The organism is Kitasatospora sp. Root107 (assembly GCF_001424875.1).
GTDB lineage: Bacteria > Actinomycetota > Actinomycetes > Streptomycetales > Streptomycetaceae > Kitasatospora.
This window is the reverse complement of the sequence record NZ_LMCT01000007.1, coordinates 1-105,409: the sequence shown is the minus strand read 5'-3', so window position 1 is coordinate 105,409 and position 105,409 is coordinate 1. Positions and strand designations below refer to the sequence as shown.

At 71.8% G+C, this 105,409-nt stretch carries 85 protein-coding genes, 1 tRNA gene and 1 pseudogene; 37 read left to right on the top strand and 50 right to left on the bottom strand.

Annotated elements, in window-relative coordinates; translation table 11 throughout:
- Positions 1–337: 337 nt before the first annotated feature.
- A complete protein-coding gene (locus ASC99_RS08420; RefSeq protein ID WP_057229981.1) occupies positions 338–1,057 on the top strand; it encodes an SDR family NAD(P)-dependent oxidoreductase in 720 nt (239 codons plus the stop codon).
- Positions 1,058–1,205: 148 nt separating this feature from the next.
- Here ASC99_RS08420 and ASC99_RS08415 read toward each other — a convergent pair whose 3' ends face one another.
- The 3 genes from ASC99_RS08415 to ASC99_RS08405 all read right to left on the bottom strand — a co-directional run bounded on the left by ASC99_RS08415 (position 1,206) and on the right by ASC99_RS08405 (position 4,942).
- Positions 1,206–3,464, bottom strand: coding sequence for a cation-translocating P-type ATPase (locus ASC99_RS08415; protein ID WP_057229979.1), 2,259 nt, complete (start codon positions 3,462–3,464; stop codon positions 1,206–1,208).
- Between the two features lie 68 nt (positions 3,465–3,532).
- Positions 3,533–3,751 (bottom strand): heavy-metal-associated domain-containing protein, encoded by a 219-nt coding sequence (locus tag ASC99_RS08410; RefSeq protein ID WP_235502686.1) that lies wholly within the window; start codon positions 3,749–3,751, stop codon positions 3,533–3,535.
- Positions 3,752–3,991: 240 nt separating this feature from the next.
- A complete protein-coding gene (locus tag ASC99_RS08405; RefSeq protein WP_057229975.1) occupies positions 3,992–4,942 on the bottom strand; it encodes a PrsW family intramembrane metalloprotease in 951 nt (316 codons plus the stop codon).
- 130 nt (positions 4,943–5,072) lie between these two features.
- Between ASC99_RS08405 and ASC99_RS08400 the strand changes: the two genes are divergently transcribed.
- The gene (locus ASC99_RS08400; protein WP_057229973.1) at positions 5,073–6,260 is read left to right on the top strand and encodes a PP2C family protein-serine/threonine phosphatase; all 1,188 of its coding nucleotides are present in this window, start codon (positions 5,073–5,075) and stop codon (positions 6,258–6,260) included.
- Here the strand turns inward: ASC99_RS08400 and dhaL are convergent.
- Positions 6,257–6,844 (bottom strand): dihydroxyacetone kinase subunit DhaL, encoded by a 588-nt coding sequence (dhaL, locus tag ASC99_RS08395; RefSeq protein WP_057229970.1) that lies wholly within the window; start codon positions 6,842–6,844, stop codon positions 6,257–6,259. The two genes, ASC99_RS08400 and dhaL, sit on opposite strands and share 4 nt — an antisense overlap.
- A gap of 12 nt (positions 6,845–6,856) precedes the next feature.
- On the bottom strand, positions 6,857–7,852 hold the full coding sequence (gene dhaK, locus ASC99_RS08390) for a dihydroxyacetone kinase subunit DhaK (RefSeq protein ID WP_057229967.1): 996 nt from the start codon (positions 7,850–7,852) through the stop codon (positions 6,857–6,859).
- Between the two features lie 135 nt (positions 7,853–7,987).
- On the opposite strand from dhaK, the gene dhaM reads away from it, so the two are divergent.
- Positions 7,988–8,380 carry a dihydroxyacetone kinase phosphoryl donor subunit DhaM gene (gene dhaM, locus ASC99_RS08385; RefSeq protein ID WP_057229965.1) on the top strand — a complete coding sequence of 131 codons (393 nt, stop codon included), beginning with the start codon at positions 7,988–7,990 and terminating at the stop codon, positions 8,378–8,380.
- Positions 8,381–8,422: 42 nt separating this feature from the next.
- Here the strand turns inward: dhaM and ASC99_RS08380 are convergent, their stop codons facing one another.
- Positions 8,423–10,105: a bifunctional 3'-5' exonuclease/DNA polymerase gene (locus tag ASC99_RS08380; protein ID WP_057229962.1), complete on the bottom strand. Its 1,683-nt coding sequence runs from the start codon at positions 10,103–10,105 to the stop codon at positions 8,423–8,425.
- 308 nt (positions 10,106–10,413) lie between these two features.
- On the opposite strand from ASC99_RS08380, the gene ASC99_RS08375 reads away from it, so the two are divergent.
- The gene (locus ASC99_RS08375) at positions 10,414–12,444 is read left to right on the top strand and encodes a M3 family metallopeptidase (RefSeq protein ID WP_057229960.1); all 2,031 of its coding nucleotides are present in this window, start codon (positions 10,414–10,416) and stop codon (positions 12,442–12,444) included.
- 53 nt (positions 12,445–12,497) lie between these two features.
- Here ASC99_RS08375 and ASC99_RS08370 read toward each other — a convergent pair whose 3' ends face one another.
- Positions 12,498–14,003: a cellulase family glycosylhydrolase gene (locus ASC99_RS08370; RefSeq protein ID WP_057230009.1), complete on the bottom strand. Its 1,506-nt coding sequence runs from the start codon at positions 14,001–14,003 to the stop codon at positions 12,498–12,500.
- A 99-nt stretch (positions 14,004–14,102) separates the two neighbouring features.
- The gene (locus ASC99_RS08365) at positions 14,103–14,732 is read right to left on the bottom strand and encodes a TetR family transcriptional regulator (RefSeq protein WP_057229959.1); all 630 of its coding nucleotides are present in this window, start codon (positions 14,730–14,732) and stop codon (positions 14,103–14,105) included.
- Between the two features lie 128 nt (positions 14,733–14,860).
- Between ASC99_RS08365 and ASC99_RS08360 the strand changes: the two genes are divergently transcribed.
- Entirely contained in the window at positions 14,861–16,081 is a 1,221-nt protein-coding gene (locus ASC99_RS08360; RefSeq protein ID WP_057229957.1) for an acyl-CoA dehydrogenase family protein, read from the top strand.
- Here ASC99_RS08360 and ASC99_RS08355 read toward each other — a convergent pair.
- The 3 genes from ASC99_RS08355 to ASC99_RS08345 are packed head-to-tail and all read right to left on the bottom strand — an operon-like array spanning position 16,078 to position 17,914.
- Positions 16,078–16,860 (bottom strand): enoyl-CoA hydratase/isomerase family protein, encoded by a 783-nt coding sequence (locus ASC99_RS08355; protein WP_235502688.1) that lies wholly within the window; start codon positions 16,858–16,860, stop codon positions 16,078–16,080. The genes ASC99_RS08360 and ASC99_RS08355 overlap by 4 nt on opposite strands.
- Before the next feature lie 25 nt (positions 16,861–16,885).
- Positions 16,886–17,305 carry a RidA family protein gene (locus ASC99_RS08350; RefSeq protein ID WP_057229956.1) on the bottom strand — a complete coding sequence of 140 codons (420 nt, stop codon included), beginning with the start codon at positions 17,303–17,305 and terminating at the stop codon, positions 16,886–16,888.
- Positions 17,306–17,365: 60 nt separating this feature from the next.
- Positions 17,366–17,914 (bottom strand): GNAT family N-acetyltransferase, encoded by a 549-nt coding sequence (locus ASC99_RS08345; protein ID WP_057229954.1) that lies wholly within the window; start codon positions 17,912–17,914, stop codon positions 17,366–17,368.
- Between the two features lie 85 nt (positions 17,915–17,999).
- Here ASC99_RS08345 and ASC99_RS08340 point away from each other — a divergent pair, with 85 nt between their 5' ends.
- On the top strand, positions 18,000–18,599 hold the full coding sequence (locus ASC99_RS08340; RefSeq protein ID WP_057229952.1) for a TetR/AcrR family transcriptional regulator: 600 nt from the start codon (positions 18,000–18,002) through the stop codon (positions 18,597–18,599).
- A gap of 54 nt (positions 18,600–18,653) precedes the next feature.
- On the opposite strand, the gene ASC99_RS08335 is transcribed toward ASC99_RS08340, so the two are convergent.
- Positions 18,654–18,729: transfer RNA gene (locus ASC99_RS08335), tRNA-Arg, on the bottom strand.
- 556 nt (positions 18,730–19,285) lie between these two features.
- Between ASC99_RS08335 and ASC99_RS36640 the strand changes: the two genes are divergently transcribed.
- From ASC99_RS36640 to ASC99_RS08310, 5 genes are all read left to right on the top strand, one after another.
- Positions 19,286–19,972: a single-stranded DNA-binding protein gene (locus tag ASC99_RS36640; protein WP_063857024.1), complete on the top strand. Its 687-nt coding sequence runs from the start codon at positions 19,286–19,288 to the stop codon at positions 19,970–19,972.
- 327 nt (positions 19,973–20,299) lie between these two features.
- Positions 20,300–21,649 (top strand): Cys-Gln thioester bond-forming surface protein, encoded by a 1,350-nt coding sequence (locus tag ASC99_RS08325; RefSeq protein WP_057229950.1) that lies wholly within the window; start codon positions 20,300–20,302, stop codon positions 21,647–21,649.
- A gap of 185 nt (positions 21,650–21,834) precedes the next feature.
- Entirely contained in the window at positions 21,835–23,499 is a 1,665-nt protein-coding gene (gene ettA, locus ASC99_RS08320) for an energy-dependent translational throttle protein EttA (protein ID WP_057229949.1), read from the top strand.
- Between the two features lie 117 nt (positions 23,500–23,616).
- Positions 23,617–24,069, top strand: coding sequence for a thioesterase family protein (locus tag ASC99_RS08315; protein WP_057229948.1), 453 nt, complete (start codon positions 23,617–23,619; stop codon positions 24,067–24,069).
- Positions 24,070–24,140: 71 nt separating this feature from the next.
- Positions 24,141–24,827, top strand: a complete 687-nt coding sequence (locus ASC99_RS08310) for a hypothetical protein (protein WP_057229945.1) — start codon at positions 24,141–24,143, stop codon at positions 24,825–24,827.
- A 24-nt stretch (positions 24,828–24,851) separates the two neighbouring features.
- Here the strand turns inward: ASC99_RS08310 and ASC99_RS08305 are convergent, their stop codons facing one another.
- From ASC99_RS08305 to ASC99_RS08270, 8 genes are all read right to left on the bottom strand, one after another.
- On the bottom strand, positions 24,852–25,235 hold the full coding sequence (locus ASC99_RS08305; RefSeq protein WP_057229944.1) for a globin: 384 nt from the start codon (positions 25,233–25,235) through the stop codon (positions 24,852–24,854).
- A 101-nt stretch (positions 25,236–25,336) separates the two neighbouring features.
- Positions 25,337–26,527, bottom strand: coding sequence for an FHA domain-containing protein (locus ASC99_RS08300; protein ID WP_063857026.1), 1,191 nt, complete (start codon positions 26,525–26,527; stop codon positions 25,337–25,339).
- Between the two features lie 46 nt (positions 26,528–26,573).
- The gene (locus ASC99_RS08295) at positions 26,574–27,902 is read right to left on the bottom strand and encodes a VWA domain-containing protein (RefSeq protein WP_057229937.1); all 1,329 of its coding nucleotides are present in this window, start codon (positions 27,900–27,902) and stop codon (positions 26,574–26,576) included.
- Positions 27,903–27,989: 87 nt separating this feature from the next.
- A complete protein-coding gene (locus ASC99_RS08290) occupies positions 27,990–29,123 on the bottom strand; it encodes a PP2C family serine/threonine-protein phosphatase (protein ID WP_063857023.1) in 1,134 nt (377 codons plus the stop codon).
- A 4-nt stretch (positions 29,124–29,127) separates the two neighbouring features.
- Positions 29,128–31,626 (bottom strand): serine/threonine-protein kinase, encoded by a 2,499-nt coding sequence (locus ASC99_RS08285; RefSeq protein WP_057229936.1) that lies wholly within the window; start codon positions 31,624–31,626, stop codon positions 29,128–29,130.
- Positions 31,619–32,956: a hypothetical protein gene (locus ASC99_RS08280; protein WP_057229935.1), complete on the bottom strand. Its 1,338-nt coding sequence runs from the start codon at positions 32,954–32,956 to the stop codon at positions 31,619–31,621. Before ASC99_RS08280 ends, ASC99_RS08285 begins: the two co-directional genes overlap by 8 nt.
- A gap of 81 nt (positions 32,957–33,037) precedes the next feature.
- Positions 33,038–33,967, bottom strand: coding sequence for a glutamate ABC transporter substrate-binding protein (locus ASC99_RS08275; RefSeq protein ID WP_157531437.1), 930 nt, complete (start codon positions 33,965–33,967; stop codon positions 33,038–33,040).
- Between the two features lie 20 nt (positions 33,968–33,987).
- Positions 33,988–35,280 carry a hypothetical protein gene (locus ASC99_RS08270; protein ID WP_057229932.1) on the bottom strand — a complete coding sequence of 431 codons (1,293 nt, stop codon included), beginning with the start codon at positions 35,278–35,280 and terminating at the stop codon, positions 33,988–33,990.
- Between the two features lie 344 nt (positions 35,281–35,624).
- Here ASC99_RS08270 and ASC99_RS08265 point away from each other — a divergent pair, with 344 nt between their 5' ends.
- Positions 35,625–36,200 (top strand): nucleosidase, encoded by a 576-nt coding sequence (locus ASC99_RS08265; protein ID WP_235502689.1) that lies wholly within the window; start codon positions 35,625–35,627, stop codon positions 36,198–36,200.
- A 214-nt stretch (positions 36,201–36,414) separates the two neighbouring features.
- On the opposite strand, the gene ASC99_RS08260 is transcribed toward ASC99_RS08265, so the two are convergent.
- The 7 genes from ASC99_RS08260 to ASC99_RS08230 form a co-directional block, all read right to left on the bottom strand.
- The gene (locus ASC99_RS08260) at positions 36,415–37,434 is read right to left on the bottom strand and encodes an N-acetylglucosamine kinase (protein ID WP_057230005.1); all 1,020 of its coding nucleotides are present in this window, start codon (positions 37,432–37,434) and stop codon (positions 36,415–36,417) included.
- A gap of 54 nt (positions 37,435–37,488) precedes the next feature.
- Positions 37,489–38,769 carry a 6-phospho-beta-glucosidase gene (locus ASC99_RS08255; protein ID WP_057230003.1) on the bottom strand — a complete coding sequence of 427 codons (1,281 nt, stop codon included), beginning with the start codon at positions 38,767–38,769 and terminating at the stop codon, positions 37,489–37,491.
- Positions 38,770–38,777: 8 nt separating this feature from the next.
- Positions 38,778–39,662: a carbohydrate ABC transporter permease gene (locus ASC99_RS08250; protein WP_057229929.1), complete on the bottom strand. Its 885-nt coding sequence runs from the start codon at positions 39,660–39,662 to the stop codon at positions 38,778–38,780.
- Between the two features lie 3 nt (positions 39,663–39,665).
- Positions 39,666–40,625, bottom strand: coding sequence for a carbohydrate ABC transporter permease (locus ASC99_RS08245; RefSeq protein WP_057229927.1), 960 nt, complete (start codon positions 40,623–40,625; stop codon positions 39,666–39,668).
- Positions 40,626–40,632: 7 nt separating this feature from the next.
- Positions 40,633–41,982 (bottom strand): ABC transporter substrate-binding protein, encoded by a 1,350-nt coding sequence (locus ASC99_RS08240; protein ID WP_057229925.1) that lies wholly within the window; start codon positions 41,980–41,982, stop codon positions 40,633–40,635.
- A 110-nt stretch (positions 41,983–42,092) separates the two neighbouring features.
- Positions 42,093–43,256 carry an ROK family transcriptional regulator gene (locus ASC99_RS08235; RefSeq protein ID WP_057230001.1) on the bottom strand — a complete coding sequence of 388 codons (1,164 nt, stop codon included), beginning with the start codon at positions 43,254–43,256 and terminating at the stop codon, positions 42,093–42,095.
- A 233-nt stretch (positions 43,257–43,489) separates the two neighbouring features.
- Entirely contained in the window at positions 43,490–44,611 is a 1,122-nt protein-coding gene (locus ASC99_RS08230) for a mechanosensitive ion channel family protein (RefSeq protein WP_057229923.1), read from the bottom strand.
- Between the two features lie 338 nt (positions 44,612–44,949).
- Here ASC99_RS08230 and ASC99_RS08225 point away from each other — a divergent pair, with 338 nt between their 5' ends.
- Complete coding sequence (locus tag ASC99_RS08225) at positions 44,950–45,558, top strand: HNH endonuclease (protein ID WP_057229921.1); 609 nt, start codon at positions 44,950–44,952, stop codon at positions 45,556–45,558.
- A gap of 238 nt (positions 45,559–45,796) precedes the next feature.
- Here the strand turns inward: ASC99_RS08225 and ASC99_RS08220 are convergent, their stop codons facing one another.
- A complete protein-coding gene (locus tag ASC99_RS08220) occupies positions 45,797–49,564 on the bottom strand; it encodes a beta-N-acetylglucosaminidase domain-containing protein (RefSeq protein WP_057229920.1) in 3,768 nt (1,255 codons plus the stop codon).
- 263 nt (positions 49,565–49,827) lie between these two features.
- Between ASC99_RS08220 and malQ the strand changes: the two genes are divergently transcribed.
- Both malQ and ASC99_RS08210 read left to right on the top strand, forming a co-directional pair.
- Complete coding sequence (gene malQ / locus ASC99_RS08215; protein WP_057229919.1) at positions 49,828–51,897, top strand: 4-alpha-glucanotransferase; 2,070 nt, start codon at positions 49,828–49,830, stop codon at positions 51,895–51,897.
- A 21-nt stretch (positions 51,898–51,918) separates the two neighbouring features.
- Positions 51,919–52,149, top strand: coding sequence for a hypothetical protein (locus ASC99_RS08210; protein ID WP_057229917.1), 231 nt, complete (start codon positions 51,919–51,921; stop codon positions 52,147–52,149).
- A 75-nt stretch (positions 52,150–52,224) separates the two neighbouring features.
- Here ASC99_RS08210 and pepN read toward each other — a convergent pair whose 3' ends face one another.
- Complete coding sequence (pepN, locus tag ASC99_RS08205) at positions 52,225–54,816, bottom strand: aminopeptidase N (RefSeq protein ID WP_057229916.1); 2,592 nt, start codon at positions 54,814–54,816, stop codon at positions 52,225–52,227.
- A gap of 272 nt (positions 54,817–55,088) precedes the next feature.
- Here pepN and ASC99_RS08200 point away from each other — a divergent pair, with 272 nt between their 5' ends.
- The 6 genes from ASC99_RS08200 (at position 55,089) to ASC99_RS08175 (ending at position 63,588) form a co-directional block, all read left to right on the top strand.
- On the top strand, positions 55,089–56,276 hold the full coding sequence (locus tag ASC99_RS08200) for an ROK family transcriptional regulator (protein WP_057229999.1): 1,188 nt from the start codon (positions 55,089–55,091) through the stop codon (positions 56,274–56,276).
- A 197-nt stretch (positions 56,277–56,473) separates the two neighbouring features.
- Positions 56,474–57,568, top strand: coding sequence for a sugar ABC transporter substrate-binding protein (locus ASC99_RS08195; RefSeq protein ID WP_057229914.1), 1,095 nt, complete (start codon positions 56,474–56,476; stop codon positions 57,566–57,568).
- Positions 57,569–57,727: 159 nt separating this feature from the next.
- Positions 57,728–58,516 (top strand): ATP-binding cassette domain-containing protein, encoded by a 789-nt coding sequence (locus ASC99_RS08190; protein WP_057229996.1) that lies wholly within the window; start codon positions 57,728–57,730, stop codon positions 58,514–58,516.
- Positions 58,513–59,769 carry a sugar ABC transporter permease gene (locus ASC99_RS08185; protein WP_057229912.1) on the top strand — a complete coding sequence of 419 codons (1,257 nt, stop codon included), beginning with the start codon at positions 58,513–58,515 and terminating at the stop codon, positions 59,767–59,769. The genes ASC99_RS08190 and ASC99_RS08185 overlap by 4 nt, the downstream gene beginning before the upstream one ends.
- A gap of 230 nt (positions 59,770–59,999) precedes the next feature.
- Positions 60,000–61,892 carry a 1-deoxy-D-xylulose-5-phosphate synthase gene (gene dxs, locus ASC99_RS08180; RefSeq protein ID WP_057229910.1) on the top strand — a complete coding sequence of 631 codons (1,893 nt, stop codon included), beginning with the start codon at positions 60,000–60,002 and terminating at the stop codon, positions 61,890–61,892.
- Positions 61,893–62,070: 178 nt separating this feature from the next.
- Positions 62,071–63,588: a glycosyltransferase family 39 protein gene (locus tag ASC99_RS08175; RefSeq protein ID WP_157531436.1), complete on the top strand. Its 1,518-nt coding sequence runs from the start codon at positions 62,071–62,073 to the stop codon at positions 63,586–63,588.
- A gap of 82 nt (positions 63,589–63,670) precedes the next feature.
- On the opposite strand, the gene ASC99_RS08170 is transcribed toward ASC99_RS08175, so the two are convergent.
- The 5 genes from ASC99_RS08170 to ASC99_RS08150 all read right to left on the bottom strand — a co-directional run bounded on the left by ASC99_RS08170 (position 63,671) and on the right by ASC99_RS08150 (position 70,546).
- Positions 63,671–65,797 carry a 3-hydroxyacyl-CoA dehydrogenase NAD-binding domain-containing protein gene (locus ASC99_RS08170; RefSeq protein WP_057229908.1) on the bottom strand — a complete coding sequence of 709 codons (2,127 nt, stop codon included), beginning with the start codon at positions 65,795–65,797 and terminating at the stop codon, positions 63,671–63,673.
- Between the two features lie 2 nt (positions 65,798–65,799).
- Positions 65,800–67,017 (bottom strand): acetyl-CoA C-acyltransferase, encoded by a 1,218-nt coding sequence (locus tag ASC99_RS08165; protein ID WP_057229906.1) that lies wholly within the window; start codon positions 67,015–67,017, stop codon positions 65,800–65,802.
- 282 nt (positions 67,018–67,299) lie between these two features.
- Entirely contained in the window at positions 67,300–68,550 is a 1,251-nt protein-coding gene (locus ASC99_RS08160) for a ribonuclease D (RefSeq protein WP_057229904.1), read from the bottom strand.
- A gap of 297 nt (positions 68,551–68,847) precedes the next feature.
- Positions 68,848–69,564, bottom strand: coding sequence for a response regulator transcription factor (locus ASC99_RS08155; RefSeq protein WP_057229902.1), 717 nt, complete (start codon positions 69,562–69,564; stop codon positions 68,848–68,850).
- A gap of 331 nt (positions 69,565–69,895) precedes the next feature.
- A complete protein-coding gene (locus ASC99_RS08150) occupies positions 69,896–70,546 on the bottom strand; it encodes a DUF3000 domain-containing protein (protein ID WP_057229900.1) in 651 nt (216 codons plus the stop codon).
- Between the two features lie 184 nt (positions 70,547–70,730).
- Here ASC99_RS08150 and hemE point away from each other — a divergent pair, with 184 nt between their 5' ends.
- Positions 70,731–71,816, top strand: a complete 1,086-nt coding sequence (hemE, locus tag ASC99_RS08145) for a uroporphyrinogen decarboxylase (RefSeq protein ID WP_057229898.1) — start codon at positions 70,731–70,733, stop codon at positions 71,814–71,816.
- Positions 71,817–71,871: 55 nt separating this feature from the next.
- On the opposite strand, the gene ASC99_RS08140 is transcribed toward hemE, so the two are convergent.
- On the bottom strand, positions 71,872–72,852 hold the full coding sequence (locus ASC99_RS08140) for a DUF4349 domain-containing protein (RefSeq protein ID WP_057229896.1): 981 nt from the start codon (positions 72,850–72,852) through the stop codon (positions 71,872–71,874).
- A gap of 194 nt (positions 72,853–73,046) precedes the next feature.
- Between ASC99_RS08140 and ASC99_RS08135 the strand changes: the two genes are divergently transcribed.
- The 3 genes from ASC99_RS08135 to hemQ are packed head-to-tail and all read left to right on the top strand — an operon-like array spanning position 73,047 to position 75,773.
- Positions 73,047–73,631 carry a Uma2 family endonuclease gene (locus ASC99_RS08135; RefSeq protein WP_057229894.1) on the top strand — a complete coding sequence of 195 codons (585 nt, stop codon included), beginning with the start codon at positions 73,047–73,049 and terminating at the stop codon, positions 73,629–73,631.
- A 34-nt stretch (positions 73,632–73,665) separates the two neighbouring features.
- Positions 73,666–75,063, top strand: coding sequence for a protoporphyrinogen oxidase (gene hemG / locus ASC99_RS08130; protein ID WP_057229892.1), 1,398 nt, complete (start codon positions 73,666–73,668; stop codon positions 75,061–75,063).
- Positions 75,060–75,773 carry a hydrogen peroxide-dependent heme synthase gene (hemQ, locus tag ASC99_RS08125; protein ID WP_057229889.1) on the top strand — a complete coding sequence of 238 codons (714 nt, stop codon included), beginning with the start codon at positions 75,060–75,062 and terminating at the stop codon, positions 75,771–75,773. Before hemG ends, hemQ begins: the two co-directional genes overlap by 4 nt.
- A gap of 46 nt (positions 75,774–75,819) precedes the next feature.
- Here hemQ and ASC99_RS08120 read toward each other — a convergent pair whose 3' ends face one another.
- The 5 genes and pseudogenes from ASC99_RS08120 to ASC99_RS08095 form a co-directional block, all read right to left on the bottom strand.
- The gene (locus ASC99_RS08120; protein WP_057229888.1) at positions 75,820–76,926 is read right to left on the bottom strand and encodes a hypothetical protein; all 1,107 of its coding nucleotides are present in this window, start codon (positions 76,924–76,926) and stop codon (positions 75,820–75,822) included.
- A gap of 449 nt (positions 76,927–77,375) precedes the next feature.
- The gene (locus ASC99_RS08115) at positions 77,376–78,173 is read right to left on the bottom strand and encodes a TIGR04222 domain-containing membrane protein (RefSeq protein WP_057229886.1); all 798 of its coding nucleotides are present in this window, start codon (positions 78,171–78,173) and stop codon (positions 77,376–77,378) included.
- Between the two features lie 110 nt (positions 78,174–78,283).
- A complete protein-coding gene (locus ASC99_RS08110; protein WP_057229884.1) occupies positions 78,284–79,198 on the bottom strand; it encodes a TIGR04222 domain-containing membrane protein in 915 nt (304 codons plus the stop codon).
- Between the two features lie 21 nt (positions 79,199–79,219).
- Entirely contained in the window at positions 79,220–80,260 is a 1,041-nt protein-coding gene (locus tag ASC99_RS08105) for a TIGR04222 domain-containing membrane protein (protein ID WP_057229882.1), read from the bottom strand.
- Positions 80,261–80,324: 64 nt separating this feature from the next.
- Positions 80,325–81,567 (bottom strand): annotated as a pseudogene (locus ASC99_RS08095) (DUF692 domain-containing protein).
- Between the two features lie 221 nt (positions 81,568–81,788).
- Here ASC99_RS08095 and ASC99_RS08090 point away from each other — a divergent pair.
- A complete protein-coding gene (locus tag ASC99_RS08090; RefSeq protein WP_057229878.1) occupies positions 81,789–82,703 on the top strand; it encodes a GNAT family N-acetyltransferase in 915 nt (304 codons plus the stop codon).
- Between the two features lie 17 nt (positions 82,704–82,720).
- Here the strand turns inward: ASC99_RS08090 and ASC99_RS08085 are convergent, their stop codons facing one another.
- The 5 genes from ASC99_RS08085 to ASC99_RS08065 all read right to left on the bottom strand — a co-directional run bounded on the left by ASC99_RS08085 (position 82,721) and on the right by ASC99_RS08065 (position 88,347).
- The gene (locus tag ASC99_RS08085; protein WP_057229876.1) at positions 82,721–84,976 is read right to left on the bottom strand and encodes a restriction endonuclease; all 2,256 of its coding nucleotides are present in this window, start codon (positions 84,974–84,976) and stop codon (positions 82,721–82,723) included.
- A 98-nt stretch (positions 84,977–85,074) separates the two neighbouring features.
- A complete protein-coding gene (msrB, locus tag ASC99_RS08080; protein ID WP_057229874.1) occupies positions 85,075–85,479 on the bottom strand; it encodes a peptide-methionine (R)-S-oxide reductase MsrB in 405 nt (134 codons plus the stop codon).
- 19 nt (positions 85,480–85,498) lie between these two features.
- On the bottom strand, positions 85,499–86,902 hold the full coding sequence (gene murC / locus ASC99_RS08075) for a UDP-N-acetylmuramate--L-alanine ligase (RefSeq protein WP_082598173.1): 1,404 nt from the start codon (positions 86,900–86,902) through the stop codon (positions 85,499–85,501).
- A 92-nt stretch (positions 86,903–86,994) separates the two neighbouring features.
- Positions 86,995–87,453, bottom strand: a complete 459-nt coding sequence (locus ASC99_RS08070; protein ID WP_057229872.1) for a hypothetical protein — start codon at positions 87,451–87,453, stop codon at positions 86,995–86,997.
- Positions 87,454–87,564: 111 nt separating this feature from the next.
- Positions 87,565–88,347 (bottom strand): pyrimidine reductase family protein, encoded by a 783-nt coding sequence (locus ASC99_RS08065; RefSeq protein WP_057229871.1) that lies wholly within the window; start codon positions 88,345–88,347, stop codon positions 87,565–87,567.
- Here ASC99_RS08065 and zapE point away from each other — a divergent pair.
- Positions 88,346–89,479: a cell division protein ZapE gene (gene zapE, locus ASC99_RS08060; protein ID WP_082598178.1), complete on the top strand. Its 1,134-nt coding sequence runs from the start codon at positions 88,346–88,348 to the stop codon at positions 89,477–89,479. The two genes, ASC99_RS08065 and zapE, sit on opposite strands and share 2 nt — an antisense overlap.
- A gap of 18 nt (positions 89,480–89,497) precedes the next feature.
- Here zapE and ASC99_RS08055 read toward each other — a convergent pair whose 3' ends face one another.
- Entirely contained in the window at positions 89,498–90,226 is a 729-nt protein-coding gene (locus ASC99_RS08055) for a TetR family transcriptional regulator (protein WP_057229869.1), read from the bottom strand.
- 84 nt (positions 90,227–90,310) lie between these two features.
- Here ASC99_RS08055 and ASC99_RS08050 point away from each other — a divergent pair, with 84 nt between their 5' ends.
- The 4 genes from ASC99_RS08050 (at position 90,311) to ASC99_RS08035 (ending at position 95,607) form a co-directional block, all read left to right on the top strand.
- On the top strand, positions 90,311–91,423 hold the full coding sequence (locus tag ASC99_RS08050) for an FAD-dependent monooxygenase (RefSeq protein WP_057229991.1): 1,113 nt from the start codon (positions 90,311–90,313) through the stop codon (positions 91,421–91,423).
- A gap of 80 nt (positions 91,424–91,503) precedes the next feature.
- Positions 91,504–93,594 carry an excinuclease ABC subunit UvrB gene (gene uvrB / locus ASC99_RS08045; protein WP_057229867.1) on the top strand — a complete coding sequence of 697 codons (2,091 nt, stop codon included), beginning with the start codon at positions 91,504–91,506 and terminating at the stop codon, positions 93,592–93,594.
- 200 nt (positions 93,595–93,794) lie between these two features.
- Complete coding sequence (locus ASC99_RS08040) at positions 93,795–94,373, top strand: TerD family protein (RefSeq protein WP_057229866.1); 579 nt, start codon at positions 93,795–93,797, stop codon at positions 94,371–94,373.
- A gap of 238 nt (positions 94,374–94,611) precedes the next feature.
- The gene (locus ASC99_RS08035; protein ID WP_057229864.1) at positions 94,612–95,607 is read left to right on the top strand and encodes a TerC family protein; all 996 of its coding nucleotides are present in this window, start codon (positions 94,612–94,614) and stop codon (positions 95,605–95,607) included.
- A gap of 60 nt (positions 95,608–95,667) precedes the next feature.
- On the opposite strand, the gene ASC99_RS08030 is transcribed toward ASC99_RS08035, so the two are convergent.
- The gene (locus tag ASC99_RS08030) at positions 95,668–96,630 is read right to left on the bottom strand and encodes a TauD/TfdA family dioxygenase (RefSeq protein WP_057229862.1); all 963 of its coding nucleotides are present in this window, start codon (positions 96,628–96,630) and stop codon (positions 95,668–95,670) included.
- A gap of 1,061 nt (positions 96,631–97,691) precedes the next feature.
- On the opposite strand from ASC99_RS08030, the gene ASC99_RS08020 reads away from it, so the two are divergent.
- On the top strand, positions 97,692–97,919 hold the full coding sequence (locus ASC99_RS08020; RefSeq protein WP_157531435.1) for a hypothetical protein: 228 nt from the start codon (positions 97,692–97,694) through the stop codon (positions 97,917–97,919).
- A 399-nt stretch (positions 97,920–98,318) separates the two neighbouring features.
- Here the strand turns inward: ASC99_RS08020 and ASC99_RS08015 are convergent, their stop codons facing one another.
- On the bottom strand, positions 98,319–98,954 hold the full coding sequence (locus ASC99_RS08015) for a hypothetical protein (protein ID WP_157531434.1): 636 nt from the start codon (positions 98,952–98,954) through the stop codon (positions 98,319–98,321).
- Between the two features lie 519 nt (positions 98,955–99,473).
- Between ASC99_RS08015 and ASC99_RS08010 the strand changes: the two genes are divergently transcribed.
- The 4 genes from ASC99_RS08010 to ASC99_RS40175 all read left to right on the top strand — a co-directional run bounded on the left by ASC99_RS08010 (position 99,474) and on the right by ASC99_RS40175 (position 101,820).
- Positions 99,474–100,388, top strand: a complete 915-nt coding sequence (locus ASC99_RS08010) for a hypothetical protein (protein ID WP_057229854.1) — start codon at positions 99,474–99,476, stop codon at positions 100,386–100,388.
- A 3-nt stretch (positions 100,389–100,391) separates the two neighbouring features.
- Positions 100,392–100,622, top strand: coding sequence for a hypothetical protein (locus tag ASC99_RS08005; protein WP_057229852.1), 231 nt, complete (start codon positions 100,392–100,394; stop codon positions 100,620–100,622).
- 66 nt (positions 100,623–100,688) lie between these two features.
- The gene (locus ASC99_RS08000; RefSeq protein WP_057229850.1) at positions 100,689–101,120 is read left to right on the top strand and encodes a hypothetical protein; all 432 of its coding nucleotides are present in this window, start codon (positions 100,689–100,691) and stop codon (positions 101,118–101,120) included.
- A gap of 184 nt (positions 101,121–101,304) precedes the next feature.
- Positions 101,305–101,820 (top strand): hypothetical protein, encoded by a 516-nt coding sequence (locus ASC99_RS40175; RefSeq protein ID WP_057229848.1) that lies wholly within the window; start codon positions 101,305–101,307, stop codon positions 101,818–101,820.
- Positions 101,821–102,120: 300 nt separating this feature from the next.
- On the opposite strand, the gene ASC99_RS07990 is transcribed toward ASC99_RS40175, so the two are convergent.
- Positions 102,121–102,399 carry a hypothetical protein gene (locus tag ASC99_RS07990; protein ID WP_057229845.1) on the bottom strand — a complete coding sequence of 93 codons (279 nt, stop codon included), beginning with the start codon at positions 102,397–102,399 and terminating at the stop codon, positions 102,121–102,123.
- Between the two features lie 322 nt (positions 102,400–102,721).
- Here ASC99_RS07990 and ASC99_RS07985 point away from each other — a divergent pair, with 322 nt between their 5' ends.
- The gene (locus ASC99_RS07985) at positions 102,722–103,594 is read left to right on the top strand and encodes a PIN domain-containing protein (protein WP_057241091.1); all 873 of its coding nucleotides are present in this window, start codon (positions 102,722–102,724) and stop codon (positions 103,592–103,594) included.
- Positions 103,595–103,773: 179 nt separating this feature from the next.
- On the opposite strand, the gene ASC99_RS07980 is transcribed toward ASC99_RS07985, so the two are convergent.
- Entirely contained in the window at positions 103,774–105,150 is a 1,377-nt protein-coding gene (locus ASC99_RS07980) for an IS1380 family transposase (RefSeq protein WP_082598171.1), read from the bottom strand.
- Positions 105,151–105,409: the final 259 nt, after the last annotated feature.

The following is a 105,409-nucleotide window of genomic DNA, read 5'->3' as shown; positions in this document are numbered from 1 at the left end:
CCTGGCGGCTGCCGCTCCCCGGCGTCGTGCGCGAGACCACCGAGAGACTCGGCAGTCCTACCGGGGCCCGCCGGAGCCCCGTTCACGGCGGTCATGGACCGTCGTACTACAAAGGTAAGACGTATTCGGGGGCGCAAAGTTACGTTCCGGGGGTGTGAGTTGGCTCTCTCCACGCTCCGTATACGGCTGGTTCCGACCACATACCACACGATCCCAGCTGGGCTACGTCACCCTCCCCGCAGCCGCCGCAACCCAGCGTGATAGGAATCGTCTCATTCCGGTACGGACCGCCCGCGCGCCCTCAGTCGCGGCGGCAAGCCAGGGAGGGAGTGCGCAGATGGCCAGGAACGTCGTAGTCACCGGTGGTGGCACCGGCATCGGGTACGAGGTGGCACGCCGCTTCGCCGAGGCGGGCGAGCGGGTGGTGATCGTCGGCCGTCGTCGGGCGGTCCTGGAGAGAGCCGCAACCGACCTCGGCCCGAACGTCACCCCACTGGTCTGCGACCTGGCCGACCCCGACGCGGTCGAGGACGCCCTGAGCGCGCTGCCCGCCGAGATCGACGTCCTGGTCAACAACGCCGGCAGCCGGGAGACCGTGATCGGGGCCGGGCCGCACGCCGTGCTGGCCCGCTGGCGCGGGGACTTCGAGCGCAACGTGCTGACCGTGGTGCTGCTCACCGAGTCGATCCGGGACCGGCTCACCCAGGGCAGCGGGCGGGTGGTGACGGTCAGTTCGATCGCGGCCCTGCGCGGAGCGGGCTCGTACGGGGCCGCCAAGGCCTCGCTGCACGCCTGGAACCACTTCCTGGCCGCCCAGCTCGGCGCCTCCGGCATCACCGCCAACATCGTGGCCCCGGGCACCGTCTCGGGCACCGAGTTCTTCGGGCCCCGGCTGGACGAGGCCGAGGTCTCGCGGCGCGCCGCCCGCACCCTGCTCGGCCGGATCGGCGAGCCGGGCGAGGTGGCGGCGGCGGTCTACTTCCTGGCCTCCGCGGAGGCCGGCTTCATCACCGGCGAGATCCTGCACTGCAACGGTGGCGAACTCCTCGGTCGGTAGGAGGCCCTCCGGGCATCAGCCACCAGGGGCTCGGGGAACTGCGAGGAGATTTGGCGTTCGGGTCACTGCGAAAGTGCCTGACCATCCACACAGGTGCAACGCTCCATAGGTCGGCATCGCAGTTCCCCGAGCCCCTGACATGTGCCACCTAACCGGCGGAGTTGAAGCGCCGGAGGCGGAGGCTGTTGGTGACCACGAAGACCGAGGAGAAGGCCATCGTGGCCCCCGCGACCACCGGGTTGAGCAGGCCGGCCGCGGCGAGCGGGATGGCGGCGACGTTGTAGGCGAAGGCCCAGAACAGGTTGCCCTTGATGGTGGCGAGGGTGCGGCGGGAGAGTCGGATCGCGTCGGCTGCGGAGCGCAGGTCGCCGCGGACCAGGGTCAGGTCGCTCGCCTCGATGGCGGCGTCGGTGCCGGTGCCCATGGCGAGTCCGAGGTCGGCCTGGGCCAGGGCGGCGGCGTCGTTGACCCCGTCGCCGACCATGGCGACCGAGCGGCCCTCGGCCTGGAGGCGGCGGACGGTGGCGACCTTGTCCTCCGGCAGCACCTCGGCGATCACGTCGGCGGCGTCGATGCCGACCTCGGCGGCGACCGCCTCGGCGGCGCTGCGGTTGTCACCGGTGAGCAGCACCGGCCGCAGGCCGAGCGCCCGGAGCTCGGCGACGGCGGCGGCCGAGGTGGGCTTGACGGTGTCGGCGACCACCAGGACGGCCCGGGCGGCGCCGTCCCAGCCGACCGAGACGGCGGTCGCTCCGGTGGCCTCGGCGGTGGCCTTGGCGGCAGCGAGGGCGGGCGGCAGGTGCTGGGCCCAGTCGGCGAGCAGCAGCTCGCGTCCGGCGATCACCGCATGGCCGTCGACCACGCCCTGGACACCTCGTCCTGGCACGTTCGCGAAGTCCTCGACCGACGGGAGCCGGCCGAGCCGGTCGAGGGCGGCGGTGGCGATGGCGGCCGCGATCGGGTGCTCGGAGGCGTGCTCCAGGGCGCCGGCCAGTCGGAGCACCTCGGTCTCCGAGACCCCGTCGGCGGTGTGTACGGCGGTCAGTGACATCCGTCCGGTGGTGACGGTGCCGGTTTTGTCGAGCACGATGGTGTCGACCCTGCGGGTGGTCTCCAGCACCTCCGGGCCCTTGATCAGGATGCCGAGCTGGGCGCCGCGGCCGGTGCCGACCATCAGGGCGGTCGGGGTGGCCAGGCCGAGGGCGCAGGGGCAGGCGATGATCAGGACCGCGACGGCGGCGGTGAACGCCTCGGTGGGGCTGTTGCTGACGAGCAGCCAGCCGACCAGGGTGCCGAGCGCGATCAGGATGACCACGGGCACGAAGACGGCGGAGATCCGGTCGGCCAGCCGTTGGGCGGCGGCCTTGCCGTTCTGCGCCTCCTCGACCAGCTTGGCCATCCGGGCGAGCTGGGTGTCGGCGCCGACCCGGGTGGCCTCGACCACCAGGCGGCCGCCGGCGTTCACGGTGGCGCCGGTGACGGCGTCGCCGACGGTCACCTCGACCGGGACGGCCTCGCCGGTGAGCATCGAGGCGTCCACGGCGGAGGCGCCCTCGACCACGGTGCCGTCGGTGGCGATCTTCTCGCCGGGCCGGACCACGAAGCGCATGCCGACGGTGAGGCGATCGACCGGCAGCCGTACCTCGCGGCCGCCCTGGAGGACGGCGACGTCCTTGGCGCCGAGGTCGAGCAGGGCGTGCAGGGCGGCGCCCGCGCGGCGCTTGGAGCGGGCCTCCAGCCAGCGGCCGAGCAGGATCAGCGTGGTGACGGCGGCGGCGGTCTCCAGGTAGAGGGTTGACGAGGCGTCACCGGTGCCGACTCCCAGGGTGAAGGCGTGCCGCATCCCGGTCATCCCGGCGTGCCCGAAGAAGAGCGCCCAGACGGACCAGCCGAAGGCGGCCAGGGTGCCGAGCGAGACCAGGGTGTCCATGGTGGCCGCGCCGTGCCTGAGGTTGGTCCAGGCGGCGCGGTGGAAGGGCCAGCCGCCGTAGACCACGACCGGTCCGGTGAGCGCGAAGGTGAGCCACTGCCAGTTGTCGAACTGCAGCGCCGGGATCATCGAGAGCAGCACCACGGGGACCGAGAGCGCGGCGCTGATCAGCAGCCGTTCCCGCAGAGGGTCGGGCTGCTGCTCGGCCGGGGTGTCGGCGGTCGCGGGCGGGGCGGGCAGCTCGGCGGTGTAGCCGGTGCGCTCCACGGTGGCGATCAGGTCGGCCACGCTGACCTCGGGCGCGAAGTCGACCTGCGCCTTCTCGGTGGCGTAGTTGACGGTGGCTTCGACGCCGTCCATCCGGTTGAGCTTCTTCTCGATCCGCGCCGCGCAGGAGGCGCAGGTCATCCCGCCGATGGCGAGTTCCACCCGGTCGCGGAGGGCGCCGGGCTCTATGCCTGGGGTGGTGGTGCTCATGGGCTGATGGCTCCTCAATGAGAGCGTACGGGGCCGCGCACGCCGGGGCGGCCCCGTACGAGGGGTGCTCAGGCTGAGCGGCCGACCAGCTCGTAGCCGGCCTCGTCGACGGCGGCGCGGAGCTGGTCGTCGTCCAGCGGGGCCTGGGAGGAGATGGTCACGGTGCCGGCCTTGGCGTCGGCGGCCACCTCGGTCACGCCGGGCAGCTCGGCCACCTCGGCACTGACCGACTTCTCGCAGTGGCCGCAGCTCATACCGCTGACGGAGTAGGTGACGGTGCTCGACATCGGGGCCTCCGGAGGTTCGTTGCCCCGTGCTGGGGCTGACTCTGACAACACCATACCCCCTGGGGGTATTCCCTGCGCCAGGGGGAGGGGTGGCGATCTGCACGATTGCCAGCAGAGAGTAACCGTCCGGCGACGTAGAGTCGGGCTGCGCCGGCCGGGGCGTGTCACGTCGGTGGGCCGGAACGCGAAGACGGGCGGCCCCGGGATTCCGGGAACCGCCCGTCCTGCTGCGCCGCTCGGTCAGGCGGCCGGTGCCGCCGCCCGGTCCTGGCTGATCAGCGTCCGGAGCCAGACCAGGCCGCCGAGCGAGACCACGATCAGCCCGAGGGTGTCGTACAGGGTGTACAGGTGGACCTGCTCGGTGGTCGGGTCGGGCATGTAGCCGAGCTCGAAGATGGCCCGCTGGAAGTCGCTCGCGGTGGTTCTGGCCACCAGCCAGACCGCGATGCCGCTGGTGCTGTCCCAGAGCGCGTGCAGCAGCGAGACGCCGAGGTAGGTGAGGATCACCGGGGCGTTGAACCGGAACTGCATGCCGCGCCGCTCGCGGAACAGCACCCCGCCCATGATCGCGGTCCACAGGATGTGGCCGACCGGGGCCAGTACGCCGCGCAGGATCTCGGTCTCCACCAGGTCCTTGAGCGAGAGGCCGTGGATGCTCAGCACCGCGTTGAAGGCGTAGCCGGCGCTCTCGAAGGCGGCGAAACCCGCGCCGACGGTGGCACCGAGCACCAGGCCGTGCCGGAGTCCGGCCGCCGGGATGCGACGGGCGACCATGACCAGGGCAGCCAGCTTCACGGCCTCCTCGATCAGGCCGACGCCGACGTACATCCAGATCGAGGGGGAGAGCAGGTAGGTCTCCAGCACCGAGGCGCCGAGCACACCGATGATGCCGCCGATGCCGAAGCAGGCCGCGATCCGCTCGGCACCCACGTCGGCCGCGTAGCGCTCGTACGCCCAGACCACGAAGGTGCCGGGCACCAGGAAGCTGCCGAGCAGCACGATGGTCGGCACCAGGTTGCTGTTGTCGGTGAAGAAGGTGACGATCACGGTCGCCACCCAGAGTGCCAGCCCGATCAGGAAGAGCCTGAGCCAGTGGCGTGACGTCTGGGCCGGTGGCGTGGCGGCCGGCGCGGACCACTGCGGGCTGGGTGGAGGGGTAGGCGATGGCGTTTGGCTGCCGTATCCGGACATCGGCGGGGGACCTTCCCTCGATGAGTGGGCGTCACGTTCCCCGCACGGTATGACAAAAGGGGTAATTCGGGCCGTATTGCCCCGAATGACGCGCGGGCGCGAAGACCGATTCCTCCGCTATGTTCGGTATGTGTCCCGGTTCACCCGAGCTCAGTCGCCCACGGCGCCCAAGGCCGCGGGGCTCTCGCCCGCTCGGCGGGAGCGGGCGCTGCTCGCCGCCGACCTGCAGGACCTGTCCTGGCGCCGCCGGGCCACCCCGGCCCTGCTGGCCCTGGTCCTGGTGGTCGCCGTGGACCTGGCGACCGGGCGGGAGAGCTACCTGGCCCCGCTGATGGTGGTGGTGCCCTCGCTGGCGGCACTCACCCTGCGGCCGCTGGAGCTGCTGGTGGTCTGCCTGCTCGGCTTCGGCGCGCTGATCGGGCTGGGCCACTACGACCAGGTGACCGACCTGAACAACGGTCAGTTCCTGTTCGGCGCGGTGGTCAGCTATGTCGTGCTGTCGGTGTTCAGCGCCTGGGTGGCCCGGATCAGGATGCGCAGAGCCGCGGCCTTCGCCGCCGTCTCCTCGGTGGCGGAGGCCGCCCAGCGCGCCCTGCTCCGACCACCGGGCCCGGCGGTCGGACCGCTCCGGCTGGCCGTCCGGTACGCCTCGGCGGCCGACGCCGCCCGGATCGGCGGCGACCTGTACTCGGTGCTGGAGACCCCGCACGGCACCCGACTGCTGGTCGGCGACGTCCGGGGCAAGGGGCTCGGCGCGGTGCAGACCGCGGCCGTGGTGCTCGGCGCGTTCCGGGAGGCGGCGTACGACGAGAGCGGGCTGCTCTCGGTGGCGGCCCGGGTCGAGGCCAGTGTGGAGCGGCACGTGCCGGACGGTGAGTTCACCACCGCGCTGTTCGCCGAGGTGTACCGCCCGGGGGCGGTGGAACTGCTGCACTTCGGGCACGTCCCGCCGATCATGGTGGCCAGGGACGGGACGGTGACGATGCTGGAGGCCAGCGACCCCTGGGTGCCGCTCGGCCTCGGGCGGCTGGCGACCGGGGAGCCGCAGACCATGGAGGCGGCGTTCGGCCCGGAGGACGTGCTGGTGCTCTGCACCGACGGGGTGATCGAGGCCAGGCACCACCGCAGCGGCGAGTTCTACCCGCTGGCCGAGCGGGTCGGTCCGCTGGTCCGGGAGGCCGCCCGGTCGGCGGCCGAGCTGGAGGTGGCGGTCGGGCGGCTGTACGCCGACCTGCTGGAGCACGCCGGCGGCGAGCTGGGGGACGACGCGCTGTTACTCCTGATCAGCCGCACCGACGTCGAACGGCCCACCGGTTAGACAGGCCCTGGGGCGGAGTCGGCCAGCGCGCGGAGGATCAGCGCGGTCGAGGTGGCGCCCGGGTCCTGGTGGCCGATGCTGCGCGGGCCGAGGTAGGAGGCCCGGCCCTTGCGGGCCTGGAGCGGGACGGTGTCCAGTGCGCCCTGTTCGGCGGCGGCTGCCGCGTCGGCGTACGAACCGGTCCGTTCGAAGGCGGCCAGCGCGGGGGCCCAGGCGTCCACGATGGTCTTGTCGCCCGGCGCGGCGCCGCCCAACTTCTCGATCGCGGCCAGCCCGGCGGCCAGCGCCGAGCCGAAGTCGCCGCCCTCGGTGAGGGCGCTGCCCATCGCCCGGAACGCCTTCCCGTACAGCGGCCCGGAGGCGCCGCCGACCTTGGAGATCAGGGTGCTGCCCGCCTTGGTCAGCACCTCGCCGGCCGAGCCCAGGCCCTCGATCGCGGGCAGCACTGCGGTGAAGCCGCGGTGCAGGTTCGAGCCGTGGTCGCCGTCGCCGATCGCCGCGTCCAGCTCGGTCAGCTCCTGCTGCCGCTGTTCGACGGCGGCCGCGACGGCCCGCAGCCAGGTGTGCGCGAGGGTGGTGTCCATGGCGGCGTCCTCTCAGGACCAGCGCAGGGCGGGGGTGGCCACCGGGGCGTCCCAGAGTTCGAGCAGCTCGGGGTCGGCCTTGGTGAGGGTCAGCGAGAAACCGGCCATGTCGAGGCTGGTGACATAGTTGCCGACCAGGTTGCGGGCGATCCGGATCCCCTGCCCGGCCAGCCGGTCGGCGACCGCGCCGTACAGCACGTACAGCTCGATCAGCGGGGTGCCGCCGAGCCCGTTGAGCAGGGCGATCACCTCGTCCCCGGCGCTGAGGTGGTGGTCGGCCAGGATGGTGTCGACCACCTCGGCGGCCAGCTCGGCGGCCGGGCGCAGCGGCTCGCGGCGGCGGCCCGGTTCGCCGTGGATGCCGACGCCCACCTCGATCTCGTTCTCCGGCAGGTCGAAGCCCGGCTTCCCGGCGGCCGGGACGGTGGCGGCGGTGAGCGCGATCGCGAAGGAGCGGGAGGCGGCGTTGACCCGGTCACCGAGGGCGGCCACCCGGTCGAGATCGGCGCCGCGTTCGGCCAGTGCACCGGCGATCTTCTCGACCAGGACGGTGGCGCCGGTGCCCCGGCGGCCGGCCGTCCAGGTGGAGTCCTCCACCGCGACGTCGTCGTTCACCAGGACGGTGCGGACCTCGATGCCCTCGTCGGCGGCCAGCTCGGCGGCGAGTTCGAAGTTCATCACGTCGCCCGTGTAGTTCTTCACCACGAACACCACGCCCGCGCCGCTGTGCACCGCCTGTGCGGCGGCCAGCAGCTGGTCGGGCACCGGGGAGGTGAACACCTCGCCTGGGCAGGCCGCATCGAGCATGCCGGGGCCGACGAAGCCGCCGTGCAGCGGCTCGTGCCCGGAGCCGCCGCCGGAGATCAGCGCGACCTTCGGGGTGGCCGGGCGGCCGGACCGGGTGATCACCCGGTTCTCCTGGTCCACGGTCAACTCGGGGTGGGCGGCCGCGAATCCGGCCAGTGCGTCGGCGAGCACCGTCTCCGGGGCGTTGATCAGCTTCTTCAAGACCGGCTCTCCTCCGACGGCGACGGATCCTGCGGCCGACGTTACGTCAACCGGTGCCGACCGGCCTGCGGTACGACACGCCAGGATCGAACTGGTCGGGAGTGGACGGACGATGAGGCTGGGTATGGTCGGGGCATGGGCGCGTACGTGGGCATCGTTCTGGTCTCGCACAGCCCCGGCCTGGCGGCCGGGCTCCGTCAACTCCTCGCCGAACTCGGCTCCGGGGACGTCCCGGTGCTGCTCGCGGCGGGCACCGAGGACGGCTCGCTCGGCACCAGTTACGACCTGATCGTGTCGGCCGTCGCGGCGGCGGACGCCGGGGGTGGGGTGGTGGTGCTGGCGGATCTGGGCAGCTCGGTGCTGACCACGCTGGCGGCGCTGGAGGACCACCCGGCGGAGCAGGCCAGGCTGGTGGACGCGCCGTTCGTGGAGGGTGCGGTGGCGGCCGTGGTCACCGCCTCGACCGGGGCGGCGCTGGCCGAGGTGGTGGCGGCGGCGGAGGACGCCCGGGGCTACCGGAAGTTCTGAGCCGCCGTCAGCTCGCCTGGCGCCGGCCCACTTGGCGCCGGCTCACTTGGCGTCCGCGTAGCAGTCCACCACGGCGGTGCTGAGCGGGAACCGCACCGGGGTGTCGCCGAACACCAGCCGCCTGGCCTCCTCGCCGGCGGCGGTGACCGCCTCGACCACCTGGTCGGCCAGGTCGATCGGGGTGTGCACCATCACCTCGTCGTGCTGGAAGAAGACCAGGTGCGGCCGGTCCGCACCGCTGCTCAGGGCCGTCAGCCGGCGGCGCAGCGAGGCCAGCAGGGCGAGCGCCCAGTCCGCCCCGCTGGCCTGGATCAYGAAGTTGCGGGTGAACCGGCCGCGGGCCCGGGCCGAACGGCCGCCCGCCTCCCCGGCGGTCTCCGGAGCCTCCGTCAGATCCAGCCAGTCGGCGGACGGCGGCGGGCAGGTCCGGCCCAGCCGGGAGCGGACGATGCCGCCCTCCTCGCCGGTGCGGGCCGCCGCCTCGACGTAGCCCATCGCGGTCGGGTACTGGCGGCGCAGGGTGGCCAGCAGCGGGCCGATGTCCCCACTGGTCTGGCCGTACATCGCGCCGAGCAGTCCGAGCTTGGCCTTGTCCCGGTCGCCCTGGAACGCCTGGGCGGCCAGCGCGGCGTACAGGTCACCCTCGGCCGCCGACCGGGCCAGCCCGGCGTCGCCGGAGAGCGCGGCCAGCACCCGGGGCTCCAGCTGGGCCGCGTCCGCCACCACCAATGCCCAGCCCGGGTCGGCCACCACGGCGCCGCGCAGGATGCGCGGGATCTGCAGCGCCCCGCCGCCCCGGCTGGCCCACCGTCCTGAGACCACCCCGCCGACCACGTACTCGGGGCGGAACCTGCCCCCGCGCGCCCAGGCGTCCTGCCAGGCCCAGCCGTGCGCGGCGTGGATCCGGGACATCTCCTTGTAACGGATCATCAGCCGGGCCGCCGGATGGTCGATCTCGCGCAGCTCCCAGACCCGGGTGGAGCTCAGCCGGATGCCCTGGTCGGCGAACGCCTTCAGCACCTGGGCGTGCGAGTCGGGGTTGAACGGGCGGGCGCCGAGCGCCTGTTGCAGCTCGACGGACAGCTCGGCGAGCAGCTTGGGCTGGGTGCCGGGGATGTGCGGACGGGGGCCGAGCAGGTCGGTCAGCAGCCGGTCGTGCCGATCGGCCCGCCACGGCAGGCCGTCGTACGTGATCTCGGAGGCCAGCAGCGCACCGGCCGACTCGGCGGCCACCAGCAGCCGGAACAGCCCCGGCTGCTCGACCAGCGCGATCCGGCGCAGCTGCTCGGCGTGCACCGCCACCACCGCCGCCAGCTGGTCGGTGCCGGGCGGCAGTTGCAGCCGGTCCGGCGCGAACAGGCTGTCCTGGTCCTCACCACCGCCGGTCTCCGGCAGGTCGGCGGGCACCGGCAGGCCACGCAGCCGCGCCCACGCGGCGCCGAGCGAACGGGGCTCGCCCCAGGCCCCCTCGTGCCCGAGCAGCAGCGCCTCCACCAGCCGCAGGTCGTGGCAGCGGGCCACCCGCAGCGGCAGCAGCGGCGCGTACGCACTGTCGGCCGCCGCCCAGACCCAGCGGGGTTGGCCGGCCGCCTCCCGCTGCATCATCGCGGCGGCCAGGTCGGCCACCTGCTCGGGCGGTCCGAGCGGCACCCCGTCCTCGCCGAGCGGTTGCAGCCGCCCGCCGGGCCCGTGCGGAGCGGGCACAACGGCGATCCGTGGCGCCACGGGGCCTCCTCACACATCGGACACAGGTTCGCCCCGACCGTACCGGGCGGTACCGACACTTCCCCGGAGGCGCCCAGGCACCCGTGCTCCGGGCATCAGCCATCAGGGGCTCGGGGAACTGCGACGCCGACCTCGAAACAGGTGATCCGTGCAGAAATGGTCAGGCACTTTCGCAGTGACCCGAACGCCAGATCTCCTCGCCCCGCGGCGGAGCCGCAAGTCAGCAGAGCCCCGAGCCCCCGGACCGTAGATGCTGGAGCGCAGCCCCCGTCTTCCCGAAGGGAGGTCTCGGTTCTAGGGTCTGATCCATGAGCGACAACCCTTTCTTCGCGCCCAGCACCCTGGTGTTCGAACTCCCGCCCTTCACCGCCATCCGGGAAGAGCACTACCTGCCCGCCTTCGACCGAGGCATGGCCGACCAGCTCGCCGAGATCGCCGCCATCACCGCGGACCCGGAGCCGCCGAGCTTCGACAACACCGTGGTGGCGCTGGAACGTTCGGGTGCGTTGCTGCGCCGGGTCCGCCTGGTCTTCGAGAACCAGAGTTCCTCCGACACCACCCCGAGCCTGCAGGCGTTGGACGCCGAGCTGAGCCCCCGGCTGGCCGCGCACCTGGACACCGTCCTGCTCGACCCGGCGCTGTTCGCCCGGTTCGAGACGCTGCACCAGGTGCGGGCCGAACTCGGCCTGGACGCCGAGAGCCTGCGGCTGCTGGAGCGGCACCACACGCGGTTCGTCCGGGCCGGGGTCCGGCTGCCGGCCGAGGGGCAGCTGCGGCTGCGGGAGATCAACGGCCGGCTGGCCTCGGCCCAGGCGGCGTTCCGGCAGAACGTGTTCACCGACACCCGGGCCCGGGCCGTGGTGGTGGAGCGGGCGGAGCAGCTGGACGGCCTGTCGGCCGACGCGGTGGCGGCGGCTGCCGCGAACGGCCGGGCGCTGGGCCAGGACGGCTCGTACGTGCTGAGCCTGAAGAACTTCACCAACCAGTCCGAACTGGCCGCGCTCACCGACCGGGAGCTGCGGGCCAGGCTGCTGGCCGCCTCGGTGGACCGGGCGGTGGAGAGCAACGGGCCGCTGGCGATCGAGCTGGCCGGGCTGCGGGCGGAGCGGGCCGAGCTGCTCGGCTTCCCGAGCCACGCCGCGTACGTGGTGGCCGACGAGACGGCCGGGACGGTCGAGGCGGTGGAGGAGCTGTTCGCGCGGCTGATCCCGCCGGCCGTGGCGAACGCCGCCCGGGAGGCCGACCGGCTCGCCGGTCTGGCCGAACAGGCCGACGGGGTCGAGGACTTCGCCGCGCACGACTGGCTGTACTACTCGGAGCGGGTCCGGCAGACCGAGTACCGCCTCGACGCGGCCGAGCTGCGCCCGTACTTCGAGCTGGAGCGGGTGCTGCACGACGGGGTGTTCTTCGCCGCCGGGCTGGCCTACGGGCTGACCTTCACCGAGCGGGCCGACCTGACGGGGTATCACGCGGATGCCCGGGTCTTCGAGGTGTTCGAGGCGGACGGTTCCTCGCTGGGTCTGTTCGTCGGCGACTTCCACGCCCGGGAGTCGAAGAGCGGCGGGGCCTGGATGAACGAACTGGTCCAGCAGTCCGAGCTGTTGGGAAAGCGCCCGGTGGTGGTGAACAACCTCAACATCGCCCACCCGGCGGCGGGGGAGCCCGCGCTGCTCACCTGGGACGAGGTCCGGACGCTGTTCCACGAGTTCGGCCACGCCCTGCACGGGCTGTTCTCGGCGGTGCGCTACCCGCTCTTCTCCGGCACCGAGGTGCCGCGCGACTTCGTCGAGTTCCCGTCCCAGGTGAACGAGATGTGGATGACCAGGCCCGAGGTGCTGGCCAACTACGCCAGGCACCACCTGACCGGTGAGCCGCTGCCCGCCGAGCTGGTCGAGCGGATGGCTGCGGCCGAGCGGTTCGGGCAGGGCTTCCGGACCGTGGAGTACCTGGCCGCGGCGCTGCTGGACTGGGCCTGGCACACCGTGCCGGTGGGTGAAGTGATCGAGGACGCCCAGGAGTTCGAGGCGGCCGCGCTGGCCAAGGCCGGGCTGGCCGACCCGCTGGTGCCGCCGCGCTACCGGAGCACCTACTTCAACCACGTGTTCTCCAACGACTACAGCGCCGGGTACTACGCGTACATCTGGTCCGAGGTGCTGGACGCCGACACGGTGCGCTGGTTCGAGACCAACGGCCGGGGCGTCCGGGAGAGCGGCGAGACCTTCCGGGCCGAACTGCTCTCCCGGGGCGGCAGTGTGGACGCGCTGGACTGCTTCCGCGCCGTGGTCGGCCGGGACCCGGAGATCACTCCGCTGCTGACCCGGCGCGGCTTGAACGGCTGAGGGTCTCAGACCGACCGGCCAATTGCCGGTCGGTCTAACTGCGCGGCCCGGGTTCAGCGGGCGCTGATCCGTACCGTCACGGTGGTGCCGGGGCGGGCCAGCGGCAGCAGGACCCGGGCCACCCCGGCCCGGTCGCCCCGGGGCTGGTCGACGTCCAGCACCGAGGCCCGGGCGCCGCTGACGGTGACCTCGGCGCCGTTCGGGTAGGCGGTGCCGGGCAGGCTGATCTCGGTCCAGCCGCCGCTGCCGCCGGCGGTGCGGCCGCCGGTGACGAAGGTCAGGGTGTACGTGCCGTCCTGGTAGCTCTCGGTGCCGGGGGTGCCCGCCAGGGCCCGGGCGTACGGGCCGAAGACCGGTTCGTTGCCGGGCGCCGGGCGACCGTCCGGGCCGAGCGCGCAGTAGCCGCCGCCGCCCTTGCACCAGTACCACATGGCCCAGCCCGAGGCGAAGCCGTTCATCGCGGAGACCTGACGCTTCACCAGCTCGGCGTTGCCAGGCGTACGGGAGTTGGGCGGGCCCCACTCGCCGACCAGCACCGGCAGGTGGTCGGTCTGCGGGTAGGCGGTGATCGCGGCGAGGTAGTTCTCCACGAAGCCGCCGGACGGATCCCAGTCCCGGCCCGCCTCGACGGCGGTGTCGTAGAAGTGCGGGGCGTAGCCGAGCCGGTCGGCGCCGGAGCGCGGGTCACCGAACGACGGGAGCCGGGTCGGGACGCCCTGGCCGACCAGCACGGTCGGTTCGACGAACAGCCAGGAGCGGCTGTCGGCCTGCCGGACGGCCTTGATCAGGCGGCGGTACATCTCGGCCAGCCGGCCCTGCTCCAGCTCGGCCGAGGCGGCGACCAGCACGGCCGGGTCGGTCGGGTCGCCGGGGATCGGGCCTGACGGCTCGTTGAACAGGTCGTAGCCCAACAGCGAGCGGTGGTCCCTGAGTTCGCGGGCCAGCCGGGTGTAGAAGTCGGCCTGCCAGCGGCGCAGGTCCGGGTCGTCGTAGAGGTGGGTGAAGGCGGCCTGTACGGCGGGCTGGAAGTACCCGGCGAACCAGTCGTCGGGGTCCTCCTCGAACGGCAGGCCGTCGTCCCGGGTGGCCCAGACCGGGATGCCCCGGTCGCCGCCGCCGAACTTCGGCCCGTAGACGTCCTGGTGGAAGTCGACCAGGGCCAACAGGCCGTACTTCTCCGCCCAGTTGAGCACCCGGTGCAGCCGGTCCAGCTCGGTCCGGTCCAGTCGGCCCCGGGTCGGCTCCAGCCGGTTCCAGGAGATCGCCACCCGGACCAGGGTGAAGCCGTGCTCGGCGGCGGACCGCAGGTCGGCCTCGGTCGCCTCGGCGTACTTGTCGACATTGAAGCCGCGCAGCTGGAGCACCCGCCCGGCGGAGTCGGTCAGGTGGGTCCGGCCGTCGGCGGTGGTCACCGTGCCGGTCGGGAAGTCGGCCCGCTGGTGGCGGTCGCCCTGGTGGTCGGAAGCCTGGTGCGCGGTGGCCTCGACCGGCAGCGCGGCGCCGGACAGCACGGTGGCGGTGGCCAGGGACAGGGCGGCGGCGGTACGACGGACACGCACGGGCACCTCGCGGAGGGGCATGGGGGTGGGGTGCGCCGATCCTGCCGCACCCCGGGGCCGCGCACAAGAGGTGAGCAGGACTCATGTTCTGCGCGAATCCTAGGCGGGCGCCCCCGGCAGCGGCGCAGCCGCCGCGAGCCGGCCCCAGAGCAGGTCGGCCAGCGCCTGCACCATCCGGGCCCGGGGGCAGGGCCGCTGGTCCAGCCACCAGTCGCCGGCCGCCAGCACCATGCCGGTGATCGACCGGCCCCAGGTCTCGGCCAGCAGCGGCGCGTCAGGACCGAGGTCGACCTGCTCCCGGACCGCCTTGGTGATCTCCTCGGCGATCTGCCGGAGTGCGGGTGCCAGTGCCTGGCCCGCCCCGGCCGGGTCGCCGGACTCCGGGTGGGTCAGCAGCCGGTACACCTGTGGGCGGGACTCGATGCCCGCCAGGTAGACGTCCAGCACGTGCTCGACCCGGTCGCGGCGCTCCAGCGGCTCGTTCAGCGCGGCCCGGACGGCGGCCAGCAGGCCGCTGGTGTGACGCTCCGTCAGGGCCCGGATCAGGCCCGTCCGGTCGCCGAAGTGCCGGTACAGGATCGGCTTGGTGATACCCGCCTCGGCGGCGATCGCGTTCATGCTCGCGCCGGGGCCCTCGCGCTGGACGACCCGGTCGGCGGCGTTCAGCAGCTGCTCGCGGCGGGGCTCCGCGGCGTTCGGCGGCTGCTGGCGGCGGGGCTCTGTGGACACGGTGCGGCTCCTCGCTCGGCCGTTGACACGGATTACCAATCAGTAGCAGACTCGCCGCATGTTACCCGGGGTAACACCCCGATGGCGTGGGCTTTTTCCGCCCGCACTCCCGTCCCGGAGGCTTCCGCATGAGCACCTTCTCCCTCGACCCAGGCCCGGACCAGCTCGCCGTCCGGGACTGGTTGCACGGCTTCGCCGCCGACGTGATGCGCCCGGCTGCCGCCGAGTGGGACGAGCGCGAGGAGACCCCCTGGCCGGTCATCCAGGAGGCCGCCAAGATCGGCATCTACTCGCTGGACTTCTACGCCCAGCAGTACTTCGACCCCTCCGGTGTCGGCATCCCGATCGCGATGGAGGAGCTGTTCTGGGGCGACGCGGGCCTCGGCCTGGCCATCGTCGGCACCACGCTGGCCGCCGTCGCGGTGCTGGCCAACGGCACCGACGAGCAGATCGGCACCTGGGCGCCGCAGATGTTCGGCACGCCGGACGACGTCAAGGTGGCCGCGTTCTGCTCCTCCGAGCCGGACGCAGGATCGGACGTCTCGGCGCTGCGCACCCGCGCGGTCTACGACGAGGCGAAGGACGAGTGGGTGCTGAACGGCACCAAGACCTGGGCCACCAACGGCGGGATCGCCGCCGTCCACGTGGTGGTGGCCACCGTCGACCCGGCGCTCGGCGCGCGCGGGCAGGCGTCCTTCGTGGTGCCGCCTGGCACGGCCGGGCTGAGCCAGGGTCAGAAGTTCAAGAAGCACGGTATCCGCGCCTCGCACACCGCCGAGGTGGTGCTGGACGGCGTCCGGATCCCCGGCAGCTGCCTGCTCGGCGGCAAGGAGAAGCTGGACGAGCGGCTGGCCAGGGCCCGTGAGGGGACCAAGCGGGCCGGCGGCAAGAACGCCGCGATGGCCACCTTCGAGGCCTCCCGCCCCGCTGTCGGCGCGCAGGCGATCGGCATCGCCAGGGCCGCATACGAGGTGGCGCTGGACTACGCGAAGACCCGGGTGCAGTTCGGCCGCCCGATCATCGACAACCAGGGCGTGGCCTTCCAGCTTGCCGACATGAAGACCCGGATCGACGCGGCCCGGCTGCTGGTCTGGCGGGCCTCCTGGATGGCGGCCAACAACCAGCCGTTCACCTCGGCCGAGGGCTCGATGTCCAAGCTGTACGCGGGTGAGACGGCCAAGTACGTGACGGCGCAGGCGATGCAGATCCTCGGCGGCAACGGCTTCACCCGGGAGTACCCGGTGGAGCGGATGCACCGGGACAGCGCGATCTACACCATCTTCGAGGGCACCAGCGAGATCCAGCGGCTGGTGATCGCCCGGGCCATCTCGGGGCTGCCGATCCGCTAGAAGTTCGGCTGGCGGCGCTCCAGGAAGGCCGCCAACCCCTCGCGGACGTCCGGTGTGTGGCGGGACTTGCGCTCCCACGGGGCCAGCGCCGCCGCCGGGTCGTCCGCGGCCAGCGCGGCCTTGGCGGCGCCGATGGTCTGCGGCGAGCGCAGCGCCAGCAGCTCGGCGAACTCCTGTGCGCGGGCGTCCAGTCGGTCGGCGGGCAGCACCTCGTCCGCCAGGCCGAACAGCTCGGCCCGCCGGGCGTCCACCAACTCACCCGAGAACAGCAGGTACTTGGCCCGGGCCGGGCCGACCAGCCGGGCCAGCCGGACGGTCGGCACGGCCGGGTAGACCACCCCGAGCTTGGCCGGGGTGATGCCCAGCAGAGCGTCCTCGGCGACGAACCGCAGGTCGCAGGCCACCGCCAACTGGCAGCCGCCGCCCACGCAGTGGCCGTGCACCACGGCGATGGTCGGATGCGGGAAGGCGGCCAGCGCCTCCTCGGCCGCGACGTTCTCGGCGTGGTAGGCGTCGGCCGCATCAGGGTCCGGGCCGGCGTAGATCCGGGTCAGCTCGCTGATGTCCGCCCCGGCGCTGAACGTGCCGTTCGCGCCGGTCAGCAGCAGGACCCTGACCCCGGGGGCGGCCGCCAGCCGGTCCAGTACGCCGGGCAGCGCCCGCCAGATCGCGCCGGTGACCGCGTTCCGGCGCTCCGGACGGTCCAGCTCAAGGGTGGCGACGGCGCCGTCGACCGAGGCCCGCAGGCCGGTCACACCGGTGTCGAACTGCTCGGGCACGGCCGCCTCCTAGGGGTCTTTCCGATCACCCTTCCACAGCAGGCCGGTCCTGGACCACGGCGGTGACTGTGATCTCCACCAACTGGCCGGTGTAGCCGAGGGTGGTGACGCCGAGCAGGGTCGAACTGTGCGGACCGGCGCTCAGCGCCGAGGCTTTGACGACCTCCCAGGCCTCGGAGAGCGGCTCGGGACGGTCGGCCACCACATAGACGGTGCTGGCGACCACCCGGTCCAGGCTGCTGCCGACCGAGGCCAGCGCGGTCTCCAGATTGCCGAGCACCTGCCGGGTCTGGGTCGGGAGGTCACCCGGGCCGACCAGCTTGCCGTCGGCGTCCAGTGGGACCCCGCCGGCCAGGAAGGCGAGCCGCTCACCGGCTTCGACCACGACGGTGTGTGCGTAGCCCGGCGGCGGGAACAGGGCGGGGACGGTGCGGTGCTCGGCCATGGTCGCTCCTGGGGCTGGCGGGTCGTCAGTCGCTCATCCTCAACCGGCCGGTCCCGGCTGTCACTTGGTTTTCTGCCACTCGGAGGCGAGCATCGACCAGATCTCGTAGTCCTGCCGGACGCCCAGGAACTCGACGTGCTCACGCAGCGTCCCGTCCAGGTGCATGCCGAGCTTCTGGGCCACCGCCCGGCTGCGGGTGTTGACCGTGCTGTTCCACCACTCGGCCCGGTGCAGGCCGCGCACCGTGAAGGCGTGGTCGAGCAGTCGCCGGACGGCGGCCGTGATCAGACCCCGGCCCTGACCGGCCGGCTCGCACCAGGCGCCGATCTCGCACCTGCCGCCCTTGGCGTCGAAGGACACGAACATCACGCCGCCCACCAGCGTCCCGTCCAGCCAGATGCCGAACAGCTCGCCGGTGTCGGTGGCCTGCCGGTCGGCGTAGCCCTGCAGCGTCTTGCCGGCGGACTCGAGGTCCGTGGTGCGGGTGGCCCACGGGATCCACGGGTCGACGTTGGCCCTGGCCCGGTCCATGTGGGCCAGGAACTCGGCGGCCTGCCACGGCTGGAGGGGGCGCAGCTCGGCGTCGTCGGTGAGCGGTACGGCGTACATGGGGCCCTCCCCGGGCGGATGGTCGGACGGCTGCGTGCGGATGGTCGGACGTACATAACAAACGTTTGGTAGGTACCCTAGCGCCATGACGCCAGCCCGTGGAGACCATGACGCCCGCCGGTCCGACGTCTCGGCGGCGGTCTGGCGGGTGCTGGCCGACCGCGGCTTCGGCGGCCTGACGCTCCGCGCGGTGGCGGCCGAACTGAACGCCAGCACCGGGCTGCTCACCCACTACTTCCCGAACAAGCGGGCCCTGCTGGCGTACGCACTGGACCTGCTCGACCGGCACAACCTGGAGCGGCCGCGCCCGGCGGCCGAGCGGACCTCGTCGGCCGACGGCGGGCGGGCGCTGCTGCGGGCCGTTCTGCTGGACATCCTGCCGCTGACGCCGGACGGGGTGGCCGGCAACCGGATCTGGGTCGGTTCCTGGGACGCGGCGCTGACCGACCCGGAGCTGGCGGCCGATCACGCCGCCCGCTACCGCCGGGCCCGGGAGCGGCTCACCGGGCTGGTCGCGCAGGCCAGGGAGCAGGGCGAGCTGGCGGGGGAGGCGAGCGTCGAGGAGGTGGCGGCTGGGGCCCAGAGCTTTGTGCTGGGGCTGGTGGTGCAGGCGCTGTTCGCTCCGGACGAGTTCCCGCCGGAGCGGCAGGTCGAGCTGCTGGACCGCTATCTGGACGGGCTCTGAGGCCGTGCCGCTCTGAGGCCGTGGGGCCGTGGTGGTGCCGGGGCGGGTCGGTGCTGGTGCCCCCAGCAGGATTCGAACCTGCGACCTACCGCTTAGAAGGCGGGTGCTCTATCCGCTGAGCTATGGGGGCGTGACGACATCGGCCCGGGTGGGCTTCGGTCGGCCTGCGGGGTCCGGGACAGGATAAGGGAGCCCAGATACTCAGCCGGGTCTTCGAGCACCCCGTGTGGTGTGTCGGCACCGGTTGAGCGGTCCGATAATCGCAGGTGGCGGCCGGGCATGCAGCGCCCTGGAGGCTTCTGGCGCCGGACGTTGTGCAGTCGTTACGGGGCTGTCGCCCCACCTGTTATGGATTCGGTGCGGAGAATGGGTCGGCCGGAGGGACGGGTGGGGGAAGGTTTTGGCTTCCTTCGGTCGGATGACGTGCGCGGATGCGCCGACCGGCCACCCCTTCGGGGAGCGCTGCCCGGCGGCGGGCCCGGCCAGCACTTGTCATGGCCCCGAAAAGCTGACGTCGGGTCAGCCGGAAATCGGGGCCGATTCACTCCGGAGAGTGAGGCCGGTTATCCACATGCGCGAGTTTTCCACAGGATTTCGAAACGGTCAGGATCGTTTTCCCCGAACCGGCATCCTCTCCTCGGCGGGTGATTTCACACGGTGATTCCCGATGGACGGAGGGTGTTCCGATGAACGAGACCATGGTGACCATGATCGGCAATGTCGCCACGGTGGTGAGCTACTCGCAAACCGCCGCCGGAGTCCCGGTGGCGAACTTCCGGATGGCTGCCACCGAGCGCCGCTACGACCGCGAGAAGGGCGACTGGGTGGACGGTGAGACGAGCTGGGTGACCGTCACCGCCTGGCGCTGGCTGGCGGCCAACGTGGTGAGCTCGCTCAGCAAGGGCGACCCGGTGGTGGTCAGCGGGCGGCTGCGGGTCCGGGAGTGGGGCGAGGCGGAGAAGCGACGCTGCGTGGTGGAGATCGACGCCCGGGTGGTCGGTCACGACCTCGGCCGCGGGACGACCGCGTTCCGCTGGGCGGTCCAGGCCAAACCCGAACTGGTGTTGGGTCGTTCGGGTCGGGAGGAGCCCGTCGCCCTGCCCGCGGCCCGGTCCGATGCCGGGCCCGGCGCGCTCACCGGCGCCCTGCCCGGCCAGGCGTCGGCCGGGCAGGCGGTGCCGGAGTGGATCGTTGCCGCGGTCGAGTCCCGCCAAGTGGCGGTGGCGGGCGCGGCGATCCAGACGGCCGAGGGGGCGCGACCCCTGGCGGTCGGTGCGGGGGAGGCGGTTGAGGCCCAAGTGGCCGATGGTGTGCGGGAGGTGAAACCGGCAGGTGGCGAAATTGCAAGTAGTGATCGAGTAGCCGTCGGCTGAGACCGGAGCTGCTCACTGTTCGGCACTTCGGGCCCGCCGGAGTGCCTGGCCTGAAAGGCTCCTGATTGGGAGTGAGAAACTGGCGGGTCGTCAGTACACCGCTGCGATGAGCTGCTTGATAACAATATAGATACGGAATCGTCCGCGTTTGGCACGAAGGTTTGCCAGCGGCCCCCGGTCAATAGGATGCGTCTGGTTCACACAAGTGCGGCGCTGCCACAGAGCGCGTCGCTTTGCAAGGCGGGCTGCCATCGGCACGGCCCAGCCCGGAGGGGTCACTAGATGTTGCACAAGCAGGGGCGGGCGTTGTTCCGCATAGCAGGTGTCATGCTCGCGTCGAGCCTGATGGTCGGGGGTGCGCTGGCCACTGGTGCGTCGGCGGCCGAGCCGTCCAGCTCGGGCACCACCGCCAAGCTGTTGGGCGGGCTGAAGTTCCGCGGCCCCATCCAGGTCAACAACGACAAGCAGCCCATCCAGGGTGGTGTGTTCCGACTCCTGCCGAGCACGGAGACGGACGAGAACAAGCACCTGCTGGCCTACTGCATCGACCTGCGGAACGACACGCTGAAGGACGCCACGTACCGCGAGGCCGACTGGTCCGCGACCTCGCTGCACAACAAGGCGAAGGAGGCCGCGCAGATCAAGTGGATCCTGCTGCACTCCTTCCCCAATCTGACCGTCCCGCAGCTGCAGGCCGAGGCCAAGGCGGCCCCGACCGTCGCCGACCTGACGGGGCTGACCGACGACGACGCCGCAGCAGGCACCCAGGCGGCCATCTGGCACTTCTCCGACGGCGTCACGGCGACTCCGCTGGACGAGGAGGCCAAGAAGCTCACCAAGTACCTGATCGACAGCGTCGCGGGGATCAACGCGGGCTCCGAGCCCAGCTGGACGATCAGCCTCGACGGCACTGCCGCCGGCAAGAGCGGCGCCCTGCTGGGCCCGATCACGGTGAAGTCGACCGCCGCCAAGGTGAAGCTCCGGCTGGACGACGCCGGCAAGCAGGCGGGCGTCACCATCACCGACAAGGACGGGAAGGTCATCACCGAGGCCGCGTCCGGTCAGCAGATCTTCGCGAAGACCCCGGCGGGTGCCCCGGCCGGGCAGGCGAAGATCTTCGCAGAGGCCACCACCGAGATCTCGGTCGGTCGGGCCTTCCTCGGCGAGAAGGACGGCAAGCACAGCCAGACGCTGATCCTGGCCGGCACCAAGCCGGTCCCCGCGAGCGCCTCGGCGCCGGTCAACTGGGCCCCCACCGGCCCGATCCCGGCCGTCTCCGCCAAGGTCGACTGCGCGCAGGGCGCCGTGGTGGTGACCGCCGCCAACAACGGTGACCAGGACTTCACCTTCACCCTGTCCGGCCAGACCGTCACCGTTCCGCCGGGCGGCACCAAGAGCGTCCCGGTCAAGGTCGCCGAGGACACCGCCTACGACATCACCGTCACCGGTCCGAACGGCTTCAAGCAGCAGTTCAAGGGTGTCCTGAACTGCAAGACCGACACCGCGAGCTCGCCGACCCCGAAGGCCCCGTCGGCCAGCCCGACCGGCCCGGTGCTGGCCAACACCGGTGGTGGCGGCCAGACTCCGCTGCTCGCCGGTATCGCCGGTGCCCTGGTGCTCGCCGGTGCCGCCGCGGTCTTCACCCTGCGCCGCCGCGGCCGCCACAGCCGCGCCTGACCGGCTGAGCCGGTCCGCCGACCGGCGGATCCGCAGCCCGGAGCTGATCCGGCCCCGTTCCCTCCACAGTCGAGGGGGCGGGGCCGGTCCCGTTCCCGGAGATCACGTTCGGGGGCGTCCGCCGCGTGCGGCACAATGGAAGGCTGTAACCCGAATACTCACCGACGACGCCGGAGCGATCTCACGTGGCGGAATACATCTACACCATGCGCAAGGTGCGCAAGGCCATTGGCGACAAGGTCATCCTTGACGACGTGACGCTGAGCTTCCTCCCTGGGGCAAAGATCGGTGTCGTCGGCCCGAACGGTGCTGGTAAGTCCACGGTGCTGAAGATGATGGCCGGCCTGCAGCAGCCCTCGAACGGCGATGCCTTCCTCTCGCCGGGCTTCACCGTCGGCATGCTCCTTCAGGAGCCCCCGCTCGACGAGTCCAAGAGCGTCCTGGAGAACGTCGAGGACGGCGTCAAGGAGATCAAGGGCAAGCTCAACCGCTTCAACGAGATCGCCGAGCTGATGGCGACGGACTACTCCGACGCGCTCCTCGACGAGATGGGCAAGCTCCAGGAGGACCTGGACCACGCCGAGGCGTGGGACCTGGACGCCCAGCTGGAGCAGGCCATGGACGCGCTGGGCTGCCCGCCCGGCGACTGGCCGGTCACCAAGCTCTCCGGTGGTGAGCGCCGCCGCGTCGCGCTCTGCAAGCTGCTGCTCGAGGCACCCGACCTGCTGCTGCTCGACGAGCCCACCAACCACCTCGACGCCGAGTCGGTGAACTGGCTGGAGCAGCACCTGGAGAAGTACAAGGGCACCGTGGTCGCGGTCACCCACGACCGGTACTTCCTGGACAACGTCGCCCAGTGGATCCTGGAGCTCGACCGCGGTCGCGCCTACCCCTACGAGGGCAACTACTCCACCTACCTGGAGACGAAGCAGACCCGTCTCAAGGTCGAGGGCCAGAAGGACGCCAAGCGCGCCAAGCGGCTCAAGGAGGAGCTGGAGTGGGTCCGCTCCAACGCCAAGGGCCGTCAGGTCAAGTCCAAGGCCCGCCTCGCCCGTTACGAGGAGATGGCGGCCGAGGCCGACAAGATGCGGAAGCTGGACTTCGAGGAGATCCAGATCCCGCCGGGCCCGCGCCTGGGCGCCATCGTGATCGAGACCGACCGCCTCTCGAAGTCCTTCGGCGAGAAGCTGCTGATCGACGACCTGAGCTTCACCCTGCCGCGTAACGGCATCGTCGGCGTGATCGGCCCGAACGGCGCCGGCAAGACCACGCTGTTCAAGATGCTGCTCGACATGGAGAAGCCGGACTCCGGCAGCGTCAAGGTCGGCGAGACGGTCAAGATCAGCTACGTCGACCAGTCGCGCGCCAACATCGACCCGAAGAAGACGCTCTGGGAGGTCGTCTCCGACGGCCTGGACTGGATCAACGTCGGCAACGTCGAGATGCCGTCCCGCGCCTACGTCTCGGCGTTCGGCTTCAAGGGCCCGGACCAGCAGAAGCCGGCCGGGGTGCTCTCCGGTGGTGAGCGCAACCGCCTCAACCTGGCGCTGACCCTCAAGCAGGGCGGCAACCTGCTGCTCCTCGACGAGCCCACCAACGACCTCGACGTCGAGACCCTGTCCTCGCTGGAGAACGCGCTGCTGGAGTTCCCCGGCTGCGCCGTGGTCATCTCCCACGACCGGTGGTTCCTGGACCGGGTGACCACCCACATCCTCGCGTACGAGGGTGACAGCAAGTGGTTCTGGTTCGAGGGCAACTTCGAGTCGTACGAGAAGAACAAGATCGAGCGGCTCGGCGCCGACGCCGGCCGCCCGCACCGGGCCACCTACCGGAAGCTGACCCGGGACTGACACGTTGGTGCAACACCGGCCCGGCAGGCTGCCCCTGGGGTGGTCTGCCGGGCCGCCGCCCGTAAGCTACCGGCGGGTAACCGGTCCTGACGGGCAATCGGATTGAGGAGATCGACCGTGGCACGCCACATCTACGCCTGCCCCCTGCGGTGGTCCGACATGGACGCCTTCGGACACGTGAACAACGTGGTCTTCCTGCGCTACCTGGAGGAGGCCCGGATCGACTTCATGTTCACCCAGGCCGCCGCCGCCGGCGCCGGGGAGTTCGCGGGTGGCTCGGTGGTGGCCCGGCACGAGATCGACTACAAGCGCCCGCTGGTGCACCGGCCGGAGCCGGTGACCATCGAGACCTGGGTGACCAAGATCGGCGGCGCGTCGCTGACCGTCTCCTACGAGATCAAGGACACCGCCGAGGACGGCACCGAGACGGTCTACGTCCGGGCCTCCACCGTGGTGGTCCCCTACGACCTGGCGGCCGGCCGCCCGCGCCGGATCAGCCCGGTGGAGCGGGAGTTCCTCGGCCGGTTCGTGGACGGGGCCGAGCAGACCCCGGCCGCTGCCGCCGCCTGATCCGACGCGAATCATCAGACAGGCCTGGCACCGCCCCCGTACCCGTACTCGTACCCGAGTGAGCTGATCCGTTGACCGCCCCCCGCCTTCCGCTCGCCGACGCCACGGAGGCCGCCGACCTGGCGGCGTTCCTGGAGCGGCTGCTGCGCTTCGACCGGGCCGCCGCCGTACGTCTGCAGGCCGTCCGAGCCGAGCAGGGGCCGGTGCTGGCCGTCTTCGGACGGCTGCCGCTGGGCAGCTCCGGGGTGCTGGCCGTGCGCAGTGCCCGGCTGCTCGGCGAGGATGTCGCGGAGGCCGATCTGACCGTCTCCGCCGGACAGTTGCTGGAGAGCATCGACGAGTCGGCCGCCGTCCTCGGCCTGCCCACTCCCGTCACCGGCCCGGCCTGGGCCGGGCTGCTGCCGCCGCGCTCGCGCTGGGAGCGGATCGACGCCACCACCGCACCCGCGGTGATGCCGGAACTGATGTCCGCCGTACGGGAGTTCAAGCAGCGCACCGCCGAGATCCCGGAGCACCACCGGACCCGCGCGGCCCTCGACGCGCTCGCCGACGAGATCTGGTCCCGCCCGCTCGGCGCGGTACCCGAACTCCCGCTCCGGGTCGCGCACGCCGCGTACGTGATCGGCTTCCTCACCCCGGACGCCACGCTCACCGCACACCGCTCCGGCAGCTGGCTGCGGCTGAGCGCCCCGGCCGGCTCGGTCGCGCTGCGCACGGCCGCTCCTGGCAGCGGCCTCGGGCTCAGCCCGCTGCGCTGACGGTCACCGCCTGCACGCCCATGATCAGCCGGCCGTGTTGACCATCGAGGCGGCGGCGTAGGTGAGGTAGTCCCAGAGCTGGCGCTCGGCGTCGGCGGGGAGCTCGAGGGTGTCCACAGCAGTGCGCATGTGGCGCAGCCAGGCGTCGTGGGCGGCCTGGTCGACCTTGAACGGGACGTGGCGCATCCGCAGCCGGGGGTGGCCGCGCTCCTCGCTGTACGTGCGGGGGCCGCCCCAGTACTGCATCAGGAACAGGGTCAGCCGCTCCTCGGCCGGGCCGAGGTCCCCCTCCGGGTACATCGGGCGCAGCAGCTCGTCCTCGGCGACACCCTGGTAGAAGACGTGCACCAGCCGTCGGAAGGTCGGCTCGCCGCCGATTTGTTCGAAGAATGTCGCCTCGTCAGTCACTTGACCATGGTCGCAGACCGCTCCGGCGGTCGTACACCAGGACCATCGGACCGGGACCGCGGTCCCGGTCGGTGGGGGCCGGAGCCCCCACCGACGGTCCGTCAGGCGCGGTGCAGGGTGATCGTGGTCCAGGCGCCGATGTGCACCCGGTCGCCGTCGTTCAGCGGGATCGCGGTGTGCGGGGTCACCGCCTCCGGGCCGCCGTTCACCGTGGTGCCGTTGGTGGAGTCCTGGTCGACCAGCACCCAGCTGCCGTCGGCCTGTTCGGCCAGCAGCGCGTGCTGGTGCGAGGCGCCCGGGTCCTCCGGCGGGACGGAGAGGTCGATCTCCGGCACGGTGCCCCGGTGCTGGCTGCGGCGGCCGATCCGGAGCTGGCCACGGCCGGTGAGCGGGATCCGGCGCTCGGGGCAGTACGGCGGGAAGAACAGTCCGGCCGCCTCCGGACCACTGCGCGCCATCATGTCGGTGAAGTAGTCGCGGTCGGCCGTGACCACCGCGATCCAGGTCGACCTGGCCGGGGGAGTGCCCGGCGGCTGCAGGTGGAAGGAGGTGCCGAACTCGTCACCCGGGGCGCTGCCCGGCTGCGCGTAGGTCGGGCCCGAGTCGAAGCTCTCCAGGCCCTCCGAGCCCTGGAACGCCGGGCCCTTCCCGAACGGATCGGCCTGCGGTTCGAACTGCCCGTGGCCGGCCGGAGTACCGACCGGCGGGAACGGCGAGGGTTCCGGGGTCGGTGCGGGCGGCGGCTGCGGCGGCTGGTACGGGCTGGGCATCGGCGGGGGCGGCGGCACCGGCGGCTGGTACGGGCTGGGTGTGGGCACCGGCACGGGGGCGGGCGGCGGGAAGCCGTAGCCGGAGGTCGGCCGCTGCTGTTGCTGGCTCGCGGGCGAGGAGAGCTCGTAGTCGAAGCCGCACTCCTCGCAGTACCGGCCGGTCTGCGGGGTCCGGCAGATCGGGCAGGTGAGCAGGCCGGCCGTGAGGTCGGCCTGGGTGAACTGCCCGGCCTGCGGGTACGGCGACGACTGGCCCGGCTGCCCGGCCTGGCCCGGCTGGGTGTACTGGCCGGGCTGGGTGTACTGCGGCGCGGCTCCCTGCCCCGGCTGCCCCGGCTGGGTGTACTGCGGCGCGGGCGGGGTGTTCGGCTGGCCGGTCGGTACGCCCTGCGGCTGGGTGTGCCCGCTGACGAACGGCGCCGAGCCCGGCACCGCCAGTCCCGGTGGAGGGGTCATCGGGAAGCCGCAGAAGTCGCACCAGTCCTCGGCCTGCGACTCGTGGCCCCTAGGGCAGATCGGCATCAGGTCCCCCACATCTCCAGCAGTCCGGTTCGGCCCCCCGAGCCGGTCACTTCTTCACCCGGACGGTCTTGGTCGACCGGGTGTCCAGCGTCATCGAGTCGGCCTCGCTCACGTTCTTACGGAACCGAACGGTACCCTCCTTCGGATCGACCACGTCGACCACCTTCTGCAGCAGCTTGAAGGTGCTCTCGTTGCCGGTCCGGTGCGCGATCCGAACGGCCGCGCCGAGCTTGGCCGTTGCCAGGTCGACGTCGCCCGCGCGGTGCGCCTCCAGCCCCTCCTGGATCGAGGAGGCCAGCTCGGCCTGGCCGGTGAAGTGGGCGACCTGCGGGCTGATCCGGGTCGAGGAGGCCAGGTCGTCGGTCCAGACCGCGCGCACCAGACCCTGGGAGAGCACCTCGGCCGTCCCGTCGGGCTGCGGGATCAGCAGGCTGATCCGGGCGGCCAGCATCTCGTTGCCGACCTCGGCGGAGGGCACCTCGATGCAGACGTGGTAGTCGCGGCTCTCGTCACCCCAGGAGCCGGTCGGGTAGTCCCCGGCCCGCGGCCCGGCGTCGGCCCGACGGTCCGTCAGGTCCTCCAGGTTCGGGGTGACCTGTTTGACGAACTTGATCACCGCGTTGGCCGGGGTCCAGACCCGCAGTGCCACGTCGGCGACCTGCTTGCCCATCGCCTGCACCATCATCTGCTGGAAGTCGTCGGCCAACCCGGACGGTTCGGCGACGATGTCCACGGTGCCCAGCAGGGCCGAGGCGATCTTGCGCAGCTCGGTCACCTCCCAGTCGGTGCCGACGCCCCGGCAGTCCACCGTGAAGACGCCCGCGGCCTGGCCGAGCACCCGCTCCAGGTCGGCCGGCTTCTCGTGCTCGTTGCGGCCGTCGGTGAGCAGGATGCCGTGCCGGATCGCTATGTCGGCCCGGCTGTCGAAGAGCTGCTTGGCCTTGGTCAGCCAGGTGCCGATCGCGGTGCCGCCGTTGGCGGTCAGCTTGCGCAGCGCGTCCTTGGCCTGGGCCCGGGTGGCCTGGTCGGCGATCGCCAGCTTGCCGCCGCCCGGGTAGATGTCCTTGGCCTCGTGGGTGCCGGCCACCACGGCGAAGGCGACACCGTCGCGGATGGTGTCGATGGCGACGCCGGTGGCCTCCCGGGCGTTGCGCAGCTTGGCCGCGGGGTAGTCCATCGAACCCGAGCAGTCGACCATGATCACCACGGCCGCCGCCGCACCGGTGTCCCGGGCCAGCGGCTGCCCGCCCGAGGTGCCGCCACCGGTCGCGGTGACGGTGACGATCGCGTTCACCTCGCGGGCGCCTTCGGCCAGGTACTCGTTCTGGTAGATGTCGACGCTGAAACTCGGGTGGGACCGGGACAGAACGGCCATCGCTGCTCCTGTCGAGCAATCAGTGGTTCGGCGGACGGGCGGAAAAGTGCGGGGCAGGCGCGGGCGGAGAAGTCTGCTGAGCGGCCGTCAGCTTCCGCTGCCGGGCCGATGGAGCTGCAGGGTCGGGGACGAGTGGAGCGGCGCCGCCCCGGCAGCGGCGGCCTGCAGCGGAACGGTCCGCAGGGTGGCCTCGGCCGGCGGGCTGATCGGCAGCACCGCCACTGTGATGTTGTCGTGGCCGCCCGCCGTCACCGCGAAGTCGACCAGCTCGCGCGCGGCGGCCAGCGGTTCGGACCGGGCGTCGGGGCGGACCCGTTCGGCCAGGTCGGCGGCGGCCTCGGCGTAGTTCCACAGACCGTCGGTGCAGACCAGCAGTACGCCGGGCACGTGCGGGGTGAAGCTCACGGTGTGCGGCTCGATCTCCTCGGCGTCCGCGCCCAGCCAGCCGGTGATCGCGTGCGCTCGCGGGTCGGCGTACGCCTCGGCCTCGGTCATCAGGCCGATCGCCACCACCCGGGCCGCCCAGGAGTCGTCCTCGGTCAGCCGGTACGCCACGGCGGACTCCCGGTCGTCCGGGATCCAGTACGCCCTGGTGTCGCCGACCCAGCCGATGGTGACAAGACCGGCGGCGGAGATCGCGCTGACGTAGGTGCAGGCGGGCGCGTTCTGGCTGCCGCCCGGCGTCCGGACGCCGTCCTTGGCCAGCTCGGCCACCGCGCGGGCGGCCTCGCCGATCGCCTCCCGCATCGCCTGGTCGGGACGCCGCCCGCGCTGCAGGGCGGTCAGCAGGTGGGCGGAGGCCGCCTCGACCGCGGTGGCCGACGCCTCGTCAGGCCGGGCCGAGGAGGAGACGCCGTCGCAGACCACCGCGAGCACGGCCGGTTCGCCGCCGGGCAGGTGGGTGGCGGCCACCGTGAAGGCGTCCTCGTTGCGGTGGTGCCGCAGGCCCCGGTCGGTGACCCCGGCCACGCCGTCCGCGGTCAGCTCCTGGTGGTCGCGCGGGCGGGGCTGGGCGCCGCCGCAGCTCTCGCAGTACCCGTCCGCCGCCAGCTCCGCCGAGCCGCAGTGCACGCAGCCCGGCGCCGTGGCGGCAGCCGGTTCGGGCAGCACGGCGGCCGGCGGCGTCTCGCCGGTCACGTTCAGACCGCAGGCCCCGCAGTAGTCGTCCTCGGGGTCCAGCGGCTCGGCACAGCTCGGGCACCTGGTCTGCTGCTGCGGCATCGGTTCACACCCACGTCCGGGGGCGGGCACGGTTCGCCCGCTCCACCATCTCGATCCTGATCTCGGCCCGGTCGGTCAACCGCGCCAGTACTCGATAGGAGTGTTCCAGGGCGAAGCGCAGTTCCCGTTCAGCGGCCCGATGTCCCAGCACGTCGAGCGTGCCGGAGCCGACCGGGCTGTCGGAGCCGCTCGAGCTGCCCGAGCCGATCGCGGCGGTGCCGCTCACGCCGCCCGCCGAACCGGCCAGTACCCAGCCCAGCGAGGCGTTCAGCACCTCGACCGAGAGCTCCTCGGTCCGCCGGGCGTCCAGCGAGAGCGCCGTCAACTGCGCCGAGCAGCGGGCCAGTTCGGGCCCGAGCGGCTCCTCCGGGGCCCGCCCGCGCAGCCTGGCCCGCAGGGTGGCGATCCGGGCGGCCGTGTAGTGCGTGGACGCCTCGGGCACCGCCTCCAGGGCCGTCACCGCACCGGCCCGGTCACCGGCCGCGAGCAGCACCCGGGCCAGGCCGAAGGCGGCGCTGACGTAGGCCCGGTCGGTGCTGCCGACCAGGCGGTAGAAGACGGCGGCGTCCTGGCCGTTGCCGAGCAGTTCGGCGCAGACTGCCAGCGCCAGCTTGGGTGCGGCCTCGCCCGGGAAGGCGTCGTAGACCGCGTCGAAGGCCCCGGCGGCCTGCTCGGCCCGGCCGGCCGAGAGCTCGGTCAGCCCGCGGTACCAGACCACCCGCCAGTCGTCGCCGTGGTCCTGTTCCAGGGCCAGCAGTTCGGTCTCGGCATCCACCCGGGCGCCGAGCTCCAGGTGGGCCCGGAGCGCCCGCAGCCGGAGCTCGACCGAGCGGGTCGGGGCGGTGGCCAGTGCGGCCAAGGCCTCGGCGGGCGCGCTGGCGACCAGGGTGGCCAGGAAGCCGGCCCCGGGGTCGGCAGGGTCGACGCGGGGGACCGGCAGGGCCAGGGCGGCGGCGGCCGGGTCGAGCGGATCGGGCGTCAGCTCGGTGTCCACCACCCGCAGTTCCGGGCCGAACAGGGTGGACAGCGCCGGGCGGGGCCGCCCGTCCTGGAGCGCCAGCAGCTCCCGCAGCACGCCGGTGAGCTGGTCGGCCATCTCCTCGGCGGAGCCGAACCGGCGGGCCGGGTCCGGGTCGGTGGCCCGGACCAGCAGGCGGTAGTACGACTCGTACCGGGCGAACAGCGGCACCCGCTCGGGGCCGGGCAGCTCGAACTTGAAGGTGGTGTTGTAGCCCTGGAAGTCGAAGGTCAGCACGGCCAGCGTGCGGGCCACCGTGTAGATGTCGGAGGCGACCGACGGTCCGTCGGTGGCGATCTCCGGGGCCTGGTAGCCGACGGTGCCGTAGACCGGGCCGTCGTCGCCGGAGCGGGAGACCGCGCCGAGGTCGATGATCTTGAGCGAGTCCTCGCTCTGGATCACGTTGTCGATCTTGAAGTCGCAGTACACCAGCCCCCGCGCGTGCAGGTAGCCGAGCGCGGGCAGTGCCTCCAGCGCGTACGCGATCGCCTGCTCCACCGGCAGCGGCTCGCGCCGTCCGTCCGGGGTGCGGCGCTCGTTGGCGATGTCCTTGAGCGACTTGCCGCCGATGTACTCCATCACGATGTAGCCGTCGATGGACCCGGAGCGCAGGTCGGGGTGCTCGACGAAGTTGATGATGCGGACGATGTTCGGGTGGTCCACCTCGGCCAGGAAGCGGCGTTCGGCGATGGCCACCGCGAGCGCGTCCTGGTCCCCGGTGTCCAGCAGGCCCTTGAGCACCACCCAGCGGTCGTTCACCCGGCGGTCCACCGCGAGGTAGATCCAGCCGAGCCCGCCGTGCGCCAGGCAGCCCAGCACCTCGTACTGACCGCCCACCAGGTCGCCCCTGGTCAGCTTGGGCGTGAACGAGTACGGCGTACCGCACTTGGTGCAGAACCCGTCCGGACGGCCCGGGACGCCGTTCTTCTCCCGGCCGACCGGGGCGTCGCACTTGCTGCAGTACCGCTTGCGCTCGGGCACCTGAGGGTCGGTCAGCACCGCCGCGCTCGGGTCCGCCGAGGGGATGCTCGGGACGGTCACCAGCCCGGCGCCCAGGTTGCCGCGCCGTCCGGTACCGCTGCCGGAGCTGCCGGTGCTGCTGCGGACCGAGACCGAACGGCCGCTGCCGGTCCGGGTGGACCGGTGCGAGCGGGAACGTCCGGACATGGTCCGGGAGGAGACCGAGCCCGAGTACGGCTCGGTCCGGGCCGAGGGGACGAACGGCAGGGTGCCGGCCTCGGCGGCCAGCCCGCACTCGTCGCAGTAGCCGTCGGCGTCGATCGTGCCGGTGCAGTCCCGGGTGCAGGTCGCCCCGGCCACCACCTTGACCGAACTCGAAGCCGAAGCCGAAGCCGAGATCGAGGCCGAGGCCGAGGTGGCTGAAGTGCCCGAGGCCAGCGGAGCCAGCCCGCACTCGTCGCAGTAGCCGTCGCCGTCGATCGTCCCCGCGCCGGAGCACTCCGGCCGGATGCAGGTCTCACCCATTGCCCTGATCCCCCTGTCCGTCCTGGTACTGGTCCATCTGCCCCACCCGGTCCATCGGAGCGGCCGGAGCCGCCGGCCGCAGCGCCTGCTGGAACCGGGCCACCGCCTCGGCCGCCGCCCGCAGGTCGCACGGCGCGCTCCAGAGCAGCCAACGGGCCTTCTCGAAGCGCTCGATCACCACCGGGTCCTCGGCCACCCCGAGCCGGGCGGCCATCGCCTTGTACGCCTCCAGCCGCCCGCGCAGCTCGGCCCGGATCGCCAGCGGTTGGGCCACCTCGGTGAGGGACTGGCGGGCCCGGCCGAGCTCCTTGGCGGCCACGTCCTCCAGTGTGTCCAGCAGCGGGGCCAGCCGGTGCCACTGACCGGTCTGCTGCAACTCGACCGCCAGGCCGATCCGTTCGCGCAGCGCCGAGGCCGGGCCCGGCACGGCGGGCACCTCGGTCGCGGCGATCTTCGCGAGCACCTCGCCGCGGGCCCGGCGGGCCTCGGCCAGTGTGGAGTCGGCCCGTTGCAGCAGGTCGCCGACCTGCTGCAGCCGGTCGTGGGCCTCGTCGCGCAGCCGGAGCAGCCCGTCGAGTTCCATCCGGACGCCGTCCAGCGCGCGCCCGGCCCGGTCGAACCGCTCGGTGTCCACCGCCCCGGCCACCGACCCGGGCCCGAGAGCACCGCCGCCGGTGCCGCGCTGCGCGGGCACCCGGCCGGGCCGCCAGAGCGCCAGCGGATCGGTCCGCACCTCGGCCCGCAGCTCGGTCAACTCCTGCTCCAGGCCGTCCAGATCGTCGGCCAGCGGGTGAGCCCCCGAGCGCACCCCGACCGAGCCGGAGAGCATCCGGACCCGGCCCAGCTCGGCCAGCAGCAGGTCGATCCGGGCGGGCAGCGCCGACCAGACCGCGTCGGTGGCGGCCACCACCTCGTACACCGTCGCGTACCAGGCGTTCATCCGGTCCAGCAGCTCGGCAAGGCTGAGCTGCTCGACCAGCCGGACCGGCACGGGGCCGCCGCTGTCCGGGAGTTGACCGCCCGAGACGGTGACGGCCGGCCCGCTGAGCAGCTCGCTCAGCTCGGCCAGCTCGGCCCCGCCGGGCCGGTTGCGGCGGGCCCGGACGGCCACCGCCGAGGCCAGCGCCTCCGCGTAGCGGTCGAACAGGGTCCAGAGCAGCGTCAGGCCAGGCTCGGCCACCGACCAGCGCTCCAGGGTCCGCCCGCTCAGCGGGGCACCCTCCAGCAACCGGCGGCCCGAGTGCTCCTGCAGAGCCAGCAGCGCGGCCTCCACCGCGTCGCGCTCCGCCGCCAGCCGCGCCAGCGCGCGGTCCACCTCCTCCCGGCTCATCACCGGGCCGGCAGCTCCTGCGAACGCCACGTCATTCCTCTCCAGTCTCGCCGTACTTCGGTGCGCGATGCAGCGGTGCCACTAGGGCAGGTAAGGCGCCGAGGAGGTGCCCATACTGGCGGCCAGCCAGCGGTCGTAAGCGGCCTGCCAGCCGCCGTTCGCCCGGTAGTCCAGCAGGACCTGGTTGACCAGCGCCGCCAGGTCGGTGTCCTCCTGCTTGAGCCCGATCCCCATCTTCGCCGGGATGATGGTCTCACCGCCCAGTCGGACGGTGGGGTCCTGGGCGGCCTGCGCGGCGGCCAGGGTGGAGTCGGTCAGGGTCGCGTCCACCTTGCCGAGCTGCATCAGCACCAGGCAGTCGAGCTGGTTCTCCACGATGGTGACCGAGCTGGTCCCGTATCCGGGCTTCTTCAACTCGGTCTCGGAGGAGGACTGTTGGGCCGCGCAGGCGCGCTTGCCCTGCAACCCCTCGGCCGCCGTGGCGGCCTTCGCCGACTTCGGCACCACCAGGCGCTGCCCGGAGGAGAAGTACGGTGCGGAGAACGCGATGTCCTTGCGGCGCTCGCAGTTGATGGTCATGGTACGGACGACCAGGTCGACCGTCCCGTTGCGGATCGCCTCGATCCGCTTGGGCGTGGTCACCGTCCGGAAGGTGATCTTCCCCGGGTCGCCCAGTACGGCCTTGGCGATCGCCCGGGACAGCTCGATGTCGAAGCCCTCCAGCTGCCCGCTCTGCGGGTTGCGGAAGCCCCAGTTGTAGCTGTTCTGGTCCACGCCGACGACCAGCGTGCCCCTGGCCCTGATCTCCTGCACCTTCCGGCCGTTCAGCGACGGGCTGGCCGCAGGGGTCTGCTCGGAGCAGTCCCCGGTCGGCTCGGCGGCCGGCACCTGCGGAGCGGCGGCCGGAGCGGTGGCGACAACTCCCGGCACACCGTGGGAGGTTCCGGCCCCCACCAGGCCGGCGGCCAGTGCCGCAGCGACGACCAGTGCCCTGGTCCGAACCGTACGCACAGTCGACTCCCCCTTCACCACTACCGGTACTCCGCCAGACGGCGGCCGAGGCCGACCGCCACACCCGCCGCCGCCAGCAGCGCCAGCACCCCGGCGCCCACCGCCAGCCCGGTCAGCCCGCCGTCGACGCCGTGCGCCGACCGCTCGAAGACCGCCAGCTCGGCTGCGGCCGCCTTGCCCAACTGCTCGTCCAGCGCGTTGAACGCGGCCTCGCTGGTCTCCGTCCCGTTTGGGCCGACCACGGTCTGCAGGGCGGCCGTGTAGTCGCTCTCCTCGGCCTTCCGGTGCCGGGTGCTCCAGGCCGGGAACAGCTTCGCGGCCTGCTCCAGCGCCGCCTGTGCATCCTTCGGCGCGTTCCAGCCGGCCGCCGCGAGAGTGCCGCCGTTCACCCGCCCCCCGTCGCTGGACTGATCGCCGGCCAGGGCGGTGCTGTACTTCTGCCAGTCCTTGTCGTACGAGTCCGAGCCGCCCCGGGACACCAGGTCCAGGTTCTCCGCCGTCCGGGACTGCAGCGCCTCGATCCGGGCCTTGTTCAGCACCCGCAGGGGGGCGGCGCCGTGACTGTGGGCGTCCTCGAGATCCAGGACGGCCGACAGGGTGCCACCGCTCAGCCAGAACACGCCGGCCAGCACCGCCGCCGAGGCGGCCAGCAGGCCGGGGTTGAACACCCGGTTGGTCCGGCGCAGCAGCAGCACCTGGCACCACACCAGCGCCCCGAGCGCCAGCAGCCCGAAGCCGAGTGCGGTCCAGGGGAAGTCGGCGGCGACCGAGTAGTCCTGGTCCAGCCGGCGGTTCTCCGCCTCCACCAGCTTCTGCGCGTCGGGCAGCATGGTGCCCTGCATCTGCTTCGAGGCGTACCGCTGGTAGGCGCCGCCGAGCGGCAGCCCCTGCCGGTCGTTCGCCCGGGCGCTCTCCACCAGCCCCGCGTACTGCGGGAGTTGCCGGTTCAGTGCGGCGACCCAGCGCTGGGCCTCCGAGCTGGCGTCGGTCCGGGCGGCGGCCCGGGCGAGCAGCTCGGCGGCGGTGGCCAGGTCGCGTTCGTACCGCTCGCGGAGCGCCGGAGGAGCGTCTCCGGCCAGCAGGAAGGCGGAGGCGGCCGTGGTGTCGGCGTCCGCCAGCGAGCGGTAGATCTCTGCGGCGTCCTGGCTGAGCGGCTGACTGGTGGTCACCATCCGGTCGGCGGCCTGGGCCCGGGTGCTCACCTGCCAGGCCGTCAGGGCGCCGAAGAGCAGCACCAGCACGGTCAGCACCACTCCGGCCGCGCGCAGCCGGGCCGGCGCGGTGCCGGTCAGCTGCCGCAGCCGTTGCTGCATCGCCGTTGCGGTTGCCGTCGCCGGCTCGGTTGCTGCCGCCGTCGCTGTCGCTGCCGGCGTGCGCCCGCCTGTCACCACCGGTGTCGCCACCTGCCCCACCCTCCCCGTGGACCCTCCGCGTTCGGAGTGCGGTCCGTTGCGAGCAGTATGGCCGCCGGGTCCGACCGCCACACTCGAGTTGCGCCGATCTTGAGGTTCCGGCGGCTCCCAGGAGCTCGGCCGGTTGCCGTCGGAGGTGTTCTCCGTCACGGGCGACGCGGGACGCACCCTATGCGGTTCCCGGCGATCAAGACCAGAGCGGTCGGCCTTCGGGAGAGAAGGCCGACCGCTCTACGATGGGGGGCATGCGTCTGCTCGGAACCATCACCCCCGACCGCCCGCTGCTCGTGGTCGCCGTCGAGGAGGAGGCCGCCCACTTCGGCGACTCGCTCCCGATCCTGCTCACCGGCATCGGGAAGGTCAACGCCGCGGTGGCGCTGGCCACCGTGCTGGCACAGGGTGAGCGGCCCTCCGAGATCCTCAACCTCGGTACGGCGGGCGCGCTGCGCCCCGGCTGGACGGGCATCCACGAGGTCGCCCAGGTGCTGCAGCACGACCTCGACACCCCGGGGCTGCAGGCGCTCACCGGCCGGAGGTACGGCGACCCGATCGAGCTCGACGTGGCCGGCGGCCCGGTGCTGGCCACCGGCGACCTGTTCGTCTCCGACCCGGCCGCCCGGGACCGGCTGGCCGAGCGGGCCGACCTGGTCGACATGGAGGGCTACGCGATCGTCACGGCGGCCCGCCGCGCGGGCGTGTCCGTGCGGTTGATCAAGCACGTGAGCGACGAGGCGGGCGCCGGCGCGGACCGCACCTGGCAGCAGTCGGTGGACTCCTGCGCGAAGGAGCTGGCCGCCTGGCTCCGCGACCACCTGCACTGACACCGCTCCGGGCATCAGCCACCAGGGGCTCGGGCACCTGCGCTCCGGGCATCAGCCATCAGGGGCTCGGGGAACTGCGACGCCGACCTCGGAAAAGGTGATCCGTGCGTAAGTGGTCAGGCACATTCGCAGTGACCCGCACGCCAGATCTCCTCGCAGTTCCCCGAGCCCCTGGGTAGTAGACGGCTGAGCGCCTGCCTACGGCGCAGGCGTCCTAGCGGAGCGCTCCCACCGTGGCCGTGGTCGGGTAGGCGTCCCGCAGGCGCTGCTGGGCGACGGGATCGCCGCCGAGCTGGTCGAGGCCGAGCAGGGCGGCGCCGAGTACGGGCGGCGCCACCACGACCCGGGCCTCGGCGAACGGCGCCGCCGCGGCCAGCCGCGCCGTGACGTTGTCGAGCAGCAGCGGCTGCCGCGAGGCCAGCACTCCGCCCCCCAGCACGACCGGCGCGGGCGTCGAGAGCAGGTCGAGCCGCCCGAGCGCGACCACCGCGAGCCGGACGATCTCGTCGGCCTGACGGTCGATCAGCTCGAGCGCCGTCTCGTCCCCTGCCTCGGCCGCGGTGAACAGGACCGGCACCAGTTCGTGCAGCCGGGTCCCCGGTACCCGCCCGAGGTGGATCTCCTCGGCCAGCGAGGTGGCGGACGGCAGGCCGAAGTGGGCGGCGATCGCCCCGGCCAGTGCGGTCGGGCCGCCCCGGCCGTCCTCGGCCCGGACCGCGTGCCACATCGCGGCGCCGGCCAGTCCGGCCCCGCCGCCCCAGTCGCCGCTGAGCTTGCCGAGGGCGAGGAAGCGGGCGGTGCGGCCGTCGGGCAGCAGCCCGGCGCAGTTGATCCCGGCGCCGCAGACCACCGCGACGCCGCGCGGGCCGTCCGTACCGGCCCGCAGCAGGCCGAAGGTGTCGTTGGCGACGGCGTTGCCGACGCCCCAGCCGCGGGCCGTCAGGGCGGCCAGCAGGGCGGCCTCCTCGACCGGCAGGTCGGCGTTGGCCAGGCAGGCGCTGACGTGCGTGACCAGCACGCCGGCGGCCGGGTCGAGCCCGGCCTGGGCGGCCACCGAGGCGACCAGCGGTGCCAGTTCGGCGATCGCCGTCTCTGCCCCGACGGTCTGCGGCTGGAAGCCGCCGCCCCGGGCGTGGCCGAGCACGCTGCCGTCGGCGCCGACCAGTGCGACGTCGGTCTTGCTGTTCCCGGCGTCGATGGCGAGGACGCCGGGGAGTTGCTCAAGCTGCTGCATCAGGTCCCCGCTCATAAACACCCCGGCCGTCCCGGCCGGGAAAGGAGAAGAAGCTCACGCCCACGGCAGGTGGGCTCCGTTGTGCGCGAGCAGGCGGTCCGTCAGCTGGTCGGCGAGGTCGATCTGCCCGACCAGCGGGTGGGCCAGCAGGGCGTCGAAGACCCGGTCCCGGCCGCCCTTGAGGGCCGCCTCCAGGGCGAGTTGCTCGTACGCGGTGACCCCGGCGATCAGGCCGGCGTACAGCGGCTCGACCGGCCGCTGCGGCAGCGGGCGGACGCCGTTCGCGTCCACCTCGGCGGGCACCTCGATGACCGCGTCGTCGGGCAGGAACGGCAGCACGCCGTCGTTACGGGTGTTGACCACCTGCACGCTGGTGCCGCCGTCGGTGCCGAGCAGCGAGGCGATCAGCTGGACGGCGGCCTCGGAGTAGAACGCACCGCCGCGCTGGCCGAGCAGCTCGGGCTTGGTGTCCAGGGTGGGGTCGGCGTACATGGTGAGCAGCTCCTGCTCGATCGCCGCGACCTTGGCGGCCCGCGAGCCCTCGACCTTCAACTCCTCGACCACCTGGTCGTGCTGGTAGAAGTAGCGCAGGTAGTAGGAGGGCACCACGCCGAGCCGCTGGATCACCGGCAGCGGCAGGTGCAGGTCCTCGGAGATCTCCTTGCCGAAGCCGGCCAGCAGCTCCGGCAGCACCTCGCGGCCGGTGGCGGCACCCGGGGCGTCGAGCAGCGTGACGCCGCGCTCCCAGGTCAGGTGGTTCAGCCCGACGTGGTCCAGGCGCACCAACTCCGGTGCCACGCCCAGGTGGGCGGCGAACTTGCGCTGGAAGCCGATCGCCACGTTGCACAGGCCGACGGCCTTGTGCCCGGCGGTCTGCAGCGCCCGGGTGACGATGCCGACCGGGTTGGTGAAGTCCACGATCCAGGCGTCCGGGTTGGCCCGGCGGACCTGGTCGGCGATCTCCAGCACCACCGGGACGGTGCGCAGCGCCTTGGCCAACCCGCCCGCGCCGGTGGTCTCCTGGCCGACGCAGCCGCACTCCAGCGGCCAGGTCTCGTCCTGGTTGCGGGCGGCCTGCCCGCCGACCCGGAGCTGCAGCAGCACCGCGTCCGCGCCCTGTACCCCGGCGCTCACGTCGGTCGTGGTGGTGACCACCGCGCCGTGGCCCTGCTTGGCGAAGATCCGCCGGGCCAGCCCGCCGATCAGCTCCAGCCGCTCGGCGGCCGGGTCGATCAGCACCAGCTCGCCGATCGGCAGGGTGTCGCGGAGCCGGGCGAAGCCGTCGATCAGCTCGGGTGTGTAGGTGGAACCGCCGCCGACGATTGCCAACTTCAGTGCGGACATCAGCCCTTGACCCCTGTCAGTGTCACGCCTTCGATGAAGGCCTTCTGTGCGAAGAAGAACAGAACGATCACCGGTGCCATCACCAGCAGGGTGGCGGCCATGGTGAGGTTCCAGTTGGTGTGGTGCGAGGCCTTGAACGAGGCAAGGCCGTAACTCAGCGTCCAGGCACCCTGGTTGTCGCTGGCGTAGATCTGTGGGCCGAAGTAGTCGTTCCAGCAGTAGAAGAACTGGAACAGCGCGACGGCGGCGATGGCGGGCTTCGCCATCGGGACCACCACCTTGAGCAGGGTGCGGAACTCGCTGCAGCCGTCGATCCGGGCCGCCTCGATGTACTCCTTCGGCACGGTCAGCAGGAACTGCCGGAGCAGGAAGATCGAGAACGCGTCGCCGAAGGCCATCGGGATGATCAACGGCCAGAGCGTGCCGGTCAGGTGGAGCTGCTTGGCCCAGAACAGGTACATCGGGATGATGATCACCTGAGGCGGCAGCATCATCATCGAGATCACCGCCATCAGCGCCAGATTCCGGCCGCGGAAGCGGAACTTGGCCAGCGCGTAGGCCACCGGCAGGCTGGAGAGCACGGTCAGCACCGTGCCCAGGCCCGCGTACAGCAGGGTGTTGCGCCACCAGGTGAGGAAGCCGTCGGTCTGCCACACCTTGACGAAGTTGTCCCACTGCCAGGTGTGCGGCCACAGGTCGGCGGTGATCGCCTGACGGTCGGTCATCACCGAGGTGAGGAAGACGAACACGAACGGCAGCACGAAGAACAGTGCGGCGGCGACGGCCAGCGAGTGCACGGCCACCCAGTGCAGGGCGGCCCGGCGGCGGGCCACCCGGACGGCGGCGTCCCGGCGGGTCAGCGGAAGGGAGATGGTTGCGGTCATGGTTCAGTCCTCACTCGCCAGCAGACCCGACTTACGGCGCAGCAGCAGCGACGTGAAGGCCATCGAGATCACGAACAGGATCAGCGCGACCACGCAGGCGGAGCCGTAGTCGGCTCGCTGGAAGCCCAGGTTGTAGACCATCTGCGGGAGGGTCCAGGTGGAGCCGTTCGGGTAGCCGGGCTCGAACTGCTGGCCGGAGCCGCCGATCACGCCGCTGGCCACCTTCCCGGCCACGATCGCCTGGGTGTAGTACTGCATGGTCTGGATCACGCCGGTGACCACGGCGAACAGCACGATCGGCGAGATGTTCGGGATGGTGACGAAGCGGAACTTCTGGACCGGGCCCGCCCCGTCCAGCTCGGCCGCCTCGTACTGCTCCTTGGGGACGTCCAGCAGGGCGGCCATGAAGATCACCATCAGGTCGCCGATGCCCCACATCGCCAGCATGGTGAGGGCCGGCTTGGACCAGTCCGGGTCGGTGAACCAGCCCGGCGTCGGCAGCCCGAGGTCGCCGAGCAGGGCGTTGACCGGGCCGGTGCCGGGGTTGAGCAGGAACGCGAAGGCGATCGTGGCGGCCACCGGCGGGGCCAGGTAGGGCAGGTAGAACAGGGTGCGGAAGACGCCCGCGCCGGTCTTCACCTTGGTGATCAGCAGACCGATGCCGAGCCCGAACGCGACCCGCAGGGCGACCATCACGACCACCAGCCAGAGGGTGTTGCGCAGGCCCTGCCAGAACGACGGGTAGTCGGTGAAGACGTAGCTCCAGTTCTGCAGACCCCTGAAGGTCGGTGCGCTGAAGCCGTCGTACCGCATGAAGGAGAAGTAGGCCGTGGAGAGCAGCGGGTAGGCGAAGAAGACCGCGAAGCCGATCAGCCAGGGCGACAGGAAGGCCAGGGTCCGGAGCGCCTCCCGGCGGCGCTTGCGCTTCAGCGCCGCCGGGACGGGGGTACCAACAAGTGCCATGGCTACGTCACTTGGCCTGGTTGACGGCCGCGTCGATCTCCTTGGCCGTGGCGGCGAGCCCGGCCTTGAGGTCGGTCTGCTTGCCGGACTCGTAGTCGAAGCCGAGGTTCTGCAGGCTCACCTGGTAGGCGCCGCCGTTGAGGCTGGCCGGGGTGGTGCTCGAGTTCGGGTTCTTGGCGATCTCGATGAAGGTACGGAAGTTGGGGTCGTTGGTCAGCTTCGGCGAGTTCAGTGCCTCGAAGGTGCTCGGCACGTTGTGGATCGCGTTCGCGAAGCTCACCACGGCGTCCGTGTTGGTGGTCAGGTACTTCACCAACTCCCAGGCGGCGGTCTGCTTCTGGCTGCCCCGGGCGATGCCGATGATGGTGCCGGTCTGGTAGCCCCGGCCGTACGTGGCGGCCTGGTCGTCCGGCACCGGGAACGGCGCGGTGGCCCACTCGAACGGCAGCTTCTCCTCGTCCAGCGCGGCGGTCCGCCACTCGCCGTCCATCGCCATCGCCACCTGGCCGGTGTGGAACGGGTTCTTGGCGCTGAACTCGTCGCCGAAGCCGGTCCGGTACTTCTCCAGCTTCTCGAAGCCGCCGAGCTTGCCGACCAGGCTCTTCTGCCACTCCATCAGCGCGCCGACCTTGGGGTCGGTGGCGACGGTGGACTTGCCCTCGCCGTCGAAGTAGCTCGGGCCGTACTGGCCGAGCAGGTGCGCGATGCTGCTCTCGTAGCCGTGGTAGGCCGGCATGAAGCCGAGCTGCTTGAAGCCCTCGCCCTCGGCCACGGTGAGCTTGGCGGCCGCGGCCTCGAACTCGCTGAAGGTCTTCGGCGGCGCGGTGATCCCGGCGGCGGCGAAGGCGGTCTTGTTGTAGTACAGGCCGTACGCGTCGCCGAGCAGCGGCAGCGAGCACTGGTTGCCCTGGAACTGGCTGTACTTGAGCATCGGGGCGGGGAAGGTCTTGGCCGGGTCGATGCCGTCCTTCTTCAGGAACGGGTTCAGGTCGGCCCAGACCTTCGCCGAGCAGAACTTGCCGACGTTGTCGGTGGTGAACGAGGAGACCACGTCCGGTGCGTCTTCGCCGCCGGCCCGTAGGGCCTGCTCGCTCTTCTCGTCCTCGATCTTCGGGACGATCTTGACGTGGATGTTCGGGTGCGCCTTCTGGAAGGCGGCCACGTTCTCCTCGATCGCCTTGGTCTCGCTGTCCTGGCTCCAGCCGTGCCAGAAGGTGATGGTCACGTCCTTGCCGGCGGCCGAGTCGTCCTGGCCACCGGCCGAGTTGGTGCCGGTGCAGGCGGTGGCGAGCAGGGCCAGGACGGCGCTGCCGGTGACGGCGGCGAGCAGGCGGGAGGGTCTGCGGGCGGAATGCATCGGAGGGTCCTCCTGGGACATGGGGGCAGGCGGAATCGCACGGGCGGTGGGCGGGCTACAGGGTGACGGGCTGCGAGGTGACGGTGGGTCATGGGCGGCGTGCCCGGGAGTCAGTGGGTGGAGAACACCGACTCACGGGCCGAGGCGAGGGCGCGCTGCAGGGCGCCGTGCAGGACGGGGGAGCCGGGGACGGTGCTGCTGCGGACCTCGGGCCGGGGGATCGAGATCCGCGCGAGCGCGTCCTGGACCAGCGCGCGCAGCCGGTCGCCGCCGGCCGTGGCGGTGCCACCGGAGAGCACCACCAGCTCGGGGTCGACCACGGCGACGATCGACGCCAGGCCGACCGCGAGCCGCTCGGCCAGCTCGTCGAGGAACTCGTCGCCGGCCCCCGGCGTCTCCAGAGCACGGGCCACGACCGCCTCGCTGGTACTACCGCCGAGGCCGTGCCGCCGGGCCAGCGACAGCACCGCCTCGGCACCGGCCAGCTCCTGGAAGCCGCCGGAGTTCTTGCGCCGGACGTTGTGCACCACGGGGGCGCCGGGCACCGGCATGTAGCCGACCTCGCCCGCGCCGCCGGTGAAACCGCGGTGCAGCCGGCCGGCCAGCACGATCGCGGCGCCGAGGCCCTCCTCGGCCCAGAGCAGCACGAAGTCCTCGCTGCCCTGCGCCGCGCCGAAGGCCTGCTCGGCCACGGCGGCCAGGTTGACGTCGTTCTCGATGGTGACCGGCGCGCCGAACGAGGTCTCCAGCTCGGTCATCAGCTTGGGCGAGTGCCAGCCGGGCAGGTGCGCGGCGTACCGCAGCTTGCCGCTCACCGGGTCGAGCGCGCCGGGCACCCCGACCACGATCCCGTGCAGGTCACCCGGCGTCAGACCGGCCTCCCGGACGGTCGCGGCCAGCGCCTCGGCGGTCCGCTGCACGGTCTCGGCGGCGGGCCAGCCCTTGGTGGGGGTGAGCGCCTCGGCCAGTGTGCTGCCGGTGATGTCGGCGACAGCGGTGCGGACATGAGTGGTCGTCACATCCAGCCCGGCCACGTACCCGGCGGCCGGGTTGACCTGGTACAGCTGGGCGTTCGGCCCGGGGCCGCCGGCCGTGGTGCCGACCGGCAGGACAAGACCGGCGCTCTCCAGCCGGCCGAGCAGCTGGGAGGCGGTGGGCTTGGAGAGCCCGGTCAGGCTGCCGATCTGGGTCCGGGAGAGCGGACCGTGGGCGAGCAGCAGCTCGAGCGCGGCCCGGTCGTTGATCGCCCGGAGCAGGCTCGGAGTACCGGCGATGGGGGTACGGGTGTTGTCGGTCACAGCCCAGATCCTCCCCTCTCACCACCCGGACGTGCTGGTCGGGGTGGCGCTCCATGAATAGTTAGGAAACTTTCCAATCGCTGAGAAGGACGGTAGGGCGCAGGGTGCGAGGGTGTCAATGGGCCCCCCTCGGGAGGATGCCGAAGCGTTACGTGCGGACAGCACGGAACCCCGCCCCCAAGCTCGGGGACGGGGTCCGGATCGGGGCGCTACTCGCCCGGCTGGGCCGGGATGGGCTTGGCGATCTGGGAGGCGGGGGAGCCGGGATCGGCCAGCGCCGAGGGTGCCGCCCCGGCGGGTTCGGCGGCCGCCGCCACGGTGACGGCGGCCGGCGCGTCCTCCTTGAGCTTCACGCCCGCCTCGTCGAAGGCGGCCTTCAGCCGCTGCCGCAGGGTGCGCGCGACCAGCAGCGCCTTGCCGGGCGAGGTACGGGCCTCGACCCGCAGCACCATCGAGTCGAAGGCCACCGACTCCACCCCGAGCACCTTGACCTGACCCCAGATCAGCTCGTCGTACGGGGTCTCCTTGGCCAGCCGCTCCGCAGTCTCCTTGATCAGCTCCTCGACCCGGACCAGGTCCTCCTTGTAGCCGACCTGGACGTCCACCGAGGCGGTCGCCCAGCCCTGGCTCATGTTGGCGATCCGCTTCACCTCGCCGTTGCGGATGTACCAGATCTCGCCGTTCGCCCCGCGCAGCTTGGTCACCCGCAGGCCGACCTCCAGCACCGTGCCGGTCGCCACCCCGGTGTCGATCTCGTCGCCGACGCCGTACTGGTCCTCCATGATCATGAAGACCCCGGACAGGAAGTCCGTCACCAGATTCCGCGCGCCGAAACCGATCGCCACACCGGCCACACCGGCGCTGGCCAGCAGCGGCGCCAGATTCACCCCGAGGGCGGAGAGCACCATCAGCCCGGCGGTACCCAGAATGGTGAACGAGGTGACGCTGCGGAGCACCGAACCTATCGCCGCCGACCGCTGCTGCCGCCGCTCGGTGTTCACCACCCCGCTGTTCGCCAGCAGCCCGCCGAGCCGGCCGAGCTCGGCCTCGCTCTCCGGGGGCCGGACCATCCGCGCTATGAACTTGCTGATCAGCTTCTGCAGCACCGCCCGCAGCACCAGGGCCAGCACCACGATCAGCAGGATCCGCAGCCCGTTCTCCAGCCAGCCCTGCCAGCTGCTGCTCAGCCAGCCCGCGGCCTGCCTGGTCGCCTCGGCGGCCTCGGACGGCGAGGTCGGCAGCTTGGACAGCGGATCGTCGGACGGCCCGGACGAAGGGGAGGGCGAGGACGAGGCGTCGGCGAGGAGGCCGAAAGCGCCGGAGCTGGACACGAGCGGAGTCCTTCCTGCTGGGGACCACTGGCCGCCTGCGGGCCACTGATCAGGACGAACTGCCACCCTAGCGGCCGCGCACCACCCGGACGGACGACCCGTCAGGCCCCCGGAATGGGCCGAAGGGGCCGGTTACCAGCGACGAATGGTGCATCGTGGCCACCCGCTGGGCATATCGGATATGACGGAACCCACATCAGCTCCGTTTCGCAGGATTGGTGGCGCCCTACAACGGCGTAAGGCGACACTGGTGGAGATCGCGTCGGGGAGACAACCCCACGCGGTCACCCGCTCGTCCCGGCGCGAGCCACGCGCCGCAGGCGTCCAAGGAGGCCTCCGTGCCGCATGTCCTGGTCCTCAACGCGTCGTACGAACCACTCGGTGTCGTCTCGATGCGCCGCGCTCTCATCCTGGTCCTCAACCACAAGGCGGTCAGCCTGGAGGATTCCGGAATCACTCTGCACAGCGCCACCAGCGCCGTCTCGGCGCCGTCCGTCGTCCGACTGACCCGCTTCGTCCGGGTCCCCTTCTGCGGGCCCGTCCCGCTCACCCGCCGCGCCCTGTTCGCTCGTGACCAGGGCCGCTGCGTCTACTGCGGGGCCGCCGCAACCAGCGTCGACCACGTCATCCCGCGCAGTAGGGGTGGCCAGCACCGGTGGGACAACGTGGTGGCGGCCTGCCGCCGCTGCAACCACACCAAGGCCGACCGCCACCTCGCCGATCTCGGCTGGCGGATGAAACGTCCGCCCGCCCCGCCCAGCGGGCTGGCCTGGCGGATCATCGGCACCGGCATCAAGGACCCGCGCTGGCGGCCCTACCTGGAGCCGTACGGCGCGACCGAGCAGTTCCGCGAGTACGAACACCACGACCATACCGACCACGGAGCCGCATTCCCGGCTCCACACGGCCGGACCCACCGCGGCGAGCACGAACCGCTCTCCGCCTGACAGACAGGGCCTGCCAGCCAATCCTCGGTACGCCCCCGCCGTTTTGGTTCGGGCACTGCGCCCAGGTGGCACACGCCAGGGGCTCGGGGAACTGCGACGCCGACCTCGGACAAGGTGATCCGTACGTAAATGGTCAGGCACATTCGCAGTGACCCAGGCGCCAGATCTCCTCGCAGTTCCCCGAGCCCCTGGACCGTAGATGCTCGGACGCCTGCAAAAAGTCGCATCCCGAGCGCCCTCAGCCGGCGGCGTAGACCTCGATCCCGGTGAGCGAGTACCCGTACGGCGTGGCCCGGGTGACGCCCTGGACCCGCAGGTACTGGGCGTCGGGAGCGTCGAAGCGGATCGTCTCGGTACCGCCCCGCCCGTCCTCGACGGTGGCGACGGTGGTCCAGTGCAGACCGTCGGGGGAGGTCTCCAGCCGGTAGGCGGAGGCGTAGGCGGGCTGCCAGGAGAGCACCGCCGAGCCGAGCCGGGTGGCGGCCGGCAGCCGGAGCTGGACCCAGGCGTCGTCCTTCGTCGGGCCGGTCCAGCGGGTCTTCGGGTCGCGATCCTTCACGGCGTCGGCGGGAGTCTTGGCGGACTCGTCCCCGGAGGACGAGGCCGCTGCGCCGGGCGCCAGGTCGGGCCCGGTGGTCGGCGGGACCACCCGGACCTGCAGGACCTGGCGGACCGTCAGCCCGCCCGCGGTGAAGCTGACCGGCACCTGGTAGGTGCCGGTGGGGGTGCCGGCGGCCGCGGTGACCTGGAGTGGCGCGACGACCCGGCCGCCGCGCGGCACGGCCAGGACGGGGACCGGAGCGATCGTCAGCCCCTTGGCCACCAGCGGGACCTCGGCCTTCAGCTCGCCGGTGATCACATCGGGGCGGCCGGACTCGACCACGGCCCTGGTCTGCGCCGGGACGGTGGCGCCGGTGATCACGTCCAGTACGGGGGAGGTCAGGCCGAGCCGCGCGGCGGGGGTGTCGGCGTACCAGGGGATGATCTGGTTCACCACGGGCGGCTCGCCGCCGGGCGCCCAGCGCAGCCGGATCGCGCCGACCGGGCGGCCCTGGGCGGACAGCTCGTTCCAGCCGGGGCCGACGGCGCCGACCGCCACCCAGCTGCCGTCGGCCTGCTGGACCTCCACCGTGCCGGTGGCCCGGACGGTCGGGTCGGTCAGCACGGTGACCCGGTCCAGCGGCCGGGGCGCGCCGAGTTCGACGGTGAGCGGAGCGTCGTTGCCGTCGGGGGAGCTCGCGGCGCGGTAGGCGGTGTCCGGGCTGCCGTCCAGTACGGCGGCGGCCGGGGAGCCGGGGGCGGCGTCCGGGCCGCCGGTCACCGTGGCGGGGGTCTCGCCGGGGGCCGCAATGCTGAACTCGCGGACCGCGACGGCCGTCTTCTGGGCGCTGGTGGCACGCAGCCGGACGGCCTTGGCGACCACCCCGGCGGGCGCCGTCGCGGTGAGGTTCTGCCGGCCGCGGATCTCGGCCAGTTCCTTCCAGCCGCCCTCGCCGGTGGTGTACTCCAGCACGCCTTCGTGCAGGAAGTCGCCGGCCGCGCTGCGGGCGTCCGGGCCGTCGCCCCAACTGCCCATCAGCACCGTCACGGTGCCCAGCGGGCGGCCGGGGCCGAGGTCGAGGCCGATCGCGTCGCCGGGCTGCGGCGGTGCGGAGGTCCAGTAGAAGGTGTCGGCGGAGTCGTCGGTCATCAGCGCGGGCCGGTGGTCGTGCGCGGTGCCCAGCGTGGTGGTGGCGCCCACGGCACCGGGGGTGACGCCGGACCAGCTGTCGGCCGCCTTCGACGCCCGGTCCAGGAAGGGGTCCAGCACACCGGCGCCGACCACCGCGCTGCCCTGCGCCAGCTGGTCGCGCTCGCTGCGCAGGGTGACCCGGTGCTGCCAGGCGGCCGTGCCGTCGCCACCGCGCTGGGCCAGCAGCATGTCGACCGCCGCGACCCCGGCCCGGCCGTAGCCGGCCAGCTGGGTGAGCCACGGGTCGGCCTCCGCGCCGAGCGCCTCGGCGGCCAGCGCCTGCCGGGCCCCGGCCATGGTGGCGAAGGCGTCCCGCAGCGGGGCGGCGGCCTCGGTCAGCCGGGCCGGGTCGGGCGTGCTGCCGCCGGTCGGCTCCAGCGCGGCCCAGAACCGTTCGGCCAGCGGGGTCAGATAGCCGGACTCGGTCCTGGCCAGCGGGGAGGAGGAGCTGTGGCCCGCCAGCGCGGTGACCGCGGCCAGGCCCGCACTCGTCCCGGCCAGTGGCCGCAGCGCGGCCCGCCAGGACTCGGCGGGCTGGTAGCCGGCCGGGTTCCAGGCGAAGTCGGCGGCGGTGGCCAGCGGGATCCGGGAGAGCACCGGCTGGGCCATCGCGGCGGTCACCAGGGCGGCCGAACCGGTGGCCAGTTCGGCGTCGCGTCCCTGGTACGCGCCGAGGTAGAGCCGGTCAGGCGCGGAGTCGTTGACGGGGTAGCTGTCCAGGGTGACCAGCCCGTGCCCGGCGGCCTTGGCCGCCTCGGCGAACTGACTGCCCGTGATCTTCGCCGGGATCGCCGACCCGCCGCTCCAGGCCACCTGGACGTCCTTCGGCAGCCCGGCGGCCAGCGCCGTCCGGTACGGCGAGGCGGCCGCCTTCTGATAGTCCGTCGGCACCACCGTGAGCGGGATCTTCCCCTTGGTCAGCCGCTCCCTGACCTTGCCGACCAGGGCGGCCTGCGCCTTGGCGGCCGCCTCGGGTCCGGTACCGAAGCTGCGGCGGTCGGTGGAGCAGTGCCACTCGTCGTAACTGACGTCCAGGAACTCCAGCTGGAACGCCTCGAAGCCCAGCTTGCGCAGCCCGTCCAGCTTGCCGAGCAGCGCGTCCAGGTCCTTGGCGGAGCTGTAGCAGAACGACTGGCCCGGGTCGATCGAGTACCCGAGCGTGACGTGGTTCTGCCGGGCCCGGTCGGCGAGCTCCCGCAGCTCGGCGGCCTGCGCGGCGGGGTAGGCCTCGCGCCAGCGGGACAGCCGGTACGGGTCGCCGCCGGGGGCGTAGAGGTAGAAGTTCTGCTTGGTCCGGCCGAGGAAGTCGAGCTGGGCCAGCCGCTGTTCGGCGCTCCAGGGCGTGCCGTGGAACGACTCGGCGAGGCCCCGGACGGCTGCGCCGCTGGGCCAGTCCCGGACCACGACGCCCGGAAAGCCGAACGCGCCGGGGCCCTGTCCCTGACCGGGCTGGACGGGGGCGAGCAGCTGCCGAAGGCTCTGCGCGGCGTTGAACGTCCCGGCGGCGTCCACCCCGGCCAGCACCACCGCGCCGTAGCTGCCGCCGGTGGTCGGCAGCTGACCGGCCGCCAGCAGGTACCCCCCGGCGGGCAGTCCGTCGAACGAGAGCTGCTGTCCGGCCGCCGTCGCGAGGCTGCGCAGCGCCCGGTCGACCGCCCCGCCCGCCGTCTCCCGGGGCCCGCCGACGTACACGGTCAGGCTGCCCGGCGCGGGCTCGGCGGGCAGGTCGGGCAGCGGTGTGACGGTGGTCGCCCCGGCCGCCCCGAGCAGCTCCCGGACGACATCCAGGGCAGGCCCGTCGGCCTGGTCCGCGCTCACCAGATTCACTGCGGGCGGCACACTGACGGGCTTTCCGGCCACGGTCAACTGCTGCGGCCTGGGGTACACCTGCGGGTCGGCCAGCGTGCCGAGCGGCGTCCGGGGCGCACTGCTGACGGTCCGTCCGGCCGGCGTCTCGGCAAAGGCCGTGCCCGGGATCCCGACCAGCAACCCACCGACCACGGCGGCGGCCGAGAGCGTCGCGGCCAACTGCAGAGTGGCCCGCCGACGTCCCCGCCTGCGCTCCGCCCGCACTGACGCGAGCAGCGGTTCGGTGCCCTTGAGATCCGCGATCAGCCGGTCCGCCGTCTTCGGCGCCAACTGCCGCGCCGTCCGCGCTGTGGCCCGCCGGGCGGCCAGCGCCGCCGGATGCCAGAGCACCTCACGGAGGGCCGCGCTCTGCTCGATCTGCTGCCGCAACCGCCGACCGGCGGCCACCGAAACCCGAGCCTGCACAGGACCCTCCTCAACCTGAAAACGTCCGGTCCAAGCCCCCGGCGGACAGCCCACCAGCAAGCCGTTCCGAAGTCAACGCCCGTGCGAGCAATGACCTTTATGCCCTGAAATCACCCATGCGCGGCAGGTCCGGCTCCGCCGTGGTGCGCAGTGCTGCCCATCCGTTCGGGTGACTCCGCCGTGTGGGTGCCGGGGTCGGGTGGGGTGGGCGCGGGTAGGACTGGGGAGTCCCGTACGGCTTCACTGACCGCAGGAGCCCAAGAGTGGCCGCATACCTCGATCGTGCAACCAGTAGTCCGCAGGCTCCCGCCGAGGATCCGCCGCCCTCCCCGGAGCTGGTGGCGCTGGCGCACGCCCATGGGGTGGACAGTACGTACGACCCGGGGTCGGGTCCGGTGCAGGTGGCGCCGCACACGCTGGTGGCGGTGCTGGCCACGCTCGGGGTGGACGCGGGGAGCCCGGCGGCGGTGCGGGCCGCGATCGAGCGGCACCGGGCCGAGCAGGCGGCCCGGCTGCTGCCGCCGTGCATCGTGGTCCGGGCCGGCCGGCGGACGGCGCTGGACGTGCCGGCCGAGGCCCGGCTGTCCGTCGAGCTGGAGGACGGTGGTACCTGGGGCCTGCCGGCCGGCCGGTCGCACTGGCTGCCCGCCGACCTCCCGCTCGGCCGCCACCGCCTGACGGTCCGTACGGAGGACCGCACCGAGTCGGCCCCGCTGATCGTCGCGCCGCAGCGGCTGCCGGAGATCGAGCAGCGCTCCTGGGGTTTCCTGGCCCAGCTCTACTCGGTGCTCTCGGAGCGCTCCTGGGGGATGGGCGACCTGGGTGACCTGGCCGAGCTGGCGCAGTGGGCCGGGCACGGGCTCGGGGCGGGCTTCCTGCAGATCAACCCGCTGCACGCGGCGCTGCCGGGCGCGCCCTCCGACCCGTCGCCGTACCGCCCGTCCTCCCGCCGGTTCGCCGACCCGGTGCACCTGCGGATCGAGGCGGTGCCCGAGTACCCGTACGCCGATCTGGGCGAACTCCCGGAGCGCGGGCGCAGGTTGAGCCAGGAGGTGCTGGCCCACGACGGCCTGGTGGACCGGGACGCGGTCCGCGCGGTCAAGCTCGAGGCGCTGGAGATCCTGCACCGGGTGGCGCGCGGCCCCGGCCGGGAGGCGGCCTACCGGGCGTTCGTCGAGCGCGAAGGGAAGTGGCTGGAGCAGTACGCGGTCTGGTCGGCGCTGGCCGAGCAGCACGGCGACAACTGGCGGCACTGGCCCAAGGGCCTGCGCCACCCCGACAGTCCGCACGTCACCAAGGCCACCCAGGACCTGGCCGACCGGGTGGAGTTCCACCGCTGGCTGGCCTGGCTGACGGACCAGCAGCTCGGCGCGGCCCAGCAGGCGGCCAAGGACGCCGGGATGCCGGTCGGCCTGATCCACGACCTGGCGGTCGGCGCGCACCCGGACGGTGCGGACGCCTGGGTGCTCCAGGAGGTGCTGGCCGAGGGCATCTCGGTGGGCGCCCCGCCGGACGCCTTCAACGCGCACGGCCAGGACTGGGGCCTGCCGCCGTGGCGCCCGGACGCGCTGGCCGCCGCCGGGTACGCCCCGTACGCGGAGCTGCTGCGAGCGGCGTTGCGGCACACCGGGGCGCTGCGGATCGACCACGTGATGGGCCTGTTCCGGCTCTGGTGGGTGCCGGCCGGGCACCCACCGACCCAGGGCGCGTACGTCCGCTACGACGCGGAGGCGATGCTCGGGGTGCTGGCGCTGGAGGCGCACCGGGCGGGCGGGTACGTGATCGGCGAGGACCTGGGCACGGTGGAGCCCGGCGTGCGGGAGGAGTTGACGGCGCGTGGGGTGCTCGGCACCTCGGTGCTCTGGTTCGAGCGGGACTGGCGGGCGGACGGCGAGATCCTCCCGCCGGAGCGCTGGCGGGCCGCCTGCCTGGCCACCCTGACCACCCACGACCTGCCGAGCACCGCGGCCCGGCTCTTGGCCCGTCCGCTGGCCGATGAGCAGGCCGAGGCGGCCGCCGAACTGGCCGACTGGCGGACCGAACTGACCCGGGCCGGGCTGCTGCCCGAGGGCGCGGAGCTGACCGCCGAGGCGCTGTACGCCTTCCTGCTGGCCACCCCCGCCGAGCTGGTCGGGGTCTGGCTGCCCGACACGGTCGGCGATCCGCGCCCGCAGAACCTGCCCGGCACCTGGGATCAGTACCCCAACTGGCGCCTGCCGGTGGCCGACCGGACCGGACGCCCGGTCACCCTGGAGGCGCTGGCGGCGGCGGACGGGACCAGGCGGCTCAGCAGCGTGCTCGGAAGGCGCACCCCGGGGAGCGGCGACCGGTAAGCGGCCGCTACCTTATGAAACGTGGACAAGAGGAACGCTTTGCGAGTCGGCGCGGTCTCCGCGGTGGCGACGCTGATGATGCTGATGACGTCGCCCGCCGCCCTGGCGGTCACCCCGGACGACGGTGACGACCCGGGCAACGGCCTGAGCACGGTCGAGACCCTGGCCCTGTTCGTGGCGACCCCGCTGGTGCTGTTCGCGATCATCGCCGGCCTGGTCATGCTGCCCTCGCTGGGCAAGGGCAAGAAGTAACGGCCTGAACGACCGAAGGACCGCCGTCCGGCTCCGAGCCGGACGGCGGTCCTTCGTGCGTTCACTGAAGCTCGGTCAGTGACCGAGCTCCCGGGCGCCGGCCGCCCGGTCCGCGGCCTGGGCCCGGATCGCGCGCTCGACGGCCGCGCGGGCCTCGACCACCATCCGGCGCAGCGCCGGGGCCGGTTCGGCGGAGGCCAGCCAGGCGTCGGTGACGTCCAGGGTGGCCTGCCCGACCTGGCGGGCCGGGTAGAGGCCGACCACGATCTGCTGCGAGATCTCGTGGCTGCGGGTCTCGTAGATGCCCTTGATCGCGGCGAAGTACTTCGCCGTGTAGGGGGCCAGCAGCTCCTGCTGGTCGGGCTGACCGAAGCCGCTGATCACGGCCTCCTGGACGTAGTTGGTCAGCTCGTCCGACTCCACCACCGAGGCCCAGGCCTCGGCCTTGGCCTCGGCGGTCGGCCGGGCCGCGCGGCAGGAGGCCGCGTGCTCCTGGCCGGCCGCGGTGTTGTCCCGCTCCAGCTCGGCGTCGATCGCCTTCGCGTCGGCGCGGCCGGTGGCCGCCAGCCGGGCGAGCAGCACCCAGCGCAGCTCGGTGTCGACGGCCAGGCCCTCGATCACCTGGGTGCCGTCCAGCAGACCGGCCAGCAGATCGAGCTGACCCTCCGTCCGGGCGGCGGCGGCCAGCGTGCGGGCCCAGGCCAGCTGGTGGTCGCTGCCGGGGGCGGCGGCGCGCAGCCGCTCCTCGGCGGCGGTGGACCAGCGCAGCAGGCCCTGCTCGCGCCAGGCCGGGTCGGTGTAGACGTCGAGCGCCAGCTTGACCTGCCGCTGGATCGACTGGACCACGCCGATCTCGCTCTCCCTGGCCAGGCCGGAGAGCGCCAGCGCCAGGTAGTCGCGGGTGGCCAGCTCGCCGTCGCGGGTCATGTCCCAGGCCGAGGCCCAGCACAGCGCGCGGGGGAGCGTGGCGGTGAAGGCGCCGAGGTGCTCGGTGACCACGGCCAGCGAGGACTCGTCCAGGCGGACCTTGGCGTACGACAGGTCGTCGTCGTTGAGCAGCAGCACGGCGGGGCGCTGACGGCCGGTCAGCTGCGGCACCGGGGTCTCGGCGCCGTCCACGTCCAGCTCGATCCGCTGGGTGCGCACCAGCTGGCCGTCCTTGAGGTCGTAGCAGCCGATGGCGATCCGGTGCGGCCGGAGCACGGCCTCGCCCTTGGCGCCGGCGGGCAGCGCGGGGGCCTCCTGGAGCACCGAGAAGGCGGCGACCGTGCCGTCCTCGGCCAGCGTGACCGAGGGACGCAGCACGTTGATGCCGGCCGTCTCGAGCCAGGCCTTCGACCAGGTCTTCAGGTCGCGGCCGCTGGTCTTCTCCAGCGCGCCGAGCAGGTCGCTGAGCCGGGTGTTGCCCCAGGCGTGCGCCTTGAAGTAGGCCTGCACGCCCTTGAAGAACTCGTCCTGGCCGACGTACGCCACCAGCTGCTTGAGCACCGAGGCGCCCTTGGCGTAGGTGATGCCGTCGAAGTTGACCATGACGTCCTCGAGATCGTTGATCTCGGCCATGATCGGGTGGGTGGACGGCAGCTGGTCCTGCCGGTACGCCCAGGTCTTCATCTCGTTGGCGAAGGTGGTCCAGGAGTCCGGCCACTTGGAGCCGGGCGCCTCGGCCAGGCAGACCGCCTCGGCGTAGGTGGCGAACGACTCGTTCAGCCAGAGGTCGTTCCACCACTCCATGGTGACCAGGTTGCCGAACCACATGTGGGCCAGCTCGTGCAGGATGGTGGCGGCCCGCGACTCGTACGCGGCGTCGGTGACCTTGGACCGGAAGACGTACTGGTCCCGGAAGGTGACGGCGCCCGCGTTCTCCATCGCACCGGCGTTGAACTCCGGCACGAAGAGCTGGTCGTACTTCTCGAACGGGTAGGCGCAGTCGAACTTCTCCTGGAAGAAGTCGAAGCCCTGCCGGGTGATGTCGAAGATCGCGTCGGCGTCCAGGAACTCGCGCAGCGACGGGCGGCAGTAGACCCCGAGCGGGACGACCTGGTCACCGCTGCGGTACTCGTCGAAGACGCCGACGTACGGGCCGGCGATCAGCGCGGTGATGTAGGTGGAGATCCGGCCGGTCGGGGTGAACCGCCAGACCTGGGTGTCCCCGTCGCCGGCCGGGGCCGGGGAGGGGGAGTTGGAGACCACGACCCAGCCCTTGGGGGCGGTCACGGTGAAGGTGAAGGCGGCCTTCAGGTCGGGCTGCTCGAAGGAGGCGAACACCCGGCGGGCGTCCGGTACCTCGAACTGGGTGTAGAGGTAGGTCTCGCCGTCGACCGGGTCGACGAAGCGGTGCAGGCCCTCGCCGGTGTTGGTGTACGCGCAGTCGGCGACGACCTTGAGCTCGTTCTCGGCGGCCAGTCCCGGCAGGGCGATCCGGCTGTCGGCGAAGCTGTCGAGCGGCAGCGCCACGCCGTTCAGCACCAGCTCGGACACGCTCGGCGCGACCAGGTCGATGAAGCTCGCGGAGCCCGGAGCGGTGGCAGCGAACCGGACCACCGTGGTGGAACGGAAGGTGCCGCCGTCGCGGGCCGAGCTCAGATCGAGCTCGATGTCGTACGACTCCACGTGCAGGAGCGCGGCCCGGGTGCGGGCCTCCTCACGGGTCAAGTTGGTGCCAGGCACTCGCAGGACTCCTTCGTCAGGCATGGATGCCTGGCATCCTCCCACGCGGCAGGTCCGGAGCGCCCGGGGCATATCAGGTGTGCGGGCCAGGTCCCGGCAACGATTCGCATTCGATCTCCGTTCGGCACCGGTTTCGCCCTTGACGCGAGCGCGAACGGGGTGCCGACCATAGAGTTCAGAAGTTGAAGGTGAGCATGTGGCACACCGCCGCAACGGCGCGGCCGGCGCGGGGACGGACGAGTTCCCGTGCCCAGGAAGGGTGAATCATGTCGATGGACACACCGGGATCGCAGTCCTCTCTGCACCGGGCCAATCTCGAACGGGTGCTGCGGGCGGTCCGGATGGCGGGCTCGCTGACCCAGGCGGAGATCGCCCGGTCCACCGGACTCTCAGCGGCCACGGTGTCCAACATCGTCCGGGAGCTGCGGGAGGCCGGCACCGTCGTGGTGGCCGACACCTCGTCAGGTGGCCGCCGGGCGCGCTCGGTCTCGCTCAGCGGGGACGCCGGGATCGTGGTCGGGATCGACTTCGGCCACACCCACCTGCGGGTGGCGGTGGGCAACCTGGCACACCGGGTGCTCGCCGAGGAGAGTGAGCCGATCGACGTGGACGTCTCGGCCCAGCAGGGCTTCGACCGCGCCGAGGCGCTGGTCGAGCGACTGCTGGCGCAGGCCGGGTTCAAGGCGGACAAGGTGGTCGGGGTCGGCCTCGGCGTGCCGGGCCCGATCGACCAGGAGACCGGCGCGCTCGGCTCCACCGCGATCCTGCCGGGCTGGACGGGCATCGCACCGGGACGGGAGCTCGCGCAGCGCCTGGGCATGGCCGTGCACGTCGACAACGACGCCAACCTCGGCGCGCTCGGCGAGCTGGTCTGGGGCGCGGGCCGGGGGCTGAGCGACCTGGCGTACATCAAGGTGGCCAGCGGCGTCGGCGCCGGTCTGGTGATAAACGGTCAGATCTACCGCGGCCCCGGCGGCACGGCGGGCGAGATCGGCCACATCACGCTGGACGAGGCCGGTCCGGTCTGCCGCTGCGGCAACCGGGGCTGCCTGGAGACCTTCGTCGGCTCCCGCTACCTGCTCAATCTCTTGAACGCCAACCACCCAGGAGAGCTCACCCTGACCAAGGTGGTGCAGCTGGCCCAGCAGGGTGACCTGGGCTGCCGCCGGGTGATCGCGGACGCCGGCCGCCAGATCGGCAGCGGGGTGGCCACCCTGTGCAACCTGCTCAACCCCCGTCGGGTGATCCTCGGTGGAGACCTCGCCGAGGCCGGTGAGCTGGTACTTTCCCCGATCCGGGACTCGGTGGCGCGGTACGCCATCCCGTCCGCGGCCCGGCAGCTGTCGGTCGTTCCGGGCACGCTGGGTAGCCGGGCCGAGGTCCTCGGGGCGCTTGCCCTGGTGATGAGCGAGATGGGTGAATCCGGCGCAATCCGGCAGACCTCAGTGGTCGGTGCCTGACACCGGAAATCGCTCTCCAGCGTCCGAAAAAGGTGAAGCCGAGGCCGTTTGGTCTCGGCTTCGCCTTCAGGAAGATAACGAAAGGGTTCGGATCGGCGTTAGGCTGGTTTTACTTATTGACGACAAGCGAGCCCCAGGGGTTGACTCCACCTCACCTCGCCGCAATGTTGCGGCTCCGTCAGGGAGGCACCCCCACCATGAACGCAATGATGCGACGCGCAGTCATCGGTACCGCCGCGGTCACCATGGCCATCTCGATGGCCGCCTGTGGCAAGGCCGGTGACGACAAGAAGGACAGCGCCGCGTCCGGTGACACCAAGTCGATCGGCCTGCTGCTCCCGGAGAACGCTTCGTCCACCCGGTACGAGTCCTTCGACAAGCCGTTCATCGAGGCGAAGGTCAAGGCGCTGTGCCCTGACTGCAACGTCAAGTACAGCAACGCCGAGGGCTCGGCGTCGAAGCAGAAGCAGCAGTTCGACACCCTGATCGCGCAGGGCGTCAAGGTGATCATCCTGGACGCCTTCGACGCGACCTCGACCGCGTCCTGGGTCAAGGAGGCGGCGGCCAAGGGTGTCAAGGTCGTCGCGTACGACCGCCTGGCCACCGGCCCGGTCTCCGCCTACGTCTCGTTCGACAACGAGAAGGTCGGCGAGCTCCAGGGCGAGGCGCTGGTCACCGCGCTGGGTGCCAAGGCCGCCGACGCCAACGTCGTGATGATCAACGGTGACGAGGCCGACCCGAACGCCGCGTACTTCAAGTCCGGCGCGAAGAAGGCCCTCGAGGGCAAGGTCAAGAAGATCGTCTACGAGGCCTCCGGTGAGTGGAAGCCCACCGTGGCCGGCCAGAAGATCGGCACCGCGATCACCAGCCTGGGCAAGGACGGCTTCCAGGCCGTCTACTCCGCCAACGACGGCATGGCCGCCGCGATCATCACCCAGCTGAAGGCCCAGGGGATCAACGTCCCGGTCGGTGGCCAGGACGCCGGCGTGGACGCCATCCAGCGGATCGTCGCGGGCGACCAGGCTTACACCATCTACAAGGCGTACAAGCCGCTCGCCGACTCGGCCGCCGAGCTCGCGGTCAACCTGCTCCAGGGCAAGGACATCAAGTCCGTCGCCTCGGCGACCGTGGACAGCCCGACCGACAAGGGCATCCCGGCCAAGCTGCTGTCCCCGAAGGTCGTCACCAAGGCGAACATCCAGGACACCGTGATCGCCGACGGCCTCTACAAGGCCGCCGACATCTGCACCGCCGACTACGCCGCCGCCTGCACCGCGGCCGGCCTGAAGTAGTCCCGGCACGGGCCGGCGCTCCTGACGGAGCGTCGGCCCCCGCGGCGTGTTCACACACCGCCGCCCCCTCATCGTTCTCGCACTACCCTTCGCGCCCCGGGTCGGCGCGCGGCAGGCCGTCTCACCCCTCGTCAGGAGCGGTGGCACGGAATGAAGGAGATGGTTCACGTGACAGGCGCACCCGTACTGGCGTTGCGCGGAGTCTCCAAGCGATTCGGTGCCGTCCAGGCGCTCACCGATGTCCACTTGGAGGTCCACGCCGGAGAGGTGGTCGCGCTGGTCGGCGACAACGGCGCCGGCAAGTCGACGCTGGTGAAGACCATCGCCGGCGTCCACCCGATCGACGAGGGTGTGATCGAGTGGGAGGGCCGTGAGGTCCGGATCAACCGCCCGCAGGACGCCCAGGGCCTGGGCGTCGCGACGGTCTACCAGGACCTCGCGCTCTGCGACAACCTCGACGTGGTCGGCAACCTCTTCCTCGGCCGCGAGCTGAAGAAGTTCGGCACGCTCGACGAGGTCGGGATGGAGAAGCGCGCCAAGGAGCTGCTCGACACCCTGTCGATCCGCATCCCCAGCGTCCGGATCCCGATCGCAGCGCTCTCCGGCGGCCAGCGCCAGGTGGTCGCGATCGCCCGCGCCCTGGTCGGCGACCCGAAGATCGTCATCCTGGACGAGCCCACCGCCGCGCTCGGCGTGGAGCAGACCGCCCAGGTCCTCGACCTGGTCGAGCGGCTCCGCGAGCGGGGCCTCGGGGTCATCCTGATCAGCCACAACATGGCGGACGTCAAGGCCGTCGCGGACACCGTCGCGGTGCTCCGCCTGGGCCGCAACAACGGGTCCTTCCCGGTGGCAGGTACCACCCACGAAGAGATCATCTCCGCCATCACCGGAGCCACCGAGAACGCCGTGACCCGGCGTCAGGCACGCATCGCGGAGGAAGCGAAGTGAGCACCAGCCAGACCACCGAGGCGCCCGCGCCCGCGATCGACCCCCGCCTGATGATCCGTGAGGAGGGCTTCGCCGGCTACCTCGGCGAGTTCAAGCGGAAGATGAAGACCGGCGAACTGGGCTCCGTCCCGGTCGTGCTCGGCCTGGTCCTGATCGCGGCCATCTTCCAGGGCCTGACCGGCGACTTCCTGAACGCCGACAACCTCACCAACATCACGCTCTGGATCGCGGGCCCCGGCCTGATCGCGGTCGGCATCGTGTTCGTCCTGCTGCTCGGTGAGATCGACCTCTCGCTCGGCTCGATCGCCGGTGTCTCGGCGGCCATCGCCGGTGTGCTGTCGGCCCGCTCCGGCGTGAACGAGTGGCTGTCGATCCTGATCGCGCTGGCCGCCGGTGTCGCGATGGGCGCCCTGCACGGCTTCTTCTTCGCCAAGATCGGCGTGCCGGCCTTCGTGGTCACGCTGGCCGGTCTGCTGGCCTGGAGCGGTCTGCAGCAGTTCGTGCTCGGGGACAAGGGCACCGCCAACGTGCTCAACAACGGCGTGATCGCCGACCTCGACCACTACTTCATCGGTGAGGGCGACATCGCCGCCACCTGGATCTTCGCGCTGGCCGGCGTCGGCCTCTTCCTGGCCGGCCAGCTGCTGGACCGCCGCCGCCGTACGGCCGCCGGGCTGCCCGCCCGCCCGGTCAGCGAGATCGCCCTGCGCACCGGCGTGATCGGCCTGATCGCGATCGCCGCCGCGTACACCCTGAACCAGAGCCAGGGCCTGCCGCTGCCGCTGGTGATCTTCCTCGGCATCGTGGTGATCACCGACTTCGTGCTCCGTCGGACCTCCTACGGCCGGCAGATCTTCGCCGTCGGCGGTGGCATCGAGGCGGCCCGCCGGGCCGGTATCAACGTGGCCTGGGTGCGGATCTCGGTCTTCATGATCTCGGCCGGCATGGCCGCGCTCGGCGGGCTGTTCATCATGAGCCAGCAGGGTTCCGCCGACAAGGCGCTCGGCAGCGGCAACGTGCTGATGAACTCGATCGCCGCAGCCGTCATCGGCGGCACCAGCCTGTTCGGCGGCCGGGGCAAGACCTGGTCGGCGCTGCTCGGCATCCTGGTGATCCAGTCGATCATCACCGGCCTCGACCTGGTGCACGTCAACCAGTCGATCCAGTACATGATCACCGGCGCGGTGCTGCTCGCCGCCGTGGTGCTCGACTCGGTCTCCCGCCGGACCCAGAAGTCCTCCGGCCGAGGTTGACCTCTTTGGTCCATGTGAGGCTCGGCACCCGAACCAATCAATCGGGTGCCGAGCCTCGTCATGTCGGTCAACACCGGTCAACCCCAGGCGCGCTGCGCGCTGTCCGGCAGGCGGACATTAGACTCGGGCAGTCGAGCCCGACCGACCGACGGCCGGGGCGGCTCGACACCAGGGGCAGCGAGGCCCGCCAGGCCGTCCGCGGCCCGAGAAACTTGAACGAGGAGGAACGGGTGGCGCTGCTGACCCGCATTCGGGGACCGCGCGATCTCGACCGGCTCACCCCGGCGCAGCTGGCCGAGCTGGCCGAGGAGATCCGCACCTTCCTGGTCGAGGAGGTCTCCAAGACGGGCGGCCACCTGGGCCCGAACCTGGGCGTGGTCGAGCTGACCATCGCGCTGCACCGGGTCTTCGACTCGCCGCGCGACCGGATCCTCTTCGACACCGGCCACCAGAGCTACGTGCACAAGCTGCTCACGGGCCGTCAGGACTTCTCCCGGCTGCGGATGAAGGGCGGCCTGTCCGGCTACCCGTCCCGCGCCGAGTCCGAGCACGACGTGATCGAGAACTCGCACGCCTCCACCGTGCTCGGCTACGCGGACGGCCTGGCCAAGGCCAACCAGCTGCAGGGCCACCACGACCGCCCGGTGGTCGCGGTGATCGGCGACGGCGCGTTGACCGGCGGGATGGCCTGGGAGGCGCTGAACAACATCGCCGACGCCAAGGACCGCCCGCTGGTGATCGTGGTGAACGACAACGAGCGTTCCTACTCGCCCACCATCGGCGGCCTGGCCAACCACCTCGCCACCCTGCGCACCACCCAGGGCTACGAGCGCTTCCTGTCCTGGGGCAAGGAGGCGCTGCAGCGCACCCCCGTGGTCGGCCAGCAGCTGTTCGAGACGCTGCACGGCGCCAAGAAGGGCCTCAAGGACTTCATCGCCCCGCAGGGCATGTTCGAGGACCTCGGCCTGAAGTACATCGGCCCGATCGACGGCCACGACCTGACCGCGCTGGAGTCCGCCCTCACCAAGGCGCGCGGCTTCGGCGGCCCGGTGATCGTGCACTGCCTGACCGAGAAGGGCCGCGGCTACCACGCCGCCGAGAACAACGACGAGGACCGCTTCCACGCGGTCGGCGTGATCCACCCGGAGACCGGCCTGCCGATCAAGACCTCGTCGAGCAAGGACTGGACCTCGGTCTTCGCCGAGGAGATGGTCGCCCTCGGCCGGGAGCGCAAGGACATCGTCGGCATCACCGCCGCGATGCTGCACCCGGTCGGCCTGGCCCCGTTCGCCAAGGCCTTCCCGGAGCGGACCTTCGACGTCGGCATCGCCGAGCAGCACGCCGTCACCAGCGCGGCCGGCCTGGCCACCAACGGCCTGCACCCGGTCTTCGCGGTCTACGCGACCTTCCTGAACCGGGCCTTCGACCAGGTCCTGATGGACGTCGCGCTGCACAGGCTCGGCGTCACCTTCGTGCTCGACCGCGCGGGCGTCACCGGGACTGACGGTGCGTCGCACAACGGCATGTGGGACATGTCGATCCTGCAGGTCGTCCCCGGCCTGCGGCTGGCCGCTCCGCGTGACGCCGACCAGCTCCGCGCCCAGCTGCGCGAGGCGGTCGAGGTGGACGACGCCCCGACCGTGGTCCGGTACTCCAAGGGCACCGTCGGTCCCGCCGTCCCGGCGGTCGGCCGGATCGGTGGCATGGACGTGCTGCGCGCCGCACCCGAGGGTGAGGGCGAGGTGCTGATCGTCTCGGTCGGCGCGATGGCCCCGATGTGCCTGGAGGTGGCCGACCTGCTGGCCGCCCAGGGCATCACCTCCACCGTGGTCGACCCGCGCTGGGTCAAGCCGGTCGACCCGGCCCTGCCCGGCCTGGCCGCCGAGCACCGGGTGGTCGTCACGGTCGAGGACAACGGCCGCGCGGGCGGCGTCGGTTCGACGATCGCCCAGGCCCTGCGGGACGCCGGGGTGGACCTGCCGCTGCGGGACTTCGGCATCCCCCAGGAGTTCCTGGACCACGCCACCCGGGAGCAGATCCTGAACGAGATCGGCCTCACCGCCCCGGCCATCGCCGAGAAGGTCGCCAAGCTGGTGGCCCGTACGGCCGCAGCCCGGGTCTGAGACACCTGGTCCACCCAGGGGCGCGGGGCCGTGAACTGCGGCTCCGCGCCCCTGACGGTTTCCCGGTAACAAACCGCTCGCGCCCGTAGCCGACGGCCCGTCACACTTCTGTCCGATCGTCACATCGAATGGCCGGACCCGGGCGTTGGCCCACGGCCCCGCCCGGTAGGTTGTCAACGTGCCCAACGCCGTCTCACGACCACTCGCCGCCCTGACCGGGCGGCTGCCCGAGCGCGTCCGGACGGGGTACTGGACCAGAGTCGTGCCGGTGCTGGCAGTCCTCGCCACCGTCACCCACCTCCCGTCGTTCCTCCGCCCGGTGTGGAGCCCCGACGAGGGCTATCTGGCCACCCAGGCGCGGATGCTGGCCGACGGCGGCGTGCTGTACGACACCGTGGTGGACCGCAAGCCCCCGCTGCTGCCCTGGCTGTACGAGGCGTGTTTCGCGCTGTTCGGCTCCACCTCGCTCTGGCCGCTGCGCACCCTGGCGATCGTCGCCCACCTGGCCACCGCGATCCTGCTGGCGTCCATCGCCCGCGGCCGCTGGGGCAACCGGGCGGGCGCGGTAGCCGGCGGGCTCTACCTGCTGGTCTCGATCGGGCTGTCCCCCGAGGACACCCAGGCGGCGACCTTCGAGGTCTTCATGCTGCCCGCGATGGTGGCCGCCTTCCGCTACGCCGAGCGCCGCCGCTGGCTGGCCGCCGGGATCGCGGTGGCGCTCTGTTCACTGACCAAGCAGACCGGCGGCGCGGTGATGCTGCCGGTGCTCTGGATGCTGTTCCAGGACCTCCGGCTGCGCGGGGTGCGCTGGCAGCCCGCGCTGTTCAAGGTCTGCTTCGGCTTCGCGCTGCCGATAGCGCTGGTCGCGGTGATCCTCACCAAGCCCAAGGGCTTCCTGTTCTGGGTGGTCACCGGCAGCGGCGACTACGCCTCGATGGGCGGCGCCTGGCTGCAGATGTCCGGCCGGGCGCTGGGCAACTCGGCGATCCTGCTGGCCGCCTGCCTGGGCTTCCTGGCCCCGCTGGGCCACCGGCTCTGGCTGAGGCTCCGTCACGGCGCGCTGCCGACCGTCCGGGGCGAGGAGCACGGCGCCTCCTCCGACCTCTGGGTCTGGCTGCTCTCCTCGGTGGTGGCGGTCAGCACCGGCTTCCACTTCTTCGGCCACTACTACCTCCAGCTGATGCCCCCGCTGGTGCTGCTCGGGGTCGGCGCGGTGACCACCTCGTCGATCCGCTGGCGTCCGGTGCTGGTGTACAGCACGGTCGCGGCGACCGCGTTCTGGGGCCTGGCGGTGTTCTGGCCGGGCCAGCGGCTCGACCACTCCAGCGAGGTGGCCAGCACGATCGCCGAGCAGACCACGGCCAAGGACACCGTGCTGGTCTGGGGCATGCACCCGGAGCTGTACTGGCTGTCCGACCGACGCCCCGTCACCCGCTATCTGACCGCCGGCTTCCTGACCAACTTCAGCGGCGGCAAGGACGGCAAGGACGTCGGCGAGCAGTTCAGCATGGCGAACGCCTGGCAGACCTTCGACCAGGAGCTGGCCGACAAGGGCTTCCCGGAGATCGTGGTGGACGACTCGGGCCTGGCCCCGTACCAGCCGGTGCACATCCCCCGGATAGAGAGCCTGCTGGAGACCCGCTACGAGGTGGTCGCGGTGAACGCGGACACGGTGATCTACCGCCTCAAGAAGTAACGTCCCGTCAGGACGCCGAAAGGCCGGTGGCCCGGACCCCTTGTGGGGGTCCGGGCCACCGGCCTTCGTACCGACGGTCCGACTACTCCGGGACGGAGGCCAGGCCGGGGGCGAGGAACTTCTTGCCGTTCACTCGCTCCGAGACGCCCGACCGGTCCAGGTACGGGGTGATCCCGCCGAGGTGGAAGGGCCAGCCCGCACCGGTGATCATGCAGAGGTCGATGTCCTGGGCCTCGCCCACGACACCCTCGTCCAGCATCAGGCCGATCTCCTGGGCCACCGCGTCGAGCGAGCGGTCCAGGACCTGCTGCTCGGTCAGCACGGTGTCGCCGAAGGTCAGCAGCGCCAGCACCTCGGGGTCGAGGACCTGCTGGCCGTCCACCCAGATGTAGAAGCCGCGCTTGCCGGCCTTGACCACCTTGCCGAGGTTCTCGGAGACACCGAAGCGCTCCGGGAAGGCCCGGTTGAGGGTCTCCGAGACGTGCTGCGCGATGGCCGGGCCGACCAGCTCGAGGAGCACGATCGGGGACATCGGCAGGCCGAGCGGGAGCACGCCCTTCTCGACCGTCTCGATCGGGGTGCCCTCGTCGATGATCGCCTGGATCTCGCCCATGAAGCGGGTCAGGATCCGGTTGACCACGAACGCCGGGGCGTCCTTGACCAGCACGGCGGTCTTCTTGAGCTTCTTGGCCACGCCGAAGGCGGTGGCCAGCGAGGCGTCGTCGGTCTGCTCGCCGCGGACGATCTCCAGCAGCGGCAGGATGGCGACCGGGTTGAAGAAGTGGAAGCCGACGACCCGCTCGGGGTGCTGCAGCTTCGAGGCCATCTCGGTGACCGAGAGGGAGGAGGTGTTGGTCGCCAGCACACAGGTCGGCGAGACCACGGCCTCCAGGTCCGCGAAGACGGTCTGCTTGACGCCCATCTCCTCGAACACCGCCTCGATCACGAAGTCGGCGTCGCCGAAGGCCGCGGCCTTGTCCAGCGAACCGGTGACCAGGCCCTTGAGGCGGTTGGCGTTGTCCGGGTTGACCCGGCCCTTGGCCAGCAGCTTGTCGATCTCGGCGTGCACGTAGCCGACACCCTTGTCGACCCGCTCCTGGTCGATGTCGGTGAGGACCACCGGCACCTGGAGGCGGCGGGCGAACAGCAGCGCCAGCTGAGAGGCCATCAGACCGGCACCCACGACACCGACCTTGGTGACCGGACGGGCCAGCGACTTGTCCGGCGCACCGAACGGACGCTTGGCGCGACGCTGCACCAGGTTGAAGGCGTACAGGCCCGCGCGCAGCTCGCCGCTCATGATGAGGTCGGCCAGCGCGACATCCTCGGCGTCGAAGCCCGCCTGCAGGTCCTGGTCCTTGACCTGCTGGATGATGTCCAGCGCCTTGTACGCGGCCGGAGCGGCCCCGTGCACCTTGGAGTCGGCGATCAGGCGGCCCCAGGCGACGGCGTCGTCCCAGGCCTTGCCCCGGTCGATCTCCTCGCGCTCGACCACGGTCGCGCCGGTGAGCACCTTGGCGGCCCACAGGATCGACTGCTCCAGGAAGTCGGCCGGCTCGAAGATCGCGTCCGCGATGCCGAGCTCGAAGACGTCCTGGCCCTTGAGCTGCTTGTTCTGGCTCATCGAGTTCTCGATGATGACCTTGATCGCCTTCGAGGGGCCGATCAGGTTCGGCAGGATGGTGCAGCCGCCCCAGCCGGGGACCAGACCGAGGAAGACCTCGGGCAGCGAGAACGCCGGGACACCGGAGCTGACGGTGCGGTAGCTCGCGTGCAGGCCGACCTCGACGCCGCCGCCCATCGCCGCGCCGTTGTAGAAGGCGAAGCTCGGGACGGGCAGCGCGGCGATCCGCTTGAAGACATCGTGGCCGCCCTTGCCGATGGCCAGCGCGTCGCTGTGCTCCTTGAGCACCTCGACACCCTTGAGGTCGGCGCCGACCGCGAAGATGAACGGCTTGCCGGTGATCGCCACGGCGACGATGTCACCGGCGGCGGCCTCGGCCTCGACCTGGTCCAGCGCCTCGGACAACTTGGCCAGCGAACCCGGGCCGAAGGTGGTCGGCTTGGTGTGGTCGAAGCCGTTGTCCAGGGTGATCAGCGCCAGCCGGCCCGCGCCGAGCGGCAGGTCCAGGTGACGTACGTGCGCGGTGGTGACGACCTCGCCGGGGAACAGCTCGGCGGCGCGCTTCAGCAGCTCAGTGGTGCTCATCTTCACTTACCACCCTCGAAGTGCGGGTTCTCCCAGATGACGGTGGCGCCCATGCCGAAGCCGACACACATGGTGGTCAGGCCGTAGCGGACGTCGGTGCGCTGCTCGAAGCTGCGGGCCAGCTGGTTCATCAGGCGCACGCCCGAGGAGGCCAGCGGGTGGCCGAAGGCGATCGCGCCACCGTACGGGTTCACGCGCGGGTCGTCGTCGGCGATGCCGTAGTGGTCGAGGAACGCGATCACCTGGACGGCGAACGCCTCGTTGACCTCGAAGGCCTGGATGTCGTCGATCGTCAGACCGGCCTTGGCCAGCGCCTTCTCGGTCGCCGGGACGGGGCCGATGCCCATCACCTCGGGCTCGACGCCCGCGAAGGCGTAGCTCACCAGGCGCATCTTGACCGGGAGACCGAGCTCCTCGGCGACGTCCTCGGCCGCGAGCAGCGAGGCGGTCGCACCGTCGTTCAGACCGGCCGAGTTGCCCGCGGTGATGTTGCCGTGCGGGCGGAACGGGGTCTTCAGACCGGCCAGCGACTCCATGCTGGTGCCCGGGCGCATCGGCTCGTCCGTGGTGGCCAGGCCCCAGCCGGTCTCGCCGGCCTCGGGGTTGGTGTTGCGGATCGTGATCGGCACCAGGTCCGGCTGGATGTCGCCGTTGGCGTACGCCTTGGCGGCCTTCTCCTGCGAGCGGACCGCGTACGCGTCGCAACGCTCCTTGGTGATGTGCGGGAACCGGTCGTGCAGGTTCTCCGCGGTCATCCCCATGAACAGGGCGGACTCGTCGACCAGCTTCTCCGAGACGAAGCGCGGGTTCGGGTCCACGCCCTCGCCCATCGGGTGCCGGCCCATGTGCTCGACGCCACCGGCGACCACGATGTCGTACGCGCCGAAGGCGATGCCGCCCGCGGTCGCGGTGACGGCGGTCAGCGCACCGGCACACATCCGGTCGATGGAGTAACCGGGGACGGACTTCGGCAGACCGGCCAGCAGAGCGGCGGTCCGGCCGATGGTCAGGCCCTGGTCGCCGATCTGGGTCGTGGCCGCGATGGCGACCTCGTCGATCCGGTCGGTCGGCAGGCTCGGGTTACGGCGCACCAGCTCACGGATGCACTTGACGACCAGGTCGTCGGCGCGGGTCTCGTGGTAGATGCCCTTCGGGCCGGCCTTGCCGAACGGGGTACGGACGCCGTCAACGAAGACGACATCCCTCGAGGTACGAGGCACGGGGCTCTCCTCCCAGGGGACATGACGTTGGGTGGCAGACCACGTCCCATGACGGAGCGGCTCTGCTTCAACCGCCATGCTACCCGCCGGTAACTACCTTGCCCATAGCCGCCACCCCATGTGTCCCCTGTCACCACCTCACCGCGTGTGCGGTGACACCAACAGGGGCGCGGGGCTGTAACACTTGCGGCTCCGCTGCGGGGCGCGAAAACGGAAGGGCAGCACCCGCAAGTCGGACTCGGTGAGCCACTTGCACGTGCTGCCCTTCGGTAAGCGTCCTGCTTACTCCGGCGGAGCCACCGGCACCCGTGCGTTCACGAACGCCTCCGCGATCACCGGCCCGACCAGGTCGACCTGCCACTGGCGAGCGCCGAGCTTCCGCAGCGCTGCGCCGACAGACGCGGCGTCAGGCGCGACCGGCGGCTCCCAGGAGACCCGGCGGACCAGGTCCGGGGTGATCAGGTTCTCGGCCGGCAGGCTGTGCTGCTCGGCGAGCTCGGAGACCGCCGCCCGCGCCCCGGAGAGCCGGGCCGCGGCGATCGGGTCCTTCTCGGCCCAGGCGCGCGGCGGCGGCGGACCCTCGTGCGGCGCGGTGGACGGCGGCAGCTCGGCCTCGGGGATCTCCCGGGCGATCTGCAACGCGGCCATCCACTGGTCGAGCTGACGGCGGTTCACCCGGGGGCCGAAGCCCTGGACGGCCTGCAGCGCGGGGGTGTTCAGCGGCATCGCCAGCGCGGCGTTCACGATCGCCACGTCGGAGAGCACCCGCCCGGGCGAGACGTCCCGCTCGCGGGCGATCCGGTCGCGGGCCAGCCAGAGCTCGCGGACCGCGGCCAGCTGGCGGCGGCGGCGGACCTTGTGCAGCTGGGAGGTACGGCGCCACGGGTCGGTCCGGGGAGCGGGCTTGGGGGCCGCGACGATCGACGCGAACTCCTCCTTCGCCCAGTCGAGCTTGCCCTGGGCGTCCAGCTCCTGTTCGAGTGCGTCGCGCAGCTCGACCAGCACCTCGACGTCCAGGGCGGCGTAGCGCAGCCACGGCTCGGGCAGCGGGCGGGTGGACCAGTCCACCGCCGAGTGCTCCTTGGCGAGCGAGAGGCCGAGCACGTTCTCGGTCATCGGGCCCAGGCCGACCCGGGGGAAGCCCGCGATCCGCCCGGCCAGCTCGGTGTCGAACAGCACCCGGGGCTTCATGCCCACCTCGGCCAGGCAGGGCAGGTCCTGGGACGCGGCGTGCACCACCCACTCGGTGTCGGCCAGTGCGTCACCGAGACCGGAGAGGTCGGGGCAGGCGATCGGGTCGATCAGCGCGGTGCCGGCACCGGCCCGGCGGAGCTGGATGAGATAGGCACGCTGGCCGTAGCGGTAGCCGGAGGCCCGCTCGGCGTCGACAGCAACCGGGCCGCTGCCCGCCGCGAAGGCGGCGATGGTCGCGGCCAGCGCGATCTCGTCCACCACGACGGGCGGGAGCCCCTCCCTCGGTTCGAGGAGCGGGACCGGGGCTGTCTCTTCTGGGATGGCTACGGCGTCGGTCACCCACCAAGGGTACGACGGTACCCGCACACCGGAAGGTCCGCGGACTGGTCAGCCCGCTTCCGGACATATGCCAGGGCACAAGGTTGCACCACCAGGAGCTCGGGGAACTGTGACGCCGACCTCGGAAAAGGTGATCCGTACGTAGATGGTCAGGCACTTTTGCAGTGACCTGCCCTGGACCGTAGACGCTTGGCCGCGTGCCAAAAGGCAGGGGCCCGGAGGAAACGTTCCTCCGGGCCACCACCTGCGATGCTTCCGGGCCGTGGGTCGGCTGACGGAGTGTCGGCTGACCAGGGCTCAGTGGATGATGCCGGTGCGCAGCGCCACCGCCACCATGCCGGCCCGGTCGCCGGTGCCCAGCTTGCGGGCGATCCGGGCCAGGTGGCTCTTCACGGTGAGCGCGGAGAGGCCCATGGCGACGCCGATCGCCTTGTTGGACTGGCCTTCGGCGACCAGCCGGAGCACCTCGACCTCGCGGCCGGAGAGCTCCCGGTAGGTGGTCGGCTGGACTCCGGGCGCCCCGGGGGCACCGGGCGCGCCCGGAGCTCCGGCCGCACCGGGCATCCCCGGCATGCCGGGACGCCGCATCCGGCCGGCCAGGCCACCGGCGCCGATCGGCAGCCCGGGGCGGCCGGGCATGGCCACGTTGGTCCGGGTACCGGTGACGACGTAGCCCTTGACGCCACCGGCGAGCGCGCTGCGCACGGCGCCGATGTCGTCGGCGGCCGAGAGGGCCAGGCCGTTGGGCCAGCCTGCGGCCCTGGTCTCGGCCAGGATGGTCAGGCCGGAGCCGTCCGGGAGGTGGACGTCGGCGACGCAGATGTCACGCGGGGTCGAGACCCGGGGGCGGGCCTCGGCGATGGAGGAGACCTCGATGACGTCCCGGACACCGAGCGCCCAGAGGTGCCGGGTGACGGTGTTTCGGACGCGGGGATCAGCGATGACCACCATGGCGGTGGGCTTCGTCGGACGGTAGGCGACCACGCTTGCGGGGTGTTCGAGAAGGACCGACACCGTGCCTCCTGGGGGAGTGGCGGACGGAACCCCGATGGGGGCGGTCGGAGCGTTCCGCGTTTGGAAAGGGTCACAGACACCTTCGGCATCATCAGTGCCCGGCTTTAGCGAAAGATCACGATCTGGTGAGTAACAATACGGACAAATCGCGCAGGTGACTGATGCGACATGCCCTGAAATCGAACGAAATCGGTCGCGTTCGGTGCTCGGATGACCGGCTTCGGGCAGCCAATTGACAGTCCGCGCAGCACAAGTCACGCCCTGTCAGTCCTGAGGGTGGTGTTCGGCCGGTCCGCGGCCGAAACACTCCTGGAGGGGAGAGCGCGAGGTGTCAGTGGGAGCGCGGACGGCGCCGCGCGGGCATCGGGACCACTCCGCCGAGTGACGGCACGTCGGGCAGCGAGAGCGGCGCCGGTGTGGTCGGCGGCAGACCCGCGCAGACGCAGAGCAGGTCGGCCCAGGCGGCCAGGTGCCGGTCGAACCGGCCGTCGGACGGTGTCCAGGAGGCCCGGATCTCGATCTCGGTGGAGGGCTCCCGGTCGCCGAGGCCGCCGAAGTACTGGGAGGCGCACCGGGTCACGGTGCCGCTCGGTTCGACGTACCCGGCGCCGTGCGCGCCCAGTGCGTCGGTCAGCCAGGCCCAGCCGACGTCCGAGAGCATCGGGTCGCCCGCCATCTCCGGTTCCAGTTCGGCCCTGGTCATCGAGACCAGCCGGAACTCGCCGTTCCAGGCGTCCTGTCCGGCCGGGTCGTAGAGCAGCACCAGCCGGCCGTCGGCCAGCTCCTCGCCGTCCACCTCGACCGTCGCGGTGACCGCGTACGTGAACGGGGCCATCCGCCGTGGTGCCGGAGCGGGGGAGAGCTCGATCTCGGGGCGCAACCTCGCGCCCGCCAGCGCCTCGACCGCATCGCGGAACTCGATCGGCGCCGACTCCTTACCTGTTCCGCCACCTTGTGCGGGGTGCCCGCCGACCGCTGCCATGACCGAGAGCCTAGGTCGGCCGGGCCCGCATTCCGAGTAATTTCGGCCGGTGTCGCGTGACGGTTGTCCGATCGTGCCTTGGATCGACCGGTAGTTGGGGGGCCTCGGAGCCACCAGCCGGTCCTGGAGGAAGCCACGACCGGCTGGTGGCGGCCGGGCCGGGGACGCGTGCGAAGATTTGGGCGTGAGTGAGACAACCGCAGCCCAGTCCGGTCAGCCCGCCGCACGCCGTGGCGCCGCGTACGACTCCGCCTTCCTGCGTGCCGCCCGTCGGGAGCCGGTGCCGCACACCCCGGTCTGGTTCATGCGCCAGGCCGGCCGCTCCCTCCCCGAGTACCTGAAGGTGCGCGAGGGCATCCCGATGCTCGACTCCTGCATGCGGCCCGAGCTGGTCAAGGAGATCACCCTGCAGCCGGTCCGCCGGCACAAGGTGGACGCGGCGATCTTCTTCAGCGACATCGTGGTGCCGCTCAAGGCGGTCGGCATCGACGTGGACATCAAGCCCGGCGTCGGCCCGGTGATCGCCGACCCGATCCGCAGCTTCGCGGACCTGGAGCGGCTGCGCCCGCTGGAGCCGGCCGACATGCCGTACATCACCGAGGCGGTCGGCCTGCTGGTGGACGAGCTCGGATCGACCCCGCTGATCGGCTTCGCCGGTGCCCCGTTCACACTGGCCAGCTACCTGGTCGAGGGCGGCCCGTCGAAGAGCCACGAGAAGACCAAGGCGATGATGTACGGCGCCCCCGAGCTGTGGGCCGCGCTGGTCGACCGGCTCGCCGACATCACCTCGATGTTCCTGAAGATCCAGATCGAGGCGGGCGCCTCGGCGGTCCAGCTGTTCGACTCCTGGGTCGGCGCGCTCGCGCCCGAGGACTACCGCCGCTCGGTGATGCCCGCCAGCACCAAGGTGTTCGACGCGGTCGCCGGGTACGGCGTGCCGCGGATCCACTTCGGGGTCGGCACCGGCGAGCTGCTCGGCCTGCTCGGCCAGGCCGGTGCCGACGTGGTCGGCGTCGACTGGCGGGTGCCGCTGGACGTGGCCGCCGAGCGGGTCGGCCCCGGCAAGGCGCTGCAGGGCAACCTCGACCCGGCGGTGCTGTTCGCCCCCACCTCCGTGGTGGAGGCGAAGGCCCGCGAGGTGCTGGACGCCGCCGCTGCGGTGAGCGACACCGGCCACATCTTCAACCTCGGCCACGGCGTGATGCCGAGCATGGACCCGGACGCGCTCAGCCGCCTGGTCGCGTTCGTCCAGGAGACCAGCGCGCGCTGATCCACCGGCCCGGCCGACGGCCCGTCACTCTGACGGACCGTCGGCCGGGCTTCGGTCACTCCTGGGGGTCCTGCGCCTCCTGCTCGGTGGCGGGCCGGGATCCGGCGCGGCGGCGCAGCCACCAGAGCAGCCCGCCGACCGGGGCCAGCACCAGCAGGAACGGCGCGAACGCCGCGATCGCGATCAGCAGGCCGCGGACGATCGCCACCAGGACGTCCCAGCCGCCGCCCAGCGCGTTGCCGACCGACTCCCAGAAGCCGTCCTTGGTCTCCTTGACCGTCGCCACCGGAGCGGACTCGGCGTACACCTGGAGCGTGATGGTGGACAGCGAGGTACGCGCCGCAAGCCCCTGCTGACGCTGCTGCAGCGACTCCAACTCGGCCTCGCGGCGACTCAGTTCGCTCTCCAGTGAGACCACCTCGGCCAGCGTCTTCGCCTCCGCCATCAGCTTCCTGACCCGGTCCACGCTGGCCTGCTGGGTCTTGAGCCGGCTGTCCACGTCGGCCACCTGCTGGGTCAGGTCGTCCGCCTGGCTGCTCCGCGACAGCACCTCGCCCAGCCCGGCCAGCCGGTCCAGACTCTGCTGGTAGGCCGCCGACGGCACCTTGAGCGTCAGCCGCGCGTCGGTCGCGCCGCCGCCGTCCCCCGTCTTCCCGTCCCCGCCCTTGCCGCCGCCGAGCTGCTCGCCCGCGACGTAGCCGCCGGCGGCCGTGACCAGCGTGCGGGCCTGCTCCAGCGTCCTGGTCAGCTCCTTGCTGCGCAGCGTGAGCTGGGCCGTGTACGCGATCAACCGGGGGGCGGTGGCCTCCGTCGTCCCCACCGGCGCGGCAGAGGCGCCGCCTGCTCCCGGGGCTGCCGCAGCTGCACCCTCGGCCATCTTCTGGGTCTGCGCCTGCGGCGCGACCGCGTCCGCCGCCGTGGCCCTCCCGCCGCTGTCCCGGCCCGCCCCGCACCCGCTCAGCAGCACCGCCGCCGCAGTGGCCGCCCCCGCCACCGCCAGAGCCGCCCGCCGTCTTCCGTACCCCGTGCCTGTCATGGTCCGAATCCCTCCCTGAACCGCTGTCGTCCTGCCTTGGACGCACGGCGGCCCGACCGGGATCCGCTCCGGTGATCGCAACTCGGTCACGGGCCGGTCGCGTTGCGGTCAGCAGGCGGCGCACCCTGTCCGCTCAGCGGCGTCCTGCGCGCGGGAGCTGGAGCGGCCTGCCGGTCCTGTGACACGCTGAACCCATGAGCGTGCTGCCCGACTGGATGTATCCACCGCGCGAAGAGGGTTGGTTCGCGGATGACCTCGACCGCCTGACCGAGGCACCCCGGCACACCGAACTGATCGACGGAGCACTGATCTTCATGATGTCTCCCCAGCGTGCCTGGCACGGGCGGGTTGTCACGGCTCTGACCGTCACCCTTGGGGCCATGGCACCGCAGGGGATCAGCGTCGAGCGGGAGATGACGATCCGCCTCGACAGGCGGAACCGGCCGGAGCCGGACCTGCTGGTCACGTCTGCGGAGTTCGACCCGGACCGCACCTGGTTCGCGCCGTCCGACGTCCTGTTGGTGGCCGAGGTGGTGTCGCCGGAGTCGGCGGACCGGGACCGTACGGTGAAGCTCCGCAAGTATGCCGAGGCGGGCATCGGTCACTACTGGCTGGTCGAGCGGGAGGGTGACCTGCCGGTGGTCCATGTCTACGAGCTCGACGTGCCGACCGGCGGCTACGTCCCGGTGGGGATCTTCCGGGGCGAGCTGAAGCGGCCGGTGCCGTTTCCGGTCACCGTGGATCTTGATGCTCTGCTGACCGGGCGGCGCCCTGATTGATGGGTTTTGCGACGGCTCTGCGAGACTGCGGGACATGGCAGAGACGCGGGTCGTGGTGATCGGTGGCGGTATCGCGGGGCTGACCGCGGCGTGGCTGGCGAGTGGGGCGGCGAAGGTCACCCTGCTGGAGGCGAGCGGGCGGCTGGGCGGGAAGTTGCAGGGCGGCGAGGTCGGTGGGGTCCGGGTGGACCTCGGGGCCGAGTCGATGCTCGCGCGGCGGCCGGAGGCGGTGGAGCTGGCCCGGGAGGTCGGGCTGGCGGGGGAGCTGGAGCCGCCGAGTACGGCGAAGGCGGCGATCTGGACCAGGGGTGCCCTGCGGCCGCTGCCCGGTGGGCAGTTGATGGGAGTGCCGGGGGATCTGACGGCGCTTGCGGAGTCCGGGGTGCTCACCGCCGAGGGCGTGGCGCGGGCCGGGCAGGAGGGCGAGGCCGAGGTCGCGGCGGACGTCTCGATCGGGGCGTACGTGGCGGCGAAGCTGGGCCGTGAGGTGGTGGACCGGCTGGTGGAGCCGCTGCTCGGCGGGGTGTACGCGGGGCATGCGGACGAGATCTCGCTGCGCGCGGCCGTCCCGGCGCTGCTGCCGATCGCGCAGCGGGGCGGTTCGCTGGCCGCCGGGGTGCGCGAACTGATCGCCCGTCCGAGCAGTAGCGGCCCGGTCTTCCAGGGCCTGCGCGGCGGTCTTGGCACTCTCCCGGAGGCGGTCGCGGCGGCCTGCCGGAAGAACGGGGCCGAGCTGCGCACCGACAGTCCGGTCCAGGAGCTGCGCCGCACCCCCGAGGGCTGGCGGATCGTCAGCAACGGCGAGGTGCTACATGCCGACGCGGTGATCCTGGCGGTGCCGGCCCCGCAGGCGGCGAAGCTGCTGGCGGCCGAAGTCCCGGCTGCGGCCGCCGAGTTGGGCACGGTGGAGTACGCCGGAATGGCCCTGGTGACGATGGCGTTCCGCCGGGCCGACCTGGACGCCGGGCTCACCGGCAGCGGCTTCCTGGTGCCGCCGGTGGACGGCCGGCAGATCAAGGCGTCCACCTTCTCCTCCAACAAGTGGGGCTGGCTGGAGCGTTCGGCGCCGGACAGCTTCCTGCTCCGTACCTCGCTCGGTCGGCACCGGGAGGAGGCCGCGCTCGGTCTCTCGGACCAGGAGCTGGTGACCCGCTCGCTGGCCGACCTGGCCGACGCGGTCGGCCTGCACGCGAAGCCGTACGACAGTGCGGTGACCCGCTGGGCCGGCGGTCTGCCGCAGTATCCGGTCGGGCATCTGGACCGGGTGGCCAGGATCCGGGCGGCGGTGGCCGGGACCGGTCTGGCCGTCTGTGGCGCGGCCTACGACGGGGTCGGCATCCCGGCCTGTGTCGCCAGTGCCCGGCGCGCCGTCAACGAGGTGTTGACCCCGGGCGCCGGTGCGCCCGTCAGGGAAGGGAGAATGGGCGCATGACTGAGTCCGCTGAACAGCAGCCCGCGAAGAAGAAGGCCCGCGACCTCAACCAGGTCATCCGCTACACCATGTGGTCGGTGTTCAAGCTCAAGGCCGAGCTGCCCGAGGACCGGACCGCGCTGGCCGCCGAGGTCGACGAGCTGTTCGCGCAGCTCGCCGCCAAGGACGTCACGGTGCGCGGCAGTTACGACGTCTCCGGCCTGCGGGCCGACGCGGACCTGATGATCTGGTGGCACGCCGAGGACTCGGACGACCTCCAGGAGGCGTACAACCGCTTCCGTCGCACCGCCCTCGGCCGTCGGCTGGAGCCGGTCTGGTCGAACATGGCGCTGCACCGCCCGGCCGAGTTCAACAAGTCGCACATCCCGGCGTTCCTCGCCGACGAGGAGCCGCGCGAGTACATCTGCGTGTACCCGTTCGTGCGCTCCTACGAGTGGTACCTGCTGCCGGACGACGAGCGGCGCGCGATGCTCGCCGAGCACGGCAAGATGGCCCGGGGCTACCCCGACGTGCGGGCCAACACGGTGGCCTCGTTCGCGCTCGGCGACTACGAGTGGCTGCTCGCCTTCGAGGCGGACGAGCTGCACCGGATCGTCGACCTGATGCGCGACCTGCGCCCGTCCCGGGCCCGGCTGCACGTCCGCGAGGAGGTCCCGTTCTACACCGGCCGTCGCAAGCCGATCGCGGACCTGCTCAACGGCCTGGCCTGACCGGCGTGCGGCCGGGCCCGGGTGACCGGGCCCGGCCCACGGTGCGTCAGAACGCCGAGCTGTAGGCGGTCAGGAACGGGGCCGCGACCGGCGATCCGGCGGTGTTGAAGCAGATCGTGGAGAGCTTCACGGTGCCCGCGCTGCGGGTCCAGGGTGTGGTGAGCCCGCACCAGCCCGGGCCGGAGCCGTAGGCCGTGGCGTGCGCGGTGTCCGGGACGACGGCGACCCCGGGCAGCGTGACGGTGTACGGGGATGCGCCGGCGAGCGTGTTGACCGCGCCGCTGGAGTTGAAGTTGGTGGCCGCGGGCACCCCGCCGTTGAACCACAGGTAGCCGAACGACTTCGGCGGGAACGCCGGCCCGTGCACCGCGCGCTTGAGCGAGTAACTCAGCGTCCACTGGGTGTCGTACGGGACGTTGGCCGCGTTGAAGCAGGTCACCACGATGGTCTGGCCGGTCGCTCCAGGCACCCAGTCGGCCACCTTGCAGTGTGCGCCCTGGAACGGGTCCATCGCGGTGACCTCGATGTTGCCGGCCTGGGTGGACAGCCCGAGGCCGGGCAGCCAGGCCTTCCAGATGCCGGTCGAGCCGTGGCTCACCGTGTTGACCGCGCCGGCGGAGTTGTACTGGGCGAGGACCGCGCCGCTGACCGCCGAGTAGGTGTAGCCGTAGCTGCCACCGGCCGGTGAGGGCACCCCGCTGCTGGTCGTGTAGAGCACGGTGAACAGGCTGTTGACCGGTGCGCCGCCGAGTCTGTAGCAGTTCACCGCGACGTCCTGCCCGGTGCCCGCGGTGGACCAGCCCTTGAGCTGGCACCAGTCACCGGTGCGGCCGACCGCGGTCACGTGGGCGATGCCGCCTGGGCCGGCGATCAGCGGGAAGTGCACCAGGTACTTGCCGACTCCGAGCTGGTCCACCTTCACCGGATTGGCGGCCGGGGAGGGCCAACTGCCCCACTGCCGGGTGAGATCGGGGACGTACCCGGCCGGCGGGGTCGGGTTGTCGAGGAACGCGAAGCCCCAGCGGTCCGGTACGGCGGCCCGGGCGACCCCGGCCGTCGGCAGGGCGGCGGCGAGCAGTGCGGCCAGCATGGCCAGGACGAGCAGAACGGCGCGGACGGGTCTGATCGACGGTGCGACGGTGCGGGCGTGCATGGGCGTACCCCCTGGAGTGGTGAGGACGGGCGTGCAGCCTGCGCTGCGGGTCCGCTCCGGGATCCGGGGCGGGCCGCGGCCGAACGGGACGGGGCCGGGGTAGGTGCGCCCGGCGGTGCCCGGCGTCGGCCGTCGCCTTCGGTGATCGGGCCCGACGGCGCCTCACATCGTAGGAGGGCATGTGCGCTCGGCCCAGACCGGTGACATGAACCGACCGGCGGTTGTCGGCCTTTGCGGAACCCGTCCCACCGCTCTCGCCCACCCCCACCGGACACCCCGCCCCCACCGGGCGCCCACCCTCGGTGACCGGGCGCCCCGGCACTCGCCCGCCGTCCCGTCCTGCTCCCGCCGCCGGTGCCGCCGACTGGCCGGAACCAGTCGGTCCGGGCGGCCCGGCTGACCGCCGGTGGGCCCGGCCCGGCCGGTTCGAGGCGTGTGCGGGGCGTCGTTCAGTTGCGCAGGGCCGCCCGCAGCCGGGCGTCCGGCAGGGCGGCCGGGCCCACCACGGCGACGGCGGTGAGGAGTTCGCGTTCGGCCGCGTCGGGCAGGCCGGGGGGCGGCTCGGTGGGGTCGCCGGCCTGGTGCGGGAGGCGGGCGGCGTTCAGCAGGTCCTGGCCGGCCGGGGTGGCCCAGCGGGTGTACGGGTGGACGTCCACCCGGGCCATCAGCAGGGTGCCGCTGGTCAGGATGATCGGCAGCGAGAACCAGGCCACCGCCGACCCGGCGTCACCGGTGCCGGGGGCGGCCACGGCCAGCGCGGCGCCGAGCAGCGCGACCGACAGCAGCAGGGCCCGCCGGACCTGACGGACCGCCAGCAGGGTTCGCTCCCGGACCATCGGCGGGGTGGCCAGACCGGCCTGGACCAGCCGTCCGCCGATCTCCAGCACGATCGGGTGAGCCGCCAGCCGGTCCCGGAGCTCGCCGGTGCGGCTCTGCCCCTCGGGGCCGATCGCGGTGATCAGGGCCCGCTCCAGGCGGCTCCGGCCGTGCGGATCGACCACCGAGGTCCAGCCGGTGTGCGCCAGGTGCAGCCGCCCCCGGCCGGTCATCAGCACCAGGGCCAGCTCGACCACCCGGACCGGGCCGCCGGCCAGATAGGCGGTCTCGTAGAGGCCGACCCCGACCGGGTCCACGGGGTGCGACCGGGCCGGCCCGGTCAGCGAGTCCGCGGTGGCTGCGGCCCGGACCAGCCGCAAGCAGGAGAGTACGGCCGCGAGCAGGGCAGGGGCGAGCAGGAGCAACCACATGGCCTTGTTCTAGACCGGTACCTGTGTCAATGGAAAGGATTCCTGGACTGCGGTACCGAACTGTGACTGTCCGTCCGGTCCGTGGACGGGCCCAGGCCCGGGTGGCCGCGTCAGTCGCCGCCCCCGCCGGAGCCGCAGCTGTCGAAGCCCCCGGAGTCCGATGAGCCGCTGTCGCCGTAGGTCGTCCCGTCCAGGTCCGCCGACCAGTCGGCGGGGTCCTCCGCCAGGGTGCCGTACAGGACCAACTCGGCGATGGCCACACCGAGTTGCTCGCCCGCGTTCGGCGCCGAGCCGAGTGGCGCGGTGCTGGGGGGCGCGGCCCTGCGGCCGGCTGCGGCCTGGCTGGGGGCCGGGTGAGGGGCCGGGCGGGCGGTGCCGGTGCGCAGGTGCTCCAGCTGCTCGTGGCCGGCCCGGGTGATCCGCCCTCGGCCGGGGGAGGTCCGGCGCTGCCAGAGCAGTCCGGCGGGCAGCAGGACCAGGAAGGCGAGCAGCGGCAGCAGGCCGTCGCCGGGGGCGAGCAGCCGCCGGGTGACGGCGACCGCCCCGAGTGCGGCCCCGAGGCCGACTGCGCCCAGCAGCAGGAGGTTCGCCCGGACCGCTGCCCGCTGCTGCCGGGGCCGGTGGAGCAGGCCCCGGTCGGTCAACCGCCGGTCGATCAGGCGTAGGTGGCGACTGGTCAGCACCGCCCGTCGCAGGGTGGCCGGGTGGGCCCGTCCGGTCGGGCCGACCACCCGGATCAGATCGGCCTCGACCGGATCGTGCGAGGTACGGTCGGTCAGGGTGGCCTGACCCGTGCGCGGGACGATCAGCCGGCCCTCCTGCTCCATCCGGGCGAGCACGGTGTCCGCGACCCGGGCCGGGCCGCCGGCCAGGTAGGCCGCCTCCAGCAGTGGCAGCCCGTTGTGCGGCGTCCGCTGCGGGTTCTTCGGGTGCTTCAGCCGGTGGTTCGCGGCCGTGGACCAGAGGCCGGTGACAGCCACCAGCCCGGCTGCGACGGCGAGTTCGACGTACTGCATGTGGATCATCCCCCCGTGGGTGTCACCTGGTCAGCTGCCGCAGCTGCTGCCGCCCCCGCAGCTGCTGCTCGACGAGCTGCAGCTGGAGCTGCTGGAGGAGCCGCAGCTGGAGGAACTGCTGGACGAGCCGCAGCTGTTGCTGCTCGAGGAACCGCAGCTGGAGGAGGAACCGCAGCCGGACGAGGAGCCGGAGTCGCCGGAGCTGCCCGGGTCGCCCGAGGAGCACCAGGTGGCCGAGCTGCCGGAGTCACCGCTGGAGCTGCTGGAGCTGCTGGAGGACGAGCCCAAGACCGGACGGGCCGTCAGGGCCGCCTGCAGTTCTTCGTCCTCCAGCGTGACCACGCCCTCCAACGCCAGGGCGCCGAGCACCACAGCGCCGCCGACCAGCGCCTGGTCGCCCGGCACCCACGGGCGGGAGCCGTTCCGCATCAGCTCCAGCTGCCTGACCCCAGCCGGGGTGATCCGGCTCCGCTCGGGGCGGGTGGCGGCCAGCCAGAACAGGCCGACCAGCAGCAGCCCGAGGAACGGGAAGAACGGCGCGATCTCGGTGCCCTGCTCCTTGACGGAGGCCCCGAACCACTGGAAAGCGGACACCACCCCGAGGACGACCACCGCGACCTGGGCGAACCAGAGCAGCTTCCGGGCGTTCACCGCCTTCCGGTACAGCTCCGGACGCCGCATCAGACCTCGGGCGGCCAGGCCGTCCCCGATCCGCTGGACGTGCTCACTGCGGCTCACGGTGCGCCGCAGCGTGGACAGTTCGGCCCGTCCGTACGAGCCGGCTGCGGTGATCAGCACCGCCTCGACGGCGTCCCGGGCGTTCCGGTCGGTCACGGTGACCTGGCCGGAGCGGGAGACGATCAGCCGGCCCTCCTGCTGCATCCGGACCACCACGGTGTCGGCCACCCGGGCCGGGCCGCCGGCCAGGAAGGCGGTCTCCAGCAGCGGCAGGCCCCGGCCGGGCAGACCCTGGGGCTGCGGCACGTGCCGCAGGCGGCGCAGGGCGGACGACGCGTTGACGCCGGTCAGCAGTTGGGCGCCGGCCGCGAAGGCGAACTCGGTGTACCACATGGACTTTCCCCCGTATCTCGGTGCTCGGTTGTTGCGTCTCGTTCACGTTCCACGGCCCAGGCGGCTACCGGCGCCACCAGGGGCGGTGGGACGGGTCCTTCGGGCGGAGGTGGCGTGCCAGGGCGGCGCGCCAGTCGGCGGTGGGTTCGGCGGTGAGGGCCCAGCCGGCGAAGCGGCGGGCGTCGGCCCGGTAGCCGTCGGCCATCGGGTGGGTGGCGGCGTAGCGCAGGAACAGCGGGCCGTACTCGTGACCGAGGATCAGCTCCAGTGCGGGGTCGACCCGGGCCACGGTGTCGCGGCGCTTGGCGGCCAGGCCGTGGATCTGGATCCGGACCTGCCGCTCGTCGAACCCGGCCGGGACCGGCCCCCCGGCCACCAGGGCGGTGAGCAGTTCGCTCTGCCGCCCGGCCAGTGCGGCGCGGGCCATCACCAGGTCCGGATCGCCGGTCCTGATCAGGTACTCGTCGTGCTCAGACATGGTGCGGCGCCCCTTCCAGGACCCGGCGGATCGCGTCCAGTTCGCCCGCCAGCTCGGCGGGCGGCGGGAAGTTGTCGTCCCGCTCCAGCAGTACGCCGGGCGGCACGGCCCGGGCGCGCAGTTCGGCCAGTACGGCCAGCACCGGTTCGGTGACCGGGTGGGCGTGGGTGTCGTGCCAGACGCCGTCCCGCTCGACGCCGCCCGCGACGTGCACGTAGGCGAGCGCCTCCAGCGGGAGGCGGTCCAGCTCGGCAGCCACGTCCAGGCCGAGGTTGACCCGGTTGGTGTGCAGGTTGGCCACGTCGATCAGCAGCCGGACGCCGGTCCGTTCGACCAGCTCGGCCAGGAACTCGCCCTCGGTCAACTCGTCCTCGGGCCAGCTGAAGTGGGCCGCGATGTTCTCCAGCGCGAGCGGCACCGGCAGCTCCTGCTGGGCGATCCGGACGTTCTCCGCGATCACCCGCAGCGCGTCCCGGGAGCGCGGCACCGGCAGCAGGTGCCCGGCCTCCCGGCCGCCCGCCCGGACGAACGCCAGGTGCTCGGTGACCAGCGGCGCGCCGAGCGCGCCGGCAGTCAGCGCGAGCCGCTCCAGCCGGGCCCGGTCCGGGAGCTCGGCCCCGCCGAGGCCGAGCGCGACCCCGTGCGGGACCAGCTGGACGCCACGCTCGCGCAGGACCCGGAGCGACTCGGGCAGTAGGCCCTCCCTGAGGTCGTCCGGGCAGAGATTCTCGGCGACCACCTCGACCCAGTCCAGGCCGGGCAGCCGTTCCACCACGGTGTCGATCTCGGAGCGCCAGCCGATGCCGACTCCGAGTGCAGCAGATGTCATCTGACGCCCCCTTCGGAGGGCTCGCCGGAGAGTCCGGCGGAGGTGAGGTTTCGGACGGAACCGGCGGCGTCCTCGCGCGCCGTCCCGTTGCTAGAGGGTGTATCCCCGGGCGTTCGCTGCCAACCAGGGAAAGGCATTCTCAGAGCTGAACTTGAGCTTTCTTCAGGTCACCCGAATATTCAGTGGCCGGGGGGCGGACGGCACATTACCGTGAGCCGCCTATGACGATGATCATCCGTGACTTCCGCCCCTCCGACGCCGAGGCCGCTGCCGCCTCCTACAGCGCCGGCCGCCCGCACCTGCTGATGACCCCGGAGGCCGTCCGCCACCTGGTCACCAGTGCCACCCCCGAGCAGCACTACCGGCTGCTGGTGGGCGAGTTGGACGGAGTGGTGGTCGGCTCCGGGCGGGTCGGCGTGCACGCGTTCAGCAGCACCAAGGGCCAGGGCTTCGCCAACCTGAGCGTCAACCCCGAGGCCCGGGGCCGGGGCGTGGCCACCGCGATGCTGGCCGTCGCCGAGCAGCACCTGGCCGAGCACGGGGTCACCCTGATCCGGGCCTGGGTGGACGACGAACCCACGGCCGTCGCCTTCGCCGAGAAGCACGGCTTCGAGCGCGGCCGCAGCGCCCACTTCGCCCACCTGGACCTGACGGCGGGTCTGCCCCCGGTGCCGGAGCTGCCCGCCGGGGTCGAGCTGCGCACCGCCGCCGACTACCTGGAGGACCCGCGCCCGCTCTACCGGGTCGACGTCGAGGGCACCCAGGACGAGCCTGGTGACGTCGACATGTCCGACCTGGGCTACGAGGAGTGGCTGGAGGAGGTCTGGGAGCGCCCCGACCTCGACCGCGAACTGACCACCGTCGTGGTGGCGGACGGCCGCCCGGTCGCGTTCAGCGCGGTGCACTCGGACGGCGCCACCCGCTACTGGTCCGCCTTCACCACCACCGTCGCGGCCTACCGGGGCCGCGGCCTGGCCAAGCTGGCCAAGACCGACTCGCTGCACCGCGCGCTGGCCCGGGGCTGCACCGACGCGTACACCAACAACGACGCCACCAACGCGCCGATGCTGGCCGTCAACGACTGGCTCGGCTACCGGCGCTGCGCGAGCGAGTGGGCGTACGCCAAGGGGATCTGAGGCCCGGCCCCGGCGGGTCAGCCGACGTCCACCCCGTGGGCGCGGGCCAGGCCCGCCAGGCCGCCGGACCAGCCCTGGCCGACGGCGCGGAGCTTCCAGCCGCCCCGGTGCCGGTAGAACTCGGCGACCAGCATCGCCGAGACCTCCGGGTCGGCCGGCGGCCGGAACGTCCAGGCCGCGCCGTCCGCCGCGCTCACCGACAGCCGGGCCGCGCGGAGTTCGCCGCAGGTCGCCGTGCCGTCGGCGTCCATGGTGACCGAGACCGCCACCCGTTCCACCGCCGTCGGCAGTGCTGCCAACCGCACCGTGGCGCTCTCGCCGTGCCCGTCCGGGCCGGTCTGCTCCTTCGGACCCAGTGTCACCGCGCCGTCGGCGGCGGTGGGTTGGTGGTAGAAGACGAAGTCCTGGTCGTCGCGGACCGTGCCGTCCGCCGTGAGCAGCAGCAGGGTCAGGTCGGGCTCGGGCCCGGCGGAGTCGAAGCGCACCGAGAGCTCGGCCGCCGCCCGCTCCGACAGCGGCGCGTTCTGCCCGGGCAGCAGCTCGACCGGCTCCGGCACGACCGGCTCGGGCACCGGCTCGACCGGCAGCGGAAGCAGCACGGTCGGCTCCTGCCCCGACCGCCCGAAGCCGTCCACCGGCAGCAGCACGGTCGGATCGGCCGACCCCGGGGACTGGCCGGGCCCGGCCGGGGTGCCGCCGAGGCGGCCGGCCAGGCCGTGCTCCCGCAGCAGCCCGACCAGCATCGGCCCGTCCACCAGGGTCAGCGGTTTGCCCTCGACCCAGCGGTACGAGTCGGGGCCGAAGCCGGAGGTGGTGACCAGGATGCCCTTGGTGGCGCCGTGGTGGACCCGGGTGGCGTCCAGATCGCGCACGGCGGTGGGGTCGACCGTCCGGCGGTAGCGCTTCGCCTGGATGACGATCTGACCGCCCGTCACCGGGTCCGGGTCCTCGGCGATCACGTCGACGCCCTGGTCCCCGCTGCGGGCGGTGGTCCTGGTACGGAAGCCGCGCCGCCGGAACAGCTCGGCGATCAGGTGCTCGAAGTCGATCGGGTCCATCTCGAACAGGTCGGGATCGTCCCCGGCGGCCTCCTGGTGGGCGTCGTACGTGTCGGCCTCGGCGGCCAGCCGGGTGGTGGGCACCGGCTCCAGCTTCTCCGGCCGGGCCGACAGCCGGCCGCGCAGCCCGTCCAGCAGGCAGTCGACCGGGGCCACCCGGTCCAGCGCGACCGCCAGGAAGTCCTCCCGACGGACCGTCACCGCGACCAGGTACCGCTGCTCGTCTCGCCCGCTGGCCGGATCGGTGCCCTCGACATAGCCGTTGAACACCACCGAGCCGAGCAGCCCGCCCTGATCGGCCCGGAACAGCTCGGCGAGCAGCCGCAGCGCGCACTGGGCCAGCAGCTCACGGTAGAGCGCCTTGCGTTCGGCAGCCGGCCTGGCGACCTCCGCCTCGCGGTCGTCGCTCTTCACGTAGCGCACCCGGGACACCGCCGGGATGCAGTCGGGGCCCGGCAGCTCCCAGTCCACCACCAGTTGGCGGCCCGGCCGGTCCCAGCCGACGACGCCGTCGCACGGGAAGTCGGCCGGCCAGTCCTCCCCGGCCCGCAGCACCGTCTCGAAGAGCTCCACCACCGCGTCGGGCGTACCGGTGGCCAGGTCGGTGGTGAGCCGGGCCGCCTGCCGGGCCCGGTCGGCGGCCAGCCGGTGGTTCTCCGCCACCCAGGCGTCGTACTGCGCCCGGTAGTCCGCCAGCCGGCGCAGCCGCTCGTCCTCCGCCTGCCTGGCCCGGTACCAGTCCTGCTCGAAGTGCGCCCTGGCCTGGGCCGCCTGCTGGTCGTACTGCTGCCGGGCGACCGGATTCAGGGCCTGCAGGCCGGTCGGCGGCGGCACCAGATAGCGGCCCTGGTCCGGCATCGGCACCGGCAGGCCGAGCGGCCCGGGGTCGAACGGCGGGGGCCGGAAGGGAAGCTGGGGCTCCGTCAGCCGGAACGGCCGGCCGGCCAGGCCGGTGGCCAGCACCGCCCGGAGCCGGGTCACCTGGTCGTCCAGCTCCGCCGTCCGGCGGGCGGCATCGGCCTCCCGCCCCTGCTGGTACGCCCGCAGGGCAGCGCGCTCACCCTGGGCGGCGGCCCGCTGCGCCTCCCGCCGGTCCCGCTCCGACTGCCGCTGTGCGGCGGCCGCGGCCCGGTGCCTGGCCTCCTGTTCGCGGGCCTGCTGGCGCTGCGCCTCGGCGATCATGGCCAGTACCCCGTGGCTCCGCTGCCTGGCCATGACCGTCCCTTCCCCCATCTGACTGTTGATCAAGTCTGGCACGGGGTGCGGGTACGCAGAAGGCCCGGGGCGGCGTACGCCCCGAGCCCTCGGGCGGACTACTCCGCCGGACGCAGCGTCAGCGAGATGCTGTTGATGCAGTATCGCTGGTCGGTCGGGGTGCCGTAGCCCTCGCCCTCGAAGACATGGCCCAGGTGACCGCCGCAGCGGGCACAGCGGACCTCGACCCGGCGGGTGCCGAGCGTGGTGTCCTCGATGTACTGGACCCGGTCCTCGGCCAGCGGCGAGTAGTAGGACGGCCAGCCGCAGTGGCTGTCGAACTTGGTCTCGCTGCTGAACAGCTCGGATCCGCAGGCCCGGCAGCTGTACACGCCGACCGTCTTGGTGTCGGTGTACTCACCGACGAACGGACGCTCCGTCCCGGCCTCGCGCAGTACGTGGTACTCGGCGGGGCTGAGCTGCTCGCGCCACTCGGCGTCGGTCTTCTCGATCTCGTAACTCACGGCTCACTCCTCCGGATGGTCAGGCAGAGGGTGCAACGCCCGCGAGGCACGCAACGATTTCCGGCCCCAGGTTGGTCACGTCACCGGCGCCCATGGTGAGCAGCAGATCGCCGGGACGGGCCAGCCCGGCCAGCACCCCGGGGGCGGCGGCGAAAACGTGCTCGGCCCGGACGTCGGCCCCGGCCCGGCGGGCCGCGTCGATGATCAGCTCGCTGGTGACGCCGGGGACCGGGTCCTCCCGGGCGGGGTAGATGTCCAGCACCACCGAGGCGTCGGCCAGCGCCAGTGCCTGGCCCATCTCCTCGGCCAGCTGCTGGGTCCGGCTGAACAGGTGCGGCTGGAAGACCACCAGCACCCGGCCCTCGGTGGCCTCCCGGATCGCCTCCAGGTCGGCCACCATCTCGGTCGGGTGGTGCGCGTACGAGTCGATCACCTGGACGCCGCCGGCCTCGCCCTTGAGCTGCAGCCGCCGCCGGACCCCGGTGTAGGCGCCGAGTGCCTTGGCCAGCTCGGCGGCCGGGACGCCCAGCGCGACGCCGGCGGCCAGTGCGGCCACCGCGTTGTGCGCGTAGTGCCGGCCCGGCACCGAGACGGTGAAGGTCAGCTCGTCGCCGTCGATCAGCACGGTGACCTCGCTGGTCATCCCGTGCGGGCGGACCGCGAGCACCCGGACGTCGGCGTCCTCGGCCGCGCCGTAGGTCACCACCCGCAGGCCTGCCAGGTCACGCACCCGGCCGGTCAGCTCCCGGGCGCCCTCCTGGTCGGCGGAGATCACCAGGGTGCCGCCCGGCACGATCCGGCCGACGAAGGTCTCGAAGGAGTCGTGGATCTCGTCCATCGAGGCGTAGTTGGCGTGGTGGTCCAGCTCCACGTTGAGGATGATCGCCACCTCGGGCGCGTACTTGTGGAAGCTGCGGTCGCTTTCGTCCGCCTCCGCCACGAAGATCTCGCCGGCTCCGTGGTGGGCGTTCGAGCCCGGCACGTCCAGGTCGCCGCCGATCGCGTACGAGGGTGCCAGGCCCAGCTCGGCCAGGCTGACCGCGAGCATCGAGGTGGTGGTGGTCTTGCCGTGCGTACCGGCCACCGCCAGCGCCCGGCGACCGCCCATCAGCGCGGCCAGCGCGTCCGAGCGGTGCACCACCGGGATGCCGCGCTCGCGGGCGGCGGCCAGCTCCGGGTTGTCGGCCCGGATCGCGCTGGAGACCACCACGCTGCTCACCCCGGCCGGGACGTTCTCGGCGGCGTGGCCGACCGCGACCTGCGCGCCGAGCGCCCGCAGCGCAAGCACGGTCTCGGACTCCTTGGCGTCGCTGCCGGAGACCCGGGCGCCGCGCACCGCGAGGATCTTCGCCAGTCCGGACATGCCCGCGCCACCGATGCCGATGAAGTGCGGGGCGTGCAGGTCGTGGGCGGCGTCGTTCAAGGAGGTCTCCGTACCTGAGGGATTCGGGGGCAAGGACGAATCGTCCTTGCGGGCGTTCCGCAAGGACGATTCTGCACTACCGACGGTGCGGCTCAGGAGTCGCTGGCGAACAGCTTGAGCACCGGGACACCCACCTTGTGGCGGGCCCGGGAGGCCCAGTCGCGGTGGAAGAACTCCTCCACGAAGTGCGGCGAGGTCAGCACCAGCACCTCGTCCGCCCCGGTCTCCTCGACCACGGCCCGCACCTTGTCCAGCGGGTGCTCCTCGACCACTTCGCCGACCGCCTCGGCACCGGCCTCGCGCAGGTGGCGCAGGCTGTGCTCGAGTGACTCGCTCGCCAGGGTCGGCTGTTCGCTCTCGTCGTGCTCGTGCACCGCCTTGTCGAGATGGCCGAGTGCCACGTCGTCGAGTGCGCGGAGCAACTCGTCCTGCTTGCCGCGCGGTTGCATCAGGACGACGAAGGAGACCTTCTCCTCGCCGTGGAGCGTGGTGACCAGCTCCACATCGGCGTCGGAGAGCGCCTTTTCGATCATCAGTACGGTCTTGAACACGTGAGTCCCTTCGCAGTTGCAGGCCCCCGGGTCCGGTGTCCCTTCCCATAGTGCCCGGAGGATGCTTTCCTCACGCTGCGCACGCGCCACATGGGCCACGTGCGAGTCAGATCACAGGGGAAGGGGGGATGGCTCGGCCGGACGCAGGTAGCGGGTGAAGAGGAAACCTTTCTGCTCGATCAATGAGACCAGCCGCATCGACTGCGTGTCAGACATTTCCGCATTATGGAGGATTCGTGGCGCGTCGCCCCCGGTGAGCAACGGGGCCAGCGAGAGACAGAGTTCGTCCAGCAGTCCGGCCGCCGTCAGCTGCCCGAGCAGCCGGGGCCCACCCTCCGTCAACTGCCTGGTCCAGCCCCGCTCGGCGAGCGCCGCGAGGGCCGTCGGCAGGTCCACCGAGCCCTCGCCCGCAACGATCAGGTCGGCCACCTTCGCCACCTCCCGGCGGGCCTCGGCGGGGGAGTCCTCGGTGGTGATCACCACCGTCCGGACCACCGGATCGGTGAACAACGGCGTGGTCAGTGCCAGTCCGAGGCTCCGGCTGACCACCGCGATCGCCGGGGCGGGCGACTGCCCGGCCACTCTGCGCGCCGCCGCGAACTCGGCCCGAGCCCTGGCCGGCCGGTACCCCTCGGCCCGGACCGTCTCCGCCCCCACCAGCACCACGTCGCTGAGCGCCCGCAGCACCCCGAAGATCCGCTTGTCGGCGTCCCCGGACAGCCCCTCGGAGAGGCCGTCCAGCCTCGCCCCGCCGTCCAGCCCCGACACCATGTTGGCCCGCAGCCACGGACGGCCGTGGTTCACCTGGTCGGGGTACGCGTAGACCTCGGCGAGCGCCTCCAGGGAGTGGAGATCGTCGTGTCGGTTGCCGGACGGGCTGATCAGCTGCTGCATGAGTTCGAGTCTTCCACGGCCGGTACCCTCTACTAACGTGCCAGCAGCCTCCCGCCCCGATGCCATAGCGACCGCGACGCCGTCCGCGACCCCGATCGCGCTCACCGACCGCCGGCCGGTGGTCCCGGCCGAGCGCCTGGTCGCCGAGATGGTCCCGCCGCCGCGGTTCGCCGGTGTCAGCTTCGGCAGTTACCTGCCGGACCCGACCCAGCCCAGCCAGTACGAGGCGGTCCAGGTCCTGGAGGAGTTCGCCGCGAGCATCACCGCCGCGGCCACCCCCGCCAAGCGCGGCTGGTTCCGCCGCTCGGCCCCCGAGCCGGCCGGCCCGTCCGGGGTCTACCTGGACGGCGGCTACGGCGTCGGCAAGACCCACCTGCTGGCCTCGCTCTGGCACGCCACCCCCGGGCCGAAGGCCTTCGGCACCTTCGTCGAGCTGACCAACCTGGTCGGCGCCCTCGGCTTCCAGCAGGCCGTGCAGACCCTCTCGGGCCACCGGCTGCTCTGCATCGACGAGTTCGAGCTCGACGACCCGGGCGACACCGTGTTGGTCTCCACCCTGCTCGGCCGCCTGGTCGAGAACGGCGTCAAGCTCTGCGCCACCTCCAACACGCTGCCCGAGAAGCTCGGCGAGGGCCGGTTCGCCTCCGCCGACTTCCTGCGCGAGATCCAGGGCCTGTCGGCCCACTTCCGCCCGCTCCGGATCGACGGCCAGGACTACCGCCACCGCGGCCTCCCGGCCGCCCCGCCGCCGTACACCGCCGACGCCGTGGACGAGCGGGCGGCCCGCACCCCGGGCGCCTCGCTGGACGGCTTCGACGCCCTGCTCGACCACCTCAAGGCCGTCCACCCGAGCCGGTACGGCGCGATGCTGGACGACGTCCAGGCGGTCTTCCTGCGCGGCGTCCACCAGGTCGACGACCAGTCCACCGCGCTGCGCCTGGTGGTGCTGGCCGACCGGATGTACGACCGCGAGCTGCCCATCACCGCCTCCGGCCTCCCGTTCGACCAGGTCTTCCCCGAGGAGCTCCTCAAGGGCGGCTACCGCAAGAAGTACCTCCGGGCGATCTCCCGCCTGGTCGCGCTCGCCCGGGACAGCGCCGAACACAGAGCTCCGCAGCAAGCGTCTCAATAATGGCGCATAAAAGTCTCACTATTGCTCGGTGGCGCTGAGCCGCCGGTAGACAGTGGCGCGGGAGACGCCGAGCTCCGCCGCGACCTCCTCGGCGGTCCGGCCGGCCTCGAACAGCCGGTGGGCAGTGGCGGCCATCTCCGGGCTGACCGCGCTGGGACGGCCCCGGCCGCGCCGGGCGGCGGGCGGCGCGGCCGATGTCGGGGTCGCCAGGCCGAGCAGGCGGCGCACCCCGTCCAGTACGGCGGCCTGAAGGGCGGCCGTGGGCGCGTCCGCGAACAGCACCACCGGGTCGGCCAGCATGGCGATCGCCTGGGTCGCCCTGACCTGTCCGGCGAAGTCCGGGGCGGGGCCAGCGACCAGCGCTCCGGCCTTCAGCATGGCGCCCTTGAACCGGTCGAAACCCGGCCCCGGCGCGGCCAGCGCCAGGTCGTGCAGGTTCACCCTGAGCAGGTAACGGTGCGTCAGCCAGACCTGCAGCATGCCCTCCAGCGTCGCCCAGCGGGCCTCGTCCGGGTCGGCTCGCAACTCCGCCGCCGCCAGCGTGGCCTCCAGGTCGTCCAGCATCGGCTCGGTCAGTGCCGCGAGCAGGTCCGCCTTGGCCGGGAAGTGGTAGAGCACGGCGGCCTTGGTCACCCCCACCAGCTCGGCGATCTCCCGGACCGAGGTCGCGTGGTAGCCGCGGGCTGAGAACTCGGCGAGTGCGGTGCGCAGGATCCGGGTCCGGGTGTCCGGGGAGGGGTCGGTCATGGCCGGAGTCTAGCCCTTGCCTGACCGACGGTCAGGAGTCTACGGTCATGACTGACCGATGGTCAGTCGATGGGGGAGTGGAACATGCGGACAGTGCTGATCTCCGGCGCCGGGATCGCCGGGCCGACGCTGGCGTACTGGCTGGCGCGGCACGGCTTCCGGCCGACTGTGGTGGAGCCCGCCCCGGTGGTGCGCCCGGGCGGCAGCCCGGTGGACGTGCGCGGCCCGGCGGTCCGGGTGGCCGATCAGATGGGCGTCCTCCCACGGCTCCGGGCCGCCGGGACGGGCGTGACCAGCCTGCGCTTCGTCGACGCCGCGGGCCGCCAGGTCGGCCGGGTCGCCACCGGCGGCCGCCGGGGCGGTGGTGAGGTCGAACTGCCGCGAGGTGACCTCGCCGCCATCCTGTCCGAAGCCGCCCGGGAGCACGCCGAGTTCCTGTTCGGCGACACCATCACCGCCCTGGCGCCGGACACCGACGGGGTGGACGTCACCTTCGAGCACGCCCCGCCCCGCCGCTTCGACCTGGTGATCGGCGCCGACGGCCTGCACTCCCGGGTCCGCAGGCTGGCCTTCGGCCCGGAGCGGGTCCACGTCCGGCACCTCGGGATGTACGTCGCCACCGTGCCGTTGCTGTCCGGTCCGGACGATCCGGCCGAGGGCGTGCGGATGTACAACGCCCCCGGCCGGGCCGCCGCGGTCCACCCCGGCCGGGGGCAGTCGCTCGGCTTCTTCGTCTTCCGGCACCCGGAGGTCGCGGGCCTTGACCACCGCGACCCGGCCGGGCAGCGTCGCCTGCTCGGCGCGGCGTACGCCGAGGACGAGCGCACCGGCGCCTGGCGGCTGCCCGAGCTGCTCGACCGGGCCCGCACCGCCGAGGAGCTCTACTTCGACGCGGTCGCCCAGGTCCGCCTGGACACCTGGTCACACGGCCGGATCGGCCTGCTCGGTGACGCCGCGTCAGCCGTCTCACTGTTCGGCGACGGCTCCAGCCTGGCCCTGGCCGGTGCTCACACCCTCGCCGCGGCCCTGGCCGCCGACCCCGACCCGGCCGCCGCCCTGCGCCGCTACGAGACCACCCACCGCCGCCTCGTCGACCCCCGCCAGCGCAACGTCCTGCGTGCCGCCGCACTGCTCGTCCCCCGGACCGCCCGGGGCCTCCGCGCCCGCAACCTCGCCACCCGCCTGCTCCCCGGATAGGGCGACCGAGTGCCCTGCCGGCAGCGCAGCTCCGCCGAAGCAGACCCGGGTTGTCAGTGCGGAGTCGTACCGTTGACCTCGTGCGTCCCATCACGAGTATCGAGCGGTCCGTGGCGCCCTTCGAGGTCGTCAGCCCCTACCAGCCCAGCGGTGACCAGCCGGCGGCCATCGCCGAGCTGGAGCGCCGTATCCGCGCAGGTGAGAAGGACGTCGTCCTGCTCGGTGCCACCGGCACCGGCAAGTCGGCGACCACCGCCTGGATGATCGAGAAGCTGCAACGCCCCACCCTGGTGATGGCGCCGAACAAGACGCTGGCCGCCCAGCTCGCCAACGAGTTCCGCGAGCTGCTGCCGAACAACGCGGTCGAGTACTTCGTCTCGTACTACGACTACTACCAGCCCGAGGCGTACGTCCCCCAGACGGACACCTACATCGAGAAGGACTCCTCGATCAACGAGGAGGTCGAGCGGCTGCGCCACTCCGCGACCAACAGCCTGCTCACCCGCCGCGACGTGATCGTGGTCGCCTCGGTCTCCTGCATCTACGGCCTCGGCACCCCGCAGGAGTACGTCGACCGGATGGCCCAGCTGCACGTCGGCGAGGAGGTCGACCGGGACGCGCTGCTGCGCCGCTTCGTCGACATGCAGTACACCCGCAACGACGTCGCGTTCAGCCGGGGCACCTTCCGGGTCCGGGGCGACACGATCGAGATCTTCCCGGTCTACGAGGAGCTCGCGGTCCGGATCGAGATGTTCGGCGACGAGATCGAGGCGCTCTACACGCTGCACCCGCTGACCGGCGAGATCATCAGCCAGGACGAGTCGATCTACGTCTTCCCGGCCTCGCACTACGTGGCGGGCCCGGAGCGGCTGGAGCGCTCGGTCAACGACATCGAGAAGGAGCTGGAGGAGCGGCTGGCCGTGCTGGAGAAGCAGGGCAAGCTGCTGGAGGCCCAGCGGCTGCGCATGCGCACCACGTACGACCTGGAGATGCTCCGTCAGATCGGCAGCTGCTCCGGTATCGAGAACTACTCGATGCACTTCGACGGCCGCTCGCCCGGCTCCCCGCCGAACACGCTGATGGACTACTTCCCGGAGGACTTCCTCCTGGTGATCGACGAGTCGCACGTGACCGTTCCGCAGATCGGTGCGATGTACGAGGGCGACGCCTCCCGCAAGCGCTCGCTGGTGGAGCACGGCTTCCGGCTGCCCTCCGCGCTGGACAACCGCCCGCTCAAGTGGGAGGAGTTCCTGGAGCGGGTCGGGCAGACGGTCTACCTGTCGGCCACTCCGGGCAAGTTCGAGCTGGCCCGGGGCGAGGGCACGGTGCAGCAGATCATCCGCCCGACCGGCCTGATCGACCCCGAGGTGATCGTCAAGCCGACGGAGGGTCAGATCGACGACCTGGTGCACGAGATCCGCAAGCGGATCGAGAAGGACGAGCGGATCCTGGTCACCACCCTCACCAAGAAGATGTCCGAGGACCTGACGGACTACCTGCTCGGTCTGGACATCCGGGTCCAGTACCTGCACAGCGACGTCGACACGCTGCGCCGGATCGAGCTGCTGCGCGAGCTGCGGGCCGGTAAGTTCGACGTGCTGGTGGGGATCAACCTGCTCCGGGAGGGCCTCGACCTGCCCGAGGTCTCGCTGGTCGCGATCCTGGACGCGGACAAGGAGGGCTTCCTGCGCTCCGGCACCTCGCTGATCCAGACCATCGGCCGCGCCGCCCGTAACGTCTCGGGCCAGGTGCACATGTACGCGGACCGGATCACGCCCTCGATGGAGCTCGCAATCGGCGAGACCAACCGGCGCCGGATCGTCCAGCAGGAGTACAACACCAAGCACGGGATCGACCCGCAGCCGCTCCGGAAGAAGATCGGCGACATCCTGGACACCCTCTCCCGGGAGGACATGGACACCGAGGAGCTGCTCGCCACCGGGTACCGGCAGGGCGGCAAGGGCAAGGCTGCGGTCCCGGCCCTGGGTGCCGGCCGCAAGCCCGCCAAGAGCCTGCCCGCTGCCGAGCTGGCCGACCTGATCCAGCAGTTCACCGACCGGATGCACGCGGCCGCGGCCGACCTCCAGTTCGAGCTGGCGGCCCGGCTGCGCGACGAGATCGGCGAGCTCAAGAAGGAGCTCCGCCAGATGCGCGAAGCGGGCATGGCCTAGCACAGTGCGTGGACGCCCCGTGGCGCGAGTCGTGATCCGCGCCACGGGGTAGTCCTTTGCACTGGGTCGGTGCACGCAGGCTCTAGGGTGGTCGGTGGGCAAAGCCCGTGCAGGGGGCCTCAGCCGGGGGACGGCAAGGGGGTGTTCCGCCGTTGTGCCGGTCCGGGTGAGGGCCGGGGCTGAGGAGAGAGGGCAGTACCGTGTCGGTGAATCTGGCCAAGGGACAGCGGGTCAGTCTTCAGAAGAGTTCGGGGGAGTCGCTCACAGTGGTCCGGATGGGCCTGGGCTGGAAGGCCGCGCCCAAGCGCGGGCTGTTCGGCTCCCGGACCAGGCAGATCGACCTGGACGCCTCGGCCCTGCTGTACGCCGAGAAGACCCCGTCGGACGTGGTGTTCTTCCAACACCTCGTCAGCAACGACGGCTCGGTCCGGCATACCGGCGACAACCTGATCGGCGGGGCGGGGTCGGAGGACGACGAGTCGATTCTGGTCGATCTCGCCCAGGTGCCGGCGCACATCACCCAGGTGGTGTTCACGGTCAGCTCGTACACCGGGCAGAGCTTCGCCGAGGTCCAGCAGGCGCACTGCCGGCTGGTGGACGACGGCACCGACCAGGAGCTGGCCCGCTACGAGCTGACCGGCGGCGGTCCGCACACCGGGCAGATCATGGCCAAGGTCTACCGGGACGGCTCCGGCGGTTGGGGCATGCAGGCGATCGGCGCCCCGGCGAAGGCACGGACGTTCCAGGACATGCTGCCCGCGATCGAGCCGTACCTCTGAGGCGTGCCCGCCGGCTCATCCGAGGGGCTCCCTTTACCTTCTTTACCTTCTCTTGGGTTTTCTGTTAGTCTCGGCGGTAGCGGAGGGGAGTATTCCCCCGCAGCGTTCCCGTCATCACGGGCGCCCCTGACCGGGTGCCCCGGGGCGCTGGTCCGATCCGGCCGAGCATGGCCGACGGGCGGAAGAGACCTCCGGCAGTGACGATGTCTGTCTCGCCTACCTGCCGGAGGAGCAGCTAGTGGACGTTTCCGTAACTCTCTGGGTCGGCACGATCGGGGTATTGATCGCCCTGGTCGTGGCCGACTTCTTCATCGGTGGTCGAAAGCCGCACGAGGTCTCCATCAAGGAGGCCGGGATCTGGACCGCGGTCTGGGTCGCGCTGGCGCTGATCTTCGGTGGTTTCCTCTGGTGGCACGGCGGTTCGCAGCCGGCCGGTGAGTTCTTCGCCGGGTACATCACGGAGAAGTCGCTGAGTGTCGACAACCTCTTCGTGTTCATCCTGATCATGGGCAAGTTCGCGGTGCCCCGGATCTACCAGCAGCGTGTGCTGATGGTCGGCGTGCTCATCGCGCTGGTGCTCCGGGCGGTCTTCATCGCCGGTGGCGCCGCGCTGGTCTCCGAGTTCTCCTGGGTCTTCTACATCTTCGGCGCCTTCCTGGTCTGGACGGCGTACAAGCTGGTCAAGGAGGCGATGGGCAGCGACGAGGAGGAGGAGTTCGAGGAGAACCGCCTGCTCAAGTCGATCGAGCAGCGCTTCCCGTCGACGGACAAGTACCACGGCACGAAGCTGACGATCAAGCAGAACGGCAAGCGGCTGATGACGCCGATGCTGATCGTGATGCTGGCGATCGGCACCACCGACGTGCTGTTCGCGCTCGACTCGATCCCGGCGATCTTCGGCCTGACCCAGGACCCGTACATCGTGTTCACGGCCAACGCCTTCGCGCTGATGGGTCTGCGCCAGCTGTACTTCCTGATCGGTGGCCTGCTGAAGAAGCTGGTCCACCTCAGCTACGGCCTGTCGGTGATCCTCGGCTTCATCGGGATCAAGCTGGTGCTGCACGCGCTGCACGAGAGCGGCGTGCACGTGCCGGAGATCGGCATCCCGCTCTCGCTCGGCGTCATCGGCGGTGTGCTGGTGATCACCACCATCACCAGCCTGATGGCCTCCAGGAAGCAGGAGGCGGCCGAGGCCGCCGCCGAGAATGACGCGAAGGACGAGATCGACGCCTGACGTATAATCATTCACAGGGGCGCCCCCCGCCGACGGGCCGGGGGCGCCCCTCTTGCATGCTCAGCCGCTCAGGGCCGCCGCCTCCAGCTGCTCGGCCGGGACCAGTCCGGCCACGGCCGGAGGTTCGGTGGGCTCGATCAGCCGGCTCGGGGTGCCGTCGACACCGACCGGCAGGTCGCCGTCCAGGGTGATCCGGCGGACCAGCCGGGGCTGGTCGCCGTAGTCGTTCACGGCGTAGTGCTGGGTGGCCCGGTTGTCCCAGATCACCACGTCGCCGACCTGCCAGTCCCAGCGGACGGTGTTCTCCAGCCGCTCCACGTACCGCTGGAACAGCTCCAGCAGCGCCCGGCTGTCGGCGCCCGAGACGCCCTGGACGCGCTGTGCGAAGGCGCCCAGCAGCAGGCTCTTCTCACCGGTCACCGGGTGCACCCGGACCACCGGGTGCTCGGTCTTGAAGGCGGTCGAGACGAAGACCTGCCGGAACAGCGCGGCGATCTCCCTGTTCTCCGCCAGCTCGGGGGTGAGCGCCAGGGTGGCGGCGTAGTCGTAGTCGTTGGTGTGCACCGCCCGCAGGCTCTCGGCCAGCACCTTGAGCGGCGCGGGCAGGTCGTCGTAGGCGGCGGCGGTGTTGGCCCAGACCGTGGAGCCGCCGGCCTCCGGCAGCTCCAGCGAACGCAGGATGGACGCCTTCGGGTAGGACGGCACGAAGGTCACGTCGGTGTGCCAGTTGTTGGCCCGAACCCCCTTGGTGGCGTCCAGCTCGAAGATGTACCGGCCGTCCGCACTCGGCACCGTCGGGTGTCCCACCGGGTGCCCGAGCAGCCGGGCGAACGCCTCGTGCCCGGCGTCGTCCAGGTGTCGCTGTCCCCGGAAGAACAGCACCTTGTGCCGGTACAGCGCGGTCTCGATCGCGGCCACGGTCTCCGGGCCGAGTGAGCCGCTCAGCTCGATGTCGTGCACGACGGCCCCGATCCGGCCGGCGGCGGGGGTGAGGCGGAGTTCGGTGGCGGCGGCGGTGGTCATGGTTGTCCTCCAACGGCAGGGTGCGACGGAACTCCCGCCCAGGGCAGGCGAATTCGGCCCGGGCGGGCAAGGGAGCGGATGAACGCGGGATCAGACGGCGAGCAAGTTGCGGCGACAACAGCAGCCGGTACGGGGAAGCGGACAGCGGCGGGTCAACGTCTTCCCCTCTCTCGCAACGTGGTTCGAATGACGTTCATCGTTCCGCACCGTTCTGGCGGCGGTGTTGCGGCGCCATGAAATCTCCCGCCGATGCCGGAGGCCCGCTCCCCGGTGGGGGAACGGGCCTCCGAGGGCTGTCAGCCGACCTTTGTCCAGACCTGGCATCCCTGGGTCTTGAAGACCCTGTCGGTCTTCTTGATGGTCACCACGCCCTGCCCGGTCAGATTGTCGTTGGCGATGATCGAGTCGAAGCCACCGCTGCTGTCCTTGCCGCGTTCCCAGTAGCAGAGGCCGAGGGAGCCGGGGCCTGCGGTCTTGTACGTTCCGCGACAGCGACAACCGGCCCGGAGGCGAGCGCGTCGGCCACGAAGTCCGTCTCGGCGGGAAGCGCCGGCAGTGCGACCCTAACTGGAAGGTGTGCTTCCAAGCTCCGGCCGCCGGTCAGCAGGCCACCGGCACGGTCGTGGATTTCGGCACGGTGAAGCTCGACGAGCAGTGCCCCGATCGCCACCGCCTTCGGCACCCTGCAGGAAGCCCTCACCGCCGAGCACCAGGCGCAGCGCACCCTTGACGACAGCCGCGGTGGCCCGACGGAGACCGAGCAGCTGGCCACCGCCCGCAAGGAGACGGAGGCGGCGGTCAACGACCTCGCCGAGCTGACCGCGGCGTCGGGAACGGCCATCACCGACGCGGCCGGCGCCGCATTCGTCCGGGCCATGGGCCGCGCCCAGGCGGCCCTCGCCGAGGCAGAGGACGCGATGGTCGAGGCGCAGTACGCGATCGCGCTGCAGCGGCGGGTGCAGCCGGGGAAGCGGTGCTGAACCTCGGGCTGGACTCGCGCGGCCTGCGGGAGTACGCCGGGTGGCAGCGGCTCACGATTGCGCGGCAGCGGGGGCCATCTGATGGACTGGGAGGAGGACTTGGCGCAGCGGGTGACCGGGCGTGCCGCAGGGCAGGCCCAGGAGTCGGTGGCCGTAAACGCTGAGCGGGCGCGGGCGGAGGGGCTGGCCTCTCGCTCCACCGCGCGTGCGATCGGCCGTCGTGGCAGTCTCCCCCCGACGCCGGAGTGGGCGCGGCGGGCAGCAGCCGGCGCCGGGTACGACGTGGACCCGCTGGAGGACGCGGCGTAACGTCAGAGCGGCAGTTGACAGAAGGGCCCCGGCTTGAAACCGGGGCCCTTCGTCATGCGCGTTTACGATCAGCGAGGGGAGGCGAGTCTGAAGTTTGCTGTCATCTCTGCCTGTCGGGCTGCACTGCTGGCGGTCGTGAACCTGCCCTTCCGCCGGTTCCCCATCGCCCTGTCTCTCGCGAGCCGGGACCCCGATGTTGATCAAGGAGTACGGTCGCCGCTCGGATGCGAGCGCCGCCCAAATGGCTGCAACAGCCTGGGCAGTGACGTCGTACTACGGGCTGCAGAACCCGCTGCCGCTGGGGCCCGAATCGGCGGAGGGTGGCTCGAGTAGCGAAGATGGCGAGAGCGGTGAGGACCCCGCCCAGGAACTCGGGCAGCGCATTGAGCAGGAGCTCCTTCATGGGGTCGCCTTCTTTGCGGCAGCGGTGCGCTCAGTGTGCTGGTTGCCGAGACGCCGGAGCTTGCGACGGACCCGCTCGCCGAATGCCTCCGTGTGACCGGCCGCCAGAGAGGCACCGGGCCAGGTGGCGTCTGGATCCGCGGCCCACCGGGCCGCCACGACAGCCTCCTCTGGAGTCAGCCTGCGTAGGACATGGGGAACGCGGCTGTCATCGAGCTCCTCAGCCAGGAGTGAGTCCTCAGGCCGACTTTGATTGCTGATCAGGTCGTACAGGGTCAGCCCGTCGCCGAGCGGGGTGTCGAGCAGCAGCAGCCGCGAGCGGTCGATCTTGCGGCGCCACACCGGGGCCAGCTGCCGGTGGATACTGCTCGCCTCCCTCTTGAGGAGCTGCAGCGAGTCTGGCGACAGCTGGCCCTCGGCGAGGAAGGGGTCGGCCCAGGGGCCGATCAGCGCGGTGGAGACCGGCTCGCTCCATCCGCTCCAGCGGCCGAGGCCCACCCGGGTGAAGGTCTCGAGGGCGGCGCGGTCACCGGTCAGAACGGCCTGACGAGCGTTCAGCGCCTGGACGAGGTCCGGCACCGGTCGGCCCATTTCCAGGAAGCTCCTGGAAATGGACTCGCCGGTCGGCTCCATCGTGGGCACTGCGGTGTACTGGTCGCGGTGGCTGAGGAGCTCGCGCATGCCAGCCTGAAGGGCCGCGGGGTTGGGGCACTCGCCCCTTGGCTGGGTGGCGACCGTCCGAGTGGACCGCGACCAGCCCGTCTTGCAGGCCCCAGTTCACCGGGATCACGGCGTCCACGCGCACCCCGGGCGCGAGGGTCTCGCTGCCTCCAAGCCTGTAGAACCGGTCGATCCGGTCCATCAGGTCGAAGTCGACGTCGGGGCGCACGCAACTGGTGGTTTCGGACCGCGGTGCCAGGGGGTGGATGCCGGTCATGGGACTCCTTGCGGATTGAGACGACACTTCCCCTCTCGGTCCCGGCCTGGTGGGGCAACGGCAATAATTCCCGCCGCACCTTATGTGATCTGGATCATAGGGGGAAGTTCCGGCTGCTCTCCTCGCATGAAATGGCGCCACTGCCCGTCAGTGTCGGGCGCTGCCGGGTGCTGTCACCGGTGATAACTCCCACTTATCAACAGTGAGGAACTACCTTGATCGGGAAGACTGCTGACGATCCGTCGAATAGTGAGCCGGTTGCGCTGGATGGCGAACTGCTGCCCGCCCGGCTCGTCACCGAGCACCAGATCGTCGCCGACGTCTCCGCGTGGACCGACGCCGACTTCCACCTCACCGACCGCACCCGGGCCAAGCTCCGCGCAGCGATCCCCGTGAACACCCTGCGCGCCTACGAGCGGTGGTGGGACGCCGCCGCCGACTGGTGTACCGCCCGGGGCCGGGTCGCGCTGCCGATGACCGCGCAGACCTGCACCGAGTTCATCCGCGAGCTGACCGACACCGTCTCGGCTCGCACCGGTCGCGCTCTCTCGGTAGCCTCGCTCGACCAGGCGCTCGCCGCCGTCCGCGCAGTACACGCCGAGGCCAGGTTCGAGGACATGCCGAGCAGTCGGGACGCCCGGCGCCTGATCCGCGCGCACGGCCGGGAGCTGGCCGAGGCCGGCCGCACCGAGCGCAAGTCTGCGATCATCACCGCCGACCAGGCCCTCGACGTCGCCACCCGCTGCGACACCACCACCTTCGCCGGCGCCCGCGACCGACTGCTGGTCGCCCTGTCGTTCGCCGCCTGGACCCGCCGCTCGGAACTGGCCCGGCTCAACCTCGCCGATGTCCGCCCCTCCACCCAGGAGGATCGCCCCAGACTGATCGTCACCTTCCGCAGCTCAAAGACCGACCAGGCCGCCAAGGGCACCGAGGTCTACCTGCCCGAGCGCGGCGACGCACTGTGCCCGCTGGCCGCATGGCGCAGCTGGACCATGCTGCTGGCGACGAAGGGCCACACCGACGGGCGCCTGCTGCGGAAGGTCGACCAGTGGGGCAACCTCGGCACGGCCCTGGCCCCGGGTGGCGTCAACGAGATCAGCCAGCGCCTGGTCGAGCAGGCCGGGTAGGCGGTGGACGAGCGCGGCCGGACCTTCACCGCGCACGGCTGGCGCGCCTCGGGCCGCTCGGCCGCGGTTGAGGCCGGCGCCAGCGAGACCGCAGCCAACGAGCACGGCCGATGGTCGAAGAACAGCACCGTCGGCCGGAGCTACGAGCGCGATCGCGGTGAGCTCGCTGACCACCCCATGGCCAAGGTCGCCGCCAAGCAGCAGGTCAGCGACAGCAACCAGAAGGGGGAATAGGCAGCCCCCGCTCGTCACCACCGACATGGGGCACACTGGCCAGCATCTCGGAGCTAGGAGACCGGTGTGACCCGCGAGTTGAACATCATCTGCAACGCTTGCAAGAAGCCCATCGACGACCAAACTGGCACCCTATGGGTCAGCAACCCCGACCTCAACAACTACCAGGACGCCCAAGCCGCCTGGGAGACCCGGAACACGATGACCCTTCCCGGCGGCGCTGAGATCGTCGTCGTCAACGCCGCCGATCTGATCGACCACCCCCGGCGAGCCCAGTGGCGGGCCCACCACGACGCGTGCCACGGCGAGACGGTGACCACCGTCTACGAGATCCAGGCCCACCGGCTCAAGACCTGGGCGGACCTGGTGTCCTGGACCGCGCACCTGATGGAGAAGGACTGGCTGGGCGACACGGACTGGGCGCCGCTGCTCGACGCCGCGACGAGGGGCGAGAGCGGCACGATCGTCCCGGCGAGCGTGCCGAACCTGAACGCCTGACCTGCAGGCCCGGCTCGTCATCGCCTTCGCTTCGACACTGCGAAAAGCCCTCCCGGTGGACCACCGGTGCCACGCTAGAGTTGAGTGCAGCGCCGCGGCTAACTCCCGGCCCAACGCCAGCTCCTGACGCGTGCCAACCCCGCCCGGAGCCCCACATCACCCTTCAATTCGCACGGAGACACCCATGCCCAACGGCCCCTACCCGCCCACCACCCAGTGGACCTACTCCAACCGCCGCAACCCCGGCGTCGTCAAAACCAGCACCCTGCACCTGTACTGGGAGCCCGACGGGTCCGGCTTCAACGAGAACTACACCCCCGACGAGGTCGGCGCCCGCACCCTGTGGGATCGGTGGGTGGCCAAGGTCGCCGACCTCCTTCACGACCAAGACCCGGCCCGGTACGAGCCTGGCGACGTCGCCATCGACTGGACGGTCTGGGAGCCGTGGGAGGCCGCGCCGTTCGTGCGGGGCCCGCTCAAGCCAAAGGAGACCTTCCTGACGCACTTCTCCACGCCGATGGACACGGCGACGGAGGAGCGGGTGGTGTGGACCCGGCTGCCGGTCTTGGACCTGGCGTGGGAGCCGGGCCAGGCCGACAAGGGCGGCTTCATCCAGCAGGTGCTGGGCTGGAAGCCGTCCCCGCTGCAGCCTGTCATGAACGTCCACCAGCTGGCCGAAGCGGCTGGCCTGAACTCCTGAACTCCTGAGCCGAGGAACAACGTTGAGCATCAAGCCGACCACCGTCACCGCCGTCCTGCTCGCCGACGGATGACACGACGTACGCCCGTCTCGTTCGAGATCTGCGACTAGCAGATCGCGTACAGCGGGCCACTGGAGTTCCTGAGCAGCAACAGCGCCGAGGGTTTCACGTTCACCGAGCATGACGGCCGTCAACTGAGTGGCCAGCGGCCGCAATCCTGGCGGTCCGTCACCGACACGGGGTGGTCCGGTGGGCTGCCAGGGGGTGTTGCGGGTCGCGCAACACCCCCTGGCCTGGCCTTACGCCAGGGCGGCCTTCCCAGCGTCCGTGGGGATGACCTTGTCAGGGTTCGCGCCGTCGGCGGGTACGGCCACCTCGATCAGCCCACGATCGTGAAGGTCGATGTATACGCGGTACAGGCCGAGCTGCTGCTCAGTCCACTCGTCACGAACGGGGCCTTCTTCGCCCATGCCAGCCGGCGGCGGGTACAGGACGTGGAAGTAGTCCGACGGGGCGACCGGCTTCCCGGCCTGAACGATCTTTTCGAGGAGCCTTCGCTCGTCAGTGCTCAGCGTCATGGCGGAAGGCTACGCCCGGAGACGTTGCAAGCCGGCTCGACCGGCACGTGTTGAGCGCAAGCAGATTTGCTGAGCGGAGGGGTCGGCAGCGCGCTGGCATGGCCATCAAAGGTCAACCCGCTTCCTACCCGTCACAGACAGGCAGCCGGCCCGTAGCTGCGGTCCCCAACGAGAGCCCGTGAGAGGTAGACGAGTTGTGGCCAGGGCAAGGCGTCCTTGGACGTCGCCATACGGACCGGAGCTCGGGCCATCGTGGCGCGCCACGCCACCCACTATGGCAGTCATACTGCTCAACTGGGCGGCGCCCTGGAAGGATCCCGGCATGCAGCTCACCCTCCGCCCCGGCATCGACCGCGACTACCTACTGAGCGCCCTCCGGAAAGTCCGCGAGGACGTCAGCAACCTGTACACCAGCGGCCCGCACACCGCGCCCGAGCGGCTCATCAGCTACCTGGAGTGGGCCGACGATGCTGCTGGAAAACTCGCGCCGCTGATCAGTGCGAACGACATCGACAGTCTGATCTTCACGCGCCGGTACGAGCAGATCTTCAACAAACTGGAGATCCTCGCCTCACCGGACACAGTGAGGCTGGCCAACAACATGGTGAGCATCGAGCTGAAGCAGCGGAGTGACGACCTGACAGCTGTCGTGGACGCTCTACACCACGCGATTACCACTCGCGTTCAGCCCATCCTTGGCGTGGTGTTCGACACCAGCATGTTCATTAAGCACCCGGTCAAGCTGGAGCTGATCGACTTTAGGGAGCTGACCGGGGTCGACAGCGGCACCGTGAACCTGATCGTGCCCATGGTTGTTATCGACGAGCTCGACAAGTTGAAGGAGTCGAAAGACCGGAACCAGCGCTGGCGGGCCGGATACAGCGTCGCGGTCATCGACCGGTTGTTCCCCTCTGGCCGGCGGTCGTTCGCGGTTCTCCGGCACCCGGAGCCCAGCGTCGGCGAAGGATGGCACTCTCATCCGCAGGTCATCGTGGAAATCGTGTTCGACCCGCCGGGCCACGTTCGTCTGCCGATCGCTGATGATGAGATCATCGACCGTGCGCTCGCCATCCAGCCGCTTGCCGCGAGCCCGATGAAGCTGTTCACATACGACACTGGGCAGTCGACGCGCGCGCGGAATGCAGGCCTGAACGTCGAGAAGCTGGCGATCCCGATTGGCGACGAGCCCGGGTGAAGCCCTGAACCATCTAGCCTCGATCTTTCGTGACGGTCCGTCAGTTGTTTCGACGGGCCGTTTCGGCTTTCTGGCTGGTGGCGGGCGTGCCGACGGCCCGGCTGTCGCGTCGGGTGGGCGCCGGGTTCCACTGCTCCGGCTGGGGGGGATGACTCGTCGGGACAGGACGTCGTTGCTGGTCAGCCGGGGTCCGGCAGGGCGTGCAGGCGAGCGAACGCGGTGGTGATCACGTCGGTCCAGGGCCAGTGGCGGGCGAGGCGGAGGTAGCGGCGGCGGCCGGTGGTGACGAGCTGGGCGGCCGCGGAGAACAGCCGTAGCCGCATGCGCTTGGGCTCCCAGCGACGAGCGGGCCCGGTCAGGGCGAGCATCGGCATCCAGGCGAGCAGGTCGAGCGCGAGCTGGACGATCTCCAACCAGACCTGGTTCTGCGCGGACCGGTGGAGGGGCAGGTTGCGCAGTCCGGTGTCGCGGGCGGCGCGGATGCGGTCCTCGGCGCGGGCCCGCTGGCGGTGCCGCAGCTCCAGGGCCGCGATTGGGACGTGGGTGGTGTTGGTGGCGAAGCAGGTGAGCCGCATGCCGTCGGCATCAGTGAAGCGCAACTGCGCTCCAGGGTGCGGCCGTTCCTTGCGGATGATCAGCCGCATTCCCTTCGGCCAGCCCGTGAGGACGTCGCTGGCGAGTTCGGCGACCCACGCGCCGTCGCGAACCTCTCCGCCGGGCTCGACAGCCGGCGTCCAAGCCGGGGCCGGGATCTTCAGCACGGTCTGATGGACAGCTTCGGTGATGGTCATCCCAACCGAGTAGGACAGCCATCGGCCGCGTGTGGTGAGCCAGTTGAGGAAGTCGTGGGTGCCGCCGGCGGAGTCGGTGCGGATCAGGGTGCGCCGTCCGCGCCGGTACTTCTTCGGCACCTGGGCCAGCGCCAGACGGGCGGCTTCGATGTGGTCGGCGGCGGTGTTGCTGCCCGCGTTCCCGGGCCTCAGCAGGCCCGCCACCGGTTCCCCGGCCCCGTCCGGGCCGTGGTCGACGAACGCGAACAGCGGGTGATGGCCGAACGTCTTCTTCCAGGTCTTGGCCGCGTCCTGCTCCTCGGAGTGCGCCAGGACCAGCACTCCGTCGATGTCCACGATCACCTCGCCGCCCGCGTCCGGGGCCGCGTCACCGGCCAACTTCCAGACGTGTTCGCGGACTTCGGCCCGCGCCCGACGGATCGCCGCGAGCGCGCGGGGCCCGGACCCGGCCAGGGTATCGACCAGGCGGGAGACCGTCGGGTCGGAGGCCACCGGCCCGAACACGACCGGCTCGACCCGCAGCACGCCGACGTCCGCCAGGCAGTCACCACCGAGCGCGACCGCCAACGCGACGTCCAACAGGATCTTGCCGGGATCGTGCACCGCCCTCGGTTTGCGCCAGGGCGCGAGCGCCGACGACAACACGGCCACCAGGCCGGTCCGGCGGGCCGTCTCCACCAGTAGCACCCCACCGGCCTGCGAGACCACCCCGCCACCGCCACCCGACACCCGCACACGCGGGTATGACCCGATATGCTTACTCACCTGAGAAGTGCCTCCGACGGTGCGGGAACAAGGGCCTAGACAATCCTCATTCTCGCTGGTCAGAGCAATGCCAGTGAGTTAGGCCGTTCTCGCAGGTGGGGAGGGGGGCCAGGTGACCCTGAGTGAGTAACTGACGTTGCTGGGAGGGCGTGACTGGTCCGGTTTCTTTACTTCGAAGGTGTTCTTCGGCGGCTTCTTCACTCGTTGGCAGCGGCGGTCGCGGCGCTGTGGGAGGAGGTCGTTCAGGAGTTCCTGGACG

Bases quoted from the DNA above. Each gene is read 5' to 3' on its own strand.
- ASC99_RS08295 (WP_057229937.1), bottom strand. From the start codon at position 27,902: ATGGCCGTTCTGTCCCGGTCCCACCCGAGTTTCAGCGTCGACATCTAC.
- ASC99_RS08170 (WP_057229908.1), bottom strand. From the start codon at position 65,797: ATGAGCACCACTGAGCTGCTGAAGCGCGCCGCCGAGCTGTTCCCCGGC.
- ASC99_RS08110 (WP_057229884.1), bottom strand. From the start codon at position 79,198: ATGATCCACATGCAGTACGTCGAACTCGCCGTCGCAGCCGGGCTGGTG.
- ASC99_RS08020 (WP_157531435.1), top strand. From the start codon at position 97,692: ATGGACTGGGAGGAGGACTTGGCGCAGCGGGTGACCGGGCGTGCCGCA.
- ASC99_RS08340 (WP_057229952.1), top strand. From the start codon at position 18,000: ATGACGCCAGCCCGTGGAGACCATGACGCCCGCCGGTCCGACGTCTCG.
- ASC99_RS08290 (WP_063857023.1), bottom strand. From the start codon at position 29,123: ATGCCGCAGCAGCAGACCAGGTGCCCGAGCTGTGCCGAGCCGCTGGAC.
- ASC99_RS08135 (WP_057229894.1), top strand. From the start codon at position 73,047: ATGAGCGTGCTGCCCGACTGGATGTATCCACCGCGCGAAGAGGGTTGG.
- ASC99_RS08120 (WP_057229888.1), bottom strand. From the start codon at position 76,926: ATGCACGCCCGCACCGTCGCACCGTCGATCAGACCCGTCCGCGCCGTT.
- ASC99_RS08200 (WP_057229999.1), top strand. From the start codon at position 55,089: ATGGACACACCGGGATCGCAGTCCTCTCTGCACCGGGCCAATCTCGAA.
- ASC99_RS08150 (WP_057229900.1), bottom strand. From the start codon at position 70,546: ATGGCAGCGGTCGGCGGGCACCCCGCACAAGGTGGCGGAACAGGTAAG.
- ASC99_RS08085 (WP_057229876.1), bottom strand. From the start codon at position 84,976: ATGGCCAGGCAGCGGAGCCACGGGGTACTGGCCATGATCGCCGAGGCG.
- ASC99_RS08065 (WP_057229871.1), bottom strand. From the start codon at position 88,347: ATGCAGCAGCTGATCAGCCCGTCCGGCAACCGACACGACGATCTCCAC.
- ASC99_RS07985 (WP_057241091.1), top strand. From the start codon at position 102,722: ATGCAGCTCACCCTCCGCCCCGGCATCGACCGCGACTACCTACTGAGC.
- ASC99_RS08285 (WP_057229936.1), bottom strand. From the start codon at position 31,626: ATGGGTGAGACCTGCATCCGGCCGGAGTGCTCCGGCGCGGGGACGATC.
- ASC99_RS08265 (WP_235502689.1), top strand. From the start codon at position 35,625: ATGCGTCTGCTCGGAACCATCACCCCCGACCGCCCGCTGCTCGTGGTC.
- ASC99_RS08260 (WP_057230005.1), bottom strand. From the start codon at position 37,434: ATGCAGCAGCTTGAGCAACTCCCCGGCGTCCTCGCCATCGACGCCGGG.
- ASC99_RS08195 (WP_057229914.1), top strand. From the start codon at position 56,474: ATGAACGCAATGATGCGACGCGCAGTCATCGGTACCGCCGCGGTCACC.
- ASC99_RS08415 (WP_057229979.1), bottom strand. From the start codon at position 3,464: ATGAGCACCACCACCCCAGGCATAGAGCCCGGCGCCCTCCGCGACCGG.
- ASC99_RS36640 (WP_063857024.1), top strand. From the start codon at position 19,286: ATGAACGAGACCATGGTGACCATGATCGGCAATGTCGCCACGGTGGTG.
- hemG (WP_057229892.1), top strand. From the start codon at position 73,666: ATGGCAGAGACGCGGGTCGTGGTGATCGGTGGCGGTATCGCGGGGCTG.
- ASC99_RS40175 (WP_057229848.1), top strand. From the start codon at position 101,305: ATGCCCAACGGCCCCTACCCGCCCACCACCCAGTGGACCTACTCCAAC.
- ASC99_RS08280 (WP_057229935.1), bottom strand. From the start codon at position 32,956: ATGAGCCGGGAGGAGGTGGACCGCGCGCTGGCGCGGCTGGCGGCGGAG.
- ASC99_RS07990 (WP_057229845.1), bottom strand. From the start codon at position 102,399: ATGACGCTGAGCACTGACGAGCGAAGGCTCCTCGAAAAGATCGTTCAG.
- ASC99_RS08115 (WP_057229886.1), bottom strand. From the start codon at position 78,173: ATGTGGTTGCTCCTGCTCGCCCCTGCCCTGCTCGCGGCCGTACTCTCC.
- ASC99_RS08350 (WP_057229956.1), bottom strand. From the start codon at position 17,305: ATGGCCGAGCACCGCACCGTCCCCGCCCTGTTCCCGCCGCCGGGCTAC.
- ASC99_RS08270 (WP_057229932.1), bottom strand. From the start codon at position 35,280: ATGCAGCAACGGCTGCGGCAGCTGACCGGCACCGCGCCGGCCCGGCTG.
- ASC99_RS08410 (WP_235502686.1), bottom strand. From the start codon at position 3,751: ATGTCGAGCACCGTCACCTACTCCGTCAGCGGTATGAGCTGCGGCCAC.
- ASC99_RS08240 (WP_057229925.1), bottom strand. From the start codon at position 41,982: ATGCATTCCGCCCGCAGACCCTCCCGCCTGCTCGCCGCCGTCACCGGC.
- ASC99_RS08405 (WP_057229975.1), bottom strand. From the start codon at position 4,942: ATGTCCGGATACGGCAGCCAAACGCCATCGCCTACCCCTCCACCCAGC.
- ASC99_RS08030 (WP_057229862.1), bottom strand. From the start codon at position 96,630: ATGACCACCGCCGCCGCCACCGAACTCCGCCTCACCCCCGCCGCCGGC.
- ASC99_RS08190 (WP_057229996.1), top strand. From the start codon at position 57,728: ATGGTTCACGTGACAGGCGCACCCGTACTGGCGTTGCGCGGAGTCTCC.
- dhaM (WP_057229965.1), top strand. From the start codon at position 7,988: ATGGGCGCGTACGTGGGCATCGTTCTGGTCTCGCACAGCCCCGGCCTG.
- ASC99_RS08015 (WP_157531434.1), bottom strand. From the start codon at position 98,954: ATGGAGCCGACCGGCGAGTCCATTTCCAGGAGCTTCCTGGAAATGGGC.
- ASC99_RS08420 (WP_057229981.1), top strand. From the start codon at position 338: ATGGCCAGGAACGTCGTAGTCACCGGTGGTGGCACCGGCATCGGGTAC.
- ASC99_RS08300 (WP_063857026.1), bottom strand. From the start codon at position 26,527: ATGCCGATCTGCCCTAGGGGCCACGAGTCGCAGGCCGAGGACTGGTGC.
- ASC99_RS08360 (WP_057229957.1), top strand. From the start codon at position 14,861: ATGAGCACCTTCTCCCTCGACCCAGGCCCGGACCAGCTCGCCGTCCGG.
- ASC99_RS08325 (WP_057229950.1), top strand. From the start codon at position 20,300: ATGCTCGCGTCGAGCCTGATGGTCGGGGGTGCGCTGGCCACTGGTGCG.
- ASC99_RS08245 (WP_057229927.1), bottom strand. From the start codon at position 40,625: ATGGCACTTGTTGGTACCCCCGTCCCGGCGGCGCTGAAGCGCAAGCGC.
- ASC99_RS08090 (WP_057229878.1), top strand. From the start codon at position 81,789: ATGACGATGATCATCCGTGACTTCCGCCCCTCCGACGCCGAGGCCGCT.
- ASC99_RS08345 (WP_057229954.1), bottom strand. From the start codon at position 17,914: ATGTACGCCGTACCGCTCACCGACGACGCCGAGCTGCGCCCCCTCCAG.
- ASC99_RS08140 (WP_057229896.1), bottom strand. From the start codon at position 72,852: ATGACAGGCACGGGGTACGGAAGACGGCGGGCGGCTCTGGCGGTGGCG.
- ASC99_RS08055 (WP_057229869.1), bottom strand. From the start codon at position 90,226: ATGACCGACCCCTCCCCGGACACCCGGACCCGGATCCTGCGCACCGCA.
- ASC99_RS08375 (WP_057229960.1), top strand. From the start codon at position 10,414: ATGAGCGACAACCCTTTCTTCGCGCCCAGCACCCTGGTGTTCGAACTC.
- dhaL (WP_057229970.1), bottom strand. From the start codon at position 6,844: ATGGACACCACCCTCGCGCACACCTGGCTGCGGGCCGTCGCGGCCGCC.
- ASC99_RS08250 (WP_057229929.1), bottom strand. From the start codon at position 39,662: ATGACCGCAACCATCTCCCTTCCGCTGACCCGCCGGGACGCCGCCGTC.
- zapE (WP_082598178.1), top strand. From the start codon at position 88,346: ATGAGTTCGAGTCTTCCACGGCCGGTACCCTCTACTAACGTGCCAGCA.
- ASC99_RS08105 (WP_057229882.1), bottom strand. From the start codon at position 80,260: ATGTGGTACACCGAGTTCGCCTTCGCGGCCGGCGCCCAACTGCTGACC.
- ASC99_RS08050 (WP_057229991.1), top strand. From the start codon at position 90,311: ATGCGGACAGTGCTGATCTCCGGCGCCGGGATCGCCGGGCCGACGCTG.
- hemQ (WP_057229889.1), top strand. From the start codon at position 75,060: ATGACTGAGTCCGCTGAACAGCAGCCCGCGAAGAAGAAGGCCCGCGAC.